105 protein-coding genes, 2 tRNA genes and 2 pseudogenes are annotated in these 115,343 nt (G+C 58.1%); 77 read left to right on the top strand and 32 right to left on the bottom strand.

What is annotated here, in order from left to right; genetic code table 11:
* Positions 1–125: 125 nt before the first annotated feature.
* From G485_RS0120235 to G485_RS0120215, 5 genes are all read left to right on the top strand, one after another.
* Entirely contained in the window at positions 126–1,160 is a 1,035-nt protein-coding gene (locus tag G485_RS0120235; RefSeq protein ID WP_027094025.1) for a LacI family DNA-binding transcriptional regulator, read from the top strand.
* A 153-nt stretch (positions 1,161–1,313) separates the two neighbouring features.
* The gene (locus G485_RS0120230) at positions 1,314–2,624 is read left to right on the top strand and encodes an ABC transporter substrate-binding protein (RefSeq protein ID WP_027094024.1); all 1,311 of its coding nucleotides are present in this window, start codon (positions 1,314–1,316) and stop codon (positions 2,622–2,624) included.
* A gap of 76 nt (positions 2,625–2,700) precedes the next feature.
* A complete protein-coding gene (locus tag G485_RS0120225) occupies positions 2,701–3,642 on the top strand; it encodes a carbohydrate ABC transporter permease (protein ID WP_027094023.1) in 942 nt (313 codons plus the stop codon).
* Entirely contained in the window at positions 3,639–4,475 is an 837-nt protein-coding gene (locus G485_RS0120220; RefSeq protein ID WP_027094022.1) for a carbohydrate ABC transporter permease, read from the top strand. Before G485_RS0120225 ends, G485_RS0120220 begins: the two co-directional genes overlap by 4 nt.
* Positions 4,476–4,571: 96 nt before the next feature.
* Positions 4,572–6,995 carry a hypothetical protein gene (locus tag G485_RS0120215; RefSeq protein ID WP_027094021.1) on the top strand — a complete coding sequence of 808 codons (2,424 nt, stop codon included), beginning with the start codon at positions 4,572–4,574 and terminating at the stop codon, positions 6,993–6,995.
* A 50-nt stretch (positions 6,996–7,045) separates the two neighbouring features.
* Here G485_RS0120215 and G485_RS0120210 read toward each other — a convergent pair whose 3' ends face one another.
* Complete coding sequence (locus G485_RS0120210; protein ID WP_027094020.1) at positions 7,046–8,398, bottom strand: Nramp family divalent metal transporter; 1,353 nt, start codon at positions 8,396–8,398, stop codon at positions 7,046–7,048.
* 217 nt (positions 8,399–8,615) lie between these two features.
* Here G485_RS0120210 and G485_RS27475 point away from each other — a divergent pair, with 217 nt between their 5' ends.
* Both G485_RS27475 and G485_RS31100 read left to right on the top strand, forming a co-directional pair.
* A complete protein-coding gene (locus tag G485_RS27475) occupies positions 8,616–13,691 on the top strand; it encodes a WIAG-tail domain (protein WP_035157402.1) in 5,076 nt (1,691 codons plus the stop codon).
* A 352-nt stretch (positions 13,692–14,043) separates the two neighbouring features.
* A complete protein-coding gene (locus G485_RS31100; RefSeq protein WP_027094019.1) occupies positions 14,044–14,523 on the top strand; it encodes a glycosyltransferase family 2 protein in 480 nt (159 codons plus the stop codon).
* A gap of 141 nt (positions 14,524–14,664) precedes the next feature.
* Here G485_RS31100 and G485_RS0120195 read toward each other — a convergent pair whose 3' ends face one another.
* Positions 14,665–15,675 (bottom strand): ketoacyl-ACP synthase III, encoded by a 1,011-nt coding sequence (locus G485_RS0120195; protein WP_027094018.1) that lies wholly within the window; start codon positions 15,673–15,675, stop codon positions 14,665–14,667.
* A 174-nt stretch (positions 15,676–15,849) separates the two neighbouring features.
* On the opposite strand from G485_RS0120195, the gene G485_RS28615 reads away from it, so the two are divergent.
* Together G485_RS28615 and G485_RS0120185 are read left to right on the top strand one after the other, a co-directional pair.
* Positions 15,850–16,755 carry a YhcN/YlaJ family sporulation lipoprotein gene (locus tag G485_RS28615; RefSeq protein ID WP_027094017.1) on the top strand — a complete coding sequence of 302 codons (906 nt, stop codon included), beginning with the start codon at positions 15,850–15,852 and terminating at the stop codon, positions 16,753–16,755.
* A gap of 471 nt (positions 16,756–17,226) precedes the next feature.
* On the top strand, positions 17,227–17,451 hold the full coding sequence (locus G485_RS0120185) for a helix-turn-helix domain-containing protein (protein ID WP_027094016.1): 225 nt from the start codon (positions 17,227–17,229) through the stop codon (positions 17,449–17,451).
* 106 nt (positions 17,452–17,557) lie between these two features.
* Here G485_RS0120185 and G485_RS27465 read toward each other — a convergent pair whose 3' ends face one another.
* Positions 17,558–18,784 (bottom strand): CynX/NimT family MFS transporter, encoded by a 1,227-nt coding sequence (locus G485_RS27465; RefSeq protein WP_240489218.1) that lies wholly within the window; start codon positions 18,782–18,784, stop codon positions 17,558–17,560.
* 139 nt (positions 18,785–18,923) lie between these two features.
* On the opposite strand from G485_RS27465, the gene G485_RS0120175 reads away from it, so the two are divergent.
* On the top strand, positions 18,924–19,811 hold the full coding sequence (locus G485_RS0120175) for a TetR/AcrR family transcriptional regulator (RefSeq protein WP_027094015.1): 888 nt from the start codon (positions 18,924–18,926) through the stop codon (positions 19,809–19,811).
* Between the two features lie 93 nt (positions 19,812–19,904).
* Here G485_RS0120175 and G485_RS0120170 read toward each other — a convergent pair whose 3' ends face one another.
* The 3 genes from G485_RS0120170 to G485_RS0120160 form a co-directional block, all read right to left on the bottom strand.
* Positions 19,905–20,753, bottom strand: a complete 849-nt coding sequence (locus G485_RS0120170; protein ID WP_027094014.1) for a sugar phosphate isomerase/epimerase family protein — start codon at positions 20,751–20,753, stop codon at positions 19,905–19,907.
* Between the two features lie 201 nt (positions 20,754–20,954).
* Complete coding sequence (locus G485_RS0120165; RefSeq protein WP_027094013.1) at positions 20,955–21,920, bottom strand: LLM class oxidoreductase; 966 nt, start codon at positions 21,918–21,920, stop codon at positions 20,955–20,957.
* 100 nt (positions 21,921–22,020) lie between these two features.
* Complete coding sequence (locus G485_RS0120160; RefSeq protein WP_027094012.1) at positions 22,021–22,323, bottom strand: ArsR/SmtB family transcription factor; 303 nt, start codon at positions 22,321–22,323, stop codon at positions 22,021–22,023.
* 594 nt (positions 22,324–22,917) lie between these two features.
* Here G485_RS0120160 and G485_RS0120150 point away from each other — a divergent pair.
* From G485_RS0120150 to G485_RS0120140, 3 genes are all read left to right on the top strand, one after another.
* Positions 22,918–23,148 carry a response regulator transcription factor gene (locus tag G485_RS0120150; protein ID WP_027094010.1) on the top strand — a complete coding sequence of 77 codons (231 nt, stop codon included), beginning with the start codon at positions 22,918–22,920 and terminating at the stop codon, positions 23,146–23,148.
* A gap of 236 nt (positions 23,149–23,384) precedes the next feature.
* Positions 23,385–25,196, top strand: a complete 1,812-nt coding sequence (locus tag G485_RS0120145; protein ID WP_027094009.1) for an ABC transporter ATP-binding protein — start codon at positions 23,385–23,387, stop codon at positions 25,194–25,196.
* A gap of 77 nt (positions 25,197–25,273) precedes the next feature.
* On the top strand, positions 25,274–25,996 hold the full coding sequence (locus tag G485_RS0120140; protein WP_027094008.1) for an SDR family oxidoreductase: 723 nt from the start codon (positions 25,274–25,276) through the stop codon (positions 25,994–25,996).
* A gap of 352 nt (positions 25,997–26,348) precedes the next feature.
* Here G485_RS0120140 and G485_RS27460 read toward each other — a convergent pair whose 3' ends face one another.
* On the bottom strand, positions 26,349–27,716 hold the full coding sequence (locus G485_RS27460) for a sensor histidine kinase (protein WP_035157395.1): 1,368 nt from the start codon (positions 27,714–27,716) through the stop codon (positions 26,349–26,351).
* Between the two features lie 314 nt (positions 27,717–28,030).
* Here G485_RS27460 and G485_RS0120130 point away from each other — a divergent pair, with 314 nt between their 5' ends.
* Positions 28,031–29,374, top strand: coding sequence for a DRTGG domain-containing protein (locus tag G485_RS0120130; protein WP_027094007.1), 1,344 nt, complete (start codon positions 28,031–28,033; stop codon positions 29,372–29,374).
* On the opposite strand, the gene G485_RS0120125 is transcribed toward G485_RS0120130, so the two are convergent.
* From G485_RS0120125 to G485_RS0120115, 3 genes are all read right to left on the bottom strand, one after another.
* A complete protein-coding gene (locus G485_RS0120125; RefSeq protein ID WP_027094006.1) occupies positions 29,346–29,651 on the bottom strand; it encodes a YtpI family protein in 306 nt (101 codons plus the stop codon). The genes G485_RS0120130 and G485_RS0120125 overlap by 29 nt on opposite strands.
* An 82-nt stretch (positions 29,652–29,733) precedes the next feature.
* Positions 29,734–30,183 carry a sporulation membrane protein YtrI gene (locus G485_RS0120120; RefSeq protein WP_156922523.1) on the bottom strand — a complete coding sequence of 150 codons (450 nt, stop codon included), beginning with the start codon at positions 30,181–30,183 and terminating at the stop codon, positions 29,734–29,736.
* 45 nt (positions 30,184–30,228) lie between these two features.
* Positions 30,229–30,576 (bottom strand): YtrH family sporulation protein, encoded by a 348-nt coding sequence (locus G485_RS0120115; RefSeq protein WP_035157391.1) that lies wholly within the window; start codon positions 30,574–30,576, stop codon positions 30,229–30,231.
* A gap of 94 nt (positions 30,577–30,670) precedes the next feature.
* Between G485_RS0120115 and G485_RS0120110 the strand changes: the two genes are divergently transcribed.
* From G485_RS0120110 to G485_RS0120080, 7 genes are all read left to right on the top strand, one after another.
* Positions 30,671–34,534: a DNA polymerase III subunit alpha gene (locus G485_RS0120110; protein ID WP_027094003.1), complete on the top strand. Its 3,864-nt coding sequence runs from the start codon at positions 30,671–30,673 to the stop codon at positions 34,532–34,534.
* A 450-nt stretch (positions 34,535–34,984) separates the two neighbouring features.
* Positions 34,985–35,173 carry a hypothetical protein gene (locus tag G485_RS0120105; RefSeq protein ID WP_027094002.1) on the top strand — a complete coding sequence of 63 codons (189 nt, stop codon included), beginning with the start codon at positions 34,985–34,987 and terminating at the stop codon, positions 35,171–35,173.
* 131 nt (positions 35,174–35,304) lie between these two features.
* Complete coding sequence (accD, locus tag G485_RS0120100; protein ID WP_027094001.1) at positions 35,305–36,201, top strand: acetyl-CoA carboxylase, carboxyltransferase subunit beta; 897 nt, start codon at positions 35,305–35,307, stop codon at positions 36,199–36,201.
* On the top strand, positions 36,191–37,201 hold the full coding sequence (locus tag G485_RS27455) for an acetyl-CoA carboxylase carboxyltransferase subunit alpha (RefSeq protein WP_051318435.1): 1,011 nt from the start codon (positions 36,191–36,193) through the stop codon (positions 37,199–37,201). The genes accD and G485_RS27455 overlap by 11 nt, the downstream gene beginning before the upstream one ends.
* A 114-nt stretch (positions 37,202–37,315) precedes the next feature.
* Positions 37,316–39,070 (top strand): pyruvate kinase, encoded by a 1,755-nt coding sequence (gene pyk / locus G485_RS0120090; RefSeq protein ID WP_027094000.1) that lies wholly within the window; start codon positions 37,316–37,318, stop codon positions 39,068–39,070.
* Positions 39,071–39,214: 144 nt separating this feature from the next.
* On the top strand, positions 39,215–39,688 hold the full coding sequence (locus tag G485_RS0120085; RefSeq protein ID WP_240489216.1) for an acyl-CoA thioesterase: 474 nt from the start codon (positions 39,215–39,217) through the stop codon (positions 39,686–39,688).
* A gap of 79 nt (positions 39,689–39,767) precedes the next feature.
* Positions 39,768–40,175 (top strand): FxsA family protein, encoded by a 408-nt coding sequence (locus G485_RS0120080; protein ID WP_035157388.1) that lies wholly within the window; start codon positions 39,768–39,770, stop codon positions 40,173–40,175.
* 108 nt (positions 40,176–40,283) lie between these two features.
* On the opposite strand, the gene ytvI is transcribed toward G485_RS0120080, so the two are convergent.
* Entirely contained in the window at positions 40,284–41,399 is a 1,116-nt protein-coding gene (gene ytvI, locus G485_RS0120075) for a sporulation integral membrane protein YtvI (protein WP_027093997.1), read from the bottom strand.
* Positions 41,400–41,624: 225 nt separating this feature from the next.
* On the opposite strand from ytvI, the gene ppk1 reads away from it, so the two are divergent.
* A complete protein-coding gene (gene ppk1 / locus G485_RS0120070; RefSeq protein ID WP_027093996.1) occupies positions 41,625–43,706 on the top strand; it encodes a polyphosphate kinase 1 in 2,082 nt (693 codons plus the stop codon).
* Between the two features lie 155 nt (positions 43,707–43,861).
* Complete coding sequence (locus G485_RS30190; protein WP_156922521.1) at positions 43,862–44,023, top strand: mechanosensitive ion channel protein MscL; 162 nt, start codon at positions 43,862–43,864, stop codon at positions 44,021–44,023.
* 31 nt (positions 44,024–44,054) lie between these two features.
* Here G485_RS30190 and G485_RS0120060 read toward each other — a convergent pair whose 3' ends face one another.
* Positions 44,055–45,608: a Ppx/GppA phosphatase family protein gene (locus G485_RS0120060; protein WP_027093995.1), complete on the bottom strand. Its 1,554-nt coding sequence runs from the start codon at positions 45,606–45,608 to the stop codon at positions 44,055–44,057.
* Positions 45,609–45,782: 174 nt separating this feature from the next.
* Between G485_RS0120060 and G485_RS30185 the strand changes: the two genes are divergently transcribed.
* From G485_RS30185 to G485_RS0120040, 5 genes are all read left to right on the top strand, one after another.
* Complete coding sequence (locus tag G485_RS30185) at positions 45,783–46,076, top strand: hypothetical protein (protein WP_156922519.1); 294 nt, start codon at positions 45,783–45,785, stop codon at positions 46,074–46,076.
* Positions 46,073–47,188: a citrate synthase gene (gene citZ, locus G485_RS0120055; protein WP_027093994.1), complete on the top strand. Its 1,116-nt coding sequence runs from the start codon at positions 46,073–46,075 to the stop codon at positions 47,186–47,188. Before G485_RS30185 ends, citZ begins: the two co-directional genes overlap by 4 nt.
* A gap of 113 nt (positions 47,189–47,301) precedes the next feature.
* Positions 47,302–48,597: an NADP-dependent isocitrate dehydrogenase gene (gene icd, locus G485_RS0120050; RefSeq protein WP_027093993.1), complete on the top strand. Its 1,296-nt coding sequence runs from the start codon at positions 47,302–47,304 to the stop codon at positions 48,595–48,597.
* Positions 48,598–48,882: 285 nt separating this feature from the next.
* Positions 48,883–49,827: a malate dehydrogenase gene (mdh, locus tag G485_RS0120045; RefSeq protein ID WP_027093992.1), complete on the top strand. Its 945-nt coding sequence runs from the start codon at positions 48,883–48,885 to the stop codon at positions 49,825–49,827.
* A gap of 149 nt (positions 49,828–49,976) precedes the next feature.
* Positions 49,977–50,402, top strand: coding sequence for a DUF2269 family protein (locus G485_RS0120040; protein ID WP_027093991.1), 426 nt, complete (start codon positions 49,977–49,979; stop codon positions 50,400–50,402).
* Between the two features lie 202 nt (positions 50,403–50,604).
* Here the strand turns inward: G485_RS0120040 and G485_RS31095 are convergent, their stop codons facing one another.
* A complete protein-coding gene (locus G485_RS31095) occupies positions 50,605–50,691 on the bottom strand; it encodes a putative holin-like toxin (RefSeq protein ID WP_240489223.1) in 87 nt (28 codons plus the stop codon).
* A gap of 122 nt (positions 50,692–50,813) precedes the next feature.
* Positions 50,814–51,419: a 5'-deoxynucleotidase gene (gene yfbR / locus G485_RS0120030; RefSeq protein WP_027093990.1), complete on the bottom strand. Its 606-nt coding sequence runs from the start codon at positions 51,417–51,419 to the stop codon at positions 50,814–50,816.
* An 87-nt stretch (positions 51,420–51,506) separates the two neighbouring features.
* Here yfbR and G485_RS0120025 point away from each other — a divergent pair, with 87 nt between their 5' ends.
* The 3 genes from G485_RS0120025 to G485_RS0120015 all read left to right on the top strand — a co-directional run bounded on the left by G485_RS0120025 (position 51,507) and on the right by G485_RS0120015 (position 55,748).
* Positions 51,507–53,051, top strand: a complete 1,545-nt coding sequence (locus G485_RS0120025) for a fumarate hydratase (RefSeq protein WP_027093989.1) — start codon at positions 51,507–51,509, stop codon at positions 53,049–53,051.
* Between the two features lie 44 nt (positions 53,052–53,095).
* Positions 53,096–54,895: a two-component system histidine kinase PnpS gene (gene pnpS / locus G485_RS0120020; RefSeq protein ID WP_027093988.1), complete on the top strand. Its 1,800-nt coding sequence runs from the start codon at positions 53,096–53,098 to the stop codon at positions 54,893–54,895.
* A 121-nt stretch (positions 54,896–55,016) separates the two neighbouring features.
* Positions 55,017–55,748 (top strand): response regulator transcription factor, encoded by a 732-nt coding sequence (locus G485_RS0120015; RefSeq protein ID WP_027093987.1) that lies wholly within the window; start codon positions 55,017–55,019, stop codon positions 55,746–55,748.
* A 433-nt stretch (positions 55,749–56,181) separates the two neighbouring features.
* Here the strand turns inward: G485_RS0120015 and G485_RS0120010 are convergent, their stop codons facing one another.
* The 3 genes from G485_RS0120010 to G485_RS0120000 all read right to left on the bottom strand — a co-directional run bounded on the left by G485_RS0120010 (position 56,182) and on the right by G485_RS0120000 (position 59,400).
* The gene (locus G485_RS0120010; RefSeq protein ID WP_027093986.1) at positions 56,182–56,904 is read right to left on the bottom strand and encodes an amino acid ABC transporter ATP-binding protein; all 723 of its coding nucleotides are present in this window, start codon (positions 56,902–56,904) and stop codon (positions 56,182–56,184) included.
* The gene (locus G485_RS0120005) at positions 56,897–58,354 is read right to left on the bottom strand and encodes an ABC transporter substrate-binding protein/permease (protein ID WP_035157384.1); all 1,458 of its coding nucleotides are present in this window, start codon (positions 58,352–58,354) and stop codon (positions 56,897–56,899) included. Before G485_RS0120005 ends, G485_RS0120010 begins: the two co-directional genes overlap by 8 nt.
* A gap of 176 nt (positions 58,355–58,530) precedes the next feature.
* Positions 58,531–59,400, bottom strand: coding sequence for a helix-turn-helix domain-containing protein (locus G485_RS0120000; RefSeq protein ID WP_027093984.1), 870 nt, complete (start codon positions 59,398–59,400; stop codon positions 58,531–58,533).
* A gap of 128 nt (positions 59,401–59,528) precedes the next feature.
* Here G485_RS0120000 and G485_RS0119995 point away from each other — a divergent pair, with 128 nt between their 5' ends.
* The 3 genes from G485_RS0119995 to G485_RS0119985 all read left to right on the top strand — a co-directional run bounded on the left by G485_RS0119995 (position 59,529) and on the right by G485_RS0119985 (position 62,926).
* Positions 59,529–60,599, top strand: coding sequence for a Gfo/Idh/MocA family protein (locus G485_RS0119995; protein WP_027093983.1), 1,071 nt, complete (start codon positions 59,529–59,531; stop codon positions 60,597–60,599).
* 210 nt (positions 60,600–60,809) lie between these two features.
* On the top strand, positions 60,810–61,772 hold the full coding sequence (locus G485_RS0119990; RefSeq protein ID WP_027093982.1) for a sugar phosphate isomerase/epimerase family protein: 963 nt from the start codon (positions 60,810–60,812) through the stop codon (positions 61,770–61,772).
* 20 nt (positions 61,773–61,792) lie between these two features.
* Entirely contained in the window at positions 61,793–62,926 is a 1,134-nt protein-coding gene (locus tag G485_RS0119985; protein ID WP_035157429.1) for a Gfo/Idh/MocA family protein, read from the top strand.
* A 78-nt stretch (positions 62,927–63,004) separates the two neighbouring features.
* Here G485_RS0119985 and G485_RS0119980 read toward each other — a convergent pair whose 3' ends face one another.
* Positions 63,005–63,424: a cupredoxin domain-containing protein gene (locus G485_RS0119980; protein WP_027093980.1), complete on the bottom strand. Its 420-nt coding sequence runs from the start codon at positions 63,422–63,424 to the stop codon at positions 63,005–63,007.
* Between the two features lie 301 nt (positions 63,425–63,725).
* On the opposite strand from G485_RS0119980, the gene G485_RS0119975 reads away from it, so the two are divergent.
* The 14 genes from G485_RS0119975 to G485_RS0119905 all read left to right on the top strand — a co-directional run bounded on the left by G485_RS0119975 (position 63,726) and on the right by G485_RS0119905 (position 78,492).
* Positions 63,726–64,973, top strand: coding sequence for an MFS transporter (locus G485_RS0119975; protein WP_027093979.1), 1,248 nt, complete (start codon positions 63,726–63,728; stop codon positions 64,971–64,973).
* Between the two features lie 78 nt (positions 64,974–65,051).
* On the top strand, positions 65,052–65,717 hold the full coding sequence (locus G485_RS28610; RefSeq protein ID WP_051318434.1) for a winged helix-turn-helix domain-containing protein: 666 nt from the start codon (positions 65,052–65,054) through the stop codon (positions 65,715–65,717).
* 207 nt (positions 65,718–65,924) lie between these two features.
* The gene (locus G485_RS0119965; protein WP_027093978.1) at positions 65,925–67,166 is read left to right on the top strand and encodes a methyl-accepting chemotaxis protein; all 1,242 of its coding nucleotides are present in this window, start codon (positions 65,925–65,927) and stop codon (positions 67,164–67,166) included.
* 165 nt (positions 67,167–67,331) lie between these two features.
* Positions 67,332–68,291, top strand: a complete 960-nt coding sequence (locus G485_RS0119960; protein ID WP_027093977.1) for a phosphate ABC transporter substrate-binding protein — start codon at positions 67,332–67,334, stop codon at positions 68,289–68,291.
* Positions 68,292–68,380: 89 nt separating this feature from the next.
* Positions 68,381–69,310, top strand: a complete 930-nt coding sequence (gene pstC, locus G485_RS0119955; protein WP_051318433.1) for a phosphate ABC transporter permease subunit PstC — start codon at positions 68,381–68,383, stop codon at positions 69,308–69,310.
* A complete protein-coding gene (gene pstA, locus G485_RS0119950) occupies positions 69,307–70,194 on the top strand; it encodes a phosphate ABC transporter permease PstA (RefSeq protein ID WP_027093975.1) in 888 nt (295 codons plus the stop codon). The genes pstC and pstA overlap by 4 nt, the downstream gene beginning before the upstream one ends.
* A 12-nt stretch (positions 70,195–70,206) precedes the next feature.
* A complete protein-coding gene (pstB, locus tag G485_RS0119945) occupies positions 70,207–70,965 on the top strand; it encodes a phosphate ABC transporter ATP-binding protein PstB (RefSeq protein ID WP_027093974.1) in 759 nt (252 codons plus the stop codon).
* Between the two features lie 30 nt (positions 70,966–70,995).
* Positions 70,996–71,745 carry a phosphate ABC transporter ATP-binding protein PstB gene (pstB, locus tag G485_RS0119940; RefSeq protein ID WP_035157379.1) on the top strand — a complete coding sequence of 250 codons (750 nt, stop codon included), beginning with the start codon at positions 70,996–70,998 and terminating at the stop codon, positions 71,743–71,745.
* 17 nt (positions 71,746–71,762) lie between these two features.
* Positions 71,763–72,422, top strand: coding sequence for a phosphate signaling complex protein PhoU (gene phoU / locus G485_RS0119935; RefSeq protein ID WP_027093972.1), 660 nt, complete (start codon positions 71,763–71,765; stop codon positions 72,420–72,422).
* Positions 72,423–72,764: 342 nt separating this feature from the next.
* The gene (gene polA, locus G485_RS27445; protein ID WP_035157376.1) at positions 72,765–75,452 is read left to right on the top strand and encodes a DNA polymerase I; all 2,688 of its coding nucleotides are present in this window, start codon (positions 72,765–72,767) and stop codon (positions 75,450–75,452) included.
* An 86-nt stretch (positions 75,453–75,538) separates the two neighbouring features.
* Complete coding sequence (gene mutM, locus G485_RS0119920; RefSeq protein WP_027093971.1) at positions 75,539–76,477, top strand: DNA-formamidopyrimidine glycosylase; 939 nt, start codon at positions 75,539–75,541, stop codon at positions 76,475–76,477.
* 105 nt (positions 76,478–76,582) lie between these two features.
* Positions 76,583–77,302 carry an MntP/YtaF family protein gene (locus G485_RS0119915; protein ID WP_027093970.1) on the top strand — a complete coding sequence of 240 codons (720 nt, stop codon included), beginning with the start codon at positions 76,583–76,585 and terminating at the stop codon, positions 77,300–77,302.
* 18 nt (positions 77,303–77,320) lie between these two features.
* A complete protein-coding gene (coaE, locus tag G485_RS0119910) occupies positions 77,321–77,917 on the top strand; it encodes a dephospho-CoA kinase (RefSeq protein ID WP_027093969.1) in 597 nt (198 codons plus the stop codon).
* Positions 77,914–78,492: a lytic transglycosylase domain-containing protein gene (locus tag G485_RS0119905; RefSeq protein ID WP_027093968.1), complete on the top strand. Its 579-nt coding sequence runs from the start codon at positions 77,914–77,916 to the stop codon at positions 78,490–78,492. Before coaE ends, G485_RS0119905 begins: the two co-directional genes overlap by 4 nt.
* 78 nt (positions 78,493–78,570) lie before the next feature.
* Here the strand turns inward: G485_RS0119905 and G485_RS0119900 are convergent, their stop codons facing one another.
* Positions 78,571–78,792 carry an alpha/beta-type small acid-soluble spore protein gene (locus G485_RS0119900; protein ID WP_027093967.1) on the bottom strand — a complete coding sequence of 74 codons (222 nt, stop codon included), beginning with the start codon at positions 78,790–78,792 and terminating at the stop codon, positions 78,571–78,573.
* Positions 78,793–78,913: 121 nt separating this feature from the next.
* Between G485_RS0119900 and nrdR the strand changes: the two genes are divergently transcribed.
* From nrdR to G485_RS0119885, 3 genes are all read left to right on the top strand, one after another.
* Positions 78,914–79,375 (top strand): transcriptional regulator NrdR, encoded by a 462-nt coding sequence (gene nrdR, locus G485_RS0119895; RefSeq protein WP_027093966.1) that lies wholly within the window; start codon positions 78,914–78,916, stop codon positions 79,373–79,375.
* Positions 79,376–79,525: 150 nt separating this feature from the next.
* Positions 79,526–79,601, top strand: a tRNA-Ala gene (locus tag G485_RS0119890).
* Between the two features lie 10 nt (positions 79,602–79,611).
* Positions 79,612–79,687, top strand: a tRNA-Lys gene (locus tag G485_RS0119885).
* 315 nt (positions 79,688–80,002) lie between these two features.
* On the opposite strand, the gene G485_RS0119880 is transcribed toward G485_RS0119885, so the two are convergent.
* Positions 80,003–80,818 (bottom strand): DUF2935 domain-containing protein, encoded by an 816-nt coding sequence (locus tag G485_RS0119880; RefSeq protein WP_027093965.1) that lies wholly within the window; start codon positions 80,816–80,818, stop codon positions 80,003–80,005.
* Between the two features lie 177 nt (positions 80,819–80,995).
* Positions 80,996–81,139, bottom strand: a pseudogene (locus G485_RS31090) (transcriptional regulator); the annotation flags it as partial.
* Between the two features lie 310 nt (positions 81,140–81,449).
* On the opposite strand from G485_RS31090, the gene mtnK reads away from it, so the two are divergent.
* Together mtnK and G485_RS30175 are read left to right on the top strand one after the other, a co-directional pair.
* Positions 81,450–82,655 (top strand): S-methyl-5-thioribose kinase, encoded by a 1,206-nt coding sequence (gene mtnK / locus G485_RS0119875; RefSeq protein WP_027093964.1) that lies wholly within the window; start codon positions 81,450–81,452, stop codon positions 82,653–82,655.
* A gap of 157 nt (positions 82,656–82,812) precedes the next feature.
* A pseudogene (locus G485_RS30175) lies at positions 82,813–82,980 on the top strand (chorismate synthase); the annotation flags it as partial.
* Between the two features lie 63 nt (positions 82,981–83,043).
* Here G485_RS30175 and G485_RS0119865 read toward each other — a convergent pair.
* From G485_RS0119865 to G485_RS0119850, 4 genes are all read right to left on the bottom strand, one after another.
* Positions 83,044–83,877, bottom strand: a complete 834-nt coding sequence (locus tag G485_RS0119865; RefSeq protein ID WP_156922515.1) for an alpha/beta fold hydrolase — start codon at positions 83,875–83,877, stop codon at positions 83,044–83,046.
* A gap of 117 nt (positions 83,878–83,994) precedes the next feature.
* Positions 83,995–84,282: a hypothetical protein gene (locus G485_RS0119860; RefSeq protein WP_027093961.1), complete on the bottom strand. Its 288-nt coding sequence runs from the start codon at positions 84,280–84,282 to the stop codon at positions 83,995–83,997.
* Between the two features lie 333 nt (positions 84,283–84,615).
* Positions 84,616–85,494, bottom strand: a complete 879-nt coding sequence (locus G485_RS27440; protein WP_051318432.1) for a tetratricopeptide repeat protein — start codon at positions 85,492–85,494, stop codon at positions 84,616–84,618.
* The gene (locus G485_RS0119850) at positions 85,491–86,042 is read right to left on the bottom strand and encodes a tetratricopeptide repeat protein (RefSeq protein WP_027093960.1); all 552 of its coding nucleotides are present in this window, start codon (positions 86,040–86,042) and stop codon (positions 85,491–85,493) included. Before G485_RS0119850 ends, G485_RS27440 begins: the two co-directional genes overlap by 4 nt.
* 396 nt (positions 86,043–86,438) lie before the next feature.
* Here G485_RS0119850 and G485_RS0119845 point away from each other — a divergent pair, with 396 nt between their 5' ends.
* The 5 genes from G485_RS0119845 (at position 86,439) to G485_RS30170 (ending at position 91,058) form a co-directional block, all read left to right on the top strand.
* Positions 86,439–87,782, top strand: coding sequence for a phenylacetate--CoA ligase family protein (locus tag G485_RS0119845; RefSeq protein WP_027093959.1), 1,344 nt, complete (start codon positions 86,439–86,441; stop codon positions 87,780–87,782).
* 36 nt (positions 87,783–87,818) lie between these two features.
* Positions 87,819–89,054: a phenylacetate--CoA ligase family protein gene (locus G485_RS0119840; protein WP_027093958.1), complete on the top strand. Its 1,236-nt coding sequence runs from the start codon at positions 87,819–87,821 to the stop codon at positions 89,052–89,054.
* A 121-nt stretch (positions 89,055–89,175) separates the two neighbouring features.
* Complete coding sequence (locus G485_RS0119835; protein WP_027093957.1) at positions 89,176–90,240, top strand: bifunctional 3-deoxy-7-phosphoheptulonate synthase/chorismate mutase; 1,065 nt, start codon at positions 89,176–89,178, stop codon at positions 90,238–90,240.
* Between the two features lie 46 nt (positions 90,241–90,286).
* On the top strand, positions 90,287–90,895 hold the full coding sequence (locus G485_RS0119830) for a hypothetical protein (protein ID WP_027093956.1): 609 nt from the start codon (positions 90,287–90,289) through the stop codon (positions 90,893–90,895).
* Positions 90,888–91,058: a hypothetical protein gene (locus tag G485_RS30170; protein ID WP_156922513.1), complete on the top strand. Its 171-nt coding sequence runs from the start codon at positions 90,888–90,890 to the stop codon at positions 91,056–91,058. The genes G485_RS0119830 and G485_RS30170 overlap by 8 nt, the downstream gene beginning before the upstream one ends.
* A 133-nt stretch (positions 91,059–91,191) precedes the next feature.
* Here G485_RS30170 and G485_RS0119820 read toward each other — a convergent pair whose 3' ends face one another.
* Both G485_RS0119820 and G485_RS30165 read right to left on the bottom strand, forming a co-directional pair.
* Complete coding sequence (locus tag G485_RS0119820) at positions 91,192–91,470, bottom strand: hypothetical protein (RefSeq protein ID WP_027093955.1); 279 nt, start codon at positions 91,468–91,470, stop codon at positions 91,192–91,194.
* A 35-nt stretch (positions 91,471–91,505) separates the two neighbouring features.
* Positions 91,506–92,012 carry a hypothetical protein gene (locus G485_RS30165; protein WP_156922511.1) on the bottom strand — a complete coding sequence of 169 codons (507 nt, stop codon included), beginning with the start codon at positions 92,010–92,012 and terminating at the stop codon, positions 91,506–91,508.
* 311 nt (positions 92,013–92,323) lie between these two features.
* Here G485_RS30165 and G485_RS0119810 point away from each other — a divergent pair, with 311 nt between their 5' ends.
* From G485_RS0119810 to G485_RS0119775, 8 genes are all read left to right on the top strand, one after another.
* The gene (locus G485_RS0119810) at positions 92,324–92,752 is read left to right on the top strand and encodes a hypothetical protein (protein ID WP_027093954.1); all 429 of its coding nucleotides are present in this window, start codon (positions 92,324–92,326) and stop codon (positions 92,750–92,752) included.
* Positions 92,753–93,097: 345 nt separating this feature from the next.
* Positions 93,098–94,138: a Delta(5) desaturase DesA gene (gene desA, locus G485_RS0119805; RefSeq protein ID WP_027093953.1), complete on the top strand. Its 1,041-nt coding sequence runs from the start codon at positions 93,098–93,100 to the stop codon at positions 94,136–94,138.
* A 93-nt stretch (positions 94,139–94,231) separates the two neighbouring features.
* Positions 94,232–95,368 carry a sensor histidine kinase gene (locus G485_RS0119800; RefSeq protein ID WP_027093952.1) on the top strand — a complete coding sequence of 379 codons (1,137 nt, stop codon included), beginning with the start codon at positions 94,232–94,234 and terminating at the stop codon, positions 95,366–95,368.
* The gene (locus tag G485_RS0119795) at positions 95,365–95,970 is read left to right on the top strand and encodes a response regulator transcription factor (protein ID WP_027093951.1); all 606 of its coding nucleotides are present in this window, start codon (positions 95,365–95,367) and stop codon (positions 95,968–95,970) included. Before G485_RS0119800 ends, G485_RS0119795 begins: the two co-directional genes overlap by 4 nt.
* A 336-nt stretch (positions 95,971–96,306) precedes the next feature.
* On the top strand, positions 96,307–96,804 hold the full coding sequence (locus G485_RS27430; protein ID WP_240489221.1) for a ZIP family metal transporter: 498 nt from the start codon (positions 96,307–96,309) through the stop codon (positions 96,802–96,804).
* A 285-nt stretch (positions 96,805–97,089) separates the two neighbouring features.
* Positions 97,090–98,094, top strand: a complete 1,005-nt coding sequence (locus G485_RS0119785) for an ATP-binding cassette domain-containing protein (protein ID WP_035157370.1) — start codon at positions 97,090–97,092, stop codon at positions 98,092–98,094.
* Positions 98,091–98,897, top strand: coding sequence for an ABC transporter permease (locus tag G485_RS0119780; RefSeq protein WP_027093949.1), 807 nt, complete (start codon positions 98,091–98,093; stop codon positions 98,895–98,897). The genes G485_RS0119785 and G485_RS0119780 overlap by 4 nt, the downstream gene beginning before the upstream one ends.
* Before the next feature lie 237 nt (positions 98,898–99,134).
* Positions 99,135–99,419 (top strand): late competence development ComFB family protein, encoded by a 285-nt coding sequence (locus G485_RS0119775; protein ID WP_027093948.1) that lies wholly within the window; start codon positions 99,135–99,137, stop codon positions 99,417–99,419.
* A 343-nt stretch (positions 99,420–99,762) separates the two neighbouring features.
* On the opposite strand, the gene G485_RS0119765 is transcribed toward G485_RS0119775, so the two are convergent.
* Positions 99,763–100,746: a glycoside hydrolase family 43 protein gene (locus G485_RS0119765; protein WP_027093947.1), complete on the bottom strand. Its 984-nt coding sequence runs from the start codon at positions 100,744–100,746 to the stop codon at positions 99,763–99,765.
* 119 nt (positions 100,747–100,865) lie between these two features.
* Here G485_RS0119765 and G485_RS27425 point away from each other — a divergent pair, with 119 nt between their 5' ends.
* The gene (locus G485_RS27425) at positions 100,866–101,558 is read left to right on the top strand and encodes a sensor histidine kinase (RefSeq protein ID WP_084423407.1); all 693 of its coding nucleotides are present in this window, start codon (positions 100,866–100,868) and stop codon (positions 101,556–101,558) included.
* Here G485_RS27425 and G485_RS0119755 read toward each other — a convergent pair.
* A complete protein-coding gene (locus G485_RS0119755; protein ID WP_027093946.1) occupies positions 101,544–102,380 on the bottom strand; it encodes an AraC family transcriptional regulator in 837 nt (278 codons plus the stop codon). The two genes, G485_RS27425 and G485_RS0119755, sit on opposite strands and share 15 nt — an antisense overlap.
* A 130-nt stretch (positions 102,381–102,510) precedes the next feature.
* On the opposite strand from G485_RS0119755, the gene G485_RS0119750 reads away from it, so the two are divergent.
* A complete protein-coding gene (locus tag G485_RS0119750; RefSeq protein WP_027093945.1) occupies positions 102,511–103,512 on the top strand; it encodes a Gfo/Idh/MocA family protein in 1,002 nt (333 codons plus the stop codon).
* A gap of 22 nt (positions 103,513–103,534) precedes the next feature.
* Positions 103,535–104,473: an aldo/keto reductase gene (locus G485_RS0119745; protein WP_027093944.1), complete on the top strand. Its 939-nt coding sequence runs from the start codon at positions 103,535–103,537 to the stop codon at positions 104,471–104,473.
* A gap of 117 nt (positions 104,474–104,590) precedes the next feature.
* Here the strand turns inward: G485_RS0119745 and G485_RS0119740 are convergent, their stop codons facing one another.
* Complete coding sequence (locus tag G485_RS0119740) at positions 104,591–104,899, bottom strand: cyclic-phosphate processing receiver domain-containing protein (protein WP_027093943.1); 309 nt, start codon at positions 104,897–104,899, stop codon at positions 104,591–104,593.
* A gap of 204 nt (positions 104,900–105,103) precedes the next feature.
* On the opposite strand from G485_RS0119740, the gene G485_RS0119735 reads away from it, so the two are divergent.
* The 6 genes from G485_RS0119735 (at position 105,104) to G485_RS0119710 (ending at position 113,108) form a co-directional block, all read left to right on the top strand.
* Positions 105,104–106,081: a sugar ABC transporter substrate-binding protein gene (locus tag G485_RS0119735; protein ID WP_027093942.1), complete on the top strand. Its 978-nt coding sequence runs from the start codon at positions 105,104–105,106 to the stop codon at positions 106,079–106,081.
* Positions 106,078–107,532, top strand: a complete 1,455-nt coding sequence (locus G485_RS0119730) for a sensor histidine kinase (RefSeq protein WP_027093941.1) — start codon at positions 106,078–106,080, stop codon at positions 107,530–107,532. The genes G485_RS0119735 and G485_RS0119730 overlap by 4 nt, the downstream gene beginning before the upstream one ends.
* Positions 107,525–109,075 (top strand): response regulator, encoded by a 1,551-nt coding sequence (locus G485_RS0119725; RefSeq protein ID WP_027093940.1) that lies wholly within the window; start codon positions 107,525–107,527, stop codon positions 109,073–109,075. Before G485_RS0119730 ends, G485_RS0119725 begins: the two co-directional genes overlap by 8 nt.
* A 152-nt stretch (positions 109,076–109,227) precedes the next feature.
* Positions 109,228–110,310 carry a D-xylose ABC transporter substrate-binding protein gene (gene xylF, locus G485_RS0119720; RefSeq protein WP_027093939.1) on the top strand — a complete coding sequence of 361 codons (1,083 nt, stop codon included), beginning with the start codon at positions 109,228–109,230 and terminating at the stop codon, positions 110,308–110,310.
* 99 nt (positions 110,311–110,409) lie between these two features.
* On the top strand, positions 110,410–111,933 hold the full coding sequence (locus tag G485_RS0119715) for a xylose ABC transporter ATP-binding protein (RefSeq protein WP_027093938.1): 1,524 nt from the start codon (positions 110,410–110,412) through the stop codon (positions 111,931–111,933).
* The gene (locus tag G485_RS0119710) at positions 111,930–113,108 is read left to right on the top strand and encodes a sugar ABC transporter permease (RefSeq protein ID WP_027093937.1); all 1,179 of its coding nucleotides are present in this window, start codon (positions 111,930–111,932) and stop codon (positions 113,106–113,108) included. Before G485_RS0119715 ends, G485_RS0119710 begins: the two co-directional genes overlap by 4 nt.
* Positions 113,109–113,253: 145 nt before the next feature.
* Here the strand turns inward: G485_RS0119710 and G485_RS0119705 are convergent, their stop codons facing one another.
* Positions 113,254–113,457, bottom strand: a complete 204-nt coding sequence (locus tag G485_RS0119705; RefSeq protein ID WP_027093936.1) for a hypothetical protein — start codon at positions 113,455–113,457, stop codon at positions 113,254–113,256.
* Positions 113,458–113,553: 96 nt separating this feature from the next.
* Positions 113,554–113,871, bottom strand: coding sequence for a hypothetical protein (locus G485_RS27420; protein ID WP_338027769.1), 318 nt, complete (start codon positions 113,869–113,871; stop codon positions 113,554–113,556).
* Positions 113,872–113,927: 56 nt separating this feature from the next.
* Between G485_RS27420 and G485_RS31380 the strand changes: the two genes are divergently transcribed.
* Together G485_RS31380 and G485_RS27415 are read left to right on the top strand one after the other, a co-directional pair.
* On the top strand, positions 113,928–114,119 hold the full coding sequence (locus tag G485_RS31380) for a hypothetical protein (protein WP_338027767.1): 192 nt from the start codon (positions 113,928–113,930) through the stop codon (positions 114,117–114,119).
* A gap of 156 nt (positions 114,120–114,275) precedes the next feature.
* Complete coding sequence (locus G485_RS27415) at positions 114,276–115,085, top strand: TetR/AcrR family transcriptional regulator (RefSeq protein ID WP_051318430.1); 810 nt, start codon at positions 114,276–114,278, stop codon at positions 115,083–115,085.
* Positions 115,086–115,343 lie beyond the last annotated feature (258 nt).

Below are 115,343 nucleotides of genomic sequence, written 5' to 3'. Positions count from 1 at the left end.
GCGGCGGATCAGGCGCAAAAAAGATGAAAGGGATTACAAAAAAGGGGTTGCGCGGCGGCAGGCGGCCATGATATAACGGTTACAGGTTGTTAAACGTTTAGATGCAAAGAGCGGGGAGAAGCCAAATGGCGAGCATTAAAGACATCGCGGCCAAAGCGAACGTGTCCACGGCAACCGTGTCGTATGTGCTGAACGGAACGCGCAACGTCAGCCCCAAGACGCGGGAGCGGGTTCTGAAAGTGATCGAGGAAATGCAGTATAAGCCCAATACGATCGCCCAGAGCCTGAAGACGAAGAAAACCGATACGATCGGCGTCATCGCGGAGGACGTCACGGTGTTCAACACGCCGGAAATCATCGACGGCATTCACGATTGCGCCGAGCGGCACGATCTCCATATCTTGCTTGTCAACTTGCGGCTTCACAAGCGGATCGGACGCAGCTTTCATGCGGTGGACCGCTTCCGGGACGTGGTCCTGTCGGCGGTAGACGAACTGGTCGGCAAGCAGGTGGACGGCATGATCTACGTCGGCGTCCATTCGCGCGATTTGTCGGGCCTTGTTCCCCCCAAGGACAAACCGATCGTCTACACGTACTGCTACGCCGACAATGCGGTGTCCGTCAACTACGACGACGAGCGGGCGGCGTACGAGGCGACCCAATACTTGGCCGGGCTCGGGCATAGAAGGATCGGCGTCATCAGCGGGCTCATCGATTCGATTCCGTCCAGGCTCCGGTTTAACGGGTTCTACCAGGCTGTGATGGATTGCGGGCTGCCGTTCGATCCCGGACTCATCAAGACCGGGGACTGGGAGACCGCTTCCGGCGAACGGCTGACCCGCGAGCTCATGGCGCTTCCCGAACCTCCGACGGCCATTCTGGCCATGAACGACGTGATGGCGGTCGGCGTGCTGAGAGCCGCTCAAGAGATCGGAGTCCGCGTTCCGCAGGACCTGTCCGTCATGGGCTTCGACAACCGGGAATTCAGCGACTATTTGACGCCGCGGCTGACGACGATGGAAATTCCGCTCCACGAGCTCGGCGTACAAAGCATGATGGCGCTCAACCGGATCATTCGGGACAACGGAGCTATCGAAGAACAGGCGAAGCCGCTGTGCAAGCTGATCGTCCGCGATTCGACGGGCCCCGCTCCGGGATGATGCCGGGGCGGACGAACGGATCGGCGCATGGAGCAGAAGGTTTTTGCGGCAAAATCTAAACGATTAGATTTTAGACTCCACGATGTGCCTCCCTCGCTTTCCAACCCGGGGGTTACACATAACAAGCAAGAACATTTACAGGAGGGGTAAAGTATGTGGAACAGCAGAAAAACGTTCGGACTTGCGACCGCGGCGGCCGTCTTCGCCGGCTTGTTGGCGGGCTGCGGGGGCAATGGGGACAGCGGACAGGAATCGTCGTCTTCTCCGGCCGCTTCCGGAAGCGCTTCCGCTTCCAGCGGAGAGAAAATTAAGCTTCGCTTCATGACGTGGGATTCCGGCGGCACGTTGAAGCCTTATCAAAATGCGATCGACGAGTTCGTCAAGCAGCATCCGAATTACGAAGTGAAGGTCGAATCCGTGCCCGACAACTACGATCAGAAGCTGCTGACGTCGCTCGCTTCCAACACGGCGCCCGACGTCTTCATGGCCTGGAACTTCCCGATGTACACGCCGGGAGGCGGGCTGGAGCCGCTCGACTCTTATATCGAGAGAGACAAAGTGGACATGGGCATGTACTACGACATCATCGTCAATTACATGAAATACGACGGCCAAATCTGGGGCCTGCCGACGACGTTCTCGACCCGCGCCATCTATTACAACAAAAAGCTGTTCGACGAAGCGGGCGTTCCGTATCCGAAGGATGGCTGGACGTGGAGCGAGTTTACGGACACGGTGAAGAAATTGACGAAGCCGGGCCAATACGGATTTATTTCCACGCCCGACGACATTTTCACGATGCAGCCGTACTTCTGGTCCAACGGCGGCGACCTGGTCAGCGACGACGGACGCCATACGGACGGCGTATTCAACAGCGAGCAGAACGTCAAGACGATCGAATTCCTCAAGGGCTTGTACGACGTCTCCTCCAAAATCAACTCGTCCGGCAAGTTCAGCACGAACAACGGGCTGGAATCGTTCGAGACCGGCCGGATCGCGATGTTCGACAACGGCATGTGGCCGATCAACGATATCGTGAAGGCCGGCAAGATCGATCTGGGCGTCGTCACGCATCCGGTTCCGGAGGGCGGCACGCTGAAAGGCATCGTCCACACGTCCGGCTACTCCATGCCGAAGAACGGCAAAAACAAGGAGGCCGCCTGGGAATTGATCAAGTTCATGTCCGGCCCCGAAGGCAGCAAAATCATTACCGCCGACAAGTTCTCCTTCTCGCCGGTCAAGGCGGTCGACGAAGCGTCCGGCTATGCGAACGATCCGCTTCTCAAGCCGTTCGCCGAAGAGCTGAAAAACTCCGACAAAATTATCGCCGGCAACCGCTATGAGAAATGGAGCCAGGCGGAGGACATGCTGAAGTCGGCCATTCAGGCGATCTTCGTGAACGGCGCCGACGTGAAGAGCACGATCGACAAGGCCGCCAAGGACGCCGAGAAAGCGCTGCAATAAGGACGAGTCAGGCAACGTTCGGGGAGGCGTTCGTCTCCCCGATTTATTTTCCAGGCAGAAAAGGGGTTGCATACCCATGGCAAATCAAACCGCGGCCCGCCCGCAAGGTTGGCTGGCGGAGCGGAGGCGCCGCCGCCGCGATAACCGCGCGGGCTGGCTGTTCATCTCTCCATGGCTGATCGGCTTCGTCGCGCTGATGCTGGGACCGATGGCCTTCTCGCTCATCGTCAGCTTTACGGAATGGAACATGATCGGCAAAGCGAAATTTATCGGCTCGGGCAACTACGTCCGCATGTTTACGTCCGACCCTTTCTATTTCAAATCGTTATGGATCACGATCAAGTACGTTTTCCTTGTCGTTCCGCTGCAGGTCGTTCTGGCCATTCTGATCGCGCTGCTGCTGAACAGGGCCACGTTCGGCATCAAGCTGTTTCGCGCCGTATTTTACATGCCGTCCCTCATTCAAGGGGTAACGCTGGCCTTGATTTGGTCCTGGCTGTACAACGAGGATTTCGGCCCGATCAACTACGCGCTGCAGCTCGTCGGGCTCCCGCGCGTGCATTGGCTGACCGATCCGCACATCGCGCTCTTCTCCCTGGTGATCATTGCGCTGTGGGGCGTAGGATCGCCGATGGTGCTGTATTTGTCGGCCTTGAAGGGCGTCTCCTCGGAATATTACGAAGCCGCGTCCATCGACGGAGCCGGTCCGCTTCGCAAGTTTTTCAACGTGACGCTTCCCTTGATCACGCCGACCATCCTTTTTAACGTCATCACGAGCCTGATCTCGGCGTTTCAAACCGTCGTCGTCGCTTACGTGCTGACCGGCGGCGGTCCGGCGAACGAGACGTACTTCTATTCGTTCCACGTCTACCGGAGCGCGTTCACCCATTTCGAGATGGGGTATTCGTCCGCCATGGCCTGGGTGATGTTCGTCCTCATTATTTTGCTGACCGGCGCCATTATGTTTTCTTCCCGGTACTGGGTGCACTACGAAGCGGATGGGAGTGGCAAAAGATGACGCCAGCCTTCAAAAACTTAAGCCGGCAAATTCTCGTTTACGCTCTGCTCGCGCTCGGAACGATCGCCTTCCTCTACCCGATCGCCTGGATGCTGTCGACCGCGCTGAAGGCGCCGGACGCTATTTTCACGCCCGAACCGAACCTGATTCCGGCTCATTTTCAATGGAACAACTTCAAGGACGCCTGGACCGCGCAGCCGTTCACCCGGTTTTTCCTGAACACGCTGCTGGTCGTTCTCGTCTCGACGCCGTTCGCCGTGTTTTCCTCCACGCTGACCGCCTTCGGCTTCGCCCGCATCCGGTTCGCGGGGCGCGGCGCGATGTTCTTGCTCGTCATCGGGACGATGGTCATCCCGTGGGACGTGACGGCGATTCCTCTTTACATCGAATACAACGCCCTGGGGCTCATCAATACGCTGTGGCCGATGATGCTGCCCGGCATGTTCGGCTCCGCCTTCTTCATCTTTCTGGCGCGGCAGTACATCATGGGCATTCCGTTCGATCTGGACGAAGCGGCGGGCATCGACGGCTGCAACCGGTGGCAGGTATACTGGCGCATCATTTTGCCGCTGTGCATGCCGATCGTCGTCGTCATTTGCATGTTCCACTTCGTCTGGGTATGGAACGAGTTTCTGACGCCGCTGATCTTCATCAACGACCAGTCGAAATATACGCTGTCGCTCGGCATCAACCTGTTCAAGAACGCGTACAACATCGAATACGAGAAGCTGATGGCCGTCTCCAGCGTGTCCGTCGCGCTCCCGCTAGTTCTGTTCTACTTCGCGCAGGACGCGGTGCTCGGAGGCATCTCGATGAGCGGCGTGAAGAAGTGACATGGATTGGTAAAAAAAGAGAACGGCGCGGCAAGCGATGTGCGCGGCCGGTGCGCCGCCGCGGCGAAGCGGTTAGCGCCGATTGGAGGAGAAACGATGCTGCGACTGGAGAACGATACGTTTTCGCTGGAGCTGTCGGATAGCGGAACGTTAGACTCGCTGCGGCTCGGAGGGGACCCGCACGGCATGAATTGGGTCATCTCCCCGGGACTTTTGGCGGAAATGGGTTATCCCGATGCGGAGAAAAGATTCGGAGCGCCCTCGCTCGCCATCGGCGGACGAGAGGCAGGAGCCGGGGAGGGCGAGCCGAGCGTCATCCGGACGGGAGACAGGTCGGCCGTCGTGCGGCATTCTTTCGGCCGGGTGGCGTCGGAACAGACGTACGCTCTCTCCGCGGACGGCGGGGAGCTCATCTGGAGCGTCGCGCTGCGCAACGAGGGGGAGGAGACGGCGTCGATCACCTCCTTCTCGATCTGGTTCTCGCTGGCTTACGTTATGTTCCGGGACAAAGACGTTCTGCGCAACATGAACCACTCCTGCGCGTTGTTCCCCCATATCGGAGGCGATTTTCCGAAGTTCGCGGCGATGCGCCGCAGCAACGAAGGGCCTCATTTGGGCGTGTACGGGACGAGAGGGCGCGTTGCGACGCTGGGATCGTATTGCCGTTACGAGAACCGCTTCCTGGAACAGGTGTCGCCATCGCTGGACGGGATCGTCTTCCACCGACTCTACTTGACGGACGACGGATCGTCCTGCGGGGACGCGGGTTCCGCCGATTGGATCTATAACGGCGATTACGAAGCGCTGATTCTGGAGCCCGGCGCGAAGGCCGAATGGGAATTCCGGTTTGCGCCTGTAAGCAGCCGCGACGATTTCTATTCGCAAGGACTGAAGTTCGGCCATCCGCGCTGGAGCTTCACGCCGGTTGTGGCAAGAGGCGGGCGCTTCGAGGCGTCGGTGACGACGAAGGACGGCGTTCCGCCCGAGCGTGTCGAGCTTCTGTCGATGCAGCCGAACGGGCAACTGCTCGCCGAGGACATCACCGGCTCGTTTGGCAGGGAAGCGGACGGCAGCTTCCGGGCGGCCGTCTTCCCCGGCGAGCCGGGCGAACGCAAGCTGGTCGCCCGCTTCGGGGACGGGCGCATCGATACGCTCGTCTGGAACGTGCTCGAGTCGATCGACGTCGTGCTGGAGCGGCGGGCCGAATGGCTGTGCGGCAACCGGTTCGCCGGTCCGGAAGGCAGTCCGCGCCCTTATGCGTTCCTTCCTTTATCCAACCAGGGAGAATCGCTCGGCAAAGTCGCTTTTATCCTGCAGAAAAACTTGCTCACGAAGCCGAATCCCGACCAGATCGGCAAAGCGGAGCTTTGCGCCGTTCACGACATTCGCCGGCACTGGTTCGAGGAAGGCGACTTCCGCCGTCCGCGCCGCGTGTACGGGAGCTTCTACCGCATTTTTGACCTCGATTACATCGCTCACGTGTTTTATTTGCTGTCCCGCTGTCCGGAATCGTGCCTGCGGCTCGGCAAGCCGGAACGTTACTTGCGCTGGGCCGCGGAAGTGCTGATCGTCCGCCTGGACCCGAATCTCCACGAATCGCAGAGAGAGCGCAACGAAACCCGGCTCAACGGGGTGTTTATTCTTTACGTGGCCGATTTGCTGCGCGATTTGCGGGAAGCCGGGATGGCGGAGCTGTACGATACGCTGAACGAATTATGGCTGGAGTTCGCCCGGGAGATTGCCGAACAAAGCGACGGGTACCAAGGAGCCATTACGGAGCATTATTTCGACAACGCCGGCTTCGGCCCGACGTGCCAAGCGCTCTGCTTGACGGGGGAGACCGCCCGGGCGGCGAAATACGGGGAGCTGCTGCTGGCCAACATCGGGTTCAGCAACGACTATCGTTCGCAAAATCCGGACCGGTGGTGGGAAGCGCTCGCTTATATGATTCACTCCCTCTGGGGAGGCCTTGTCGCGGCCGCCGCTCTATCCGCTTACGAGCATTTGCGCGACCCGGAATACGCGGAAGCTTCCTATCGCGCCACGATGGCCGTCTTCGCCTGCTACGATTGGAACGTCAAATCGACGGCCAAGCGTCTGGCGCCGGGCGAGGCGGCGTCGACGTTCGGGGTGGCGGCGCCGAACCTGAACAAGCCGGCGTTGTCCCGCAACCGCTTCGGCCAGTCCGTCTTCTACGACGAAGAGGATGAGCTGTTCTCCCGGCTGTTCTCCAACGCGTCCGGGGACGATTGGGATATGGGGGAGGAACTGGCGGCTTATTTGCTCGGTTACGGCACGAAAACGGTGCTGTACACGAAGGAGGGCAAGCTGCATTGCCTGAACGGTTACCTTGAACGGGACGGAGAGGACTGGGTGGTGACCAGCTACGCGCCTTACCCGAAGCGCTATCTGTTCCTCGAAGCCGGCGTCGTGTACGAGGTGCCGGAAGGCGCGGACGGCCGAACGGTCCGCTTCGCCGAAGGGCGGTTCGCGCCAGCGGCGGAGATCGAACGGAAGTGAGAAAACAAAACGCCCCGCTGCCCTTGACAGGGAGCGGGGCGTTGCTGTTCTCACCCGAAGAACGTCGAGTAGAGCAAGTAAGCGTTCAGCACGACGATGACCGCCGTGATGACCCATGCCGTAATTTTCAGCCACGGGCGGTTGACGAACTCGCCCATTTTCTTCTTGCTGGACGTGAACTGCACGAGCGGCACGACCGCGAACGACAGCTGCATGGACAGAATGACTTGGCTCAGAATGAGCAGGTCGGTCGTTCCTTTCTCGCCGTATAACGCGGTGACGATGACGGCCGGGATAATCGCGATCAGCCGGGTGACAAGCCTGCGGAGCCAGGCGGGCATCCGGAAGTTCAGGAAGCCTTCCATCACGATCTGCCCCGCGAGCGTGCCGGTCAGCGTGGAATTTTGCCCCGACGCCAGCAGCGCGACGCCGAACATGATGGACGCCATCGTCGTGCCGAGCAGCGGCGCGAGCAGATGGTACGCCTCGCCGATGTCCGCGACTTCGGTATGTCCGGTCGTATGGAAGGCGGCGCCGGCGATGACCAGAATCGCCGCGTTGATGAACAGGGCGAAGAACAGCGCGATCGTCGAGTCCCAGGTGGCGTATTTGATCGCCTGCCGCTTGCCGAGCGGCGTTTGCTCGAATTGGCGGGTCTGGACGATGGACGAGTGCAAATACAGGTTGTGCGGCATCACCGTGGCGCCCAATATGCCGATCGCGATATACAGCTTGGAGGAATCGGTGACGATGCTCGAAGTGGGGATAAACCCTTTAAGCATGTCTCCGACGGCCGGTTGCGACAGAATCAACTCTGCGGCGAAGCAAATCCCGATAATGGCGATAAGAGCGATGACGAAGGCTTCCAGATACCGAAACCCTTTGTTCTGCAGGAAAAGAATAAGAAGCACGTCGAAAGCGGTCAGAATGACGCCGTACAGCAACGGAATGCCGAACAGCAGATTGAGTGCGATGGCGGCGCCGATCACTTCCGCCAGGTCGCAGGCGGCGATCGCAAGCTCGCACAGAATCCAAAGTCCGAAGGATACCGGCTTGCTGTAATGGTCCCGGCACGCCTGCGCCAGATCGCGGCCGGTGACGATGCCGAGCTTGCCGGCCAGCCCCTGGAGCACGATGGCCATCAGGTTGGACAGCAGGATGACCGAGAGCAGCGTGTACCCGAACTGGGAGCCGCCCGCCAGGTCGGTCGCCCAGTTGCCCGGGTCCATGTAGCCGACGGCGACCAGGTAGCCGGGGCCGACGAAGGCGAGAAACTTCCGGAAGCCGGAGCCGCTCTTCGGAATTTTCAGCGAGCGGTGCACTTCGGGGAGCGACGGCTGATTCGCGTTCCTGCGCCAGCCGCGGGACGTCTTCGAAGGCGAAACGACATATTCCTCTTGCATAGGTGTTCACCTCTTTAAGTGTTTCAAAGTTGTTCAAGGCAATGTTTGTGGCGTCTATGACATAAAGTTTCCTTAGGGCAAAAATTCTTGTTGGTTATAATATACTCCCGCAGCTTTGAAATGTAAACCGTTATTTTTACCCGGTCCATTTCTCGTGACGCGCCCAAGGGTGAATGCATATGATACGTTAGACTTCACGCTGGGGAAGGAGATGGACATGAAAAAAAGCAACAAAGGCAAAAAAAATCAGAATGCGCGCCGGCCGCTGTACTACGTCGACAATCCGAACAAAATGGAGCTCAAATGGCTGGACGATATACAGAAACAGACATCCAAGTCGATCAACGTCCACGGGGAGACCGCAGTCGCCGAGCCGGCGCCGGCCAGGGGATCGGGCAACGCCGGTCCGCCTCCGGCCGCGAGCGCAGCGCCCGACGAATCCGCCAAGCAAAGTCTTGAGGCTGCCCTTCGGGAAGCGGAGCGCGTTCAGGAAGCCGTAACCGCCGCGGAGCCGAAGGCGGCCGAGCGGGCGGACGCCGTGGAGGAGATCGTGGCGGTGGTCGAGGCTGCGGACAGGCAATCCGCCGAGACGGCCGGAACGCTGACGGAACTGATGCAGACGAAGGAAGAGCCGCGTGCGGAAGATTCTTCCGCGGAAGAGACGAACGTCCCGGACGACCCGGTCTGGCTGGATCTTCGCGAACAGCGGAACTGGCGCCACCAGAAGCTGGCGGAGAAGCGGATGCCGGCTCGGCCGGCGCCGATCGTGTATACCGACGATCTGGCGGATGAGTCGGTCACAGGCGACAAGCTGGCCCCTTTCGCCGTCGGTCCCAACAACCTCGCCGCCGAGGCGGTGACGACGGAGGCGCTGGCGGACTTCTCCGTGACCGCGATCAAGCTCGCCGACGGTTCCATCACTTCTTCCAAGTATGCCCCGGAATCGATTACAGGCGAGCATCTGACCAAAAACTCGATCTCCGGGCAAAAAATCCGCGACCGGTCCATTACGAGCGAGAAGCTGAAGGATGGCAGCGTCACGTCGGAGAAGCTGGCCGACCGCACGATCAGCGCGGACAAAATCGCCGAAGGTTCGATTCAATCCAAGCATTTAAGCTTGTCCATTATCACTTCCGACCTGCTCAAAGACCAATCCGTCACCACGGACAAAATCCGCAGCGGCACGATCCGCAGCGAGAACCTGTCCAACGAATCGATCGACACCTCGAAGCTCGCGGAAGGAGCCGTCACCTATTCGAAAATCAGGGACGAGGCGGTCACCGAAGCGAAGATCGCCCCGGGAGCCGTCGATTCCCGCCATTTGAAGAATGGCTCGGTATGGGCCGAACATATCGCGCCCGGAGTGCTGCAGGGAAAGCACCTGGCTCCGCAAGCCGTTCAATCCGACAATCTGGCGCAAAGCGCGGTAGGAACGGAGCAATTGGCCGACCGGGCCGTGTCTGGCTCCAAACTGGCCAAGGAATCCGTCGAGGCGGAACATCTTCGGCAAGAGGCCGTCCAAGGCGGCCATCTGGCCGAAGGGGCCGTCGATAGTCGACATTTGGCTGACGGTTCGGTAACGGCTCCCAAGCTTGCGGAGCGTTCGGTTGCGACGATCAATCTGGTCGAACATGCGGTCACGTCCACGAAAATCGCCGACCAAAGCGTCGTCTCGGGCAAACTGGCCGACGAAGCCGTGCAATCTCGCCATCTGGCCAAGGGAAGCGTGCTGTCGGATAAACTGGCCGATCATCTCATTCAACGCCGCCATCTGACCGAAGGCGCGATCGAAGGGCGGCATTTGACGAACAAATCGATCACGCAGGAGCATCTGCAAGACGGCATCGTCCATACGGCGCAGCTCGCGCCCGAAGCGGTCACCCGCAAGCAAATCGCCGGTGGCGCGGTCGGCACGGGACAGATCGCTCCGGGCGCGGTGAAGGCCGCGCAGCTTGCCGACGGGGCGGTGGAGGCTCGCCATCTGGCGGCGGGTGCGATTCGTACGTCCCATCTGGCCGAGAACAGCGTAACGAGCGACAAGCTCGTGTCGGGCAGCTTGAGGCCGATTCATTTCGGCGAAGAGTCCGTCAAAGGGGAAGCGATCGCGAAGCAGACGATCGAAGGGAAGCACCTTCGTCCGGGATCGATCGGGCCGGCCCATCTGGCTCCCGGTTCCGTGGGCAGCGCCGCGCTTCAGCCCGAATCGGTCACCTCGGAAATTTTGGCGCCCGGCTCCGTCGGCGAGCGTCAACTGGGCGTTCGCTCGATTTTCTCGCACCATCTGACGGATCATTTGATCACTTCCTTGAAGCTGTCGCCGGAGAGCGTCTCTACCGACAAGCTGTCGGATATGGCCGTGACGAGCGCGAAGCTGGCGGACAAGAGCGTCACGGCTTCGAAGCTGGCGGAAGGCGCAGTGGGCAAGAAGGCGCTGGCGATAGGAGCCGTCTCCCGGGAAGCGCTCGACAACGGAACGGTCGGTTCGCGCCATTTGCAGAACGGCGCGGTGCAAGCCGAACATCTGGGTGAAGGCAGCGTTGGCTCCGCTGCGCTTGCGGAAGGGGCGGTCACCTCCGATGCGATTCGGGACGGAGCGGTCGGCCAGCGCCATCTGGACGTGGAAGCCGTCGGAAGCCGCCACCTGGCGTCGCAGGCGGTGCTCGGCTACCATTTGGCCGACGAATGCGTGAGGGAAATTCATTTGTCCGATGGCTCGGTCAGCTACTCCAAGCTGGCGGCGGGCAGCGTGGGCGAGACTCATCTGCAGCCGGGGGCCGTAACGGGAAGGCATATCGCTGCGGAATCGGTGGATTCCGGGCATCTGCTGCCGGACATCGTCGATTCCGGGCATATTCGGGAAGGAGCCGTCCAGGCCGTTCATCTCGGGGATGCCATCGTCGGCGAGAAGACGCTTGCCGACGGCGCGGTGACGAGCGGGAAGCTGGCGGACGGCAGCGTTACGCTGCAGAAGCTGTCCGCGGGCAGCGTGGGAAGCGAACACCTGCTGCTCGAGTCGGTGAGCGGCAAACATATGAAGCCCGATTCGATCCAGGGGTTCCACATTCGCAAAGGCGCGGTCTCGATCTCCCATCTCGCGCCGGATATGTTCGCCCTCGCGAAGATGGCGGAGCGGAGAATCGACTCGGAGCGGCTGGAGCCGTCCGCCGTGGCCACCGTCCACTTGCGTGACGATTCGGTTACGGAGGATAAGCTGGCGGCGGGCAGCGTGACGGAGGATATTTTGGCGAACGCGGCCGTCACGACGACGAAGCTGGCGGATCGCAGCGTAACGGAGCAGAAGCTGCGCGACGGCAGCGTAACCGAGGATAAGCTGGCGGAAGGCAGCGTGACGGAAGGCAAGCTCGCCGACGGAGCCGTCGCCGCACGGTCGATTCTCGACGGAGGCGTTACGAGCGACAAGCTCGCCAACCATGCCGTGACCGCGGAGAAGCTGGCGGGCGGGGCGGTGACGTCCGGCGCGCTGGCGGAAGGCGCGGTCACGGAGTCGAAGCTGGCGTCGGGCAGCGTGACGGAAGCGGCTCTGGCCGAAGGCGCGGTCACCGGGCGGAAGCTGGCGTCCGGCGCGGTGGCGTCCGGCGCGCTGGCGGAAGGCGCGGTCACGGAGTCGAAGCTGGCGGGCGGCAGCGTGACGGAGGCGGCTCTGGCCGACGGCGGTGTAACGGAGAGCAAGCTGGCGGCCGGTGCGGTAACCTCCAACGCGCTCGCGGACGGATCGGTTACCGAGTGGAAGCTGGCCGACGGCAGCGTAACGGAGACGAAGCTGGCCGACGGTGCAATAACCGGAGTCAAATTGGCGGACGGCAGCATATCCGGAATCAAGCTGGCGTATGGCAGCGTGACCGAGAATGCGCTGGCGTACGGTTCGGTGACCGGCGCGCAACTGGCGGACGCGGCTGTGTCGGAGGCGAAGCTGGAAGACGGCAATGTGACGGCCGCCAAGCTGGCCGACGGAGCGGTCGCCGCCGCGAAGCTGGCGGACGGCGCCGTAACGGAGACCAAACTGGCGGATGGCAGCGTCAATACCGCCAAGCTGGCGAACGGAGCGGTCTCCACGGAGAAGCTCGCCCTCGGCGCCGTCAAAGAGAATCAGCTCGAAGACGGCAGCGTGACCGTTCGCAAGCTGTCGGCGAACGTCGTTGAATTTCTGATGCTGGCCGGCAAACCGGTAACGGAAGAGAGGCTGACGAACGGCAGCGTATCGACCGAGAAGCTGGCTCTTCTCAGCGTAGGGTCCGAGCAGCTGGCGGACGGCGCCGTCACGGCGGAGAAGCTGGCGGAAGACAGCGTGGAGTCGGCACATTTGGCGGCGGGAGCCGTAACGGCCGAGAAGCTGAGCTTTGGCAGCGTAGGCGCCTCTCATCTTCTTCCCGGGGCGGTCCAGTCGCATCATTTGGGAGAGAACACGGTTCTCACCTCGCATTTGGCCGAAGGAGCGGTCAAGAGCGAGCAACTGGCGGAAGGCAGCGTCACCCTGCAGAAGCTATCTTCGGAGCTGGTCGAGTATATTGCGCAAACCGGCAAGCCGGATGAAGCAACAGCTTACGCGCCCGCCCCCGACAGCATAACGGATGCCCACCTCGCCGCACAGGCCGTACGGTCTCATCATCTAGGCGATAAAGTTGTCGACAACCGGCACTTGGCGGATGGCAGCGTAGACGGGAAGAAGCTGGCGGAGACGAGCGTCGGCACCGAACATTTGGCTTCGGGAGCCGTATCCGCCGAGAAACTCGCCGTTCACAGCGTCAGCTCTTCCCATATCATCGACAGCTCCGTTCTTTCGAAGCATATCGGGGAGAAGGCCGTTCAAAGCCATCACTTGGCCGACGGCAGCGTGACGGGCGAGAAGCTGTCCGGGCAACTGGCAGAGTTTCTGGCGGATTTGCAAAACAACCTCGCCCAACAGAGGGAAGACATCAGCCAGTTAAAGCCGGCTTCGGGAATCGTAAGCGGGGATCACTTGGCGGAAGGCAGCGTTGCCCCTTCGCATCTGGCCTTCCTCCCGGTTGCGGCCGCGCAGCCCGATGTGTCTCTCTTGTTCGGCAGCGAGCCCTATTCCTTTAACGGCTCGATGGAAAGTCTCGAACTCACCGTCACCTTCGAGCAGCCGTTCAAGGATATGTCCTATGTCGTCATCGCCATGTCCGACCACCCGTCGTACGCCTGCTTCTTAAAGCGAAGAAGCGCCGGCGAAGCCGTCCTGGAAGTCGTTCGTACGCGATTCGCGCCGGAACCTCAAGGATGGATTCAATGGATAGCGGTCGGCAAACGTTAATCTGAACGGAAATGGCGACCCCGGCGTGCAGCCGCCGGGGTCGTTCGCGCGAATCAAACGCCTTCGCCGTTTTCCGACGGCAAAGGCGTTTTTGGCTGTGCAGTCGCTCTTCACGGCCTTTGCCCCGGCGTACAGATGCCGTTGCGAATGGACACGTTGCCCATATAATGTCATGTAAACCGTTGCCCGAGCTTAAGTGGGTGGAATTGTTTGGCGAGCAAAATCGGCAAATGGAGAAAACGATCCCCCGTCGCCGCGTCCGCAGGAAGAGGGAGAAAGCGGAAAGCGTCCGGACGGGCCGCAACCCGGCTGGAATCCGGATCCTTCGCGCTGGCGCCGTACCGACCGGCTGATGGGGTTCTGCCTGCTGTTCCGCAGGGAGCTGTTCCGGCGGATCGGCTACTTCGACGAAGGCTTCGAGCTGGGCAATTTCGAGAACGATGATTTTAACATCCGCGTCCGAATGCTCGAGAAAGCTCTGGTTATCGCGGAAGACACGTTCATCCACCATTACGGAAGCGTGAGCATGAAGGCGCTGGGCGACCGTTTCACGCTCGTGAACGACCGGAATCACCGGTACTTCTTGGACAAATGGCAAAACCCTTACGAGTGGATTCATCGCGTCCTACAGTTGGCGCACGAGAAAAAACAGCCGGTGCCGGATATGACCGCGCTGTACTTCCGGCCCGCCAGCGCTTGGATCCGCATCCGGTTGAGCGTGTCCACCCTCCCGCTGGGGAGAACGAAGACGAACAGCACGCGTTTCGGCATTTTCTCCAACCCCATTCGTTGCAAGATTTGCAGCAATGCTTGCATATGCGGCGAATATTGATCGCGAACCCAGGCGAAGTGCAACTGATCAAGGCGTTGTGCTCCTGCACATACTGAACCTGCCGGGCGATTTTGTCCGGGGCCTGTTTTTATTGTTTAGGGGGCCCCAAAAAGTGCTCGGAATACGCTACGGAGCATCGTGTCACTTTTGGGGGGATTTTAGCGTCCATCGGAGCAGGAGCCCGGCCTGCGACAGCCCCGAACCGAAGCCGTACAGCGCGACGAGGTGGCCGGCGGCGAGCCGCCCTTCCCGCACAGCCAGATCGAGCGCCAGCGGAATCGAAGCCGCCGAGGTGTTGCCGTAATGCGTCAAGCTGTAGAGCGCCTTCTCGGCCGGCAATTCGAGCCGTTCGCACATCGCTTCGATCATCCGCAGATTGGCGCTGTGCGGCACAAACCAGTCGAGCTCGCGCGGCTCTAGGCCGACCTTGTCCAGCATGCGGCGAACGCCTTCGGGAACGTGCGAGACGGCCCATTTGTACACCTCGCGGCCGTTCTGGACGATTTTGCCGCCGCCCGCGAGCGGCTGGCCGTCCCATTCGGTCGACAAACCGGCCGCATAAACCGATCCGCCGCCCGAGCCGTCCGTCATGGCGTCCGAAGCGATGAACGCTCCTTCCGGCGCCGATTCCAGAAGCACCGCGCCGGCTCCGTCGCCGAACAGAATGCAGGTGGAGCGGTCCGAGTAATCTGTAATTTTGGACAGCGTCTCGACGCCGATCACGAGAACTTTGCGGTAGGCGCCGGTTTGCAGCAGACCGCCGGCCGCTTGCAGGGCGGCGACGAATCCGGCGCAGGCGGCGTTCAGGTCGAAGGCCAGACAAGCCCGGATGCCGAGCGCCCGCTGGACGCGGGACGCGACGGAAGGAAAAGGCGTATCCGGCGTTGTGGTAGCGACAAGGACAGCGTCGATGTCGGCCGCTTCTTTGGCATAGCGCGCAAGCAGCTGCTGTGCCGCCTTGACGGCCAAGTGGCTGGAAAATTCATCAGGGGCGGCGATCCGCCGCTCCCGGATGCCCGTCCGGCGAACGATCCATTCGTCGTTCGTATCGACCATAGCGGCCAAATCGTCGTTCGTCAAGCGCCGTTCGGGGACGTAGCTGCCAATCCCCGTGATGGCGGCGTTCGATTTCCATTCGTTCGTGCGAATCATCGCGATCGCTCCTCTTATTATCAGATATTAGAACCAGGTACTAAATGCAGGTACCCTCATGATAGATGCAAAATGTACTATTGTCAATACGAACGGCGGCGGCATATTCGCCATGGCCCGGGGCATCTTAAGCATTGGCGGACAACGCCGAGATTACAGCCAAGGAGGGTTACGATGCTTAAAGGTGTGGCCGTGTCTTCCATTGTCCTCTCAACCGCATTGGCAATGACGGGCTGTATGACCAAGCAAGGCGATGTCGGGAACAAAAACATCCGGCCCAATAGTTATAAAATGCAAGGGTTGAACGGAACCCGCTTTGCGAACGACGGAGCGAACGAGGCGAACCGGATTCGCGGCACTCAGCAGATGAACAACAATTTGACCGGCTTGCACGGCAATACCCGCATGGAGATGAGCCAGAAGATCGCGGACAAGCTGGCCGCTCTTCCGGAGATCAAGTCGGCCTTCGTTGTGTTGACGAACCGCAACGCGTACGTAGCGATCGTCGAGGACAAGAACGGAGTGCGGACGCATTTGAACCGCAACAAAAGCACGGTCGGAACGCAAAACGCTCATGGGATTTCCCGGTACAGCACGGGCGGCTCGGCCCTTCCCGATCGCGGCACCGGCTTGAACAATCCGAATACGTTCCGGTCTCATTACGGCGTGAAGGGCCATCATTATCATCCGTTGAACATGGGCAGTACCGTTCCCCGGACGGGCATGAAGGGTGCAGGCGGCCTGACGGCGGGGGGCACCGGGCAATCCGGCACGGCGGGGACGACGAACGCGGACGTCTCCGATATGATCAAGAATAAGGTTGCGGACATTGTGAAGGGCATGGAGCCGACGGTCGAAAATGTCTACGTCTCGGCAAACCCGGACTTTTACGGAAGAGTGCAAACCTATGCTGCCGACGTCACGAACGGACGCCCGATTCAAGGGCTGATCGCCCAATTTAACGCGTTGGTCGAACGGATTTTCCCGCAAGCGGCCGGAACCGGCACGCAGCTTCCCGCGAAGACGGCGCCCCACTATTATGCGCCGACGGCACCGTCCCGATCCGGCACGCTCCGCTGAGCGAGCCCAAGCCGAAGAGAAAGCACGATACCCCGAACGAACCGGCAAGGTTCGCTCGGGGTTTTTACTTGTCGGGAAAACCGAATTTTCATCGATGACCTCCGGGGTATTCATGGAGAGCGGGCATAAGCGGTGCGCCATTCAATGCCTTACCGGGAATGGAAGAAGCTCGACTGCCAGTAGGAAATCCCGTTCAGGAGGCGGTTCAGCGCTTGCAAAACGGGCGTTGGCCCGGTTGCGCGGGACCGCTGCCATTGCATATATTATCGTGAGTCCCGGAGAAAATGAGATCGGTAGCTGGCGGTACCGCATCACCGGAACGCCATCGTCGGCGAATGAATCCGAGCAAGGCTGTACGCCCAAAATTACCGGGTTACCGCACCAGCGTCCGACGCCTTTCATATGATAAAGTTGACTGTATCCCTTAACCTTGTAATCATTCCAATCCCGGGCAAGGAGGGGTGACACACGTTGAAAGGCAGCGACCACAAAAGCAAATTCCTTCTCACCAATCGGGAACGCGAAGTTTTCGAACTGCTTGTGCAGGACAAAACAACCCGCGACATTGCCCAGCAATTGTTTATCAGCGAGAAAACGGTCCGCAACCACATCTCCAATGTGATGCAAAAGTTGACTGTCAAAGGTCGTTCGCAAGCGGTTGTCGAGCTGATCAAGCTTGGGGAGCTCAAAATCTGACCCATCGAGCGATGCATGCGGATGCAGCCGACCTTCTTTTTCGTTGCTTCATCGGGAGCGGCGGGAAAGAAGGTTTTTTAGTTTGAATAGCTATATGAAGACGTAATTATATTTGAGCTTCATGCACAGCTACAGGCGCTTTGCGTTGTCCGTTCGAGCTTAAATAAACATTGCGGCCGGCGCCGAGACCCACAATCAATAAAAGAATACTGGCGATAACTAGGATCATCAATGAGAAGAACCAAGTTTCGGTTATATCGTGAAGAAAACCGAACAGAATCGGGCCGATGGCCGCCAGGAGATAGCCGATGGACTGAGCCATGCCCGACAATTCGGCGGCTTGTCGGGCGTTGTGTGTGCGAAGCCCAAAAAAAGCAAGCGCCAAACTGATACTTGCTCCGACAGCAATACCGATACAAATCATCCAGAGCCATGTAAGCGCGGCAGGCCCGAACAGCAATCCGAGATAGCCAGCGAGATGAAAAATGACCGTAGCTACGACGATTCCTTTTTGGTTGGTTTGACGGGCGGCCAGAACCGGAACAACGAAAGAAATGGGGAGGCTGACAAACTGCATCGCAGACAACATCCACCCGGACGATGCAATACTCATGCCCCTCTCATGCAAGATCTCGGGCAGCCAAGTCGCATTAATGTAAAACATTAAGGATTGAAGTCCCATGAACAGCGTGACTTGCCATGCAAGGGCGGAACGCCAAATCGAACCTTCTCTTTCGTAAACCTTCGTAACATGACGGTAGCGAAGCTGCGGCAGCCAGCATAAGACCGCTAATCCCGCCAATAAAGCCCAGCTTCCGAGAGACCCTCGCCAGCCTAAACCGGCTTCGACCGAAAGCGGTATGCTAATTCCGGATGCCAGTGCGCCGAAGACATTCATGGATACCGAGTAAGCGCCTGTCATCGGTCCGACTTGGTCGGGAAAGTCCCGTTTGACCAAACTCGGCAGAAGCACGTTGCCGACTGCAATGGCCAACCCGATGATAAACGTTCCTATAAATAATGTCGGGATCGAAGGAGCGGAACGGACAAGAATCCCAATCGTAAGCAGGACCAGGCTGACCATTAAGGTCAGTTCCATCCCTAATCGGCGAGTGATTTTGGGCGTTAACGGAGAGAGAATGGCAAACGCAAGCAGCGGTAAAGTGGTAAGCATCCCTGTGATCGTGTTGGACAAGTGGGTTTGGGAGCGAATGGCCCCGACCAAGGGACCCAATCCGGTGAGGGCAGCCCGAAGGTTTGCGGCTACTAGCATAATTCCGAGGATGAGTATTACGGTTTTGGCGCGAGAGCGTGCAGTATGATCGTTCTCCACATGATTCCTTCTAATCCTATCCGTCATCAAACTAAACCTGCTTTCTTTGTCTCTAAGTTGTTAATGGACACCCGGCTTTGACTTGGTGTTTATTATTTTGTACGATAAGTCATACCGATGTCAAGAAAGGATACTGCCTATGATCGTAACGAAACAGGAGATCATCCGGTCGGCAACCAAGCTTTTTAAGGAACGGGGGTTTCTTTCGACCTCGATCCAAGATATCGCGGACGATTGCCGGATCGCCAAGGGTTCCGTTTATAAATATTTTCGGTCGAAGGAAGACTTGTTCAGCGAGGTGTTCGATCATTGCCAGAACGCTTACTTCGAAGAGGCCGAAAGGCTGAAGCTTCTTCCGCACCCTTCGGCGAGAGACATGTTTCTTCAACAAATCATTTTTCGGTTTCAGTATTTTTTGGAGTATAAGTTCATTTTGGTCGAATTTGCCGAGCTCCCCATCCAGCAGGACGCCAAGTTCCATCCGCTGCGGCTTCGCGTTCGAGGCAGGTTGATGAAGTGGCACAAAGACTGTCTGTTGAGTATGTACGGGGAGGAGATCGAACCTTACCTATGGGATCTCGCATTCATTTACAAAGCGCTTCTGAAGGAGTACCAGTTCTGGATTATTCAAGAAGCCAATTTGCTATCGATTGAAGAGACGGCTTGTTTTATATTGGATAAATTGGATGTGCTGGTTAAACATTTGATTGCAACCGGGCCGAAACCGATGCTCCGGCAATCTGCCTTCGAGCGGTATATTCACTGGGGAGCGGAAGGAGGAGAAGAAGAGAAGACCGAGATGATCGAGGAGCTGCTTGGGGAGATCCAGATGACGCTTCAAGACATTCAGGCCGGGAGCGAACACCGGCGGGAACTGCAAGAGATCTTGGATTTGCTTCGGAAGGAGGTAAGCAAGGAATCGCCGAACGGCCCGTTGATCAAAGCTTTATTCGCTTACTTGGAAAAGGAGAGCGAGTTGAAAAGCGCTGTGTTGCAGTTAAAAAACATAGTTCTCAGCGGTACGTGAAGGGGGGCAACCTTGAAGCCGGATCGCCGCCGGCTGGCGGAAAGCGCCCCTGCCAACGGCGACCGACGAGCGCGCTGTCAAGCAGCGGCAACATTACGGCAGCAATTTCAATTCCGCCCAGTGCGGATGAGCCTCCAGACGACGTTCCATGTCGCGGAAAGCCTGGAGCGACCGTTTCAGCTTCGCGTAGGCGTCGCCCCCTTCGCTCCAGCCTTGAAAACCGATCATCCCCTGAAAACCGATCTTTCGAAGCTCTCCAAGCAAGGCGAAGTTGTCCAGCTCGCCTTCGTCCAGCGGCTCGATCGTCGCCACGTTGCCGAATCCGTGCGGATTCCGGCGGCTGCCGGACAGGTTCGCTTGCTTCAGATACGGCGCCGCCGCCTCCAGTATGCCCCTTAGGTTGGTTCCGTCGACGGCGTACCAGTGGTAGCCGCAGAACACGATTCCCAAATGGGGATGGTTCAACCGCCGGCACAGCCGCACCGCATCTTCGTGGCGTTCGACCCAGAAGGACAGGTGCGTATAGAGCAGGAGATCGATGTTTCGACGCTCGCAAATCTTAAGCGCTTTTTCCAGCCACTTCACCGCGATGTCGTCGCCAGCCGGATCCGACGGGCGCAGATGGCCGCCAACGGACTGGATCGCGAGTTCGACCGTCGAACACCCCTCAATCGTCTCCAACAATTTCAGGATGCCTTGATTTTTCGGATGGTCTTCGCCTAGAGACAAATCCAGCACGACGTACACACCCGCTACGTCCAGCCCATATTTCGGCTTGACGCTGCCAAGCTTCGCCGCATCCCGCCACCGCTCTCCGTGCCAGATGGACATATGCATGGCATCGTAGCCGATCTCTTGCAGCATCTCGCACCGCGCTTCAAAACTGTAAATGCCCATGGAGTTGTAGAAGGAAAAATCCATCGCATACACACGGTAAGCCATCGCTGTCAGCTCCTCCTTCCCGGCGAACCGATTCCCGCGTCCCCGGAATCGCCGTAGCTATGCCCTAACGCATACGCTCGTTGCAACAGATTGTCGTAATGCTTGCCGATTTCTTCTTCGCTATCCTTATCTTCAGCCAGCGTGTTATACAGAAACGCCACTTCCGATCGGGAAATGCCCGTATACCCGGCCAGAACCTGCTCACGAATTTTCCTGCTGCTTGCCGGTCACTGCGGGAAAATGCGGTACGACTTCTTCGCCCAGCTCTTCAATCACTTCTTCAACCGGACGATGGCCATATTTTAAATTGATGATCACATGATTGACGCCTACTGTCTGAAGCAACTGAATGAATTCGATCAACGGATTGCGCCCGATTCGGAATCCTAAATGAATGGGAACCGGCGGATGATTCGGATCTTCGGTCAAATCGATATAGAGCGATTGAGTGAACGGTTTAAACGGATCGGTGAGGGATCGCCAATTTTGAATCAGTTCCGCTTGAAATTTCACGTTTCGAGGGTAATACATCCATCCGTCGCTATGTTGGGAGATCCATTCAATGGACTGCGCGCTGTGGCCGGTAACCAGCACCGGAATATCCGACAGACGCGGTTTGGGCAAAAGGTCCGCTTGCGACAGATCGACACGCGGCGTTCGGATCGCCGGAAAGTTTTCCTTCCACACCTTTTTCATGACCGAAAGGGCTTCTTGAAACAAAGTGCCGCGCTGTTGGACATCAACGGAGAAGGCTGGGAATTCTACAGGACGATCCCCGGTCGCTACCCCGAGAACGAGGCGTTCGCCGGACAAGTGATCGATGGAAGCAGCTGCTTTGGCTACATGCAAAGGGTGACGCAAGGTGAGAATAATGCTTGCGGTGCCCAAAGCGATGTTTTGGGTATGGGCAGCTAGATATCCTAGATAAGCCCAGGGATCATAAATTTGCCCCACATCCCCAAAATAGGGGTCATGCAACGGAACATCCCGCACGAACAAGGCGGCGAAATTCAGCTCTTCCGCTCTTTTGGCCAGCTTGATTTGCTTATCGACGTTCATCTCCGGAATGCTGCCTTCGTAGGATTCCAAAGGAAAAAACAATCCAAGCGTCAGATGGTTCTCTTTAAACATGCGTGAATAACCTTTGTGCTTTTCGAACCGATTCATCTTCGCCCCTCCGTATATATAAATTTAAATATCTATAATATTCGATGTAATAATAAAATAAAATGCACGATTGTGCAAGGGAGTTGGACATTCAACGGCTTTACAACTCTCTGGACAACCATTCCGTTATTTTTTTAATGTTTTCCTCATCTCTTTTATAATAAGTAAATTGCCCAACGCGTTTGGCTTTTATCAATCCGGCGTTTTGCAGCATCGATAGGTAAAAGGATACTGTGGATTGTGACAATCCGACTTTTTTATGGATGTCGCTCACGCAAACCCCGTCTTCGTGGATATCCCCATTTTGCGGCTTTGGAAAATAGGTTTCCGGATTTTTTAACCACTTCATCATGAGCAGCCTCGTTTCATTGGCCAAGGCTTTAAATACCTCCAATTGTTCCATGGCTACCTCCTCCAGATGCGTAAGAATTCGGCTTCGAATGCGAACAATTCTGCCTGCTTAAGCAACCAATCAAAGTTTTACTCATTCTAACATTACATAAGGGGTAATGCTATCCGCTGTCAAGCACGACCATGTGCTTCGGTCCAAAGCGGCACTTTATGCGTGACGATCTCGGTCGGATCGAATGCGTCTTCCGTAATTTTCTGGTACAACATCGGCAAGTAGTGGATCACGGGAGCCTGTCCCATGGTCAGCCTCACGTTTCGCTCCCACATGTTGCCGAACAAGAGAGGAACCGACCGCTATTTCCGCGACTTCCGGTCCCGCATTCGACCCGATTCGCCGAAGCTTTCCGCACCAATCGACTTCTTTCCGTTTTTTTCGAACGGGTTTGCTGTCGCCGGGCCGGACGGGCGACAGATGTAACGCTTTGGATTAACCCCGCTGCAGCGGGGATTTTTGTCGTTTGTGAAAAATTGTTGTGAAAATCCGATCCGACACGACAAACTGACAGCATCCGCGGAAAGCGGTGTCTATAATGAGGAGAAAACGGGCTTGCCTCAATCTTATTTCCGCTCATGGAGGGATTTGTTAATGAACGAATGGCTGACGGAATCCGCCTTCGAGCAAGCGGCGGAGAAGTACCGGCTCACGCAACGGGAGAAAGAAATTTTAAATTATTGGATGAGAGATTACGACTACAAGCGCATCGCCGATCTGCTCGGAATCAGCCGCCATACGGTCAAAGTCCACATTTCCAGAATCAATCTGAAAATGCAGGTCAACTCGAAAGCGTCGCTCATTCTCAAAATGATCGGAGCCTGAGCGATAGGGAGAAAAAGCGAACGGGCTCTCGAAGGGCAAAACCGCGAAAACTTGATCAAGCGGCAGATATCGTTAGATTCTGTGCCGATAAAGCCCGTTATGGAGGCCGCAGCGCTGAATGCCGCGGCTTCTTCTCCATTTCTCCGGTTTACACTAAGCGAGTTATGCCCGAAAATGGGGTAGTTAGCTTTTTGTGAACGCGTGTTTATCGCGTGGAGAAAGGGGAATCGCTCATCATGTCGACCGCTGCGGCTGCCGCTTCCCAACCCGCCGAATCCCAATCGTACGGCTTGGAGCATCTGTTCGAGAACGAAGCGTTGACGGACCGCCGTCCGTTTCACATTTTATCGCTGCTTTACAGGGATCATTGGCGCAAATTGCTGTTGTCCACGTTTTTCTTCCTGATCAAGCATTCGCCGGTTTACGTCCTGCCCATCGTAACGGCGAATCTGATCAATATGGCGACGAAGCCCGATCAGTACGGGACGGCCGCGTTGTGGTGGAACTTCATCCTCCTGTTCGTCGTCATTGTCCAGAACATTCCGACGCAAGTGCTTCACATCAGCTATATGAGCAAGGCGATCCGCTACGTCGAGGCGGGGCTCCGAAGTACGCTCGTGCGCAAGCTGCAGCGCCTGTCCATGGCGGCGCACGGCGAGCTGGCCGCAGGCAAGCTTCAATCGAAGGTGCTGCGCGACGTCGAAGCCATCGAGTTTCTGTCCCGGCAGATGATGATGTCCGTCATGCCCGCGATCGTCAGCGTCATCGTCGCGATCTGCATCACGGCTTCCCGGAGTCTGCTCGTCACCGGCTTCTTCATCCTGACGATTCCGACGGCGCTCGTCGTCGTCTCGTTTTTCCGCAAGAAAATCCGGCGCACGAACAGCGAATTCCGCAAGCAGATCGAATCGATGTCCGGCCAGGTGTCGGAGATGGTCGGCATGATGCCGGTCACGCGGGCGCACGGTCTGGAGCAGACGGAAATCCGCAAGATCGACAACACGCTTAGCAAGCTGCGCAACAAAGGCTACCGTCTCGACATCGTGGAAGCGTATTTCGGCTCCTCGGCATGGGTGACGTTCCAGGTGTTCCAGGTGCTCTGCCTGGCGTTCACGATATTGCTCGCGTACCGCGGCACCATTCCGGTCGGCGACGTCGTGCTGTACCAGTCGTTCTTCACGATGATTCTGAACTCGATCTCGCAATTGCTGAACGTCTACCCGAACATCGCCAAGGGCTTCGAGTCCATCTACTCCGTCACCGAAATCTTGCTGTCCAAGGACACCGAGGAGTATCAGGGGAAGAAAAAGCTCGAAGCGCCTCGAGGCCATTTCACGTTCGAGTCCGTCCACTTCGGCTATCCGAATTCCGACCGGCACGTGCTGAGCGACTTTAACCTCGACGTCAAGGCGGGGGAGTGCATCGCGCTCGTCGGGGCTTCCGGAGCGGGTAAATCGACCGTGCTGAACCTGGTCATCGGCTTCAACAAGCCGCTCAAAGGACAGGTGCGGGTGGACGGCATACCGATGGAGGAGCTCGACATGGGTGCTTACAGGCGGCACCTGGCGGTCGTTCATCAGAACACGGTGCTGTTCTCGGGATCGATCCGGGAAAACATTACGTACGGCTTGCCGTCGGTCAGCGAGGAGAAGCTGGCGGAAGTCGTGCGGATGACGCATCTGGAGGATGTTATCGCGCAGCTCCCGCAAGGGCTGGATACGCCGGTCGGCGAGCACGGCGGCAAGCTGTCGGGCGGCCAGCGCCAGCGGATCGCCATCGCCCGCGCGCTTATCCGCGATCCGTCCATTATTCTGCTCGACGAAGCGACGTCGGCGCTGGACAACGAGTCGGAGTATTACGTGCAGAAGGCAATGCAGCAATTGATCAAGGGGCGCACCACGTTCATCGTGGCGCACCGGCTGTCCACGATCCGCGACGCCGACCGCATCGTCGTCATGAAGCAGGGAAGGTGCGTCGAGATCGGGACGTACGAAGAGCTGATGGCGAAGCGCGGCGAGTTCTATCAATTGAAGCAGCTGCAAGCGTAAAAATGGAGAGAAGCGGGCCCGGTGGCCGGGCCCTTCTCTATTAGATGAGATGGCGAGGAAAGGATCGTGATGTCGCGGTGATCAAAACGGCATGCGTGACCGGGGCGGACCGGGGAATCGGGTTGGAGCTCGTCAAACGGCTTCTTGAAAGGGGTTGCAAGGTTTTCGCCGGGAAATACGCCTCCGCTCGGGGAGCTTTGGACGAGCTGCGGGAGGAGCATCCGGACCGGCTGAGCGTCATTCCGCTCGATATCGGCAGCGACGCAAGCGTTCGTCAGGCTGCTTCGCAGATTGCGGAGAGCGCCGCCGCGATCGATCTGATCGTTAACAACGCCGGCATACTGGGCGATATCGAGCGGACCGTCTATGACGAAGACCTCGATTTCGACGAGATGCTGCAAGTGTTCAACGTCAACGCGCTCGGCGCGTTCCGCGTGGTCCACGCGCTGCTGAAGCCGCTCATGCGTTCGGAAGGCAAGCTGATCGCGAACATCTCCTCGGAGGCCGGCAGCATCGGAGCCGCGAAGCGAACGAACTGGTACGGCTATTGCATGTCGAAGGCGGCGTTGAATATGCAGGCGGTTCTGCTGCATAATCAGCTGCGGGAGCAAGGCGGCCAGGTGCTGCTCATTCATCCGGGATGGGTGCAGACACAGATGAGAGGGCATCTGGACGCCGGCGCGACCTATACGCCCGAGCAGGCTTCCGTCCATATTATGGACGTGATCGCGGACCGCGAACGCTATCGCGGCGACAAGCCGGCGTTCGTCGATCTGCTCGGCCGGCCGTATCCTTGGTAACACCGGGCATTCAAGTTGACGGAAGGCGGAGAGGAATATGAAGATTCGGAGAAAAGCGCTCGTGCTCGGCGATTAAGACCAGCCGCCTTATCATCCGTACGTGCAGATCGGGCATCACCGGCCCTCCTTCGCCGTTCCCGAATTCCGGCGCCTGCTCGCGAACGGCGCGCGCTGGTGCGCCCCGCGGGATTAGCGAATGGGCGGTGCTGCAAGAACGGAGCGCGGTATGATCGCGCTCTCGTTGCTGCGTGGCGGCCGCACAACCGGCAAACGAGCGGCGCAGGGCGCTGCGATATCGGTTTTCGATATGGCAAGGGGCAACCGAGTTTCCGCGCCCTTACGCGTCGCCCGTTCAACCGGTTTGTCCGGCGGCGGCGCCCGCCCCCTTGCGGGGAAGAACGACGCTGAATACCGTCGTGTCGGGAGGCTCGTTCCGGACGGTAAGCGAGCCTTGATAGTGCTTGACCCTTTCCTGGACGATGGACAAGCCGAGACCGGCGTGCTCATCCGCTTTGGTCGTGTACCCCGGAAGGAAGATCATCTCCCGTTCCGCCTCGTTCAGGCTTCGCCCCCGGTTGCTGACGGTTAACTCGACGTGGCTCGGCAGGCACTTCAGGACCGCATGAACCACTCTGGCTTCGGCGGGCATCCGCTCCGCCTCGTCGAACGCGTTGTTGACCAGGTTGCCGACGATTTTGACAATATCGATCATGCGAATCGTCGACAGATGGTTCCAATCGTCGGACAGCTCGTATGTAAAGCGGATGCCCCGGCTGACGGCCACCGCGGTCTTCGCTTGCACGAAAGCGGCGAGAGCGGGCGACCCGTGCTGGACGATGTCGTTGACGCTGTGCGTTTCCTTCACGACATCGGCCATGTACGCGCCGAGCTCCGCGTATTTTCTCAATTGCAGCATCGTGTACATGACCTGGACGTGATTGAGAAAGTCGTGCCTCTGGCCGCGAATGGATGTAAACATCCGGTTGATCTCTTCCACATAGACGTCCTGGGCCATGCGCGCGGTCTCTTCCCGGGTGCGGGCCAGCAGACGCAGGACGAGAACAAGCGACAGCATGCAAAGCAGGATGGCGGCGTACAAAAGGCCGGCGATGAACGCGGAATGGTTGTCGCTGTGCCGGGTCAGATGAAACGTTTGAACGGTGCCGAGCATGCCGAGCTGCAACGCAATCAGAAGAACAAGCGGGACGACGCCCGATTTGGTGTTGTCGACGATCGCGGAGAACAAGCGCCGGATCGAAGGAAGGCCGCCTTTCCCCACAAGTCCGGCGACGATCCATTCCACTATCAGGATCGGATAGATACCGGCCACAACCAGATAGAAGGGAGACGACACAGGAAAGTCGGCCGAAGGCGCTCCCAGCAAGTTAACCGCAATGAGCGTGCAGCCCAAATCGGTCATAATGGCGATCAGATAAGACGTCACGAAGACGCCGATTTTCCGCCTCCGGGGAAGCTTGCGGAACAGGGCGGCTACCAGAACCGCATTGATCAGCAGCGAATTGAGAAGCTGCAGCTGACGCGGCACGAAATAGAACATCGAGTCGGTATAGACGGAAGCCACGACGGTCAGCAGGGCGATTCGGACATACATGCCGGGGGGCCGGCCCTCCAGCAGCGTGAAAGCGAGACACCAAATCGTAAACGTCTCGGGCCAAGAGACGAACAAGTCCAGGCGGACGATATTCCAGAACGTTTCCATCGTGTTGCCTCCAGTTAAGGTGAGAACGGCTAAAGATCCAAACGCGATTTGCGACATGCGCACGCAAACGGTTGCACAACAAGTCGAAGGATAGCGAAATAGGTCTCTTTTACCAATTTAATCTTTTAACTGCGATTTGGGTATGAAGGTTGTGCGAAAAAATTGGATAAAATTAAGCAAATGAGCCGGAGCCTCCTTCGGCTGAAAGCCGGCGCCCCTCTCGTCCGGCGCGTTCCCGGCCCGACGTGCACAACGGCATCGATATCCCTTATAATTCATCTCATAATCCAATGTTTCGAAACGAGGGAAAGATCATGGCAGGCGCCGAATCGACGAACGGCGAATTAACGAAGCACGAGCAGCTGCTCCTCTACATCCGGGAGCTTCCGGTCGGCACGCGCATCTCGGTCCGCCAGATCGCCAAGGACCGGTCCGTGTCGGAAGGCACGGCGTACAGGGCGCTGAAGGAAGCCGAGCAGCTCGGGTACGTCAATACGAAGGAGCGCATCGGGACGGTGCGGGTGGACAAGAAGCGGCGCAACCGGCCGGAACAGCTGACGTTCGCCGAAGTGCTGGAGATTGTCCAGGGCGACTTGCTGGGCGGCGGGGAAGGGCTCGAGAAGACGCTGCACAAGTTCGTCATCGGCGCGATGGAGCTGGACGAGATGATGGGATACATCGACGCGGGCAGCCTGCTCATCGTCGGGAACCGGGAGAACGCGCACCGGGTGGCGCTGGAGCACGGAGCCGGCGTGCTGGTGACCGGGGGATTCGGCACGAGCGAGGACGTCAAGGCGTACGCGAACGAGCGGCAGCTGCCGATTCTCACTTGCAAGCACGACACGTTCACGGTCGCTTCGATGATCAACCGCGCCATGTTCGACCGGCTGATCAAGCGGAAAATTATGATGATCGCCGACCTGGTGGAGCCGGCGGCGCGGACGGGCGCGCTGAAGCAGTCGGCGACGGTCGCCGACTTCCTGAAGCTGAGCGCGGAGACGGGGTTCAAGCGGTTTCCGGTGACGGACGATTGGAACCGGGTCGTCGGCATGATTACGTCCAAGGACGTCGTCGGCTCGCCGGCTTCGCAGACGCTGGATAAATTGATGACGAGACGGCCGATGACGGTGACGATGAGCACCCCGATCGCCTCCGCCGCTCACCGGATGGTGTCGGAAGGCATCGAGTTGCTGCCCGTCGTAGACCGGCAGCGCAAGCTCGTCGGCGTCGTCAGCCGCGCCGAAGTGCTGCGGGCGATGCAATTCGCGGGAAGGCACCCGGAACTGGGCGAGACGTTCGATGCGCTCATGTGGGGGGGCTTCGCCGAGCGGAGAGAGGCGGACAACCGGCTCATGTTCACCGGACTGGCCACGCCCCAGATGTCCGGGCCGCTCGGAACGGTGTCGGAAGGCGTGCTGACGGTGCTGATGCAGCAGGCGGCGGCCAAGCTGGCCGAAGATCTGCGCAAGGGGGAGCATGTCTTGCAGAACATGACCGCTTATTTTCTCCGCACCGTGCCGATCGAAGCCTCGATCACCATCGTGCCGAGCATTATCGAAGCGAGCCGCCGGCATCTGATGATGGAGGTGCAGGTGCTTCAGGACGGCGACGTCATGGCCCGGGCGATGCTTACCGCGCAGACGATCGACGCTTTGTGAAGTGCGAATGGTTCCGCATGCCCGCGAACAGGTTGAACAGCCCGAGAAGCATGAACAGGGAGCCGACGATGACGCGGAGCGTCGAGCCGCTGAACAGCACCATCTGAATGAGCGCCAGGAAAATGAGGGTGACGCCGATGCACATGTTCATGCGGGCGCCGTACAGGCCCCGCAGGACCGGATCGGCGCTGCGGCGCGACCGGTAGCTGAAGTAAACGGACAAGACGGACGTCGCGACGACGATCAGGCCGAATATCCATTGCAACGCGTTGATCATGAAGCGCATAACCCCTTTTGGACGACGTGGATTGTTTGGTTGCACACCGCCCTTTATTGTAGCATAAACGCCGCCTCCGCGCTTATTTCCGCAAGGCGGTCTTCGCTTCCACCCACACCTGCAGCACGCTGTCGGCGACGAGCATCGTCCGGATGCTGACGCTCAGATTCTTGTCGCCGATGTCCGTGTACACCTTGCCCTCCAGCAGCTTGCGGACGAGCTGCGCGTCGGAACCGATGTCGTAGATGCTGCGTCCTTTCAAAATCGACAAATCTTTCTCCAGCCTCTGCTTCAGCTCGACCTGCACGACCGCCTCGAGGGCGGGCTTGTTCTCCTCCGGAAGGACGAAAATGACGATGCTGCGAATGACCGATATCTGCCGGTTCGCCAGCAGCTGTTTTTCCGTCAGGTCGAGCTGCTCCTTGATCTCGTAATTCTGGGCCGCGATCCGGCTCGTCTGATCCAGCACCATGGCGCTGTAGACGGCCGCTCCCACGATCATCCCGCAGACGAAAAACGCGACCGCCTGCATGCCTCCGCGAAACCGATTAAAGTCCGGAACCCGCATCGCCGCAGATCACCCCGCGTTCCGGCACATCCACTGGATCAGCTCCGTCGCCAGGTGCGCGCCGAGGAAGGCGCAGAGGATGTAGGCGATCTGCTGGATGGCCGGCGACAAATAGCCTTCCATGACGTGCGATTCGATGACCCGGATCGGGTCGATCGAGCCGCCGATCGCGACGACGACGGCCCATATTTTGATGCGTCCGGCGATGTCGAGCATCGTCTCCTGCGGCGACCGCCACAGGAACAGCGACGCCATGCCCGCCAGCATCGCCGCGCCGAGCACGACGCCGAAAGCGATAAAGAAATCGAGCGTAGCCTGGGAATAAAAGCGATAGAGCCGATCCAATTCCCCGTTCATGTCCATCCCCTCCACTATCAACTATATGGGACGGGCCGACGGCCTTATGATACAATTAAGAGAAGCAGTTTACGGGAAAAGAAGGGATCGTTCCATGTGCGGATTCGTGCATTTGCACGTTCATAGCGAATACAGCCTGCTGGACGGGGCCTCCCGCATCAAGGAGCTGGCCGCCAAAGCCGCCGAGCTGGGCATGAAGGCGCTCGCCCTGACGGACCACGGTGTCATGTACGGCGCCATTCCTTTCTATAAGGCTTGCCGGGAGAGGGGAGTCAAGCCGATCATCGGCATGGAGGCGTACGTGACGGCCGGCTCCCGGCTCGAGCGGGCTTCCCGCCGCGAGCAGCCGATCTACCACCTGACCTTGCTCGCCAAGAACGAGGCCGGCTACCGGAACCTGATGAAGCTGACCTCGATCGGCCACCTCGAAGGGTTCTATTACAAGCCGCGCATCGATTTCGAGGCGCTGTCGCAGCACGCCGAGGGGCTCGTCTGCCTGAGCGGCTGTCTGAGCGGCGAGCTGTCGCAGCATTTGCTCCACGACCGTTACGACGAAGCCAAGGCGACGGCGCTGCGCTACCGCGCGCTGTTCGGCGAAGACTACTTCCTGGAAATTCAGGACCACGGCGTGCTGGAGCAGAAGAAAGTCGCCGCGGGGCTCATCCGGCTGTCGGAGGAGACCGGCATTCCGCTCGTCGCGACGAACGATTCGCACTATTTGCGCGAGGAGGATTCGGCGCTCCAGGACGTGCTCATCTGCATCGGCACGGGCAAAACGCTGGAGGACCAGGACCGGCTCAAAATCGACACGAACCAGCTCTATCTCAAGAGCGGCGAGGAGATGCAGGCGCTCTTCCGCCACCTGCCGGAGGCCATCGCCAACACGGCGCTCATCGCGGACCGGTGCGAGCTGGAGCTGGAATTCGGGCGGCACATCCTGCCCGAATTCCGCCCGCTGCCGGAGGGGCTGACGGCCGGCGCTTATTTGGAGCGGCTGTGCCGCGAGGGGCTGGAGCGCCGGTACGGCCATTTGCCGGAGTGGCGCGAAGCGGGCGAGGGCGATGCCGGGAACGGAGCGGCCGGTGCGAATTTGCCGAAGACGAGCGACGGAGAGCGTTCGGGCGGGAACGGCGGCGCTGACGGCTATGACGGCGGTAAAGACGGCATGAACGATGGCGCCCGTTCCAGCGGCGCCGGCACCGCCGGCCCCTCCTTCCGCCGGATGGCGGAGGAGCGGCTGCGGTACGAGCTGGAAGTCATCGGCCGCATGGGGTTCGAAGATTACTTCCTGATTGTCTGGGACTTCATCCGGTTCGCGCACGAGAAGGGCATCGTGACGGGTCCCGGGCGGGGCTCGGCGGCAGGCAGCCTTGTCGCCTACGCGCTGCGGATTACGGACGTCGACCCGCTGAAGCACAAGCTGCTGTTCGAGCGGTTCCTCAATCCGGAGCGCGTCACGATGCCCGATATCGACGTCGACTTCAGCGACGAGCGGCGGGACGAGGTCATCCGCTACGTCGCGGACAAGTACGGCGAAGAGCACGTCGCGCAGATCATTACGTTCGGAACGCTGGCCGCGCGGGCGGCGGTCCGGGACGTCGGGCGCGTCATGAACGTGCCGTACGGGGAAGTGGACAAGGCGGCCAAGATGATTCCCGGGATGCCGGGGATGTCCATCGAACGCGCGGCGAAGGAGAACGCGGAGTTCCGCGCGCTGTGCGAGGCGGAGGGGCGGGTCGCGGACATGATCGCCATGGCCCGCCGCGCCGAAGGGATGCCGCGCCACGCGTCGACGCACGCAGCGGGCGTCGTCATCTCCTCGGAGCCGCTGACCGACTATGTGCCGCTGCAGGAAGGAACCGGCGGCGTGCCGCTCACGCAATATTCAATGGAGCATCTGGAAGCGGTCGGGTTGCTCAAGATGGATTTTCTCGGGCTGCGGACGCTGTCCATCATCGAGCGCGCCCTCGGCTGGATTCGCGAGGAGACCGGGCGGGAGCTGCGCTGGGAAGAAGTGTCCTACGACGATCCGCTCACCTACGAGCTGATGGGGCGGGGGGATACGACGGGCATTTTCCAGCTCGAATCCGCCGGCATGAGGCGCGTGCTGCGCGAGATGAAGCCGTCCTCGTTCGAGGATATCGTCAGCGCCGTGGCGCTCTATCGGCCGGGACCGATGGAGTTTATCCCGCAATTCATCCGCGCCAAGCACGGGGAGACGGAGATCGAGTATCCGCACCCGTCGCTCGAGCCGATTCTGAAGGATACGTACGGCATTATCGTCTACCAGGAACAGATCATGCAGATCGCTTCCGCGATGGCGGGATTCTCGCTCGGGGAAGCGGATCTGCTGCGCCGGGCGGTCGGCAAAAAGAAGCGCGAGGTGCTGGACGAGCAGCGGACGCATTTCGTGAAGGGAAGTCTCGGCCAAGGCTACAGCGAGGCGGAGGCGAACCGCGTCTACGATCTGATCGTGCGCTTCGCGGACTACGGCTTCTGCCGGGCGCACGCCGCCGCCTACGCGGTGCTGGCGTTTCAGACGGCCTATTTGAAGGCGCACCATCCGGTGCCGTTCATGGCGTCGATGCTGACGGCCGTCATCGGCAACCAGCGCAAGACGGCGGAGTACGTCGACGAATGCCGCCGGATGGGCATCGCCGTGCTGCCGCCGGACGTGAACGAGAGCGGGGTGCTGTTTACGCCCGTCCGGCGGGAAGGCGAGGGGGCGCAAGCGATCCGCTTCGGCCTCGCCGCGGTCAAGAACGTCGGCACCCAGGCGATCGACAGCATTCTGGCGGAGCGGAAGGACGGGCCGTTCGAGAGTCTGAGCGACCTGTGCCGCCGTGTCGACTCCCGCGTGTGCAACAAGCGCGTGTTGGAGTCGCTGCTGCTGTCGGGCGCGCTGGACTCGCTTCCCGGCCACCGGGCGCAGCAGCTCGCCGCGCTCGACGAGACGGTGGAAGCGGCGGCCGCGTGGCGCAAGGAGAAGGAAGAGCTGCAGCTTGAGCTGTTCGATCTGGGCGAATCGCCGAACTGGGAGGTCGAGCTGCCGGAGGTGACGCCGTTTACGGCTTCGCAGACGCTGGAGATGGAGCGGGAGCTGCTCGGACTCTATCTGTCCGGCCATCCGCTCGACGAATACGACGGCCTGTGGGAGCGTCTCGGGCTGGACCGTCTCGTCGATCTGGCGGAGGCGGAGGACGGAGCCGCGGTGCTGACCGCCGGCATGATTGTGTCGGTCAAGCCGATCGTCACGCGGTCGGGTCAGGCGATGGCGTTTCTGGAGCTGGAAGACCGCATTATGGGTGTCGAGCTCGTCGTCTTCCCGTCCGTCTGGAAAAGGGCTTCGGCCGTAGCCGGCAAAGGCGCGCTCGTGCTCGTGCGGGCGAAGCTGCAGCAGGGAGACGAGGATTTCAAGCTGCTGGCGGACGACATTGTGCCGCTCGGCGCGCCGGATTTGCCGGCGCAAGCGGAGCGGCTGCGCCGGCTCGGGAACGCGCGGCCGGGCGCGCGGCGCGCGGGAAGCGCCTCGGCGCCTGCCGGCGCCGGGGCGCAGCCGCCTGCGGCGGCGGGACGCCGCGAGGCTCCGCCGCGGCGGGGCGCGTCCGCGCCGGGCGCAGCGGGGGCGGTTGCCGTTGCGGGAGCTTCGCGAGCGAGCGGCGCGAAGGCTGCGGCGGGCGACGATGCGGTGCAGGCCGCGCGTCCCGCCCGCCCGTCCGGCGAGAGCCCGACGCAGCGCGTCTACATCCGCATCGACGCGGAGCGGGAGCGGCCCGGCGTGCTGGCGAGCCTGAAGCGGCTGCTCGCCTCCCATCCGGGGCCGCTGCCGACGCTGCTGCACTACGAGCGCGAGCATCGCACCGTCGCGCTCTCCGACGAGCTGCGGGTCAAGCCGTCGCCGGAGCTTACCGGCAGCGTCGAGAAGCTGCTCGGCGAAGGCAGCATTCGCATAAAGTAAGCGGGCCAGTGCAGGCAGGGGGTAAGTAGCGATGCGCTACCAAAGGGCCGGTGCAGGCTCCGCCGACGGCTCAATAGGTAGCGATTCGCTACCAAGGGGCCGTGTACACCCTGCCGACGGGCGGTAGGCCGCGAATCGCTACCCAAGGCGCCTGCGCGCCCCCCGCCCACGGCGCGATAGGCCGCGAGTCGCTGCCAAAGCGCCCGTGTGCGTCCTCCGAACGCCCTCCACCCCTTGCGCGGCATGCTTGGTTGCTAGTCTCACGGCATCTGTGCTATCATTTCTTTATTGTGGAGCGAGTCTTGGCTCCCACGGTATTTTCGGCGCTGCAAGTCCGTTCGACCTAAGGCAGGGAGCGGTCCGGAACGATCAAATTCCAAGATGAGCTCGGCTCGCGATTACTAACGACGCATTCAGTAGAATTATGCCATCCATTGGGGGTACCGCTTCATGTGGACGGTCATTTACATTGCACCGACCGCGAAGATTGCGGAACGGATTCAGAAGCGTCTGACCGAGGAAGGCTTCCTCGTGCAGGTTCGCCCCATTAATTTGACCAAGCCTCAATACGAGATATTGGTGCCGTCCGGAGAAGTGCAGGAAGTGCAGGAAGTGCTCGGAAGCATTCTGCACTTGTAGCCGAACCGGATTCCTCCGCGAGCGAACGCTCGCCGGCGGATTGCCCCGCGCACGTCACGCCTGAACGAAGCGGACCGTTCCCGAACGACTATCGGACGGACCGCCATTTTTGCGCCTTGTGAGGTGTCGCTGTGTTTAAGGATTTTTTTCAGAAGAAGAAATATGCGGTCGTCCCGGCCCAGCCGACCTCGAACGCCAACGCCGCCGCGGAGCGGCCGAAGCGCGAGATTCCGGAAGGGCTGATGAACCGTTGCCCGAAGTGCGGCAATATTCAATTCACCAAAGAGCTTGAGAAAAACCTGAAGGTCTGCTCCACCTGCGATCATCATTTTCGGCTGAACGCGCTGGAGCGCATCGCGATGACGGTCGACGAGAACCGCTTCGTCGAGATCGACGCGGATCTCGTATCCAAAGATCCTCTCGAATTCCCCGGTTACAAGAAGAAGCTTGAGCAGCAGAAGCAAAATTCCGGCCTGCGGGACGCGATCGTGACCGGCGAAGCCGAGATCGGCGGATTCCCCGTCGTCATCGGCGTCATGAGCTTCGATTTTTTCACCGGCAGCATGGGATCCGTCGTAGGCGAGAAAGTGACCCGCGCGATCGAGCGGGCGATGGAGAAGCGGCTGCCGCTCATTTTGTTTTCGACCTCCGGGGGAGCCCGGATGCAGGAGAGCATCCTGAGCCTGATGCAGATGGCCAAGACGAGCGCTGCGCTGGCGAAATTCCAGGCGAGCGGCGGCCTGTACATCTCGGTGTTCACCGATCCGACGACGGGCGGCGTCTCGGCAAGCTTCGCAAGCCTGGGCGACTACAATCTGGCGGAACCGGGAGCCCTGATCGGCTTCGCCGGCCGCATCGTCATCGAACAGACGATCCGGCAGAAGCTGCCGGACAACTTCCAGACGGCCGAATTCAATTTGAAGCACGGCCAACTGGACAAAGTGGTTCATCGCAAAGACATGAAGGCGTTCTTGACCAAGCTGCTCGACATGCATGCCGTGAAAGGAGAGCGAGCGGATGTCCGCTGAACTGCCGTTTGAGAAGCCGCTCGACGAGCTTCGCAAAAAAATCGAACATTTGCGTCAAGTCGGCGTCGATCAGCAAATCGATTTTACCGAGGAGCTGGCGAGGCTGGAGGAGAGGTACAAGCAGCTGGAGGACGAAATTTACAGCCAACTGAGCGCGGCCCAGATCATGCATCTGGCCCGCCTGCACCAGCGGCCGACTTCGCTTGACTATATCCATATGGTGTTCACCGATTTTATCGAGCTGCACGGAGACCGCCTGTTCGCGGACGACCTGGCGATCGTGGGCGGACTCGCCAAGCTGAACGGCGTGCCGGTAACGGTCGTCGGGCATCAGAGGGGCAAGGATACGAAGGACAACATTCAGCGGTTCTTCGGAAGCCCGCACCCCGAAGGGTTCCGCAAGGCGCTGCGCCTTATGCAGCAGGCGAACAAATTCGGCCGCCCGATCGTGACGTTCATCGACACGAAGGGCGCGTACCCGGGCGACACCGCCGAAGCCCGCGGCCAATCCGAGGCGATCGCGCGCAATTTACGGGAGATGGCCACGTTCGGCGTGCCTATCATCTGCGTCGTCATCGGCGAAGGCGGGAGCGGCGGGGCGCTGGCGCTCGGCGTCGGCAACCGCGTGCTCATGCTGGAGAACGCGATTTACTCCGTCATCTCCCCGAACGGCGCCGCGTCGATTTTGTGGAAGGACGCGTCCAAGGCCGACGAGGCCGCGGAGGCGATGAAGATTACGGCCCGGGACTTGAAGACGTTCGGGATTATCGAGGAGATTATCCCGGAACCGAAGGGCGGCGCGCACCGCGATCCGGCCGCGCAAGCGGAGGCGATCCGGGACGCGATCTGGCGGCATCTGCAGGAGTTGTCCGCATTGACGCCGGAGCAGCTTATCGAGGACCGCTACCGCAAGTTCCGCTCCATCGGCGAATTCGACGAACTGCAAGCCGAGAGCGGGGCCGGCGCAACGGCCATAGCGGAAGCAGCGCTGCAGGAATAATCGTAACGCCCGCTTCCCGACGGAAGAACGTCCCCGAAGCCTTCCCGCCCGCGAGCGGGAAGGCTCGGGTTTCAGTCATTTCATGATGGAATTCAAACGGAGGCAAGAGAAATGATGCGCAAAACGAAAATCGTCTGTACCATCGGCCCGGCCAGCGAATCGCTGGAGAACACGAAGAAGCTCATTCAAGCCGGCATGAACGTCGCCCGCCTCAACTTCTCCCACGGCGACTACGAGGAGCATGGCAACCGCATCAAGACCATTCGCCAGGCGAGCAAGGAGCTCGGCAAAACCGTGGCCATTCTGCTCGATACCAAAGGCCCGGAGATCCGTCTCGGCAAGCTGAAGGAAGAGCCGATCGAACTTGTGCAGGGCGAGACGATCACGCTGACGACGGAGGAAATTCTCGGCGACATCAACCGGATTCCGGTTACATACAAGGAGCTTCCGAACGACGTTCGCGTCGGGTCGACGATTCTGATCGACGACGGCCTCATCGGTTTGACGGTGTTGGAGATCCAGGGAACCGAAATCAAGTGCCGCATCGTGAACAGCGGACAGATCAAAAGCAAGAAAGGCGTCAACGTCCCGGGCGTAGCCATCTCCATGCCGGGCATCACGGAGAAGGACGCGAGCGACATCCGTTTCGGCATCGAACAGAACGTCGACTTCATCGCCGCTTCCTTCGTGCGCCGCGCCAGCGACGTGCTTGAAATCCGCGAGCTGTTGGAGCGTCACGGCGGCAGCCATATTCAGATCATCTCCAAAATCGAAAACCAGCAAGGCGTCGACAATCTGGACGAAATTCTCGAAGTGTCCGACGGCCTGATGGTCGCCCGCGGCGACCTCGGCGTGGAAATTCCGGCCGAAGAGGTTCCGCTCGTGCAGAAGCGCATGATCGAGAAGTGCAATCGTGCCGGCAAGCCCGTCATCACCGCGACGCAGATGCTCGATTCGATGCAGCGCAACCCGCGCCCGACCCGTGCGGAAGCTTCGGACGTGGCGAACGCGATTTTCGACGGCACCGACGCGATCATGCTGTCCGGGGAGACGGCCGCGGGCAAATACCCGATGGAATCGGTGCAGACGATGGCCGCCATCGCCGTCCGCGCCGAATCGGCTTTGCGTTATCGCGAGATTTTCCAGAAGCAGGCCCAGGCCCAACAGACGTCCGTAACGGAAGCGATCAGCCAGGCGGTCGCCAATTCCGCGCTCGATCTCGACGCGAAGGCGATCGTAACGTCGACGGAGAGCGGCTATACGGCGCGGATGGTGTCCAAATACCGTCCGAAGTCGCCGATTATCGCGGTCACCCCGAGAGAGCACGTGCTGCGGCAGCTCCAGCTCGTATGGGGCGCGGTGCCGGTTCAAGGCACGCTCGCGGGATCGACCGACGAGATGTTCAACATTGCCGTCGAAGGCGCGCTGAGCACCGGATTCGTCCGCATGGGCGACACCGTCATCATTACGGCCGGCGTACCGGTCGGACGTTCCGGCACGACGAACCTGATCAAAATCCATCACATCGGCGACCTGATCGCCCAAGGACAAGGCATCGGTTCGCTTAGCGCCACCGGCAAAGTCGTCACGGCCCGCACGCCCGACGAGGCGGTGCGCAAGATGACGAACGGCGCGGTTCTCGTCGCTCCGTCGACGGACAAGGATTACATGCCCGCCATCGAGAAGGCGGCTGCCATCATTACGGAGAGCGGAGGCATCACGTGCCATGCGGCCGTCATCGGCCTGAACCTGGGCATCCCGGTCATCGTCGGCGTCTCGGAAGCCCTCGATCGGCTGCAAGACGGCATGGAGATTACTCTGTACGCGGAGAAGGGCGTCATTTACTCCGGCCAGGCGAAGGTGCTGTAAACCGGATAACATCGCATGAGGAGGAATAGCGGCGACCGTTGCCGCTATTCTTCGTTGTTCAGGTTAAATCCAAGCAAGCATGAAGAGGGAGCTGCGCGAGACCCATAGGGGTTGCCGTACGAGCTCTCGGCGGGAGGGATCGCTTTGAACGGATGGTTTATGCACCCGGTGCGGGTCAGATATCAGGAGACCGACAAGATGGCGGTCGTCTACCATACGAATTACATTACCTGGTTCGAGATCGGCCGCACGGAATGGATTCGCCAGGCGGGGCTATCCTACAAGGAAATCGAAGACCGCGGCTTGCTGCTGCCGGTCGTTCATCTGGAAGCTTCTTATTTGCAGCCGGCCAAATACGACGATTGGGTCACGATTTTTACGCGGGTCAGCGAAATTTCGAAAGTCCGCCTTCGCTTCGATTACCGGGTCGTGCTTGGAGATTTCACGCAAGCGGGCGCTGCCTTCGCCGAAGACGGCGAGCCCGAAGGCAAGCTGCTGGCCAAAGGAAGCACGCTGCACGGCTGGATCAACGACGACTGGAAGGTCGTCGCTCTGGACCGGAAGGCGCCCGACATTTACGAGCTGCTGCGGAGAAGGGCGCAGGGAGAAGCGGAGTAAGCCGGAAGGGAAGGCCGCCGGACGAAACGTCGGCCCCTTCGTCTGCGTAAATGCTGTTAGAGAAGAAGGAGGGGTGGCCATGTGGTTTCGAAAAGCGGCCGTGATTCTGTTCATCGGAATTGTGGCGGAACTGGCGGGAATCGTCGCGATGAGCAGCTGGATCGGCGGCTGGCCGACCTTCGGTCTTCTTCTCCTCGGCGCCGTCCTCGGCGCCATGCTGGCCCGTTCCGAAGGGCGCAAAAGCTGGGAGGAAGCGCGCCGCCTGCTGCAAGCGGGCCAAGCTCCGGGTCATGCGGTGCTCGACGGGCTGTGCGTCGTGGCGGGCGGCCTGCTGCTCGTCGTTCCCGGCTTCCTGTCCGACATCGTCGGCATTACGCTGCTGCTGCCGTTCACGCGGCCGATGTACCGAGTCTGGATGTTCCTCTGGCTGGAGCGCAAATTCCGCTCGGGCTCGCTGCGCATTTACCGCGGACCGTTCGGGCGGTAAACGCAGAAGAGCGTCCGCCGCCCCAAGCCATTCTTGCCGTGGACGACCCGGTCTGCATATCGATTTTCGATATTACAGCGCGCAATCGCGCCAGGGACCGCCCCATCCCTATTTTCCCCCGTACAAAATATACTTTCCGATATCCCGGAACACGTTCGCCCGGTGGCAAGCCGCCAGGACGACGATCGAGACCGGCCCGACGATGAGCCCGGCGAAGCCGAACAACTTCAGCCCGACGAACATCGCGATCAGCGTCGGCAGCGGATCGAGCCCGACGCTCGTGGCGAGCACCTTCGGCTCGATGATTTGCCGGGCGACCAGCACGACCCCGTACAGCACGGACAAGGCGGTTCCCAGCTGCCAATCTCCGACGATAAATTGGTAAGCGATCCACGGCACCATGGCGGCCCCGACGCCCAGATACGGGAGCAGATCGACGAAGCCGATGAGCAGGCCGATCGACACCGCGTTTTTGACGCCGATGACGATCAGGCCGACGATGACGACGACCGCCGTGATCGAGATCATGATCAGCTGCGCGCGGACATACCCGAACAGCGCGTGCCGCAGGTCGCGCCACACCGAACCCGCCCTTAGGCGCAAGGGCTCCGGGAACCAGCCCAACAGCTTGCTCAAATAACGGTTCCAGTCCTTGCTGATGAAGAAAGAGGCGAGCAGCACGACGACCGTAATGGTCGCGACCTGGGGAAGCGAGGACAGCACGCCGACGATGCCGTTCAGCAGCGTGCCGATCAGGTTCGAGCCCGCCTCGGCGACGGCATTGGCCGTATCGGAAATTCGGCCGTTGATTGTCTCCTGGTAGTTCGGGTTATCATGATAGAACGCGTTGATCCGGCCGATCAGGTTCTGGATGTCGGGTCTCGCGAGAAAAGCGTCCACCGAGCTCTCCGCCCAGTCCACGAGCTGCTGGAAGGAGCCGGACAAGTTCATGATTTCGTTCACGAGCCGCATGACGAGCGCGGACACGACCGTGAGCATGGCCGTGGTGAACAGCAGCAGCGTGACGGTAACGGCCAGCCAGCGGGGGAACCGCGCCGACCGGTGCAGCGTGTTCACGAGCGGGTTCAGCGCATACGCCAACAGCCAGCCTAATAGAAATGGGTAAATAAGCGGCAACGCCCAACCGATAACAAAGAATAATCCGATCGCCGCGGCCGCCACCATGAAGAGTCGCAGCCATTGGCCGCCAATCCGTCGATCCACGCGCCGTCCTCCTTCGCCTGTCGCTTCTTCCATTTTAGAGGATGGATAATCGGATTGGCACAAGACTTGGCGCTCATTTCCCCGAGCATTTTCGACTTTCGCGGACGGTTCGGCTTTCCATTTTACGCCCGGTTAACAAAACGCATACATCCGTCTTACATTTCTCCAACATAATGAGAGGACAAGGCAACCGCGATAATTGGCGGTTCTAGGGGGATCCTGCACATGGCGGAGTCCAAAAAATACATCAATCGGGACTTGAGTTGGATCGAATTCAACCGGCGGGTGTTGGAGGAAGCGGAAGACGCGTCGACGCCGCTGCTCGAACGGTTCCAGTTCCTGTCCATCGTCTCCAGCAATTTGGACGAATTCATGAGCGTGCGCGTCGCCGGATTGAAGGATCAACTGAAAGCCGGCTTCCACAAAACGGATTTTACCGGGTATACGCCTCACGGATTGATCAAGCGGATCATGAAACGCACCAAGCAAATGGTCCGGCAGCAGTACAAAACGTACCGGGAGCTGATGCGGGCGCTTAACAAGGAAGGCGCCGTCATCGTCTCGTGGGACGATCTGAACGAGGAACAGGCGGAAGCGATGACGGAATATTTCCAGGACATCGTCTATCCCGTCCTCACGCCCATGGCTGTCGACATCAGCCGTCCCTTCCCGTTGGTCCACAGCAAAGAGCTGTATTTGGCCGTCGTGCTCCGGCCGAGCGTCGAGAGCGAGAAGTCGGCCGATCAGGACTATTGCGCGATCGTGCAGGTGCCGTCGATTTTGCCGCGGACGATCCGGGTGCCGGGCCGCAAAAACGCGCGCAAGCAAACGTATCTTCTGCTCGAGGATTTGATCAAGCAGCAGATCGGCCAGCTGTTCAGCGGCTACGTTACGGAGGCGGTTCATGCTTTCCGCGTGACGCGCAATTCGGACCTGTCGTTGAACGAGGAAGGGGCGGAAGATCTGCTGCAGGAGATCGAGAAGGAGCTCCGCCGCCGCAGGCGGGGATTTCCGGTCCGGCTCGAGATCGAGAAAGGCATGCACCGGCATGCGCGCGAGCTGCTGACGGACGAACTGGACATTACGGAGGACATCTTCGAAATCGACGGGCCGCTCGATCTCGGCTTCCTGTCCACGTTCGCAGGCTCCCTGCAAAATTTCGATCATCTGCGCTATCCGAAGATCGAACCGAAATACCCGGACGAATTCGAGGAAGCGGACGACATCCTGTCCGTGCTCCGGGAGCGCGACGTGCTCGTCTACCACCCTTACGAGTCGTTCGAGGCGGTTAACGACTTCATCTCCGAAGCGGCGGCTGATCCGGACGTGCTCGCGATCAAGATGACGCTCTACCGCGTCAGCGTCAATTCCGTGCTCGTCCAGGCGCTGGCGACGGCGGCCGAATCCGGCAAGCAGGTGACGGTCGTCGTGGAATTGAAGGCGCGGTTCGACGAGGAGCGCAACATCGCGTGGGCGCGCCAGCTGGAGAAGGCGGGCTGCCACGTCGTCTACGGGCTGGTCGGCCTGAAGACGCATGCGAAAATTACGCTCGTCGTTCGCCGCGAGAGCGGGGCGCTGCGCAGGTACGTGCATGTGGGGACGGGCAACTACAATGAGAATACGGCGCGCCATTATACCGATGCGGGCCTGTTTACGTGCCATCCGGACATCGGGGCGGACGCCTCGGCGCTGTTCAACGAAATGACCGGCTATTCGACCCCGCACGATTGGCGGGCGTTCGCGGTCGCCCCCGCCGGTCTCAAGCCGAAGCTGTTCGTTCTGATCGACCGCGAGATCGCGTGCGCGAAGGCGGGACGTCCGGCAAGAATTGTGGCGAAAATGAACTCGCTCTCCAACCAGTCGATGATCGACAAGCTGTACGAAGCGTCCCAGGCAGGCGTCTCGATCGACTTGATCGTGCGCGGCGTATGCTGCCTGCGGCCGGGAGTCGAGGGGCTGAGCGAGAACGTGCGCGTCGTCAGCATCGTCGACCGGTTCCTGGAGCACGCCCGAATTCTCGCGGTAACGAACGGCGGCGAGGAAGAGGTGTACATCTCCAGCGCCGACTGGATGACGCGCAATCTGAGCCGCCGGGTGGAGCTGCTCTGTCCGGTATACGATCCAGGCTTGCGGCTGATGCTTCTGAATCTGCTGCAGATGAACCTGCAGGACAACGTGAAAGCGCGCGAGCTGCAGCCGAGCGGCAATTACGTGCGCGTAAGCCGCGCGAACCCGCCGCTTAGAAGCCAGTTCGCCGCGTCCGACATTCCGCTGTGGAAGACGGCCGCGGCCGCTCTGGAGCCGTAAGAACGAACGGCCCCGCTCCCTTTTTTGTGAGGGAGGCGGGGCCGTTTGCGCGTTCGTAAGGAGTATAAATTTTTACACTAGCCATGCCAAATTCATCATCTTGAATGAACAAAAGCGGCATACAATGGATTCAATAAGGCGAAAGGAGAGAAATCATGATCGTATTCGACATCATCGTGGACGGAATCGTCAAGGAGACGATTCGGCCCAACGCGCGGAAGCTCCGCGACATATCCGTATTCGTGAACGAGCAGATGAAGCTGATGCGGCGCAAATACGGCTACGGCGTGCATGTCAAAAGAAGAATGATCTTCTAGCTCATAAGGCGGGCTTCGGACGCCTTATTTTTTATTTGGCCGCCAATGGCTGGGCAACCGTCAGCTTCGGGGAGACCCCCCACACTTTCCTGAATTCCTTGGCGATGGACTCCACCTCCATCTTCTCCATCGGCAACGAGCGGCTTGCGGTCGCGGTCAGCCGCAGCTTGTTGCCTCCGCTCACGGAGACGTCCAGCGTCCCGATCGCCTGGGATTCGCTGCGGTCGAGCGCCGCCGCCAGCTGCAGCAGCGATCCGAGCTTCGCGGCCGTATCGAAATCCCCTTCCTTGAGAATGGAACGGTACGGCGCAAGCTTGCGGCGCAGCGGACTGGCGCTCCGGTACGAAGCGATGGCGGCGGTAAGCAAAATTTCGCGATGCGACAGCCCGTTCCAATGGGCGTGCATCAGAATATAGAACGTATGGTCCGGACAATCGTTGTAATCGATGACGGCGCCGATCTTGAACAGGCGGGATGCGGCGTCCAGCAGCTTGCGGGCGGACGGGTCGAGACCCGCGTGCGGCGCAAGCCGGTCGTAGAGCTTCAAGGCGAGCCGGTTCACCTGCGCCAGGTGCGCTTCGGGAGCGGCGGGATACAATGCCGTCAGATTGCGCACGCTTTCTTCCAGCACCTGGCTGGAGGTCGGAGTCTGCGCAAGGGGAAGGCACGTCTCGAAAAACAACCCGTCGCGGAGCCCCGCTCCGCAGACGACGATGCGGGATGCCGAGCATTGGCGGGCTACGGCGCGCAGGATGGCGAGACCCGGCACGATGACGTCGGCCCGGTCCTTGGACAAGCCCGGAATTTTGCGGCGCTTGTCCAAACTTAAGGAAGCCAGCTTGTTCAGCGTATCGTTCAGCGTCTTGCCCGTCACCTCGAAGCCGTGCAAGTTGGCGTAAGGGTATTCGCCCGCCCGCTGGCACAGCTTGGCCAGCGCGCGCGTCGTGCCGCCGAGCCCGATAAGCGGCAGACCGGCGTGGTGAGCGATCCACGGTTCGGAGCGCAGAGCGGACTGGATCAGCTCGCCGATCTGCTCCAGTTGGGACGGAGAGACGGCGCCGCCGTTCAAAGCGTGCCGCGACGCCGTGTTCACGCAGCCGAAGGGAAAGGACACCGCCTCCGTCAGCTTGCGGTTCCTGATGAGGCTGATCTCGGTGCTTCCTCCGCCGATGTCGACGAGGAAGCCGTCCGCGACGTCCATCGTGCGCAGAACGGCGGCGCTGCCGTATCGCGCTTCGTCTTCACCCGACAGCAGCTCGATGGAGAGTCCGGTCTCGCGGCTCAGCCTGTCCAGCACTTCGGCCCGGTTGGCCGCCTGGCGGATCGCCGCCGTCGCCACGGCGCGGATGCGCTGGGCGCCGTGCATGCTGCAGATGCGGCGGAAATGCCGGAGAACGTCCGCGAGCTCGTCGATCGCTTCCAGAGGGAGACGGCCGTGGCTGTCGAGCTTCTGGCTCAGCCTCGCCGGCCATCTTCCCTGGTCGATGACGCGATAGGCGCCATTTGCCGCTACCTGGTAGACGGCGAGCCTGACGGTGTTGGAGCCGATGTCGATCATGCCGGTTACCTGATTGAATGGCTTCAAAGCGGAGGAGCCTCCTTCTGTATGCCGACCGGCCCATGGGTTTGGAATCATTTTACCACCTGACTCCGCTTCTTGCCCACTGTCGGAACCGTTGGAGGGCAGCGCTTCCCACCGGACACGTATTCGGTCGATTTCCCTATAATATGACATTGCAGGTATATCGGCGCATTCGGGATGGCACACTATGCCCGGTGTCCGGAGCGGGTCGAAACGCGTTGCGGCGAAGGCTCATCGCTTTTTTCTATGGCGCCGATAAAGCATTTTTATGCCTTGTTCGGTTCCATTCAATGTCAAAATCGTTTATCATTAAAATTGACCGAAATTCCGTATTCATTGCCGGTTTTTCGCAACGAATCGTGCGGGATATCCGCCGCGCGCGGGCGGAACATGCTTCATCTTGGTTTTGCGCAAGCCGGAATCGCCTTTGCGGTTTCTTCCATTTTTCTTGAGAAGGAGAGAATTCCATGACGGCAACGAAAGGTCTTGAAGGCATCGTAGCCGCGACCTCGTCGATCAGCTCCATCATCGACGGCGTCCTCACGTATCGCGGCATCGACATCGACGAATTGGCGGAGAAGGCGACTTTCGAAGAGGTCGCTTATTTGTTGTGGCACGGCAAGCTTCCGACGCAGGCGGAATTGAACGGCCTGATCGACCAGCTCGGCCAATACGCGGCCGTTCCGGAGCAAGTGATCGCCGGGCTGCGCCTGTATCCGGCCGGCAGCAACTCCATGGCGGCGCTGCGCACGGCCGTATCGAGCCTCGCGCTGTACGACGAAGAGGCGCAGGATATGAGCCGGGAAGCCAACATCCGCAAAGCGGTCAAGCTGCAAGCGCAGCTGCCGACGGTCGTCGCGGCGTTCGCGCGCATTCGCCAGGGGAAGGAGCCGATCGCTCCGAAGAAGGGCGTCTCCATCGCCCACAACTTCCTGTATATGCTGACCGGAGAAGAGCCGGCCGCCGTAGCGGTCGAAGCGTTGGACAAGGCTCTCGTCTTGCACGCCGACCATGAGCTGAACGCTTCCACGTTCGCCGCGCGGGTAACGGTGGCAACGCTGTCCGATATCTATTCCGGCGTCACTTCCGCCATCGGTGCGCTCAAGGGACCGCTTCACGGCGGCGCCAACGAAGCGGTCATGGTCATGCTGGACGACATCGGCTCGCTCGCGAACGTCGAGTCGTACATCCAGGCGAAGCTGGACAAGAAAGAGAAGGTGATGGGCTTCGGACACCGCGTTTACAAGAACGGCGATCCGCGCGCCAAGCATCTGCAGCAAATGTCCCGCCAGCTCGGCGAACTGAAGGGCGACATGACGCTTTACGACATGTCCGTGAAGATCGAGGAGCTCGTCACCGGACAGAAGGGCCTGAAGCCGAACGTCGACTTCTATTCCGCTTCCTGCTATACGATGCTCGGCATTCCGCGCGACCTGTTCACTCCGATCTTCGCGATCAGCCGCGTATCCGGCTGGACGGCTCACATTCTGGAGCAGCTCGAAGACAACCGCCTCATCCGTCCGCGCGCCGAATACGTCGGTCCGGTCGGGCAACATTACGTGCCGATCGCCGAGCGCGGCTGAGCCGGCTTCTTCACGCCGGCGGACTGTCCCGTGTCTCCTTCGGGGGCGAAAGGGCGGAACGCCGGTTTCTTGCGGACAAATACCCAATACGTACTTAGGAGGAGAACGAATCCATGGCACAATTCGAGAAATTCGCGGCTCCGGCTTCCGGCGAGCCGATCACAGTTCAGAACGGGGTTCTGAACGTACCGAACAACCCGATCATTCCTTTCATCGAAGGCGACGGCACGGGCCGCGACATCTGGCGCGCTTCCAAGCGCGTGCTGGACGCAGCCGTCGAGAAAGCTTATAAAGGCGAGAAGAAGATCGCCTGGTACGAAGTGTTCGCCGGCGAGAAGGCGTTCAACACGTACGGCGAATGGCTGCCGAACGATACGCTGACCGCCATCCGCGAGTACATCATCGCGATCAAGGGCCCGCTGACGACTCCGATCGGCGGCGGCATCCGCTCCCTGAACGTGGCGCTCCGCCAGGAACTGGACCTGTACGTCTGCTTGCGTCCGGTTCGCTACTTCAACGGCGTGCCTTCTCCGGTCAAACGTCCGGACCTGGTCGACATGGTCATTTTCCGGGAAAATACGGAAGACATCTATGCGGGCATCGAGTATCAATCCGGGACGGCCGAAGTGAAGAAAGTGATCGACTTCCTGCAGAAGGAAATGGGCGTCAAGAAGATCCGCTTCCCGGAGACGTCCGGCATCGGCATCAAGCCGGTATCGTCCGAAGGCTCGAAGCGCCTCGTTCGCGCCGCGATCGAATACGCGATCAAACATAAACGCAAATCCGTTACGCTCGTCCATAAAGGCAATATTATGAAATTCACGGAAGGCGCGTTCAAGAACTGGGGCTACGAAGTGGCCGAGACCGAGTTCGCGGACAAAACCTTCACGTGGGGCCAATACGACAAAATCAAAGCCGAGCAAGGCGAAGAAGCGGCCAACGCGGCTCAGAAGGCGGCGCTTGCCGAAGGCAAAATCCTGATCAAGGACGCCATCGCCGACATCGCGCTGCAGCAGGTGCTGACCCGTCCGACCGACTTCGACGTTATCGCGACGTTGAACCTGAACGGCGACTACTTGTCCGACGCCCTGGCCGCCCAAGTCGGCGGCATCGGCATCGCTCCGGGCGCCAACATCAACTACGTGACCGGACATGCCATCTTCGAAGCGACCCACGGCACCGCTCCGAAATACGCGGACAAGGACGTCGTCAACCCGGGCTCCGTCATTCTGTCCGGCGTCATGCTGTTTGAGCATCTGGGCTGGCTGGAAGCGGCCGATCTGGTTTACAAAGGGCTGGAGAAATCCATCAACAGCAAGATCGTCACGTACGACTTCGCCCGTCTGATGGAAGGCGCTACGGAAGTCAAGTGCTCCGAGTTCGCGGATCAGATTATCAAAAATATGTAAGCTGCCGAACCTCCTATACCAGGGCCGAACCCTCTATATCCCCCCTCCAAGGGGGACTCCGAGGGCTCGGCCCTCTGGACACCCGGCGAATAACGTCGTGGGGACAGAGGCGCGGCGAAGGGGGATCGCGGCTGGAGGCCGTCCAGGCGTCGGCATATAACGTCGCTTGGGACGTGCCCGGTTGCTGGAGCGGAATGGTTGGTTGACAAGAACGGATGGCGGAGTGCATGAAGATTACTGGCAGGGATTGCGACTGATCGACACATACAAGGAGGCAATACCCCCATGGCTATCAAACGCGCGAAAATTACGGTAATCGGCGCAGGCTTTACCGGCGCCACTACCGCTCTCATGTTGGCTCAGAAGGAACTGGGCGACGTCGTTCTGCTCGACATTCCCCAACTCGAGAACCCGACCAAGGGCAAGGCGCTCGACATGCTGGAATCGACGCCGGTTCAAGGCGTGGACGCTAGGATCGTAGGCACCGCCGATTACGCGGATTCCGCGAACTCCGACGTCGTCATCATTACGGCCGGCATCGCCCGCAAGCCGGGCATGAGCCGCGACGACCTCGTAAACACGAACGCGGGCATCGTCAAGTCCGTGTGCGAGCAAGTGAAGGTTAGCAGCCCGAACGCTTACGTCATCATTCTGTCGAACCCGGTTGACGCGATGACCTATGTGGCCAACAAGACGCTGGGCTTCCCGAAGAACCGCGTCATCGGCCAATCCGGCGTCCTCGACACGGCCCGTTACAACACGTTCCTGGCGCAAGCGCTCAACGTATCCGTCGAAGACGTCCGCGGCGTCGTGCTCGGCGGCCACGGCGACGACATGGTTCCGCTCGTCCGCTACACGACGATCGGCGGCATTCCGGTCGAGAAGCTGCTGCCGAAGGATCAGATCGACGCGATCGTCGCCCGCACCCGCGTCGGCGGCGGCGAGATCGTGGGCCTGCTCGGCAACGGCAGCGCGTACTACGCTCCGGCCGCTTCGCTCGTTCAGATGACCGAAGCGATTCTGAAGGACAAGAAGCGCATTCTGCCGGTCATCGCCCTGCTTCAAGGCGAATACGGCTACGACAACCTGTTCATGGGCGTCCTGGCCGTGCTCGGCGGAGACGGCATCGAGAAGATTATCGACCTCGAACTGACGGCGGAAGAGAAAGCCGCGCTCGACAAATCCGCGGAATCCGTCCGCAACGTTATCCGAATCGTCGAAAACGCCTGATCGACGGCATAAAGCTCCAACTTCACCCCTTGTCGAGGCGTTCGCCGTCCCGGCAAGGGGATTTTTTGCGCGCCGGTTTTGTTTGTCGCCCGATTTGTGTATACTGAACTTGACTTGCCGTACATATGCTCAAGGAGGACTTTTCCAACATGCTTACGTTTATGCTGTTTTTGCACGTCGTCGGGGCCGTAGGGATGGGCATTTACGCGATTTTGCCGTTCGTTGCGGGCCGCTTCAAGCAGTTGTCCACCCCTGCGCAGGAAGGCTTGGCCAGCGGCCTTCTGACGGCGGGCAGAATCGGGCAGTTCGCGCTCGTGCTGCAATTGCTCTCCGGCGGTTACCTGATATCCCAGCAGGATTACAAAGTGTCCTGGTTGATCGTGATCCTCGTCCTGTTCGTGGCGATCGGGGCGTTCTCGGGCATCCTGCAAGGTCCGCTCAAGCGGATCAAAGCCGCCGCCGCAAACAGCCAGGACGCGTCCGGCGCGGTGTCCCGCGTTCAGACGCTCAGCGCCGTCACGTTCGTTTTGTTCCTCGTCATCATCTGGCTCATGCAAGACCCGTGGTACGCGTAAGCGGCCCGGAACGCGCGAGGCCCGGCTCCTCTTCCCGCAAGGCAAAGAAGGGGCCGGGCTTTTGTATGCTTCGCTCGCCTGCTCGGCGAGGAAATGAACGCGTTTTCAAAAAAGATGAGTCGGACCACGAAGATCCAACTCAGCAACTTGTTATGGGTGGTTAATGCCCAGTATGGTTTCGCACCAAACAGGAATCAACGGATTATTTCCTCTTCTCGATATACGTCAGCAGCGTAATGATGAAGACACCGAATGCGAAGAGAACTGAGAGAGATTGGAATAAATCCATGAACAGCCTCCTCCTTCCCGAAGAGTGCCGTCCACCCGTTACAAGTTGCAGCTTAAGCATAGCCTAATATGGTTAATAATGGAAGGCTATACAGAACTATTTTTACAGGACAATTCGGCTTGTCAGACGCTGTCGCCGCCGATATCTTCCGACAATTCGTCGACCGTTTTCTCGAAGCTGGGCGCCAAGTTCTCAAGGAACCAGGCGACTTCGGGCAGGTCGAAGCTCCGCAGCCGTTCCTCCATCTGCTTGCGCGCGGTGGCGAACTCGCGGTTGCCCGCGGACATCTCGCTGACGCACTTCAGGTAGGCGTCCAGCACGTCGGCCGCTTTCACGAGCTTGGCCATCTCCGGCGAATCCGCCTCCCGCGACAGCAGCGGGCGGTAGACATCCTGAAGCGCCTCCGGCACGGTCGACAGCAGCCGCTCGGCGGCAAGCCTCTCGATCTGGCGGAAGTTGCCGAGCAGCTCGGGATTATGATGCTTCACGGGCGTCGGAATGTCGCCGGTGAACACCTCGGTCGCGTCGTGGAACAAGGCGTAGGCGGCCGCCTTCTCCGGGTCGACGTCGCGGCCGAACACGCGCCGGGCGATGCTGGCCAGCAGATGCGCGAGCAGCGCCGTGTGGTAGGAGTGCTCGGCGACGTTTTCGCCGGTCGTCTTGCGCATGAGGCTCCAACGCTCGATATATTGCAGGCGGTACAAATAAGCGAGAAAATGGTGGGGCATGACGGACTCCTTTTCTCCCGATGCGTATCTGTGTGCTATTATATAATTGTTGAAGCCTTGCGAACAGAGAGGAGATTTATCGGTATTATGTCTACATTCGAAGAAAGCATTTACAAGCTCATCGTCGAGACGTCCACGAACCTGCCCGCCGACGTCAGGAGAACGATCGCCAAGGCGCGCGAAGCCGAGGATCGCGCCACCCGCGCCGGCCTGTCCTTATCCACGATCGCGCAAAACATAGAGATGGCCGAATGCAACGTCTCGCCGATCTGCCAGGATACGGGGATGCCGACGTTCATCGTGCATACGCCGGTCGGCGCCAACCAGATCGTCATGAAGCGCGAGATTCGCCAGGCGGTCGCCCGCGCCACGAAGGACGGCAAGCTGCGCACGAATTCCGTCGATTCGCTGACGGGCGCCAACACGGGCGACAACCTGGGCCCGGGGACGCCGGTCATCCACTTCGAGCAGTGGGAGAAGGACGACATCGACGTCCGGCTCATTCTGAAGGGCGGCGGCTGCGAGAACAAGAACATCCAGTACAGCCTGCCCTGCGAGCTGGAAGCGCTCGGCAAAGCCGGGCGCGATCTCGACGGCATCCGCAAGTGCATCCTGCACGCGGTCTATCAGGCGCAAGGCCAGGGCTGCAGCGCGGGCTTCATCGGCGTCGGCATCGGCGGCGACCGGACGACGGGCTACGAGCTGGCGAAGCAGCAGCTGTTCCGCCATATCGAAGACGTCAATCCGATTCCGGAGCTGGCGAAGCTGGAAGATTACATTATGGACAAAGCGAACCAGCTTGGCATCGGTACGATGGGCTTCGGCGGCAACGTCACGCTGCTCGGCTGCAAAATCGGCGTCATGAACCGGCTGCCGGCCAGCTTCTTCGTGTCGGTCGCATACAACTGCTGGGCGTACCGTCGCCAGGGCGTTCTGCTCGACGGCCAGAGCCATGAGATCAAGGAATGGATTTACGAGACCGGCTCCAATGTGAAAATGAACGAGGCGGACGAAGCGGCCGCTTCCGCGCAGGCGGCTCCGGCGGCGGAGCGCCGCGAGATCGTGTTGACCGCTCCGCTGACGGAAGAGCAGGTCCGTTCGCTGAAGGTGGGGGACGTCGTCATCCTGAACGGCGAGATACACACCGGCCGCGACGCGCTGCACAAGTATTTGATGGATCACGACGCGCCGATCGATTTGAACGGCGGCGTCATCTACCATTGCGGTCCCGTCATGCTCAAGGACGACGAAGGCTGGCACGTCAAGGCGGCCGGCCCGACGACAAGCATTCGCGAGGAGCCGTATCAAGGCGACATTATGAAGAAGTTCGGCATTCGCGCGGTCATCGGCAAAGGCGGCATGGGGCCGAAAACGCTCGCGGCGCTGAAGGAGCACGGCGGCGTCTACTTGAATGCGGTCGGCGGAGCGGCGCAATATTACGCGGAATGCATCAAGAAAGTGAACGGCGTCGACTTCATGGAATTCGGCATTCCGGAGGCGATGTGGCATCTGCAGGTCGAAGGCTTCGCCGCCATCGTCACAATGGATTCGCACGGCAACAGCCTGCACGCCGACGTCGATCGCGACTCCAAAGAGAAGCTGGCCCAATTTAAAGATCCGGTGTTTGCCTGATCGTCTTTTTCGACTAAATATTCAACCATCGCCGGGGAGTACCCATGCACAAATTTCGCATTAAGCTGACCGTTCTGTTCATGCTGCTGATCGGGCTGACCGTCCTGGCGGCCGGGCTCTGGATGAGCCAATCGTATAAGGAAAACCACCAGGAAGCGCTCAAGGAGCATATGGTGGCGGAGATCCGCGTGCTGAACGCCGCAGCGCCCTGGCCCGAAGGGAAGCCGGAAGCCGAGCAGGCGTCGTACTTGCAGAGCCAGGCTGAGCGGTTCAAAAAGTTGGCTGACATGCGGGTCACGTACATCCGGCCCGACGGCCTCGTGCTGGGCGACTCCGATCACGATCCGAAGACGATGAACAACCATTCGGACCGCAAGGAAGTGAAGGAAGCGCTCGCTGCCGGCCTCGGCAGCAGCATTCGGAACAGCCCGACGCTTGGCGAGAATATGCTGTACGTAGCGATGGCCGTGAAGTCGGGCGACCGGACGGTCGGCATCGTCCGGCTCGCCGTCAGCCTCAAGGACGTCGAGCGCAGCCTCGGCAACATGTGGCTGGCGCTCGTGCTCGGGCTGATCGTCCTGTTCGTCATCGCCGCCGCGGTCAGCTACCGCATCGCGCTGAACGTGACGCGGCCGCTGGAGCGGATGACGTCCGCCGCGAAGCGGATGGCGGACATGGACTACGGCATCCGGGTCCCGGCCGAAGGCAAGGACGAGGTGAGCGAGCTGGCCCGGGCGCTGAACGCCATGGCCGCCAGCCTGCAGAGCCACGTGAACGAGATCCGCCAGAACGAGTTGCGGCTGCAATCGGTGCTCGACAATATGACGAGCGGCGTCGTCATGATCGACACCGACGGACGCATTACGCTGTACAACCGCGGCGCGGAGCGGCTGCTCGGAAGCACGGCTAAGGAGAGGGTCGGCCGCAGCTATACCGAGGCAAAGCAGCAATACGAGCTGCTGCAGCTCGTGCGCGAGGCGCTGCAAGATCACGAGCCGCGGCACGAGGAGTTGACCGTCTATTTTCCGGAAGAACGGCTGCTTGAACTGAATTTGGTGCCGATGCGCATGAACGAGCATGAGGACCCGGGGCTGCTGCTCGTTCTGCAGGACGTGACGGCGATTCGCCGCCTGGAGCGGATGCGCAGCGAATTCGTCGCCAACGTCTCGCACGAGCTGAAGACGCCGGTCGCGGCGGTCAAAGGCTTTGCGGAGACGCTGCTCGCGGGGGCGATGAACGACCCGGAGACGGCGCAATCGTTCCTGACGATCATTCACGACGAGAGCGAACGGCTCAACCGGCTGATCGGCGACATTCTGGAGCTGTCCAAAATCGAATCCCGCCGCTCCCCGCTGCAGTTTTCTCCCGTCGATCTGCATGCGTTTCTGGAGCGGCTCATCGAGTTTATGTCGACGGAAGCGACGAAGAAAAACATCAAGCTTGACCTTGAGGTCGAGGAAGGGCTTTTCGTCGAAGCGGACGAGGACCGCCTCGGCCAGATTATTCTGAATTTGCTGCAGAACGGCATCAATTACACGCCCGACGGGGGCATGGTCAAGGTGCATGCCGAGCTTCTGGAAGGATCGGACCCCGAAGGCGCCGACGACCGCGTGCGCATCACCGTGTCCGATACGGGCATCGGCATTCCGAAGAAGGATCTTCCCCGGATCTTCGAACGGTTTTACCGGGTGGACAAAGCCCGTTCCCGAAGCTCGGGCGGCACCGGCTTGGGGCTCTCGATCGTCAAGCACCTGGCGGAGCTGCACCACGGCTCCATCCGGGTGGAGAGCACTGTCGGCGTAGGCTCCCGGTTCATTCTGGAGCTGCCGCTGCTGCAGCCTTAAGTTATCGGAGCGTCAATTTTACGCTCGTCTAACAATCGGATAACGCCCGGTTTACAGTGGCATGATAAATTGGCTTGGAGAGCACAACAACGGCAGACTTTGTGCCGGACCGGAGGAACCTATGTCGGACAAAGTGCTGATCATTGAAGACGAACCGACCATTGCGCGGCTCGTTACCTACAATCTCTCGCTCGAAGGCTACGAGACGGAGGTTGTCGGGAACGGGGCGGAAGGTCTGCACCATGCGATGCATGAGGATTACGCCATTATTTTTCTCGACCTGATGCTTCCGGGCATGAACGGCTTCGAAGTGCTGCAAAAGCTGAGACAGAACGGAGTCAAGACGCCGGTGATTATTCTGACGGCGCGCAACGCGGAAGAAGAAGTGGTCCAAGGGCTCAAGCTGGGCGCCGACGACTATATTACGAAGCCTTTCGGCGTAGCGGAGCTGCTCGCCCGAACTGCGGCGGTGCTTCGCCGCTCCCGCAACGAGGAGACGAAGGAAGCGGGTACGGAGAGCGGGGAACGTGTCATTACGCTAGGGGATTTGCAGATTTACCCCGACAAGTACGAGGTGTTCCTGAACGGCCAATGGATTACGCTGCGGCCGAAGGAATTCGAGGTGCTGCTGTATTTGGCGGAACGTCCGGGCATCGTCATTACCCGCGACGACCTGATGAACGTCGTCTGGGGCTTCGATTACATCGGCGGCCAGCGGACGGTGGACGTGCACGTCAGCTCGCTGCGCAAAAAGCTGGAGTTGAATCAGCAGACCGTGCAGATCGAATCGATCCGCGGCGTCGGCTACAAGCTGATGGTCAGCCGCAAAAGCGGCTCGACGCTAACGAAGTAGGAAGAAGCTGCTCGTTTGGGGCAGCTTTTTTTATTGGCTGTTAGGCGGGCTGCACGCCGAGTCCGTCCTCATATCCCCTTCCCTCAGGATCGCCTCGCTACGTCGTCCTCTCTTTCAGCCACTCGTTCCACTATCCCCTCGATTCAGAAGACGATCGGGATGCTAAACGGCAAATTTTCGGCCCGTCCCACTATCCCTTTCCTTCAGAACGAAATCGATCCGCTTCCTGAATAGAAGGCCGAAGATTGCTTCCCTGAACGCACGGGATAGTGGGAGGGGGGACGCGAGGAATGCAGCAAAGGCGCATTGGCAGCGGAAATAACAAAAGAGGCTCAGCAGTTGAGCCTCTTTGGCGGGTATTCGGGGCGGCCGGCCACATCCGGCTGCGACCTTACGGGCTTGCGCCTTTATAAACCGAGTAAGGTGCGTATCGCTACAGCACTTGCTCCAGGAAACGCGCGGCGCGCTCGGTTTCCGGCCGGGCGAAGAAGCGATCCGGCGAGGAACGCTCGAGCAGACGGCCGCCGTCGAGAAAGTAGATCGTATCCGCCGCCTCGCGGGCGAACTTCATCTCGTGGGTGACGATCAGCATCGTCATGCCCGAGGAAGCGAGATCGCGGATGACCGCGAGCACTTCCTTGACCATCTCGGGGTCGAGGGCGGACGTCGGCTCGTCGAACAGCATGATGTCGGGGTCCATGGCAAGACTGCGCGCGATGGCGACGCGCTGCTTCTGGCCGCCGGACAGCTTGGACGGGAACACGTCCGCTTTGTCCCGCAAGCCGACGCGCTCAAGCAGCTGCATCCCTTTGGCTTGCGCCTCGCCGCGGGACAGCCCCTTCACCCGTGTCGGCGCGAAAATGAGATTTTCCATGACCGTCATATGCGGAAACAGGTGAAAGTGCTGAAACACCATGCCGATGCGCTGGCGCACCTTCGTAATGTCCGTCTTCCGGTCGGTCAAATCTGCGCCGTTCACGACGATTTTCCCGGAGGTCGGCGTTTCGAGCAGATTAAGGCAGCGGAGAAAGGTCGATTTGCCGGAGCCGGAGGGGCCGATAACGGCGACGACCTCCCCGCTCTCCACCGTTGTAGAGATGTCCCGAAGCACCTCATGCTTGCCGTAGCTTTTAAACAAATGTTCGACTTTAATCACTGCGACGCATCCTCCTTTCAAGCAGCCGGGCCAGAGACGTCAGCACGAGCACCAGCGCGTAGTAGATAGCGGCGACGACGATGAGCGGCTCGAACGCGAGGAACGTGTTCGCCTGCACGACGTTGGCGCGCCGGAGCAAGTCCGCGACGCCGATGACCGAGACGAGCGAAGACTCCTTGACGAGAGCGACGCATTCGTTCACCAGGGCGGGCAGGATGTTCTTGATCGCCTGGGGCATGATGATGCTGACCATCATCGTCCGGTAAGGAATGCCGAGCGCAAGCGAAGCTTCGCGCTGACCCTTGTCCACGGCTAGGATGCCGCCGCGGATCGTCTCCGACAGGTAGGCGGCCGAATTAAGGCCGAAAGCGAGACCGGCCGCCAGCAGCGCCGGAATGTTGTAATGGAACAACTGCGGGATCGCATAGTAAAACAACAAGAGCTGAAGCAGAAGAGGCGTTCCCCGGAAGACGGACGTGTAGACGGTGGAAAACCATCTTAACGGGGCGATGCCGGAAATTTTGAACAATGACAAAATCGCTCCCCAGACGAAGCCGAACGCTGCGGAGACGAGGGTGAACAGCAGGGTCACGTAGACGCCCCGGAACAGGTAGCCCGCGTAATCCCGCAGCTTGGCGAAGTTCAGTCCGCCTTTGCCCCCTTGATCCGTCGACGTTTGGGTACCAAACCACTTGTCGATCATCGTCTGAAGCGTTCCGTCTTGCTTCATCTGGTTCAGGACGGTATTGAATTCCGGAACGAGCGGGGAGCCTTTCGGGAAGGCGATCGCATAGCCTTCGTCGTCGCCCGAAGCGGGAACCATGGCGAATTTCAAATCGGCGTTCGCTCCGACGTAACCGGCGGCGACGGCATCTTCAAGGATAATCGCGTCGATTCGATTCGCCTTCAGCGCCTGAATGAGATCGGGGATCTTGTTCAGCTTGGTCACTTGAACGTCCGGCAAGCCGTTCGCGACGGTTTCTTGCGTGGAGCCGAGCTGGACGCCGACCCGTTTGCCCTTCAACTCTTCCAAATTTTCATAGGGAGAATCGTTCAAGGAGACGATCGTATTACGCGCCTGATAGTACGTGTCGGAGAAGTCGACGCTCTTCTTCCGCTCGTCGGTAACCGACATGCCGGACATGACGAAATCGACTCGTTTCGTCTGCAGGGCGGCGATCAGCCCGTCGAAATCGGAAGGAGCGATCACCAGCTTGTAGCCGAGCTTGTCGGCGATGTAGTTCGCGATGTCGACGTCGAGCCCGACAATGTCCCCGCTGCCTGCGGCGTCGACGTTCTCATAGGGCGGGTAGTCGGGCGACGTGCCCATCGTCAGCGTCTTCTGTTCCGCCGCGGCGTCGCGGCCGATCCCCGGAACAAAGAAACAGACCGCAAGCGCGGTCAGACAGACGAGCGAGGCCAGAATCCGCCCGTATTTGGGAATGCGCATGATTTCACATCCAAAGATGAATTTTGTACGCTTGTAAATAAGCGCCTATGTTAATATACCGAAAAGCAATGCATGGTTCAATGAAGAAATTATACCTAATGGGACGACGTGCGGCGAAAGGAGGAAATAGGCGGAACGTAGAGGGCGGGAGGCGGATGAGGAGAGCGGAGGCCGGCTTATCGCCGGCCCCAGGCCAGCATCCTGCGCTGAAACTCTTTGGGCGAGCAGTGATTGAAGCGCTTGAACATTTTGTAGAAATGCGCCATGTTCGGCATGCCGGTCTGGTCTCCCACCTCGCTGACGCTCAGGTCGCGGGTCAGAAGAAGCTGTTCGGCGCGCTTGATTTTGCGGAAGTTGACGTATTCGGTAAAACTGAGGCCCATTGCTTTCTTGAAAAATTTAACGAAATAATAGTAGCTCATGTTGGCCAACCGGCACGCTTCCTCGACCGTCACCCGTTCGCCGATGTTGTGCTCGACGTAATCGAGCACCGGCTTGAGCCGAATCCGCTCGACGCGGTCCTGATCCGCCAGCAGGCCGAGCGTGTCGCTCCGGATCAGAATGAGCAAGATCCGCTTGATGAGCAAGTTGACCGCCAGCTCGTAACCGCTTTCCTTGCGCAGCACCTCGTCGTAAATTTCCCGGATGCAGTCCGCCACGCCGCGCCTTGCTTGGGGGTTGTCCCGGAAAATGTAATTCATCGCGCTGAGCGGGACTTTCGTCTCGTTAAAATACTGAAGATACGGGATCGTGCTCTGATCGAAAAACGTTTGCAAATCGAACTGCAAAACGATATATTCGAGCTTCTCGTCATAGCTGCGGTCGCGGTGAAGCTGCGAACTGCCGAGCACGACGACGTCGTCTTCGCGCAGCGTGAAAATCTCGTTGTCCACCTCGACGTCCAGCCGGCCCCGCTGCACGAGCATCATCTCGCACTCCGGGTGATGGTGCCATTTTACCGAAAAGCTGCTGTTCCTCTGCGCTTGCCAGACTTTAATGGACAGCAGCGGGTTCTCGTATTCGATTTTTTCTTTATTGTTTTGCACGCCGAAAAAACCCCCCATATAGCAAAATAGCATAATGACGACTCATGATCGGTGATGGGATTCCGGACAACACATGCTATACTTGAATTGTAGATGGAATTCATCATCCCCGCAAGGAGGGCAACCGGTTGAGCACTGTCAATATCGGCATGATCGGCTGCGGAGGCATCGCCTATGGCAAACATTTGCCTTCGCTCGCCAAAATCCCGGAAGCAAAACTGACGGCGTTTTTCGACGTATCCGCGGAACGGGCGCACGACGCGAAAGCGAAGTTCGGCACGCCGGACGCGAAAGTGTACGGCAGCGTTCAGGATCTGCTTAACGATCCCGACGTTCAAGTCGTGCACGTCTGCACCCCGAACGATACGCACGCCGAAATTTCAATTGCCGCGATGGAAGCCGGCAAGCACGTGCTGTGCGAGAAGCCGATGGCGAAGACGTCCGCGGACGCCCGCCGGATGCTCGAGGTGTCGGAGCGGACGGGCCGCAAGCTGAGCATCGCGTACCAGAACCGCTTCCGCGCGGACAGCCGCTGGCTGAAGGAAGCTTGCCGGAACGGCGAGCTTGGCGAAATTTATTTGGCGAAAGCGCACGCCGTTCGGCGCCGGGCGGTACCGACGTGGGGCGTGTTCCTCGATCTGGAGAAGCAGGGAGGCGGCCCGCTGATCGATATCGGCACGCACGCACTCGACCTCGCGCTCTGGATGATGGACAACTACGAGCCGCGCACCGTTCTCGGCACGACCTACCGCAAGCTGGCGGAGCAAGGCAGCCCGGCCAACGCGTGGGGCAACTGGGATCCGTCCAAGTTTACGGTGGAAGATTCGGCCTTTGCCATGATCACGATGAAGAACGGCGCCACCGTATGGCTGGAATCGAGCTGGGCGCTCAATACGCTGGACGTGGACGAAGCGAAGGTGACGCTGAGCGGGACGAAGGCGGGCGCCGACATGAAGAACGGCCTGCGCGTCAACGGCGAAGAGCACGGCCGTCTGTATACGAAGGAAATCGTGCTCGGCGACCAATGGAATCCGGCCGCTCCGAACGATTCGGCCGAACGCGAAGCCCGGGCGTGGATCGACGCGATTTTGAACGATCAGGCTCCGGTCGTAACGGCCAAGCAAGCCTACGTCGTGCAGCAGATTCTGGAAGCAATCTATGAATCCGCCGCCAAGGGAGAAGCCGTCTCCTTCGTCTGACATTGCCCGGGAAATGCGAGGGGACTTCTGCGATTCTGGAGATCGTTCCCGAGGCAGATGACAGCGCTTCATTTTTCTAGTAAACTAAGTTTGATCGTTAAACTAAGATGCCGACCGCACGCCGAAGCTGACGGTTGCGCAACGGGCAATCCGCTTTGGCCCGGCGTGCGCGTGCGGCGCCTCCATTACCCGAAAGGCCAGGTGAAGGCAGTGAAACTTGGAATTTTCCTCGTACTGTTCGGCCAGCAATCGCTCGAGCAAGCGCTGGACACCGCCAAATCGGCGGGCATTCAGGCCGTCGAGCTCGGCACGGGAGCGTATCCCGGCACCTCGCACGTCAACGCCAAAGCGATTCTGAACGACGAAGCGGCCATCAACCGCATCCGCACGGCGGTGGAATCCCGCGGCCTGACGATCAGCGCGCTCAGCTGCCACGGCAATCCGCTGCACCCCGATGAGAGCGTCGCCAAAGCGCATCATGAAGATTTCGTCGCGACCGTCCAGCTCGCCGAGAAGCTCGGCGTCGACACGGTCATTACGTTCTCCGGCTGTCCCGGCGAATCGCCGAATTCGAAATATCCTTCCTGGGTGACTTGCCCGTGGCCGCCGGATTTCTTGACGGTGCTCGAATGGCAGTGGAACGAAGTGGCTATTCCGTATTGGAAGGAGCAGTCCGCGTTCTGCCGCAAGCACGGCGTGAAGGTCGCCATCGAATCCCATCCGGGCTTCCTCGTGTACAACACCGAGACGGCGCTTCGTCTGCGCCGCGAAGCGGGAGACAATATCGGCGTCAACTTCGACCCGTCCCACCTGTTCTGGCAAGGGATGGACCCGATCGAGTGCGTGAAGGCGCTCGGCGATTCGATCTACCATGTGCACGCGAAGGATACGAAGATCGACGCCCGCAACACCGCGCTTAACGGCGTGCTGGACGTGAAGCCTTACGCCGACGAGATCAACCGGTCCTGGATATTCCGGACGGTCGGTTACGGTCACGACGACGATTTCTGGAAGCATCTCGTCAGCACGCTGCGGCTCGTCGGCTACGACGGCGCCATCAGCATCGAGCACGAGGACAGCCTCATGTCCGTGAACGAAGGCTTCCGCAAGGCGGCCGCTTTCCTGAACAACCTGATCCTGAACGAAAAGGCGGGTGAAATGTGGTGGGCGTAAGCAAAAAAATCAACGTCGGCATGGTAGGCTACAAGTTTATGGGCAAAGCCCACAGCCACGCTTATAAAGATGTCGGCATGTTTTTCGACATGGACGCGGACGTCGTCATGAAGGCGATTTGCGGCCGCGACGAGGAAGGCGTCAAGGCGGCGGCGGCCAAGTTCGGCTGGGAGAGCTACGAGACCGACTGGCGCAAGCTGGTGGCGCGCGACGACATCGATTTCATCGACATTAACGCGCCGAGCGACGCGCACAAGGAAATCGCGCTTGAAGCGATTGCGGCGGGCAAGCACGTCTTCTGCGAGAAGCCGCTGGCGCTCAACCTGTCCGATGCACGCGAGATGCTGGACGCAGCCGAGAAGGCGGGCGTGAAGCACGGCATCTGCTTCAATTACCGGTTCCTTCCGGCCGTACAGCTTGCCAAGTCGATCATCGACAGCGGCAAGCTGGGGGAAATTCACCATTATCGCGCGACTTATCTGCAAGATTGGCTCGTCGACCCCGAAACCCCGCTCGCGTGGCGCCTGAAGAAAGAAGTGGCGGGCTCCGGCGCGCACGGCGACATTAATGCGCACAGCATCGACCTGGCGCGGTTCCTGATCGGCGAATTCGACCGGGTCGTCGGCCACAACCGCACGTTCGTCAAGGAACGTCCGATTCCGGTATCGACTTCCGGATTGTCGGGGGTCGGCTCTTCCGAGAAAGGCGAAGTGACGGTCGACGACGCGACGGCGTTCCTCGCCGACTTCAAGAACGGCGCGATGGGCATTTTCGTCGCCAGCCGCTTCGCTACCGGACGCAAAAACGCCAACACGTTCGAAATTCACGGCAGCAAGGGCACGATCCGCTGGGATCTGGAGCGGCTGAACGAGCTTGAAGTGTATTTCCGCGAAGACGAGCCGGAATTGGCGGGCTTCCGCCGCATTCTGGCGACGGAGCCGCAGCACAAATACGCCGGCAACTGGTGGCCGACCGGCCACATTATCGGCTACGAGCACGGCTTCGTCCATATCGTGTACGAATTCGTGCAGCATATTGCGGCGAATTCGCCTTTCGCGCCGACGTTCCTGGACGGCGTCCGCTGCCAGGAGGTGCTCGAAGCGGTCGACCTGTCGATCGAGCGCGGCACCTGGGTAAGCGTCGAAGAGGTTTAAAAGGCAGAAGAGGTTTAAATGGCATAAGTAATGGGCTCTCCGTTCGCAGGAGAGCCCTTCTTTTATCGCCGATTCTGCTTAGGATACGGTGATCTTGCCGGTCATGTTGTCGTGGCCGGAGCCGCATTGGATGGAGCAGTTGAAATCGTAAGTGCCGGCTTTGTCAACCGTGAAGGTGGTCGACTCGCCGTTCTTGAGGTTGACGTTCAAATCCGGAATTTCCAGGCCATGGTTGCCGTTTGAATTATGCAGGGTCAATTTGACCGTGTCGCCGACATGCAATTGGATGTCCGCAGGCGTGAATTCGAAGCTCTTCGCATCGACGGTAATTTCTTTGGTCGCGCCGCCTGCCGCAGGAGCGCCTGCCGATGCCGAACCGGATGCGGTCGGAGACGGGCTGTTCGCCGCATTGTTGTTTTTGCTGGCGCCGCAGGCGCTCAGCGCCAACACGGCTGCCATGGCAACGATTGCCAAGAACAGGCAAGACTTCTTGTTCATAATTGACTCCTCCTCATGCACGCTTTTTCACCCATCCTACGTCAATCTTAAAGTACCCTATCCGGGACCGTTTTAACCTAAAAAGTTCTATGCGGCGAACGGCGCCGTATTGGCTGGAATATCGATTTTCGCACTAGCTAGCCAATCGCCGGGGGAACGGGCGGCGCTTTATGCGGCATAACGGGCGGCAATTCCGATTTTGTTCTCGACAGCGATACGGGAACTCATTATAATCAAATTTATCATTAAAATAAATTACAACGATGAAATTTATTAAAGAGAAGAAGGCGGTGTAGGGAAGATGGAATTGGAACGGCAAGGGGCGCTGCCGGCGGCGAGGCCGAGGCGGCAAGTGTGGACGAACGGGAACTTTCTCGCGCTGTGGCTGGCATCCGCGTGTACGAGCATGGCTTTCTCGGTGTACCTTCTCTCCGAATCCTGGTTCGTCGTGCAGCGGCTGGATCGCGAAAGCTGGATCGGCATCGTGATGGCGGCCACGACCGTTCCTCGCGTGCTCCTGATGCCGTTCGCCGGAGTGCTGGCGGACCGAATGCGAAGATCCGTCCTCTTGTTTTTCTCCAATGGCATCCGGGCGGTGCTGATCATGCTGCTCGTGGTTCTCGTCTTCGAACGATCCCTGTCCATTTGGGGGCTGCTCGGCTTCGCGCTCGCTTTCGGAGCGCTCGACGGATTTTATTGGCCGGCCAACGGCTCGATGCTCCCCAATATCATCGACAAAGATCAGCTCGCCCGCGGCAATTCCATCCTTCAGACGACCAATCAGCTATGCTTTCTGCTCGGACCCGCACTCGGGGGTTACTTATTAAAATTCATATCGTTCGAAGCGGCTTTCGCGGCAAGCTCCCTCTTCCTGTTCGCGGCCGCAGCGGCCGTCCGGCTCGTTCGGGATGACGGTTCGGCCGATGCCGCGGAGCGGCCTCCGTTCTTCCGGCAGTGGAAGGACGGCATCGCTTATATTAGAAGCTTTCGTTACTTGGTTGTGCTTATGGGCGTGTCCATGGTCGTCAACTTGCTGTTTGCGGGCCCCTTGAACGCCGGCTTGCCCGTATTGGTGAACCGTTCCCTGAACGGGGACGTGCTGGCGCTCAGCTATATGGAAATCTCGATTGCGGTCGGCATGATGGCGGGCTCGTCCATCGCAGGCATTCTGAATCTGAAGCGAAGGAGGGCGTTGATCGCGCTGGCGCTCATCGCGCTGCTCGGCGTCGCCACCGCGCTGCTCAGCGGAATCGCCGCGGTCTGGCAGGGCGTCGGACTCATGTTCGCGATCGGCCTGTTCGTCGCATTCAGCAACAACCTGACTTCCACGCTCATTCAACAAATGGTAGAGAGGGACATGATGGGGCGCGTTCAAGGCGTTCTGTCCACCGCATCCATGGGGCTCGTGCCGGTCTCGTATGCCATCGTCTCCGTTTTGCTGTCCGCCGGGGCGTCGATTTCGGCGGTTTTGCTTGCCTCCGGCATCGGGTTGTTCGTTTACGTCCTGTTCATCCTGGCCGCCGTCAAGGTCGTCAGAAGCGCCGGCTGAACGGCCCGGACTGCAGAAGGAGCGGATTCTATGCTATGCTAGGCTCATCGATACAACGTCGGGAGGCATTGGAATCCGGTGAAATGGAAGAACAGCAATCTGGAATTGCTCAAAATTTTGGCCGACCCGCGCCGCAGCCGCATTTTGCATCTGGCCGCCGATCGTCCCGTCACCGTCAAAATGCTGGCGGAACAGATGGGCGAGGACCCGCTGCGCCTTTACTATCATGTCAAGAAAATGGTCAAGGCTGAGCTCCTGGAGATCAAGGAGACGCGCCAGCACGGCAATTTGACGGAGCACTACTATCAAGCCGTCGATTTGAGCGAAGTGGTTTACAATAGCAACCTCGAAGAAAATGCGGAGCACCTGGAGACGATCATGGCGCTCGTTCACCGCCGGCTCGATCCCGGCTTGAGGCTTTACCGGAAGGGGCTGGAACTCGTCCGCGAGGAAACTCCCAAGGGCGCCAAATTCGGCCGGCTACCCTACCACGTCGTCGTCACCAGCGCGACGAGCCGGGTGACGGGCAAGGAGTGGGAGGAATCGCTCAGCCGATTGATCCAGAGCATCACGCGTTCCGAAGCGCCGCCCGACCCGATGTTCCCGAGCGACGGGCGGGAGGATGAAGTTGGCTCTTATCAATACGTGCTGGTCAGCTACAGAATCGAGGACGCGGAGCGGTTGGGACTTTTGGACGCTTCGGAAAACGAAGAAGAGAGCGGCGAATCGGACCGAAACGAATAGTTGCCTGCAACGTTGAAGCGAACCGGACGGCATTGGGCCGTCCGGTTATCTGTCGTCTTCGGGCTTTTACGGGGATATAGGTCTTTCCGCCCAACATTTAACACTCGGACAACAATGCCCGAACGGAGAATTGACAAGCTTTTGTTAACATTGGATTTACGCAACAGAAGTTTAACGCTCCGACAGGGAGTCCGGGAGGATAAACCGATGAGCATCGCTTTGATAAATCCGCCTGCAGAACCGTCCGCAGAACATTCCGCCGCGTCAACACAGGCCGAACCCGCCGACACGCATCGGCATAAGAAGGAAGACGCCGTTAAGAAACAAGGCGCCGCCGCCAGGTCCCCGGAGGTGCGGGAGACGTTCCACTCACTGGACTTGTCGGAATGGGTCCGCAGCGGTCCGGTCGTGTCCCCGGAGCAAACATGCGGTCAAGTGATGGATTTGTTCAAGCAGCGAACCGATCTGGAAGGAGTGGCGATCGCCGGCGAAGACCGCCGTCCGATCGGACTCGTCATGAAGCATCGGTTCTTCCGCTCTCTCGCTTCGCAATTCGGCGTCGCGCTGTTCGGAGACAAGCCGATCACCCTGCTCATGGACGCGGAGCCGCTCGTTGCCGAGCTGGACGTACCGCCGCAGACGTTGATCGACCGGGCGATGTCGAGACCCGACGAGACGCTGTACGATTCGATCGTCGTCACCAAGGGCGGCAAGACGGCCGGCTTGCTCACGATCGGCGATCTGCTTCACATCTCCCGCCTGCTCCAACGGGAGGCGGCCGAGCGTCAAATCCGGACGATTCGGGTGGCGGATAGCATGACCCGGAACGTGCACGCGGCGGTGGAGAAGGTGGAGGGCGCGGCGGATCATTCCCGCCAAAGCAGCGAGCGGTTCTCCGCCGTCGCGGAGAGCGGCCGCAAGGAGCTGGCGCATATGCTTGAGCTGTTCCGCTTGTGGAGCGATACGGCGCGCCGGCAGGAGGAATCCGTCGCGGAGCTGCTTGCGCGGACGGCGGAGGCGTCCGGCATTGCGAAGCTGATCTCGGAGCTGGCGGACCGCTGCAACCTGCTTGCGATCAACGCCCAGATCGAGGCGGCGAGAGCCGGGGAGCACGGCCGGGGCTTCGCCGTCGTCGCCCAGGAAGTAAGGGCGCTCGCCGACCAGACGAAGCAATCGACCGAGCGAATCAACCGGCAGCTCCGCGACATGTCCGATGCGGCGGAGCAAGCGGCCGAGTCGGTTCGCGAAGGCAAGAAGGGATCGGACGAGGGCGTTCGCCGCGTTCAGAACGCGGAATCGACGTTCGGCAAGCTGTGGGAGATCAGCTCGGACAACCTGGCGGCGGCGGCCCGCTTGACGGAGGCTTCCCGCGAAGCCAGCGCCGTCTCCGAGCAGATTCGGGAGCAGATCGCGAAGCTGGCCGCGCAGTTGAACGGCGTCGAAGCGTAACCGCCGGCTTCGCCGCCCCGCCCCCTCCTGAATGTGTTAACGGCCGTTAGATTTTACATTGCGTTAACAAAACGAAAACATGCCATTGACGCACGGCAGATAGAATCAGAGATGCAAGACAACAAATAACGAGATTGGCCAATGGGAAAGGGGAAACCTGTCGAAATGAAAAAGTCTTTTGTCATGCTGCTGACGTTAGTGTTTGCTTTAGCTCTTGCCGCTTGCGGCAACAACAGCTCCAACGGCTCCGATAACGCAAGCAGCGCCAGCCCGAGCGCAAGCGAAAGCTCCTCCGCAAGCCCAAGCGACAGCGCTGGAGGCGAGAAGCTGAGCGGCAACGTCCTCGCCGTCGGTTCCACCGCGCTTCAACCGCTCGCTCAAGCGGTAGCCGACAAGTTCATGGCGGAAGATCAATATAAAGGCATCTCGGTTCAAGTTCAACCGGGCGGCAGCGGCACGGGGCTGTCCCAAGTGTCCGACGGCCAAGCCAACATCGGCAACTCCGACATCTTCGCGGAAGAGAAGCTGGATGCCGATAAGGCGAAGGAACTGGTCGACCACAAAGTTGCGGTCGTCGCGATGGCCGCGGTCGCCAACAAGGCGGTCGGCGTCGACAACCTGACCAAGCAGCAGCTCGTCGATATTTTCACCGGCAAAATCACGAACTGGAAAGACGTCGGCGGCGCCGATCAGAAGATCGTCATCGTCAACCGTCCGGCCAGCTCCGGCACCCGCGCAACGTTTGAGAAATACGCGCTCGGCACGAAGACGGAAGACCTGCAGGGCTCCATCCAAGAAGATTCCTCCGGCACGGTTAAGAAGTTGGTAAAGGAAACGCCGGGCGCCATCGGTTATCTGGCTCTGTCCTACCTGGACGATTCGATTACGGCTCTGAAATACGACGGCGTCGAGCCGACGGCCGACAACGTCAAGACGAACAAATATCCGGTATGGGCTTACGAGCACATGTACACGAAAGGCGAGCCGACTCCGGAAGTCAAAGCTTTCCTGGACTACATCCTGAGCGATGCGGTTCAAAGCGGCGTCGTCGTCGAGCAAGGCTTCGTGCCGGTGTCGGAAATGCAAGTCGAACGCGACGCGGCCGGCAACGTCACGAACAAATAACATCATAAGCACCTTGCAGATCGAATGATCTCAAGCGGCGAGAGGCGGACATACGTGCGCCTCTCCTTGCCGTTAAAGGAGAGCCTTGCATGAATTTACCAGCGACCGATATTCGCACCGCGCCCGCGGAGAAGGCCCCTAAACGCCAGCGGCATATCGCCGAGGAGTTTCGCGGGAAATTTTACGTTTATTTCTGCGTGCTGCTGATGATCGTCATCATCTTCTCCATCGTCTACTTTATCGCTTCGCGCGGACTTGCGCCGTTTATTGCGAACGGCGTCAGCGTGAAGGAGATGCTGTTCGGACTCAAATGGAATCCGGAAGGAGACCCTGCAGCGTTCGGGGCGCTTCCGTTCCTGTTCGGCTCGTTCGCCACTTCGCTGCTGGCGGCCGTCATCGCGGCTCCGCTTGGCTTCTGCGCGTCCGTCTTTATGACGGAAATTATGCCGAAGTTCGGGAAAACGCTTCTTCAGCCCGCCATCGAGCTGCTGGCCGGCATTCCGTCGGTCGTTTACGGCTTCGTCGGCTTGTCGGTTATTGTGCCCTTTCTGCGCGATACGTTCCCGGGTCAAGGAATCGGGATTCTGGCCGGTGCGCTTGTGCTGTCGGTCATGATCCTGCCGACGATCACGACGATCGCGACCGACGCGCTGCGCAGCTTGCCCAGCGGCTTGAAGGAAGGCTCCTATGCGCTCGGCGCGACGCGCTGGCAGACGATCTCCCGGATCATTCTGCCGACGACGCTGCCCTCTCTGCTGACCGGCGTCGTGCTCGGCATCGCGAGAGCGTTCGGCGAGGCGCTGGCGGTACAGATGGTCATCGGCAACGCTCCGCATATCCCGCACTCGCTGTTCGAATCGGCGACGACGCTGACCAGCATCATTACGCTGGAGATGGGCAACACGACCTCCGGCTCGCTTCATAACAACGCGCTGTGGAGCCTTGCGCTTATTTTGCTGCTGATGACCTTCGTGTTCGTATTCGTCGTCCGCGTATTGGAGAGGAGAGTGAAGCGATGAGAGCCAAGACGGTCGACCGGATCGCCACCAGCGTCATCATCGGCGTAGCCGTGCTCATTATGGCGGTGCTCGCCGCCTTGCTCGGGTTTTTGCTCGTGCGGGGCGTCCGGCATATCGATTTTCACTTCCTTACGTCTTTCCCGCAGGCGATCAAGACCGGCGGGGGCATCGGGCCGCAGCTGTTCAATTCGCTGTTCCTGCTCGTGCTGACGATGATCATTACGATCCCGCTCGGCCTCGGCGCGGGCATCTATATGAGCGAGTACGCCAAGCAGAACCGTCTGACGGACTTTATCCGCCTCGTGGTGGAAGTGCTGTCCTCGTTCCCTTCCATCGTCGTCGGCCTGTTCGGCCTGCTCGTCATCGTCAATACGTTCAACCTCGGCTATTCGCTGCTGTCGGGCGCCTTGGCGCTGACGGTGTTCAACCTGCCGATGATGGTCCGGCTCACCGAACAATCGCTGAGGGCCGTGCCCCGGGAGCAGAAGGAAGCGGGGCTTGCGCTCGGCATGTCCAAGTGGAAAACGATCACGTCGGTCATGCTGCCGGTTGCCCTGCCGTCCATTGTGACGGGCTCGATTCTGGCCGCCGGCCGCGTGTTCGGCGAAGCCGCCGCGCTGCTCTTCACGGCGGGCATGAGCTCGCCGCGGCTCGACTTCACCGACTGGAACCCGCTGCATCCGACTTCGCCGCTCAATCCGCTCCGTCCCGCGGAGACGCTGGCGGTGCATATTTGGAAGATCAACAGCGAAGGGCTTGCGCCCGACGCGCCGGAGATCGCGGCCGGCGCCTCCGCCGTGCTGGTCATTATGGTGCTGCTGTTCAATCTCGGCGCCCGCTGGTTCGGACGCGTCCTGTACCGCAAACTAACCGCGAGCAAGTAGGAGGAGCCAGCTATGAGCAAGCACGCTTTTTATACGAAGGATCTGTCGGTCTATTACGGCGAGAAGCAGGCGGTCAAGAAGATCAGCATGGAATTTCCCGCCCGCGAGGTCGTGGCCCTGATCGGACCGTCGGGCTGCGGCAAATCGACCTTCCTCCGCTCGCTCAACCGGATGAACGATCTCATTCCGGGCGCCCGGATCGAAGGCGAGGTATGGATCGAAGGCCGGAACATTTGCGATCCCGGAACCGACGTAGTCAGCCTTCGCCAGCGGATCGGCATGGTCTGGCAGCGTCCGAATCCTTTTCATAAGTCGATCTACGAAAATGTCGCGTTCGGTCCCCGCTACCACGGAATCCGCGGCAAGAAAGCGCTGGACGAGATCGTCGAGGAGTGTCTGCGCAAGACGGCATTGTGGGACGAAGTGAAGGATCGCCTTCATCAGTCCGCGCTCGCCCTGTCCGGCGGGCAGCAGCAGCGGCTCTGCATCGCCCGCTCGCTGGCCGTTCGGCCGAGCATTCTGCTGATGGACGAACCGGCGTCGGCGCTCGACCCGGTGTCCACTTCCAAAATCGAAGAGCTGATCGCCGAGCTGAAGAAGGAATATTCGATCGTCATCGTCACGCACAACATGCAGCAGGCGGCCCGCATCTCGGACAAGACGGCGTTCTTCTTCCTCGGGGACTTGATCGAATACGACGATACGCAGAAGATGTTCACGAACCCGTCCAAGAAATCGACGGACGACTATATCTCCGGCCGGTTCGGCTGACGCCGGGGCCCCGGGAGGGAATTCGAGCCTATGATTATCGAAATCGACAAATTGAATTTGTACTACGGCGATTTTCACGCGCTGAAGAACGTGAATCTGTCCATCCCGGAGCGCAGCGTAACGGCGTTCATCGGCCCGTCGGGCTGCGGCAAGTCGACGCTGCTCCGCACGCTCAACCGGATGAACGACACGATACCGGGCGTGCGAATCGAGGGTGACGTCACGATTCAGGGGCGGAACATTTACGCTTCGGAGACGGAGGTCGAAGTTTTGCGGAAGCGGGTCGGCATGGTGTTCCAGCAGCCGAATCCTTTTCCCAAATCGATCTACGACAACGTCGCTTACGGACCGAAGCTCCACGGCCGGATGAAGAAGGCGGAGCTGGACGAACTGGTCGAGCGAAGCTTGCGCGCGGCGTCCTTGTGGAATGAAGTGAAGGACGTGCTGAAGAAGTCGGCGTGGAGCCTGTCGGGCGGACAGCAGCAGCGGCTTTGCATCGCGCGGGCGCTTGCGGTCGAGCCGGACATTCTGCTCATGGACGAATCGACGTCGGCGCTCGATCCGATCTCAACGACGAAAATCGAGGAACTGACGCGCGAGCTCAGCAAAAAATACACGATCGTCATGGTGACCCACAACATGCATCAGGCGGCCCGCATCTCGGACCGGACGGTGTTTTTCCTGAACGGAGAAGTGGTGGAGGCGGCGGACACGCAGACTTTGTTCTCTTCGCCGGTCGATCAACGCACGGAAGACTATATTTCGGGAAGATTCGGATAAGGGGGCCGGGAGCGGCGATGGTGACGCGCAAGGAGTTCGATATCGGGCTTGAGCAATTGCAAAACATGCTGGTGGAAATGGGAGAACGCGTCGAGCGCGCGTTGGCGGATGCAATGGCCGCGCTTGGCCAACTGGACACGGCCGCGGCGCGGGAGATCGTGAAGAACGATCCGCTCATCAACCGGATTGAGGAGAACATCTCCGATCTGGGCGCGAAGCTGATCGCCACGCAGCAGCCGGTAGCCAAAGATTTGCGCCGCATTCTCGTGGCGCTCAAAATTTCGTCCGATCTGGAGCGGATGGGCGACTTGTCCGTCGACATCGCGAAGGTCGTGCTGCGTCTGGAAGGCCAGACGCTGATGAAGCCGCTGCACGATCTGCCGAGAATGGCGCTGATCGTGCGCACGATGATCGTCGAGTCGATCCAATCGTACATCGACGAGAACATCGACTTGGCGTACAAGATGGCCAAGGACGACGATCAGGTGGACGCGCTGTATTCGCAAATTTTGCGCGAGATGTTCTCGCTGATGGCGGAAAATCCGAAGACGGTGACGCAGGCGATGCATCTCAGCTTCGTCGGGCGCTATATCGAGCGGATCGCCGACCACGCGACGAACATCGGCGAGAGCGTCGTGTTCCTCGTTATGGGCAAGCGCCCGGATCTGAACCAGTAACGGCGGCGGCATCGGAGGCAATGCAGACAGGTGGAAGGCGGGGCTGAAGGCGAATATCGGCCCCGTCTTTTTGCGTCTTCACGTTTCTGCGTCTTCACCCTTCTTCAGACTTTCGACACCGAATGGCCCCTTTTTCATCCTATTTGGATGCTTATCCCCTCAACTCGGTTCCTTCTGCATGTTTGGTCCACAGCGCTTCAGGTGGTTCGACTCCGTATGGAGTTTTTATCCTGCCTGCCCGACGGGTAGACCGCTTTTTCCCATTCCCGGTTCGTCGCGGAGAGGGGCGTGTTTATGGTATGATGGACTAGAACGCACGCTACCGGACAAGGTGGATGAGAGATGGGCGACAAGAAGCGCAAAGTGCTGCTGATCGACGGCAACAGCATCGTGAACCGGGCTTTCTACGCGATGCCTCCGCTTACGAACAGCAGCGGATTACATACAAACGCGGTTTTCGGCTTTACGACCATGCTGCTGAAGGTGCTCGAGGAGGAGAAGCCGACTCACCTGCTCGTCGCTTTCGACGCGGGCAAGACGACGTTCCGCCACGAAGGCTACAGCGAGTACAAAGGGGGCCGGCAGAAGACGCCTCCGGAGCTGTCGGAGCAGTTCCCGCTGCTCAAGGAGCTGCTGGTCTCGTTCTCGATCGCGCAGTTCGAGCTGCCGGGCTACGAAGCCGACGACATTATCGGCACCTTGACCCGCCTGGCGGAAGAGCAAGGGCACGAGGCGGTCGTCGTCTCCGGCGACAAGGATATGCTGCAGCTCGCTTCGGAGCGGGTGACGGTGCTGCTCACCCGCAAAGGTGTCAGCGAGGTGGAGCGCTATACGCCGGACGAGATCGGGGAGAAATACGGCCTGAGGCCCGAGCAGATCATCGATCTGAAGGGCTTGATGGGCGACGCGTCCGACAACATCCCGGGCGTGCCGGGCGTCGGGGAGAAGACGGCGCTGAAGCTGCTGGCCGAGTACGGCACGGTCGAGAACGTGCTGGAGCATATGGGCGAGATTAAGGGCAAGCTCGGGGAAAATATTCGCAGCCACCACGAGGACGCGCGCATGAGCAAGCGGCTGGCGACGATCTTCCGGGAAGTGCCGCTGGAGCGGACGCTGGACGAGCTGGAGTGGAAAGGCTACAACGCGGCCGAGCTTGCCGCCGCTTTCCGCAAGCTCGAGTTCAAGTCGCTGATCGAGCGGCTCGACCTGTCGTCCGCGGCGGCCGGCGCGGCGGAGACGGACGACGCGGAGGCCGCCCGGGCAGCCGCCGCCTATGAGACGGTCTGGGTGCGCGGGCCGGCCGATTGGAAGGCGCTGAACGAGGCGCTGCCGCAGGCGGAAGCGCTGCTCGTCGAGTCGCACGGCGACAACCCGCACGAGAGCGAAGGCATAGGGCTTGCGATCGCAGCGGGCGGCCGCGTCTTCGCCTTGCCGTACGCTTCGCTGACGGCGGAAGAGGCCGGGCCGCTGCGCGATTGGCTGGCGGATGCCGATGCCGCGAAGACCGGCTGCGACTTGCATCGGGCGGAGCTGGTGCTGGCCCGTTCCGGCATCGCGCTGCGCGGCCTGGCGTTCGACGTGCAGCTGGCCGCTTATTTGCTGGATCCGACGGATGCCGACCCGTCGCTCGCGGGGCTGCTGGCGCGGCAGGGGCTGCCCGCCATCGCCACGGACGAAGCCGTCTTCGGCAAGGGCGCGAAATTCCGCGTGCCGGACGACGAAGCGCTGGCCGCCCATCTGGCGGCCAAGGCGGACGCCGTCCGCAGGCTCGCGGGGCCGCTAGCCGAAGAGCTGGACAAAGCGGGCATGCGGACGCTCTATTACGAGCTGGAGCAACCGCTGTCGGTCATTCTCGCCGGGATGGAGAAGCAAGGCATTACCGTCAAGGCGGAGGCGCTGGAGGAGCTGGGCAAGGAGTTCCAGAGCGGCATCGAGCGGACGATGGGCGAGATATACCGGCTTGCGGGCTTCGAGTTCAACATCGGCTCGACCAAGCAGCTCGGGGAAGTGCTGTTCGACAAGCTCGGCCTTCCCGTCATCAAGAAGACGAAGACCGGTTATTCCACCGACGCGGAAGTGCTGGAGAAGCTGGAGCCGTATCACGAGATCGTGCGCCTCATTCTCCATTACCGGACGCTGACGAAGCTGCAATCGACTTACATCGAAGGACTCCTCAAGGAAATCCGGCCGGAAGACGGCAAAATCCATACGTATTACCGGCAGACGATCGCGGCGACGGGGCGGCTGAGCAGCCAGTTCCCGAACCTGCAGAACATTCCGATCCGGCTGGAGGAGGGCCGCCAGATCCGCAAGGCGTTCGTGCCTTCCGAGCCGGGCTGGCATATCCTCGCGGCCGACTATTCGCAGATCGAGCTTCGGGTGCTGGCCCATATATCCGGCGACGAAGGGCTCAAGGAAGCGTTCCGCAACGAGATGGACGTTCATACGAAGACGGCGATGGACGTGTTCGGCGTCCCGGCGGATCAGGTGGATTCGAATATGCGGCGGCAGGCGAAGGCCGTCAACTTCGGCATCGTGTACGGCATCAGCGACTACGGCCTGTCGCAGAACCTGAACATTACGCGGAAGGACGCCGCCGCGTTCATCGAGCAATACTTCAACGCCTTCCCCGGCGTGCGCAAATATATGGACGACATCGTAGCGCAAGCGAGGCAGGATGGTTACGTGGCGACGCTGCTCGGCCGGCGCCGCTACTTGCCTGACATTCGCGCCTCGAACTACAATCTCCGGTCGTTCGCGGAGCGGACGGCGATGAACACGCCGATCCAGGGAACGGCCGCCGACATTATCAAGCTCGCGATGGTCAGAATGGACGAGACGCTGAAAGCTCGCGGCCTGCAAAGCCGCATGCTGCTTCAGGTGCACGACGAACTCGTCTTCGAGGTTCCGCCGGACGAGCTGGAGACGATGACGGCGCTCGTGCCCGAAGTGATGGCGGGCGCGTTCCCGCTCGACGTTCCGCTGAAGGCGGACGTCAACGTCGGCGTCAACTGGTACGAAGCGAAATAAAACCAATCGGCCTGAACCGGCGGTTCGGGCCTTTACCTATCCTATATAACGAATAAAGCTCATAGGCTGTAAAGGAGGAACAAATTGTGCCGGAACTTCCGGAGGTCGAAACCGTGCGCCGCACCTTGACAAGCTTGATCACCGGCAAGACGATCCGGAGCGTAACCGTCAGTCTGCCCCGCATCTTGCAGAAGCCGGACGATCCGGCGGCGTTTGCGGCCATGCTCGAAGGCCGCACGTTCCAAGGCGTCGAGCGGCGCGGCAAGTTTTTGCGGCTTCTCCTCGACGGACTCGTGCTGGTCTCCCATCTGCGCATGGAGGGCCGATACGGCTTGTACCGCGAAGAAGATCCCGTTGAACCGCATACGCACGTCATTTTCCATTTTACCGACGGTACCGCTTTACGATACAAAGACGTCCGCCAATTCGGCACGATGCATCTGTTCGCGCCCGGAGAGGAATTCCGCTCCCCGCCGCTCAACAAGCTCGGGCTCGAGCCGCTGGACGATACGTTCACGACGGAGGCGTTCCGCAAGGCGCTCGGCAGCCGGACGACGAAGATCAAACCGCTGCTGCTCAATCAGGAGATCGTCGTCGGTCTCGGCAACATCTACGTGGACGAAGCGCTTCACGCTGCGCGTATCCATCCGGAACGGCCGGCCGACACGCTGACGGGAGCGGAGCGGAACCGGCTGTATGCGTCCATTCGGGCCACGCTCGGCTCCGCCGTGGAAGCCGGAGGCTCCTCGATCAAGTCCTACGTCAACGGACAAGGCGAGATGGGGATGTTCCAGCATCAGCTTCGCGTGTACGGCCGAACGGGCGAACCTTGCGACCGATGCGGCTCTCCCATCGTCAAATTTACGGTCGGAGGACGGGGCACGCACGTCTGCCCGAAGTGCCAGAAACCCCCGAAGGGAAGCGCGGCGCCGGCAGGCGCAGACAGTCCGGGAGTTCGCAAGGCGCGAACGAACGCGGTCAAGCTGCGGCTTGATGGAGACAATCGGCCCTTCAAGGCGAAATAAATCGAAGGGGGCATTCGCCTCCGCCCTGCATAGGATGGATTCAGAGGCGTTCCTGCGCCCAAGGCGACGGGAACGACGATGTTTCGCCATGCAGGAGGAACGGCCATGCATCCTTACAGCTTGATGTCTTTGATTTTGCTCGCCATGGCGGTCAGTCTTGACGGGTTCGGCGTCGGCATCACCTACGGCCTGCGCAAAATCCGCATTCCGCTGCTGTCCGTCGCCATTATTTCGCTCTGTTCCGGACTGATCATCCTGACATCGATGATGGTCGGAGTCGCGCTGTCCCGCTGGCTGTCGCCGCATGGAGCGTCGGCGGTCGGCGCCGGCATTCTGATCTGCATCGGGATTTGGGCGTTGGTGCAGTTTTTTCGCAACCGGGAGAAGGAAGGTCCCTCTCCTGCCGAGGAGAGAAGCGATGAGCATAAGGCTTCGGTCTCCGCTTCGGCTTCCGTTCCGCTCTCCGCTTCGGCCTCGGCCGAACGTGCGGTGCTCACTTTGGAACTGCGGCGCATGGGCATCATTATTCAAATTTTGCGGACGCCGTCCGCAGCAGACGTCGACCGTTCGGGCATTATTACGGCCGGCGAAGCGTTTCTGCTCGGCATGGCCTTGTCGCTGGACGCGTTCGGTGCGGGCATCGGGGCGGCGCTGGTCGGGTTTCCGCCGCTTCTTACCGCCGGGCTCATCTCCCTGGCGAGCGGAACGTTTCTGTGGCTCGGCATGAGAGTCGGCTTCGTCGTCGCGGGATGGCGCTGGGTTCGGCGTTTAACCGTTCTTCCAGGCATTATCCTGATCGTAATGGGAATCATGAAGCTGTTATAGATAAAGAAGAGGTGCAGCATGAATATCGGACTGACCGGAGGGATCGCCACCGGCAAAAGCACCGTCAGCCGCCTGCTGACGGAACGGGGAGCGGCCCTTGTCGATTTGGATCGGATCGCCCGGGAAGTAGTGGAGCCCGGGCAGGCTCCGCTTCGTCAGATCGTCCAGCGGTTCGGACAAGCCGTCCTGAACGAGGACGGAACGCTGAACCGGAGCAAGCTGGGCGCGATCGTCTTCTCGAACGAAGCCGAACGCAAAGCGCTCGAAGCGATTACGCATCCCGCCATCCGGGCATCGATGCGCGACCAGATGGAAGCGTTGCAGCGCGAACGGCCGGACCGTCTCGTCGTCGTCGACGTTCCGCTTCTGTACGAGTCGGGGCTGCAGCCCTTTTTCGAACGGGTCATGGTCGTTTACGCGCCGCGCGCCGTTCAGTTGGAAAGGCTGATGAAGCGCAACGCGCTGTCCGAGGAAGAGGCGATGCAGCGCATCAACGCGCAGATGGACATCGAAGAGAAAAGAAGGCTGGCCGATATCGTCATCGACAACGGTTCCAGCCTTGAGCATACCGTGGAGCAGGTCGACCGGTTCTGGCGGGATATGGGACTGGCATGAAGGGGAAGCGGAAAAACAAACGGACCCGAGCCGTCCTGCTGCTTCTCGTCGTCGTCATCGGAATTTTGTTTATCCGGTCCGAGTGGCTTGGCAGAACGATTTATCCGATATACTATAAAGAGGAAATCAAACGCACCGCCGAGCTTTACAAGATCGATCCGCTGCTCATCGCCTCCATCATCCGGGTGGAATCGAACTACAAGCCGGAAGCGGTGTCTCCGAAGGGCGCCATCGGAATTATGCAGGTGATGCCGGACACGGCGCAGTGGATTTTGAAGCGGGAGAAAAATTTCGGAACCCTGACCATGGACGACATCGGGCGGGAGCCGGAGGCCGGCATTCGGGTCGGCACCTGGTACATCCAGGAGCTGCTGCGGCAATTTGACGGCAACCTGGTCGTCTCCCTGGCAGCTTATAACGCCGGTCCCGGCAACGTTCGCGAATGGCTCAAGAGCAAGAAGTGGGACGGCAAGGAGGAGACCGTTCGCGACATTCCGTTCGGGGAGACGAGGCAATACGTTCAGAAGGTTCTTTATTATTACAATAAGTACAAGCAGGTGCATAAGAACTTATAATTCGTCCGTGTTCCGCAAACAAGAGAAAGCCTTGAAGCCTTGGGGCTTCAAAGCTTTCCGTTTATCGGTTACTGACCATTACTTGAATTGACCGGCAAGTTGCTGCTCGGCGATCTGAACCAAACGTTTCGTGATTTGGCCCCCGATATGGCCCGTGTCGCGCGTTACGATGTTGCCATAGTAACCGTCTTGCGGAAGGGTAATACCGAGTTCTTGCGCCACTTCATACTTCAGTTGGTCCAGCGCGCCGAACGCTTGAGGGACGACCAGCTGATTGCTGCTGCGGGATCCTGCGCCCATTGTTGTTCACCTCCTTGCGGTTGGTACAAGTATTATGTGCATTGCAGCAAGCTTCATGTAAGGGATAGCATGGGAAAATCAGGCTACAATCCATCGATTTCGGGAAGGAGATGATACGCGCGTGAAATGCCCTTATTGCGATTATAACGGCACGAAAGTGCTGGATTCGCGTCCGGCCAACGACAACAAATCGATCCGCCGACGCCGGGAATGCGAGCAGTGCAGCCGCCGATTTACGACGTTCGAGATGGTCGAGGAGACGCCGCTGATCGTCATCAAGAAGGACGGGGGGCGGGAGGAGTTTAGCCGGGACAAGGTGCTGCGCGGATTGCTCCGTTCCTGCGAGAAGAGGCCCGTATCGATCGAGCAGTTGGAAGTGATCGTCTCCAACGTGGAGCGGGAGCTGCGCAACACGGCGAATCCGGAGATCGAGAGCCGCGTTATCGGCGAACTGCTCATGGAGCAGCTGTACGCCGTCGATGAAGTCGCCTATGTCCGGTTTGCGTCCGTATATAGGCAATTCAAGGACATTAACATGTTTCTGAAGGAGCTCAATTCGCTCATCAACAAGCACGGGATTTAATGAAGCGGGAAGGGGGAAGCGGGATTTGCACAAAATTAGTCAAAATCGCAACCGCTTCTTCCTTCGGACTCAGACGGCAAAAAGGACGTTGACAGCACCGTCGCCGCTGTGATAAACTCAATCTTGTCGTCAAGAGAACGACAAGCTCCTGGGGAATTAGCTCAGCTGGGAGAGCGCATCGCTGGCAGCGATGAGGTCAGGGGTTCGATCCCCCTATTCTCCACCAAACTTCATTCGGGTTCTTAGCTCAGTTGGTAGAGCAGGTGACTCTTAATCATCTGGTCCAGGGTTCGAGTCCCTGAGAACCCACCAGCTTTTAGACATGAAACGGCAGAGATGCCGTTTTTTTGTTTCAATATATCCTACATTCCACACATGTGGAGTGCTGTTCACTGTTAGTTCGGAAGGACAATGACATGAAGTGTCAAGCCCTTCCTTCTTAAGGATTGCCCGGTAAAAAATTTCGGTAACGCGGATTGTCTCCGCCGCCGTGATTTTTGTCCCTTTGCAAGAGGGACAGCAAGTAACCGATGAAGCCATTCTGGCTTGACCCCTTAACCGCGTACAAAGGCAGTTCATTTCCTTATATATACCTTAATTTGCAGGCTCATTCGATTATCCGAAATATCAATCAAAGTAAACATTTTGGGCAGGTTTTCCGGTCAATGTATTTTCGAACATGTCGATGATGAAAAGAAATCTTTCAGCCTCGCGGAAAACATGGTCCGCTAATAACGGATGGATGATACTTTTTATTCGACAAGCTTCAATTAAGTCGCGTGCGGTTTTCTTGAAGTCCCGCAATGATTTTACCGAGACTCTGTTTTGGTCTAAAAATTGGTCTAGTAAAGGAACGGTTTGGGATTGCGGGCGCATGGAATCTATGTCCCTTGCCTGAAATAATAATTGGTCAAATTCTTCGCTAAATTGTCTTGCCTGGTCTACTAATTTCCTTTCGGAAGGGTCAAGGAGATGACCAATAAATTTTGCGTGATCCGCCATTATTCTCAGGAAGAACACATTTTCGTTGATAATGGCATCGGGTAAAGGATCTAATCGCCCTGCATTGAGTTGTTCTAGTCGATTTCTAAAGTAAAATGCTTCTCTGCTTGTATGATCTACCAACAAAGGGAAGTTATTTTGTCCCGGAAGCTGACATTGTAAAATTAAGCCAAGCACTTTCCTTTTAAATGCCCAAATGTGGGAGACAGCGGTATGAACTTCAAGATTAAAACGTTGGATGGTTTGCGGGTCTGCTCCAGCGTCAAATGTATGCGCTCTGCTTTCGATTGCTTCGAATGTGGAATAAAAATGATTTGCTTCACTAATCAGTTGAGTGTCTTCACATCTAAAACCAAGTTTCAAAAAAAGTGAATGTTCCTTCATAATACGCGACCAAAACCTTATTTCGTCTAAGGAACGAACGACAAATCCATTCGACATTTCATTCACTCCCCCAAAAAAACCATATTATTATATGTATTGAAGTAAAGATTCTTTTTATGACATTTGACAAGCTAAAGTGACGAATATGTCTAATAAATAACACCCCCTCCTACTGAAGTGCACCCCTTATAGTGGACATTGGAAAAACACCCTGGTGTTTTAGCCGATGAGCGGCCAACATAAGTCCTTAAAACGTCTCACGTCGAGATCTCTTGCGTGAGATCCGTAGCCTTGATTTTCGATTCCTCCCTTTACATCTCCGCTTGGCATATAAGCCAGATCCAGATAGCGATAGCCATTGTTGAAATCTCGCACTTCCCCTTTTTTCATTTAATGATTATTGTTTCACCTTGCTAACGCTGTTGCGAAATCCGTAAGAGGCAACGTGGAACGATGAAATGCTTAAACAAGCCTCCATTGGCAATGTTTTCTACGCAAGTGTTTAGGTGATCAAGAATCACTATGCATATTAATATATTGAGTTTACGCAGTTTTTCTTAGCGGGCTGTCGCCAAGCCGCCGGCATTGCAGTGCGTCAATACGCCCTTGCCGTCACGGAACAGCTCCAGCCCGTGCTCGCCGATATATGCTAGGCTAAATAGGAATCGGTATTCGGAGGGATGCGGAAATGACAAATTATCACGCCTTAACGCAAGCGGAAGCGGTCGAGTATGCACGCGGCATCGAGGATGTATTCCCGGATGGTGCGCAGCTGAAGTCACGGGAGGTCGGCGACGGTAATCTTAACCTTGTGGTTCATATATCGGATCCGGCATCAGGGCGGGCCTTAATTCTGAAGCAGGCGCTGCCTTACGCCAAGGTAATCGGCGAATCGGTTCCCTTGACGCTGGACAGAGTACGCATTGAATGCGAAGCATTGCGCATTCAAGGGGAGCTTTGTCCTGATCTGACGCCAAAGGTATACGCGTACGAGCCGGATTTGGCGTTGATGGTCATGGAGGATTTGAGTGATCACATCGTCATGCGCCGCGGACTGATGGAGCGGGGCCGTTATCCGTTGTTCGCCGAGCATATCGGATCATTCTTGGCGCGGACGTTGTTCTTCACCTCGGACCTGGCCATGGACCAACAGGAGAAGAAACTGCGGGTGAAAGCGTTCATCAATCCGGAGCTTTGCAATATCACCGAGGATCTCATCTTATACGCTCCTTATACAAAGTCCCGGATGAATATCTTCGAGCCTCATATCCGAGATGCCGTTGAGCGCATTTGGGCGGATAAGGAGCTGCATCTCGAGGTCACGCTGCTGAGGGAGAAATTTCTGACGAAAGCACAGGCCCTGCTGCATGGCGATTTGCATACAGATAATATCTTCATCAAGCCGGATTCGACGAAGGTCATTGATCCCGAATTTGCTTATTACGGTCCGATGGGCTTTGATATCGGGACGGTTATCGCCAATCTGCTGCTGAACTATTCAGGCCAAGAGGGCTGGAGCACGGATGCGCTGGAGCGCACCGATTACCGCCGTTACCTGCTGGATACCGTGCACGACTTATGGACACAATTCGAGCTTCAGTTCCGCGAGCTTTGGAACGGGCATGCCGCCGACCGGATGGCGAAGACCCGAGGATATCAGGATTTGTATGTGGCAAGACTGCTGCAGGACACAATCGGATTTGCCGGGGCGATAATGTTGTGCCGCGTCCATGGTTTTATCCACGTCGCGGACATCGACCACATCGAAGATGCGGCTGCCCGCGAACGGGCACAGCGGATCGCGCTGCAGATCGGCGTGGCGCTGATCAAACGGAACCGCTCCGCCCGCTCTATTGAGGAAGTGTTGGATATTGCTTTAAAAGCTGTAAACTAAGGAGCCGAACTTATCATGACGAACGAAGCTGGACATGCGGCGGCTGGGGAACAAAGCTGGCCATTGAATGAGCTTATGCAAACTACTCGCTCTGAGAAAGGAGCATTCGGGTGAAACGATCAGCCGCTAACGACAACTTGATGTCAAGGCGGACAGCGAGGCCGATGCTCCTAGGGGGGAGCTCAACATTAAAGGAGAAGATCAGCAGATTCGCATAGAAGGCCGGCATCCGTGCATTTGCCCGAGAATCGTGCCGGTCGTAGAGGCCATGGCATGTCTCGTTTTGGAGGATCAGTTCAAACGACATGCCGCAATGTTAGACTGAATGGAAAAGACGACTACTCATTCAAAATGAATAAGAGTCGTCTTTTTGTTTCGTTAATGCCGATCAATCGACGAAACGATGGATCTCCTCCAACACCTTGCGATGCTCCTGTGAAAAGACACCGTGGCCCGCATGGGGAAATAGAATCAGCTTGGAGCCCGGAATACGACGGTTCAGAATCTTGGCATGCTTCGGACTGAAGACCCAATCATCCTCGCCGTGAATAATAAGCGTTGGTGCCGAAATTCGCCCGAGCCGATGGTACGAATCGAAATTCTTGCTCGCCTCATGATGAATCTCCATGCTTCTAGGGTTCGAAGGCGCGATCTGCATCCGTTCCACGAGCGAAGCGATCAAGTCCGGATTCTCCCGGATATAGACTTTGGAGTAAAGCATATTTAGCGTGTCTTGCGGGGAAAATGCAGCGTTCTTTCGCATCAGCCACTTGATCATCCGAAAAGAAGGCGGCACCCGTTTGACCCCGCAGGTCGTGGAGCATAAGATTAATTTCGACACGCGGCTGGGGAATTCGATTGCAAGCTCCTGCGCAATCATTCCCCCCATGGATTGGCCTAAAATATGTGCCTTTTCGATATCGAGCGCGTTCATTAGCCCAATGACATCCTTGGCCATATCCGAGATGTCGTACGCTTCTGTCGGAGCGTCGCTCCGGCCTGTACCTCGATGATCGAGCATGATGAAGCTGTTCCTTTCGCTTAACGCGGCCTTGATTGCCGGGTTCCACCAGTCCATGTCGCTGTCTTTTCCTGTAAGTCCGATCAAAGGAAATCCTTCCCCGATCCATTCATAACAAATGTTAACGCCGTTGACGAATGCTTTTTTCAAAATTACCCACACTCCAGTTTCGTAATCTCTTGCCGCCTGAACGATATCCAAGATCAATATATTCTACGGAAGGGAATAGAGTGAGGATGAAAGGGAAAGGCCCTCAGCCGATTGACGGCTAGAGCCTTTTTGTGTAGAACTCCTGTTTTAATCCTCTTTCTCAGATTGTTATGTCCACGTGGATTCCTCGGACATTTTCGATTTCTGATCCGTTGGGGAGAGTGCATTCACGCGCTCCAGTCCAACCCTCATTAATTCTTGGCCAGCCGCCATTATACCGCTCTTCAAGGAATTGGCGATCGTTCCTAAATTTAAATCGGACGGTTGATTTACATCGCGCGTCACATTCGCAAGTTCTTTGCCGACGTTGGTAGCGCCGCTTTTCAAAGCAACATCGGCGAAATATAGGATCTCTTTCTTTACTCCCTTGAAGACCTTTTTTATGTGATCTGACATGTGCCTCACCTCCTCGTAGATTAATATGGTTTATAGACAAGGCATAAAGCCTCGGCTACCCTAAGGGGAAGTCATGTTTTTCGGGGAGATTCCTCACCTCCTAGCGAGATGAACCATCATTGCTTGGAAAGACCAATCCCCCGAAAAGATTCTTCTACCGGTTTGACGATCGTTAGGGTTGCCATTTGGCGAAAGCGTACTTGCTATGACCCGGCAATCTTCCTTCAGGCTAAGCTGCGGGTACATTCTGGACCGAATGAAGAGGGGGTGTGATAACCGACTTCTTGCACCCCTTGGTTTCGTGTTGTCTTTTCCACAAAAGATTTTCAACAATTATATTGACTTAGGGCGTCTTTTCAATATGCGATTTCGACTTACGGCGCGTTTCTTTTTCATCTCCTCATCGTGACGCTTACGGCGAGTTTCTTTTTTCATCTCCTCATCGTGACGCTTACGGCGAGTTTCTTTTTTCATCTCCTCTTCGTAACGCTTACGGCGAGTTTCTTTTTTCATCTCTTCTTCGTGACGCTTACCTCGAGCTTCTTTTTCCTCCTCCTCTTCCACCCATTTGAGGAGTACATTGCCGACGGCGCGAGCGGCTCTTCCTATCAAGATCGATTTCATGCTTTCGTTGGCTTGGATGTGTTCAATCGCAGGTTTGCCTTCCAAGGATTGCAGCTTTTGCCTGAGAAGCTGCCTGAATTCCGGATCCTGCGTTTGCTGCTCCAGCTTTGTCCAGCATCTGGCCGCATCGTCGTTCCGACCGATTCTGCGATACGCCTCGCCGAGCTCATAGGTTAGTTTCGAGTAGTTAATGTTCTCAAGTTGGCCCTCTTGAAGGAACTCCTGATCGATCACGAAGGTATAATCTTCAATCACCGTCTGCGTCCGTTGGAAATACTTCTCTGGCAGCCTGTATACGGACCTGCCGCGAAGATATCGGATCCTGCTGTCGTGCGGAGCGGCTGCTACCGCTTTGTCGAGAAGCTTTAAGCCGTTTTTCGCCCATCTTAACCTATCGAGCGAGTTCGTTTTATCCCGAGCGATTAAAAGCATGATGCTGCCATGGTAAGCTTCCGCAAGAGGGTGATCCGGATAATCGAGTCGCAACCGTTCTAACAGCTGATTCGCTTCCTGAACGGCGGTTACATTGTCTTTCGCGCCCTCCTTATACAGCGATTTAATCTTGTCGAGTCTCTCATCGAATGTCAATGGTCTACTCCCTCTCTTTTCTTATGATTTTTCTTCCGTTCCAATTGAACGAGACGCTGCAAGACTGCATCTGCTTTGTCAGGTTTTCCTACATTTTGGTAAGCTAAACTTAGGTTTCGCAGTACTTCGCGTACTTGCTTTTGAGTAAGGTAGCTGGAATTCTCTTTATAGTGGTCAAGCAGGAAGGTGAAGTCCTCGATTGCCGTTTCCGAGCAATGGAAAAAGGATTCTGGCAGCCTCACACAAATGTTACCGCGTAACAACCGAATTTCTTTATGGTTTGAGTCTAAAGAAACGGCCTGATTCAATGCGTCTAATCCCTCCTGCGCCTTATCCGCTTTTTCCAGAATTTTAACGGCATCCCGGCCTAATAGAACGAGAGTACTGCCGTAATAGGCTTCAATTAGTGCATTATCAGGCTCGGACTCACGAATCTTTAAGAGCATCTCGTTTGCTTTTATCACCGCTTTTTTGTCTCCGTTCACCCCATGATTATGGAGTGTTTTGGCTTCCTCGAATTGTTTCATATGGACGCTTTGATCTGCCATTCCTATCGCCCTCCCAATGATAAATCCGGCGGAAAACCTGGTATATTGAGATATTGAAAATCTTGGTCCTTTTCCAATACGTAAAAGCAACGCAGATAAATCCCCTCCTTGCATTTCCAGCTTACTTGTTACGATATGTGCGATCCTCATATAGAGGTTGGATGAAATACTCATTTATTAAAAATGTACGTTTGTCCGAGTCAATTCTTTACAGTCGTGCATTTCATAACAGTAATTACGGAGGAGGGCAGAACTTGTCGGAAAGAAAAATAACGTGGCATCGATGCGGGAATCCGTTACGGCGTTCATTTCACTTAATCGTGCACATGGTTATTGTAGTAAGTTTGTCACACTTTACCATAAAAGAATCGGCCATTGCTTCTTAGGAGGTTTTTTATGAAATTGCAATCCCATAAGATGATGGTTTCCATTGACCAGCATTCGTCCCATCTGGAACAATTCAAGGATTTTTTTAAGCAATTGGACGAAGAAGGAATAACCATTGAAAAGCTACCTCGGCAAAGAATTGAAGACTATCAGGTGAAAGCCATTAACGCTACGCTTGCTCATGTCTGGAACAACAACGAATATTACCGTTCGAAGCTGGAAGAAGCGGGCTTCACGGAACCGAAAATCGAAAGCCTGGAGCAATTAGCTTCAGTACCGCTGCTCAAGAAAGACGTTATACGAGGAGATAAGCAGAAGGTCTTATGCGTCGATCCGAAAGAAATCGGTCAGGTTCACCTTACAAGCGGAACTTCGGGGAAGCCGATTTATACCGCCTACACGTTAGCTGATCAGTATATATACGATTTGCTGCCCAAATATTCGGAAATATTCAAGGAGTCGGACGAGGATGTTGCGGCCATTGCGCTGCCGTATGAGTTTGCACTACCCGGTCTCGGTTTTCAACGTTTGTTCCAGTTTGCGTTCGGAACGGCGGTGCTGTCGCTCGGCAAAGGCGGATACATGGCTCCCGTCGATAAGTCATTGGAGCTGATGAAGGAATACCAAGCCACGGTACTCGCTACCACTCCTTCCTATGCAGCGCTTTTGGTGGAAGAAAGCGAGAAGTATAGTATCAAAATAGGTGAAGATATCCGACTTAAGAAGATTTGGCTTACCGGCGAAGGGTGCTCCTCTACCTTCCGCGACCGGCTGGAGAAATGGTGGGGCTGCGAAGTGTCATTCTTCTACGGCTCGACAGAGTGCGGGGGTGTTGGTGTTGAATGCAGCGAACACAAAGGGTATCACGTCATGGAAGGACATGTAAAGGTAGAAATTATTGATCCTGTTTCGGAGAAGCCGCTTCCGTACGGCAAAACCGGAGAGATCATCGTAACGACGCTGCTGCGCGAAGGAATGCCGATGGTGCGTTACAGAACCGGGGATATCGGTTATTTGCAAAAGGCCAGATGCGTTTGCGGGAACACCATGGACGTTTTGCAGCTGAGAGGCAGAAAGGAAAATATGCTGCAATTGAATGGTGAGGATTATTCCCCGTTCTTGTTGGAACACTTCCTTATGGAAATTCCCGATGTGGGCATGTGGTATTATTTCAAGCTGAATAACGGAGTTCTGAAGATCGAAGCCGAGCCGTTCCGGACGAAATTAAGCGACGAGCAATTGGCGGAGAAAATCCGAAAGCATATGGCTGATCGGATCGGGATTGACTGCCAGGTCGAAATCAGACACGACATCCCCCGTACTTTCGGCAAAGTGACCCGAGTGTTCAATTAGTCAAAACCTCTTAAACAGGAGAGGAGGTGCTGCGTTATGACTGACAACGATCGGGAGCGGGAGCGAAAGTTCAAGGATTTGTTGGCACGCATTCTAAAATCTCCTTTGTACAAGGAAAAATTATCGAAATATAACCTGAATGGCATCGGATTAGACCACATCCAAACACTGCCGCTTACAACAAAAGAAGATCTCCGGAAAGCCGGCGCTTTCGGTCACCTTGCCGTCGAAATGAAAGAGATTGCGCAATACCACGAATCTACCGGCACGACCGGAGAGCCTTCCTCCTCCTGGTTCACCCAAGAGGACTTGAAGACTGGCGGAAGACAGCTGAAGGAATGCGGGGTTCGGTTGACAGCCGAAGATTTTGTGCTGATCCGCTATCCATACGCGATGTCATTGCCCGCGTTCCTGATGCAGCAAGCGGCATGGCTGTCGGGAGCAGGGATTGTTCCTGCAAGCGGACGCACCGTAATTACGCCATACCCAAGAGTGCTGCAGCTCATGGAGCGTCTTCGTGTCACGGTAGCCGCCGGGCTCCCGCGAGAGTTTGAGCTCCTGGCCGAAACAGCGCGTCTGATCGGTTCGACTCCGAGCAACAATTTTCCGGCATTACGGGCCATATGCGTTGCCGGAGAATTAATGAGCGACAAGCGTAGGGAGCATATAGAGAAGCTGTGGGGCGTGCCTGTATTTAATATGTATGGCTCGACGGAAACCGCTAATATCGCTACGATGTGCGAATACGGCGCGATGCATATCGCGGAACAGGATTTTTTCGTGGAAGTGCTGCATGAAGACGGTTCAGGTCCCGTTGCTCAAGGAGAGAGGGGGTTTGCAGCGATTTCAACGCTTTCCCATCAGGGATCTCCTCTGCTGCGATACTTTAATGAAGACATCATCTCTGTCGAACCTTCCTTGTGTGCTTGCGGCCGAACGGGGGGCAAGCTCGTACATTACGGCAGGAGTAAAGAGCGAATTCGTTATGGCGATATCGTTCTGGACGGTGCGGATATACAAGAAGCCGTATATTCGTTATCTCCTGTTCCGGATTCCTGGAAGACGCTGGAGCTGGAGAATGGGCTGCACTTTCTTCTTGATTCGCATGATTCCGGGAAATGGTCGGAGGAGGTTGTCCGTTCTCATTTATCCGGGAAGCTGCATGTGCCTGTCACCGTAGAGATCGTCGCGGACTCCAGGTTGCTTGACCGTGTCGAGCTTGTGAAGAACGTCCCGTCGACAAAGCCGGTATATGTTCATAAATTCATTTGAAGTGAACATGAACAAGCTCGAGAGTTACTGGCTGAGGCGGGCGGAAGGGGATTTAGGAGTGTAAGCATAAGTTGGCCAGGAAAAGGTTCCCGTCATTGGCCGAAAAGATGGGAGTGCTCGTATGAGTGAACAATTGCAACAATTACAATTCCAATTGAACGGGATAAACCGACAATTGCTTCATCTGCTGAATGAACAGGCGCGTACGGCCGATGAAATTGTTCGGATAAAGGAAAAACAAGGGATATCGGAAGCGGATCCGATTGGTGTCCAGCAAATGGTGAATGAGCTTACCAGTCATAATCCGGGACCCATTGATAACGACACGGTCATGTACTTATTTACGGAGATTTTTCGTTCAAAAATGAAGAAAAATACCAAAAATGAACGAAAGCTCCTAGTGAGCCGCCACCACAAGAGCGAGGATACGATTATTCGGGTCAAGCATGCCGAATTTGGAGGCGCCTCGCACGTCATGATCGCGGGTCCCTGCTCAATCGAATCGAGAGACCAGCTCCTGACGGTTGCGGCCGCGTTGAAGAATGCCGGTGTTACCGTCTTGCGCGGGGGCGCGTTCAAGCCGAGAACCTCTCCATACGACTTTCAAGGGCTCGGTGTGGAAGGTTTGAAAATCATGAAGGAAGTGGCCGACGAAGTCGGCATGGTGACCATCAGCGAAATCATGAGCCCTTCACAAATCGATACGGCAGCCCGTTATGTCGATATCTTTCAGATCGGCGCCCGCAACATGCAGAACTTCGATCTGCTGAAAGCCGTCGGCCAAACCGGCCTGCCTATTCTTCTGAAGCGAGGCCTTTCCGCCACATTGGAGGAGTTCATTCTTGCGGCAGAATATATCCTGTATAACGGGAATGACCGGGTCATGTTGATCGAGCGCGGAATACGCACTTTCGAAAAATGGACGAGAAACACGCTCGATATTTCGGCAGTTCCGCTATTGAAACAGGAGACTCATCTTCCGGTGCTCGTGGATGTCAGCCATTCCACCGGCCGAAAGGATATTCTGCTGTCCTGCGCGAAGGCAGTACTTGCTGCGGGCGCCGATGGGGTTATGGTCGAGGTGCATCCGAATCCGCAGTCTGCACGTTCCGATGCGAAGCAGCAGATCAATATTGACGAATTTCATACGTTCTGGAAGGGACTCCGCGATTCGGGTTTTTTCTAAAGTGACGAAGCATCACGGGCAGACATTCGCTAACGGAGGTGAGTGTATGACAGATATAAACTCTTTCGACATGGATTCGCATGATGCGGGAAGGGCGTTTGATTTATTGCATGGGTTGATATTTAAAATGTTACTGGTGACGGACGGACGGACAACAGAGATGCTGGAAACTCTGTTGAACGAAAAAATGGTAGTTCATGTCATTCGGCAAGAACAAATAGATGAAGAACATGCCGATCTTTTTAGCGAGTTCTCCGGTGCTCCGTATTATATAAGAGAATCTCTCTTGATGATCGAAAAGAGCCGCTTTCTGGTATCTCACAATCTTGCGCTGGTTTACTCGAAGCATGTGCCGCCTTCTTTGTTTGAGAAGATAGCACACCGAAAGGAGGGGATAGGAAAATCAATCAACACATTGGGTTTGCAAACGTTCAGAAAAGTGCTTGACTCCGGGGCGAAAAATGAGGAAGAAGCGGTGGATCTGTTTCAAAAGCCGATCCGGCTTCGTTTTCCGGAGCTGCGCGATAAAGTGCCATATAAAAAATACTCGATTTATTTCGGACCTGCGCCGGGAATTCAGATGCTTGAATATTTTAATCCGAATATCATCAGACAACGTTTGAACCAATCTATCGGAGGGATGAATCATGAGTGACAAAGAAACGAAAGAGCAGAAGCAAGCAAGAAAGCAATTAAAGAAAGCGGAAAAAACAAAAGCCAAAGAACAGAAGCACCTCGAGAAACAAACTCACAAAGCGGATAAAGCAAAAGCAAAAGAACAGAAGCACCTCGAGAAACAAGCGCGGAAAGGGAATTAAGAAGTACAGAGTAACGAACCGTAAGAAGAGTAGTGGAAAAGGCTGACTCAAAAGGTGCTGTCCCTAAGAGTCAGCCATATTTACCATACCCCTTCGTTGAATACGTCCGAAAGGAGCTTTTCTTACGGGCACGTTATTGTTTTTTTGCTTTTTCTTTCATTTGTTCGACTAAATCCGCTCCAGACTTTATCATTTGTTCACCGGCATATTGTACACCGCTTTTAACGGTCGATATCAATTTCGCTATAGAAATATCGGAGGGTTGATCCGATTTTTTTACAGCCTCCATGATTTTCTTGCCGGTCACATTCGCACCGCCACTAACAGCCTTTGCATAGCTGTCGGCGAAACGGAAGAATTCTCGCTTGATTTCGCGAAAAATCCTCGAGAGATCCTGACTACCCTCTGGCATTTGCTTCACCCCCTTATGAAAGCCAAGCGTTCAGTCTATCGGGATGCAATGGTGTCGCGAAGCATGCGGATCGTACGATCTTGGGGAGAAGAAGCGGCAGCTTCATGGAGAAGCTTAAGTCCGCGCCTCGTCCACTTTCGCCGTTCCATCGGGTCATGCATAGTCCTTGCCAGCAGCACCATCACGCTTCCGTGATACGCGTCCACTATCGGGTGGCCCGGATGATCCAGACGCAATCGTCCGATGACACGATTCGCTTCCCGTACGGCGTCTCTATTTCCGGCTACGGCTTCTTCATGATGTCGAACCGCCTCAGCCAGTCTTTGCTCAAACGGAGCAGCGATGAGCTCCGGCTCCTGCTCATCATCCAGCATGGGGGCGGAATGAACTTGTACAGTACGCATTTTGTCGTCCATATATAATTTAATCACCGCAACAATTACGCCCACCACAAGAACAAAAGCAATTACACCGCTTAATGTTAATCCAAGAATAAATAGCATTTTGTCTGCAAATCCCATGTTCTTGGTATTCAATTTCATTCTCGCTCCCTCTGTCTTATTATGCTTACCTGCATCGATGCTTTCGGCCATGATACACGATAAATCAACTTCCGTCTGAAAGTGCAAGTTCCAATCTGTTATAATCAACCATTTTGAGTTCAGTATATGTATAGATATCTGCGATTATATGGGTACTCGCACATTGTTCGGATAAATTCCGCTTCAGTCCATTACGAGATGCAGAGCGGCACATAAACATATGAAGGAAAGAGCTGATAGAGAGGTCGTACTGCTCGTGGGGTTGTCCAGGACCGGAGCGTTGTTGTTGACTTATACTGGGAGGAGTAACTATGGATTATAGTCAAAGTAAACTTGAGTCTGATCACAGGCAAACCGATTCCACGGAGCTTCCGAACTCCAATCTGAACAAGGAGGAGGAATTGAAGGAAGTAAGCAAAGATCATACTTATCTTCCTTCAGCTAGGGAAGACAATACTACTATCGGAGAAAATAAATCGGTGGAGATATCGGAGGCAGCTGCGGAAGCTGACCCGGAGTGGAGACAGTTCGTCCAGCAAGAACTCGAGAGCATACGGAACCTGGAAAAAGCGGGGCGGGATCGTACGCACAAAGAGACGTCGTCGCCTCCATCGTTAGATCAAGCCTTAGGTCTCATCATAGAAAAGATACCCTTCGAACGTTTAATCGATTCAACGATTCGGTTTCTATTTAAGAAGCCAAAACCAAAGAGAAAGGTGAAAAAGTACCGAAGAAAGTGAGGGACGGCCCCTAAAACTTTATTTTCAGCAAGACCTGAGGTAACTGGATAATCAGCTTTTCTTTTTCACAGGACAATGGTGGGAGAGCGCATCGCTGGCAGCGATGCCGTTTTTTTGTACATTAAACCCAGTTTGACTGGGGCTTAGAAAGCTTATTGCGATTTGTCGTTACTGAGATTTACAATTCCGGTGAAGAATGCTCGCTAGAACAGTTCCACCCTGATCGATATGACATTTGTCATCCCCTCGAATTGACGTTTGTGACTACGATACTTTTTCGGCGTTCTTTACAATGAAGATAACGTTGCGGGGAGAACATCCGCAAACGTCAAGGGGGACACGGCATTGAAAGCAACAAAAGAAATCGCCCAACTGAAGCAAAGCACGCTTCCTTTTGAAAAAAACGATTCGAAGTCGAGCCTCGTGCAGATGGCCAATACGCTTGTGCCCCTGATCCTGCTATGGTTAGCCGGCTACGCCGGCTTGTCCGTGTCGTATTGGCTGACGCTACCGCTTCTGATCGCGGCATCGGGATTCCTGATCCGTACTTTCATTCTGTTCCATGACTGCTGCCACGGATCGTTCTTCAAGAGCAAGCGGGCCAATGATATGATAGGTACGATTCTGGGCATCCTGACCCATGTGCCGTACAGGCAGTGGAAAAACAGTCATGCCAAGCATCATGCCACCAGCGGCAACCTCGACAAAAGAGGCGTAGGCGACATGTGGATTCTTACCGTGGACGAGTATGCCGCCGCCCCCAGGTGGCGCAGGCTGGCTTACCGCTTCTATCGCAATCCGCTCATTATGTTCGGACTCGGTCCGATCTTCGTCTTCCTGATCCAGTATCGCTTTAATGCCAAGGGCGCACGGCGCAAGGAGCGAATGAACACCTACCTGACCAATCTGCTGATTGCCGCCCTGTACGTGCTGATGATCTGGGCGATCGGCTGGCAGGATTTCCTCCTCATTCAGGGACCGATCTTCTTCGTATCCGGCCTGCTAGGCATCTGGCTCTTTTACGTCCAGCATCAGTTCGAGGATTCGTACTTCGAGAACGAGGCCGAGTGGAGCTACGTCCGGGCCGCCGTAGAGGGCAGCTCGTATTACAAGCTTCCGCGGCTTCTGCAGTGGATCACCGGCAACATCGGCTTCCATCATGTGCATCATCTGAATCCGAAGGTGCCCAACTACAATCTCGAAAAAGCGCACTTGGCCACTCCCCCGCTGCAAAAGGCGGCTACGATCACGATCGGCACCAGCTTGCAGTCGCTTCGTTTCCGCCTATGGGATGAGGAGAGCAAGACATTCGTCGGCTACCGGAAAATCCGGCTCACGGCCGCGGAGCGGCGCGCCGCATGCGCACGGGGCAAGCTGGGCAAGTAGGTGCGATTCGCGAAGAAATAACTGCGATGCGGTGGGCCGGAATAGGTTACAATATAAGGAGAGCGGACTCGGAATAAAAGACGGAGGGGCCGTATGCAGAAGTGGTATCAGATTTTTCAGAGAAGTACGGGGCTAAGTCCGTATGTGTGGGTCGTCTTCTATATCCTCCCGTTTTATTTTGTCTTCCGCTCATCGACGATGTACCAGGTGGTCATCGGCATCGGCATGATTCTCGGTTTTTTCGTTTGTTACCTGCTCTCGTTCAGTTCGAAAGGCTTGCTCGTTTATTTTTGGACCGGGGTGCAGATTTTATTCTCGATTGCCATGACGCTGATGTTCGGTTACGTCTATTTTTCGCTTTTTCTGGCTTTCTTTATCGGGAACATTCGGAAATTCGCCGGATTTATCACGCTGTATACGATCCATCTGACCGCGACGATATTGATGGTCTATGTCGGCTATATGCACGCCAGCTCGGTGCTGATTACCCAGGCGCCGTTCGTATTCGTCTGCCTGATCGCGGTGACGCTGCTTCCGGTTACAACTTACACCCGCAATAAAAGGGAGCTGTTGCAGGGCGAGCTGAACGATGCGAACAAGCGGATATCCGAGCTCGTCAAGCTGGAGGAGCGGCAGCGCATCGCCCGCGATCTGCACGATACGCTCGGTCAGAAGCTGGCTTTGATCGGCCTCAAGAGCGATCTGGCCGGCAAGCTGATCACGCAAAACCCGCGGCGGGCCGAGTCCGAGATCGACGATGTGCGGCAGACGGCCAGAATCGCGCTAAAAGAGCTGCGCGAGCTGGTGACGCAGATGCGAGGGACGCATGTGGAGGACGAGATCTACCGCTTGCGGCAAATATTGAAGGCGGCGAACATCGAGTTCACCTTGAAGGGAGAGCCCAGGCTCGCGTATACCTCCCTGCTTAGCGAAAATGTCGTAAGCATGTGCCTGAAGGAAGCGGTGACGAATATCGTCAAGCACAGCTCGGCTACCGCTTGTTCCATTGAGATCGAGCAGACGCCGGCCGAGCTGCAGATCCGGGTGCGGGACAACGGGATCGGACTCGCCGGCCCGGCTCCTTATTTTAGAGGGAACGGGCTGCGCGGGATGAGGGAACGTCTCGAGTTTGTCAACGGCAGCCTGGGGATCGTGTCAAGGGAGGGGACGGAAATTATAATGAAAGTCCCGAACGTATCGATTCAGTCTGAAGGTGAGGCGGCGTTATGATTCGTATAGTCGTTGCGGAGGATCAGCGGCTGCTGCTCGGCGCGCTTGCCTCTCTGCTGGATCTGGAAGCGGATATGGAAGTGGTCGGCAAAGCGGACAACGGCGCGGATGCGATTAAGCTGGTTAAGCTCTATCAGCCGGATATATGCATCATGGATATCGAGATGCCCCTGAAGAACGGACTGGACGCGGCCGAGGAACTGAAAGAGGCGGGCAGCAAGGTGAAAGTGGTCATTCTGACGACGTTCGCCCGCGCCGGTTACTTCGAGCGCGCGATCAAGGCCGGCGCGCACGGCTACTTGCTCAAGGACAGCCCGAGCGAGGAACTGGCCGATTCGCTTCGCAGCATTATGGCGGGCCGCCGGATATACGCAGCCGAGCTGGTGGATGAAGCTTACAGCGAGGAGAATCCGCTTACGGAACGGGAGACGGAAGTGATCGGGCTGATCGCAGACGGCAAGAATACGAAGGAGATCGCCGACGAGCTGTTCCTGACCAACGGGACCGTCCGAAACTACATATCGGTCATTCTCGACAAATTAAACGTGAGCAATCGTATCGAAGCGATCAAACGTTTCAGAGAAAAGGGCTGGTTCAAGTAAGCGGCAATATTTCTGTCTGGAAATGAGATTGGATGGAACTACGAAACAAAGCCCGAGGAACAAGCTCAGGTTCTCGCGAGCGATCTATGTCGAGTTCACGAGGCGCTGCGATATCTATATTTTTTACGGTGCTTCACCCTTGCGTCGACTATCTAAAAAAAGATTTATACCCGTGCAATCGTAATATATAATCCGTAATTAAAAGGGTTATTGAATTTTTTTTGCCCCAAAAGTTTCCCTAGGTAAAATTACGGGCTTATTCCTTCCGCTTTAAAGCTGTCCAATCTGTTCGTGCTGTCCTTCGGGATTTTGATGGGGACGGCCATCTTGACGTTGGTGGAACGGTATGTTCCGCACGAGGACCCCGGACATTCGGTCACAGAACCCGCGTTAAAAACCGGTTCCTTTTTTTTCCTGATTGCGATGGCCCTTCATAATCTTCCCGAAGGTCTTTCCGTAGGTGTCAGTTACGGTAGTACAAGCCAGAGCTTGGGTGCCATCGTCGCATTGAGCATTGGTTTGCAGAATATTCCCGAAGGATTTTTGACGGCCTTGTTTCTGATCACTCATGGAATGAGCAAGGGGGCGGCATTTTGGGCGGCCGCAATGACCGTTCTGGTAGAATTGTTGTTCTGCTGGATCGGTTATGCATTTACAGGCGGCTTTGCGGCGACCGTTCCTTACGGTCTTGCTTTTGCCGCGGGAGCCATGCTGTTTGTCGTTTATAAAAAATTGATTCCGGAGAGTCATGGCGACGGGAATGAGCGGGCATCCACCTTTTCTTTTATTCTCGGATTGCTGGTGATGATCGGAGTTACGCATTGGCTAAAATAGGACTCCGCCCGGAGACCGATCGTCAAACCGTTCTCCGGCAGGTTCAACAACTCCTCTGAAATCCTTACAATGCAATTAAAGTGCGAATGCACCGCGTAGGGCGATGATCGGCGTTCCGGAGCCGGGCCTGCTCGACGAGCCGGTGAGCGCACTAGCTCCCGGAGACAACGCAGCAGCCGGAACAACGTCCTCCTTCGCATGGTCGGACGATTTCGTCGTTCAAACTCAGTTCATAATCGGGAGCTATCATTCCCATGTAATGAGCGATTACGAGGAGGGATTGCAATGCCGGATAAGGAGGAATGGGCCGTTGAGGCCCGTGGACTCAAAAAAACGTTTGGCGACAACCATGCAGTGAACGGCGTCGATTTGAACGTCCGCGCCGGTACGATCTACGGCGTGCTCGGCCCGAATGGAGCGGGCAAGACCACAACCATTCGAATGTTGGCCACTTTGCTGAGGCCGGATGCGGGGACGGCGCGCATTTTCGGGTACGATGCGGTGAAGGAGCCGCAGATCGTGCGTCAATTAATCGGGGTGACAGGCCAATATGCGTCGGTCGACGAATCCTTGAGCGCTACCGAGAACCTGATCATTTTCTCCAGACTGCTTGGGTTGGGGCGTGCCGAGGCGCGGCGCAAGGCAGCGGAGCTGCTGGAGGAATTCGGTTTGACCGAAGCGGCGAAGCGTCCGCTAAAAAATTTCTCCGGAGGCATGCGCCGCCGGCTGGATCTGGCCGCAAGCTTGATTGCACAGCCGCCGCTCATCTTCCTGGACGAGCCGACGACCGGACTGGATCCGCGCACGCGTGCGCAGATGTGGGAGACGATCCGCCGATTGGTGAAAACGGGATCGACCGTCCTGTTAACGACGCAGTATCTCGATGAAGCGGATCAACTGGCGGACCGAATCGCGGTTATCGACCGCGGCCGGGTCGTCGCCGAAGGAACGGTGGATGAGCTGAAAGCATCGGTCGGCAATTCGTCGCTGCAATTGAGAGTTCAGAATTCGGAAGATATCCGGAACGCGCGCGAGATTGTCGAACAGGTGCTGAAGGTCCGCTCCAACGTGTCGGCTGAAGCCGGAAAGATTACGGCACCGATGGCGGAAGCCGACCGGGTCACCGATCTGCTTATCGCCCTTCGGACCGGGGGGATTCGTCTGGCTGAGATCAGTGTGCAGAAGCCGACGCTTGACGAGGTGTTTCTGACGATTACCGGCCACGGGGTCAAAGAGAATGCGTCACCGGAGACCGAGCCATCGAACGCAGCGGAGGAGATGAGAGTATGAGAAGTACAGCAGCGCCCGGTCGCCAATTGAAAAATTACACGGGCTTCGGCCAATCGGTACGCAACTCCTTGACGATGGCCTACCGGGGTCTATTGAAGATTCGCCGCACCCCCGAGCAACTGTTTGACGTTACGCTGCAGCCGATCATTTTCACCTTGATGTTTACCTATATTTTTGGCGGCGCCATCTCCGGCAACGTACACAATTATTTGCCGGTGATCATTCCCGGAATTCTCGTGCAGACCGTCATCACAACCTCCATCGTCACCGGCGTCCAACTGCGCGAAGACATGGACAAGGGCGTATTCGACCGGTTCAAGTCGTTGCCGATCGCCCGGATCGCCCCGTTGGCAGGAGCTCTGCTGGCCGATACGATCCGGTATGCCATTGCGACCGTGCTCACCCTGACCATGGGGTATATTATGGGTTATCGGCCCGACGGCGGTTTGGGGAATGTCGTTGTCGCCGCGGTGCTCGTCATCGCGTGTTCCTGGGCGATTAGCTGGATTTTCGCCTTCTTCGGCGTCATTGCTCGCACGGCTTCCAGCGTGCAGGGGATCTCCATGCTTGCGTTGTTCCCGCTCACTTTTCTCTCCAACGCTTTCGTACCGGTCGAGACGATGCCCAAATGGCTTCAGTGGTTCGTGAACATTAACCCGATCTCGCATCTCGTCACGGCCGTCCGCGATCTTGCCAATGCCGGAACGATCGGCAGGGACCTTGCCTTCTCCCTCATCGGCGCCGCGGTTATCGTAGCGGTCTTCGCACCGCTTACGGTACGAGCCTATATGCGCCGGACCTAGACGGGACGCCATGATAGGAGCGTTGATCGCCGAGCACGGTGTCGTGGCAGAGATTCGTTCTTAGAGCCGGGGCTTCGGCGCGATAGGGCGCTGTAAGATCGAAAATCGATCTTGTGCCCGAGGTTCCCGTCGGTTCTGAGCCATGACATGGAAATAGACCGTTCGGCCTGCTTATGTTCCATGGGAGGTTATGGTATCCTTTAAGGAAAACAGCCGGTAGAAGCAAGGAGAAGAAGTATGGAGCTCACCCAAGATAAAACCATATTGAATGCGATGGAACCGATCGTCATTAACATTTTCGAGGAGCACGTTCTTCCGAATCGTACTTTGAAGTGCGATTGCAACAAGTGCAAGCTCGATATCATCCTTCTTACGTTGAACCGCGTGCAGCCCCATTATACGTCCACTCAGGTCGGCGAGGCCTATATCAAAGCGCTGTACATGAATTCGCAGATGCTGTCGGACGTCATTCAGGAGCTGGCGCGCTCCGTTCTGATCGTGGAGCAAAATCCGAATCACTGAATCGTCCGTTAAAGAGATCATGGGGAGATATCAAGAAATCAAAGCGAGCGGGCGACCCTTTCGAGACAAGGGAGCACAGCTTCCGGTTGCACGAACAACTGCCGAACTCGACGCTTATCGTTATGCCCGGCGTCGCCCACATGATCCCGCAAAATCATCCGGAAGCCGTCATGAAAGCAGTGAAGTCGCTAAAAGCACCGGTATAGATGCGTGAAGCCGGAAGTCGAGGAACGGATGCGGAACCTGAACGACGTGTTCAAGAGACTCGCGAATCAGATGGACGACTAAACGTCCCATGCGGAAAGCCGGCTCGATCGCTTTCGAGCCGGCCGGCATATTTATTTTAATTGTCGTAAGGGTCGATCGTCCGGATCGTGCCGTCGTCGTTGTAATGGAGCTCGGTAAACTTGACGCACCGCTTGTTGTCGGCCCCGCCGGACAGGGAGCTGTCATGGTAGAACAAATACCATTTGTCCTTGAATTGAACGATGGAATGATGCGTCGTCCAGCCGACGACGGGCGTCAGGATCGTGCCTTTGAACACATACGGACCCTTCGGATTGTCGCTGACGGCGTAGACGATGCGATGCGTCGTGCCGGTCGAATAGGAGAGATAATACAAACCGTTGTACTTATGCACCCAAGGACCTTCGAAATACCTTCTGTCCTCGTCGCCGGCCAGAATCGGCTTGCCGTCCTCGTCCACGATGGAAATTTCCTGCGGCGATTCCTTGAAGCTCAGCATATCGTCGTTCAGCTCCGCGACTCGCGGCCCCAGCGCCGGCTCGTCGGCCGCGGGTCCCTCGGCATCCGGTTGAAACGTGCCGGTCTGCCATTTCTCCAACTGTCCGCCCCACAGACCGCCGAAGTAAACATAGGACTTGCCGTCGTCGTCGACGAGAACGGCGGGGTCGATGCTGAAGCTCCCCGGAATGTAATTCGGCTGCGGCGTGAACGGTCCGGCAGGCGACGGGCTGGTGGCGACGCCGATGCGGAAGATGCCGTCATGATCCCGGGCCGGGAAAAACAAGTAATACGTATTGTTCTTGTAAGCGGCGTCCGGCGCCCAAAGCTGCTGCTTGGCCCACGGAATATCCCGCAAATGAAGCGCTTCCCCGTGATCGATGCAAGGAGCGTTCTCGTCTTCCATGGACAGAACGTGATAGTCTTCCATATCGTACTGGTCGCCGTTGTCGTTCGACACTTTGTCGTGATCGAGGTCGTGCGACGGGTAAATGTAAAGCTTGCCTTCGAATACGTGAGCGGAAGGGTCAGCCGTATAAATATGGGTTACCAAAGGCTCGTTGCGTTTTGCCGGATTGGCCATCTCGTTTCCTCCTCGTCAAGTCCCCACTAACGTTATCCCTTCTATCTTATCAGACAATAGCCCCGAAGAAAGCCCACTATTCTTTTGATTTTCACCTAAAAATTTTAGCTCTTTCCCGAATGGGAGGACGAGTCTCTCGTCAACGCGGTCGTGCCGCCGAACAGATCAAGGACGGGGATTTAAGCCGCGAGGTGAAGCTGAAGCGCAAGGACGAGATCGGCAAAGTGGGCTCGGCGTTCGAAGAAATGCGCGTCCGGCTGGGCGAATCGATTCGCCTGCAAATGCAGTACGAGGAAAAACGCAAGGAACTGATCTCGAACATCTCCCACGATCTGAAGACGCCGACCGCCGGCATTAAAGCGTGCGTCGAAGGTCTTCAGGACGGCATCGCCGATACGCAGACGATGCGGGACAAATATATCGGCATGATCGCGAAAAAGACGAACGAAATGGATCGGTTGATCGATGAGCTCTTTTTATTTTCCAAGCTCGATCTGAAGCGGCTTCCGTTCCATCTCGAACCGATCGATCTTGCGGCTTATTTGCGCGATTGCGCGAGCGAGCTGCGTCTCGATCCGCGGATGGAAGGTTTCTCGGTGATCTTCGACTATGCCGGGGAGGAGCCCGTGCGCGTCGTCGCCGACCGAGAGGCGACGATCGTCGTGCGGGACAACGGATCGGGCATCGACAGCAAAGCGCTGCCTCATATTTTCGACCGTTTCTACCGGGCCGAGCCGTCGAGGAACAAGGAGACGGGCGGCAGCGGACTCGGTCTTGCGTTCTTAACGGACCGTCGATCATCCCCCGTATAGGCGCCGGTAAGCCGTCGGGGTCATGCCTTCGTGCTCCATAAACCGCTTGTTGAAATAGCTGACGCTCGGGTAGCCCGCATCCGCCGCAATTTGGCCGATGTTGGCTTCTTTGCGTTCCAGCAGCCACTGCTTGGCCATCTGGAGACGGCACCGCGTGACGAAGTCCATCGGCGTCATCTTCATGACGCTGCGGAACAGCTTGCAGAAATAGTAGGGGCTGACGCCCGCCAGCCGGGCCCATTCCTCCAGCAGAAACGGCTTGACGGCATTCTGCTGCATCAAGGGCAGGAGCTCCAAAATGCGGTTGCCCGCCGTTCCCGACCTGGCTCCGGTCAGCGGAACGGCCTGCTCGACGAACGCGGCCAGCAACCCGTAGGTCAAGGTCGACAGTTGTACCGGACGGAGCATGCGATAGTTCTCGGCTTCCGTCAGGAGCGCTTCGTGCGTCTGTTCCCACAAGTCCGGCTGCCGGAGCGTCCACAGAGGGCTTTGATGCAGTCCCCGCTCGATCAGGTAGTCTTGCAACCCGCTGCCGTAAAAATGAACCCATCGGATCTTCCACGGATCGTCCTCGCTGCTGTAGTAGCGCTGTCTCTGGAGCGGAAAGTAAAGCACGGCTTCGCCGGGCCCCAGCGTATGCACCTCCCCGTCGATCTCCACGTACCCTTTCCCGGCAACGACGTAATGGATGTTGAAATTGTTCAGCGCCCCGGCTTCCCGGTAGACGCTGTGCGTCGGATAGTCCCAGTAATAACCCACCGATTCGGGGAAGCAGAAGAACGGCATCTGCGGCAGCGTGAGCAGGTGGCTTTGGCGCATCATGGGCATGGGCTCCCCTCGGCGACAATATCGTTCTAATCGAATGCAAAATAATGTCATTTTCATTTTAAATCGCCTTCATTATAATCGCAATATAGTCATATAACTTCGATTTAGAGGTGAGGAGCGCACGATGAAGAAGAAGCTGAAATGGGGCATATTGGGCTGCGCCAACATCGCGAGAAGGGCGGTCATCCCGGGGCTGCATTTGTCCGGGCTGAACGAGGCGGCCGCCATTGCGAGCCGGGATGCGGACAAGGCCAAGCGCACCGCGGAGGAGCTGAACATCCCCGTGGCGTACGACAGCTATGAAGCGCTGCTCGCGGACGATTCGATCGATGTCGTCTACATTCCCCTTCCCAACCATTTGCACCGGGAATGGGCGATCCGCGCCGCGGAGGCGGGCAAGCACATCTTGTGCGAGAAGCCGCTCGCGCTGACGGAGCGGGAAGCGGCGGAAATGGCCGAAGCGGCGGCCAAGGCGGGCGTTCGGCTGGCCGAAGCCTTCATGTACCGCCACCATCCCCGCTACGACACGATCAAGGAGATAATCGCTTCCGGCGAGATCGGAGAGATACGGGGCATTCGGGGAGCCTTCACCTTCAACAATGCCGGCGACAAGAAGAATGTCCGGTATCGTAAAGACTGGGGAGGCGGTTCGATTTACGACGTCGGCTGCTATCCGATCAGCGCGGCCCGACTGCTGCTCGGGCGGGAGCCGGAAGCGGCGACGGTGAGCGCGCTGTTCTCCCCCGAGCATGACGACGTCGATATGATGGCGTCTGGGCTGATCGAGTTCCCCGGATCGGTAGCGCTTGCGTTCGACTGCGGCATGTGGGCGGCTCCCCGCAATACGCTCGAGGTGCTGGGGTCGGAGGGGATCATCGAGGTGCCGTCCGCGTACATTACGCCCACCCCGGGCAGCGGCAACTTTTTTGTCACTTCAAATGGGGTCCGAAGGGAAGTGGAGGTCCCGCACGTTAACGCGTACACGGAGCAGGCGGACCATCTGGCCCGCGTGATCAAGGGAGAGACGGAGCAGCGCTTCGAGCCTTCCGACGCCGTGCGGAACATGAAAGTGATCGACGCTTGTCTGAAGTCCGCCCGCGAGCGGACGCGAGTCGTGCTCGGATAAGAGCGAAGGGGGCTGGGGAGAGGTGGAATACATTTCGATTCCGGGGGTACGCAAGCCCGTGTCCCGTTTGATGAAAGGAACGGATTATTTCAAACACGATTCGTACGAGAAAGCGGCGGCCAATCTGGACGCATTTCTCGCCATCGGCGGCAATTCCCTCGATTCCGCGCACGTCTACTGCGGCGGCCAGAGTGAGGAAGTGATCGGCCGCTATATGAGAGAGCGGGGCAACAGGGACCAGCTCGTCATTCTGACCAAAGGAGCGCATCATGACGCGCGGGGGCCCCGCGTTACCCCGGAGGCGATCCGCCACGATTTGAGCGTCAGCTTCGAGCGGCTGCAGACGGACTACATCGATATGTACGCGCTGCACCGCGACGATCCGTCTGTGCCGGTGGGCCCGATCGTCGAAGCGTTGAATGAGCCCATTCGGGCCGGCACCGTCGGGGCGATCGGCGTGTCGAACTGGACATGGCAGCGCATCCAAGAGGCGAACGATTACGCGGCGGCGAACGGGTTGACCGGCTTTGCGTTCAGCAGCCCGAATCTGAGCCTGGCCAAACCGAACGAGCCGTTCTGGGCCGGCTGCGTGTCCGCGGACGCCGAGACTTGCGCCTGGCACGAACGGACGCAAATGCCGCTGCTCTCCTGGTCGTCCCAGGCGAGAGGCTTTTTCACGGGGAGATTCTCGCCGGATGTCCGCGACAATGCCGATCTCGTGCGCGTCTTCTACAGCGACGGCAATTGGGAGAGGCTGGAGCGGGCCAAGCGGCTCGCGGCGGAGAAGAAGGTCACGATGATTCAGATTGCGCTGGCGTACGTGCAGAATCAGCCTTTTCCGACCTGCGCCCTGATCGGCGCCCAGTCGCTCGAGGAGCTGCGCTCCTGCGACGAGGGTTCGCGCATCCGGCTGACGCGGGAAGAGCTGGCTTGGCTGGACCTGAGCGCGGAGAGCGCTTGACCGAAGCAAGGCGGATCGGCTCGCCGGCCGATCATTCCAGGACTTGCGCCTGATGCACCGGGGCTGTCCCAGACGGTCGTAATAGACCGGATGGAGACAGCCCCTATCCATTTGCACCTAGATCCACGGAAGGGGATTGACCGTCACCTTCACCGACTCGGGCTTGCGGGCCAGCAATAAGTTCAGCATTCTTCTTCTTCCGTAAGGGTTGGCCGAATGAATGACGATGAGCTGCGGATAAATCCGGTTGTTGACCATGAAGCGGACGACGTCGTAACCGGTTTTCGGCGACGAGCTCAGATCGTAATCGAGCGACAGAACGTTCACTTTCTTCGTTCTCAAATAGCGTATCGCTTCCTCCGCGGTTCGGGCCAACTTGAATCCGGGCGGATTCGGCCGGGTATCGTCGAGAAACACATCGATCATGGCGAAAGTCCCTTTCCTGTTGGGCTGCATTATTATATTTTCACATAAGCGCCGGAGTGTCGGCGGAAAACGCTTGACTTCGGGCCGGACGGCCAGGTAAAAATGGTAGTGCAAGCCATTTCACGATACGGTCCGGTTCCGATGCGCCGCTTGTTTTGCAAGCGATTACATATGCGCCGAGCCGTGATCGGAGGAGTCGATCCCATGAGAAAGCTGCTGATCGCTGTCGTTGCCGCCGGTTGTCTCGTGCTGCTCGGCTTTACGCTGTCTTCGTTAATCCGACTTTTCCGCGACGATTTGATGGTGCCCGCGGAGATCGACGACCGGCGTTCGGGATACCGTCTGGTGCTCATTACGCAGGAGACGGACACCCCGTTCTGGGACGAGGTGGAGAAAGGGGCGGCCGAGGCCGCCGAACGTTACGGAGCGGAGCTGGCGGTCTGGGGCAGCTACGGAACGAATGAGGAGGATTTCCTCAAAAACATGGAGATCGCCATCGCCTCCAAAGTGGACGGAATCATCGTTCAGGGGCTGGACACCGACGAGTTCAACAAGCTGGCGACGGTGAAGGCGGCAGGCAACGGGATTCCGGTGTTCACCGTCGCCAACGACGTCCCGATCCAGAAGAGTCTGCGCCGTACGTATATCGGTTCGGATCATCGGAAGGCGGGCGAGATGATCGGCAAGCAGCTCGCCCTCGATATCGGCGGTTCGGGCAACGTCGTGCTGATGGTGTCGGATCGCCGGGAAGATTTTCAGAGCAAACGTCTTGACGGCATTTTGAGCGTGCTCGGGTCGTATCCCGGCATTCGGCCGATTATCGCTGCGGCGGGGAATACGAGGGAGAAGGTCGTGGCGAAAATCAACGACGTCATGAACCAGCAGCCGAATGTAAGCGCATTTGTCGCGGTGACGGCGAACAACGCCGGCGCCATGGTGCAGGAAATCTCGAAGCGGGCGACGCTCAGCAAGTTCCGCCTTTATTCCTTCGACGACAGCTCGGAGATCAAGACGCTGCTTCGGGAGAAGAAGATGAACGCCATCATCGAGCAATCCCCCGGGAAGATGGGCGAGCTCAGCGTCGAGTTGATGATCAAATGGCTCAAGCGGGAGGCTTTTCCGCTCAATTACGAAGGCTATTACACCGACATTCGGCTGTTGAAGGCGGATGGAACGTCATGAATACGATTCAGAAGAAAATTTTGTCGTTCACCGCCATCGTTCTCTTTATCATGGTGTCTATCTGGGTCGTGCTGACCTATTACAACCAGAAGATGCAAGGCCAATATAACCAGATTTTGCAACGATACCTGCAGATGAACGAAGTGACGGCGTCCAGCCAGCAGCTTGTCACTTCGCTCAACAACTATCTGCAGACTCCCGATGCGGAAGGAAAGCTCGGGGTGGAGGCGGGCGTGAAGAGGCTGACCGACGCCAAGCACAGAATCGCGGCCTTGCGCAACGACGGCAATCATTTCACCCTGACCAACTATCTGAGCCTGATCGATTCGCTGGTCGATTCGACGAACCGTTCCGTGAGGTTTCTGGAAGAGAAAAACAACGAAGAATCGCTCAATGACTTCACGGAAGCGACGAGGCTGTCCAAGTACATCTCCGAAATGACGCTCACGCTCCTGGATACCGATCTGAAGACATACGACCATTTCTATCGGGGCATGATCCGGCAGTCCAACGAGCTGAAGAAGCTCGGCTTCTGGATGCTGGCTCTGATCACCGTCATTCTCCTTCTCTTCACCTATTGGTTCTCTCTGAGCATTACGAGGCCGATCCAGAAGCTGACCCAGGCCGCCCGGGAGCTGTCGCGGGGCCGGTTCGACACGCCGATCGAGGCGCCGGCAAGCGACGAAATCTCTTTCCTCGCCCGCACGTTCGACCGGATGCGGATCAACATCAACAATCTCATCTCCGAAATTCAGCACAAGGCCCAGCTCGAGAGCGAGCTGAAGGAGAGCAAGCTGCTGCTGAAGGAGAGTCAGCTTCGCAGCCTGCAGAGCCAGATCAACCCTCACTTCCTGTTCAACACGCTGGATACGCTGTCCAAGAAGGCTTATCTGGAAGGCTCGGAGGAGACGAGCGACCTGCTGGCGAGCGTCGCCGGACTGCTGCGTTACAACTTGAAGCGGCTCGACCGGCCCGTGACGCTGTATGACGAGATTCGCGTTCTGAAGGAATATTTGGGCATTCAGAAAGCCAGGTTTACCGATCGGCTGAAATACGAGTTCGACGTGGACGAAGGCGCGCTGGCGGCGTCCATTCCGGGGCTGACGCTGCAACCGATCGTCGAGAACGCGGTCATTCACGCCGTCGAGCCGCTGGAGGAAGGAGGGACGATCCGCTTCCGGGTTCGGGACGAGGGGGAACGGGTCGTCGTGGACATCGAGGACGACGGCACGGGCATGCCGGAGGAGCGGATCCGGGCAATTCTCGAGGAGAGAGCCGCCGCGCAGCAGGGAGGCGGCCATTCGACGGGAATCGGCTTCGGCAACGTCGTCCGGAGGCTCCGGTTGTTCTACGGCCGCGAGGACGTGATCGAGATTCAAAGCGGGGAAGGAACGGGCACGAAGGTGACGCTTACGCTTCCGAAAACAAGGGAGGTCAAAGCCTATGATTAAGCTGCTCATCGTTGACGATGAACAGATCGAACGGGAAGGAATGGCCGCCATCCTTCGCAACAAGTTCCCGGACATGGAGCTTATGCAGGCGAAGAACGGGAAGCTTGCGGTCGAGCTGGTGCCGCAATTCCGGCCCGATCTCGTTCTGATGGATATCAAAATGCCGGGCATGAACGGCCTGGAGGCGATCGAGCGGATCGGCGCCGACTATCCCGCCACGAAGTTCATTATGGTGACGGCCTATGATACGTTCGAATACGCCCGCTCCGCGATCAAGCTCGGCGTGAAGGATTATTTGCTGAAGCCCAGCAAGGCGAGCGAGATTCAGGAGACGGTCGCCCGCGTCGTGAAGGAGATCGAGGAGGAACGCAGCGACTCCCAGTTGCGAATCCGGGAACGCAACGCGATCGAGCGGATGCTGTCCGTCGTCGAGGCGGATGTCGTGACGCAGCTGTTGTTCGATCACGTTCACGAGGTTCATCTGAACGAGCTGGTCGGCTTGCTGGGAGGGGACACGACGGGCGAAGCCTTCGTGCTCGTCATTCGGATCGAGGGCGGGGCGGCGGCGGAATCGTTCTACGGGACGGTCAAGGAGAAGGTGAGGCGGATGGCGAACGGCTGGGTGGGCGCGATGTCCGGCCGGCAAATTCCGATCGTCATCTTCCTGGAAGCGGGCAAGTCTTACCGGGCGCAGGCGGCGTCGACGGTGCGCCAACTGCTCGGCTTGCTGGACAGCTCGCACGGCCTGAACGGCTTCATCGGCGTAGGAAGCCCGTACGCCTCGCTGGAGCATATCCGCTTCTCGTATCAGGAAGCACTGACGGCGACTTCGGATACTTCTCTGCCGGCCAGATACCGGCTCTACGAAGATCTTCCCTCCGGAACGGGGACGGGGGCGAACGATCCGGCGGCGCAGCGCAGAGAGCGGCAGCTGGCCGACCAGATCCGCTTCGGACGCTGGGACGAAGCGTGGGAGACGATCCGGCAAGCGATCGAACAGAGCGAACGGTCGGGCCTGAACATTCACCGGGCACAGCAGCGGGCGCTGGAATCGATATGGCTCTCGTTCCGGGTGCTGACGGAGATGGGAATCGAGACGGAACCTCCCTACTTCTCCTTCCGGATTGAGGATTACCGCCAGCTTCGGACGGAGGCCGAGTGTCTGCTGAAGAAGCTCAGGCAGGAGGCGGAGAAGTACAAGAACCGTCTGGAGCCGGACGTTATTCATCGGATCAAGCAGTATATCGCTCAGAATTCCCATCGGGACATCTCCCTGGAGACGATTGCGCAGGAGGCCGGCATGAGCCCGTTCTATATCAGCAAAAGTTTCAAGGAGCAGTTCGGCGTCAATTACATCGACTATCTGACCGAATGCCGCGTCGAGCGGGCGAAGGCGCTGCTCTCGGACGGGGAGCGCAGCCTCAAGGAGATCGCCTACGAGGTCGGCTACCGGGACCCGAACTACTTCAGCAAGGTGTTCAAAAAATGCTGCGGAACGTCGCCGACGGATTACCGGAAGGCGCTGATCGGCAAAAAAGGATAGAGCCGCGCCGCGGCTCGACCCGGTTCCGAGCGGAACCAAAAAAGTGCAGAACGCCGCAAGATATTCCAGAATATGCGTCCTCTTCCGGCGAGAACGGCGTGTTATTCTCGAAATGTAAGCTGTTACATTAATGAGAAAGGGAGAGACGCAGGATGAAGATAGGGTTGAAAAGAAGCGGGGTCGCCATTCTCCTCGTCGCCTTGCTGCTCGCCATGGCCGCATGCGGCAAGAACGGCAACGGGAACGGCAGCAGCGCCGCGGGCGAATCCGGCTCCGAAGCGACAGCATCCGGAGACGGCAAAATCAAGATCGGCTTCTCCTTGGATACGCTTCAGGAGGAGCGCTGGCAGAAGGACCGCGACCTGTTCAAGGCGGCGGCGGAGAAGTTGGGCGCTACGGTCGACGTGCAGGCGGCGAACAGCGACGACGCCAAGCAGATCGCGCAAGCCGAGTCGTTGATTTCCCAGGGCGTCGACGTGCTGGTCGTCGTTCCCCACAACGCGGAAGCGACCGCGGCGATCGTCGAGAAAGCGCACGAAGCGGGAATCAAGGTACTCGCCTACGACCGCTTGATCAAAAACTCCGACGTCGACCTGTACGTCTCGTTCGATAACGAGAAGGTCGGGCAGATGCAGGCGGAAGCGATCGTCGCGAAGGCGCCGAAGGGCAAGTACGTCTACATCGGCGGCTCCGAAGCCGACAACAACGCCCACTTGTTCAAGAAAGGCGCCATGGACGTTCTGCAGAAGTATATCGACAGCGGCGACATCCAGATCGTGTACGACCAATGGACGAAAGACTGGAGCCCGGCCAACGCCCTCGCCAACATGGAGAACGCCCTGACGGCGAACAACAACCAGATCGACGCGGTCATCGCGGCGAACGACGGCACCGCGGGCGGCGTTGTGCAGGCGCTGACGGCCCAAGGGCTCGCGGGCAAAATTCCGGTGTCCGGCCAGGACGCCGAGTTGGCCGCAGCCCAGCGAATCGTCGAGGGCACGCAGACGATGACCGTCTACAAGCCGATCAAGTCGCTCGCGGAGAAAGCCGCCGAGCTTGCGATCAAGCTGGCGAAGGGCGAAGACCCGGGGGCCGACAAGAAAGTCAACAACGGCAAGATCGACGTTCCTTCCGTGCTGCTTGAGCCGATCGCGGTCACGAAAGACAATATCGATTCCACGATTATCGCCGACGGCTTCCACTCGAAAGAAGACGTCTACAAAAACGCGAAATAGCCGCAGGCGAGGGACGATCCGGATAAAAGAAGGCGAAGCCCGTAGCTTGCGGGCTTCCCTTGTTCCCGATTCGAGAGGCGATCGAGAGGTGGGCATGGCATGACGGCAGCGTTGGAGATGCGGAATATTACGAAGGAGTTCCCCGGCGTCAAGGCGCTCGACGACGTGACGTTCACGGTGAAGAAGGGAGAGATTCACGCCCTCTGCGGGGAGAACGGAGCCGGCAAGTCGACGTTGATGAAGGTGCTGAGCGGGCTGTATCCCACGGGGAGCTACGACGGCCACATTCTGATTAACGGCGAGGAGAAGCGGTTCTCCGGCATCAAGGATGCGGAGGAAGCGGGCATCGCCATCATTTATCAGGAGCTTGCGCTGGTGAAGGATCTGTCGATCGCGGAGAATCTTTTTCTCGGCAAGGAGAAGGCCCGGTTCGGCATCATCAATTGGGAGCGCGTATTTAAGGAGAGCGAGCGGTGGCTCGCCGAGGTCGGGCTGACCGATGTCAGTCCCGAGACGCCGACGGGGACGCTCGGCATCGGCAAGCAGCAGCAGGTGGAGATTGCCAAGGCGCTGTCGAAGAACGCGGGCATTCTCATTCTCGACGAGCCGACGGCCGCTCTGACCGAACAGGAAGTCGCCATTCTGCTCGACATCCTGAGGGAATTCCGGAAGCGCGGCGTCACCTGCATCTATATCTCGCACAAGCTGAATGAGGTGTTCAGCATCGCGGACTCGATCACGGTGCTGCGCGACGGCCGGACGATCGGCACGTATCCCGCCAGGGAAATCAACGAGGAGAAGGTGATCTCGCTGATGGTGGGGCGGGAATTGAAGGAGCTGTTCCCGCGGATCGAGGCGAAGCCGGGGGACGTCGTACTGAGGGTGGAGGACTATTCGGTCCTGCATCCGCAGTTCGCGGGCAAGAAGGTGATCGACAACATCACGTTCGAAGTGCGCAAGGGAGAAATTTTCGGCATCGCGGGCTTAATGGGAGCGGGACGGACCGAGCTCGTCATGAGCTTGTTCGGCTCTTACCCCGGAGAAAGCGTCGGACTGGTGGAGATCGACGGCAAGCCGGTGCGCATCCGGAACACGGAGCAGGCTATCCGGGAAGGCATGGCGCTCGTCTCGGAGGACCGGAAGAAATTCGGCCTGGTGCTGGGCATGGACATTAAGAGCAATCTGACGCTCGCCAGCTTGCCGATGTTCGCGGCCGGCGGCGTCCTCGATCCGAATCGCGAAGTGGCGAGCGGCAACGAGTCGATACGCGCCCTGCGGATCAAAGCCGGCTCGGTGGAGACCGTCGTCGGCACGCTGAGCGGGGGCAACCAGCAGAAGGTGGTGCTTGGCAAATGGCTGTTGACGAAGCCGAAAATTCTTATTCTGGACGAGCCGACGCGCGGCATCGACGTCGGGGCCAAGTTCGAAATCTATAACATGATGAACGAATTGATCCGCCAAGGGGTGGCCATCATCATGGTCTCTTCGGAGCTGCCCGAGCTGCTGGGGATGAGCCACCGCATCATGGTCATCGCGGAAGGCAAGCGGGTGGCGGAATTTCGCGCGAAGGACGCGACGCAGGAGCGGATTATGACGGCGGCAACGGGGGGAAAAGGCGGATGAACGCAACGATGGATACGGTAACGACCAAACAGGCGCGCCGGGCGAATTGGTTCAAATTCGACGCCCGCGCCTATACGATGATCGGCGCTTTGCTGGCGATATGGGTGTTGTTTTCGCTGCTGCACGAACGGTTCCTGACGGCGACGAACTTGTCCAACCTGTTCCTGCAAATGTCGGTGACCGCCATTCTGGCCATCGGCATGGTGCTCGTCATCGTCGCCGGCCACATCGATCTGTCGATCGGTTCGCTCGTCGGCTTCACCGGGGGCGTCGCGGCCATGCTGAACGTCTGGTACGACTGGAGCACGATTCCCGTCATCGTCGTGACGGTCGCGATCGGGGCGGCCGCCGGTTTGGTTCAGGGGTGGATTATCGCCTACAAGGCGGTTCCGGCCTTTATCGTCACGCTGGGCGGGATGCTGGTTTTCCGGGGCTTGCTGTTTGGTTCGACGGGCAGCGTGACCGTCGCTCCGCTGTCGCCGTCGCTGAAGTCGATCGGACAGTCCTACACGTCCGACGTCGTCGGGTGGATTTTCGGCATCGCCGGCTTGCTTGTCGCGGCCTATCTCGTTATCCTCAAAAGGGCCTCGCGCCGGAAGTACGGCTTCGACGTCGAGCCGCTGGCGATCAGCCTGCTGCGGATGATTCTGGTCGGAGCGCTCATTCTGGGCTTCGTCGCGGTGATGAACAGCTACAAGGGGATTCCGGTCCCGTTCGTCATGGTCGTCGTTCTGGCGCTTGTGTTCACATTCATCTCGAAAAATACGACGTTCGGGCGCCAGGTGTACGCCATTGGAGGCAACGCCGAGGCGGCGCGGCTGTCCGGCATCAACATCAGGCGCAAGGTGCTGCTCGTGTTCGTCCTGTGCAACACCCTCGCCGCCGTCGCCGCGCTCGTGCTGACGGCCCGTCTCAACGCGGCGACGATGAGCGCCGGCCAGAACTACGAGCTCGACGCGATCGCCGCCTGCGTCATCGGGGGCACCAGCCTCGTCGGCGGCTCGGGCACGATTGTCGGCGCGCTCATCGGCGCGCTTGTCATGGGCAGCCTCGACAACGGGATGAGCCTGATGAACATGGAGTCATTCTGGCAGTATATCGTCAAGGGAGGCATTCTGGTGCTGGCCGTTTATGTCGATATTTACAGCCGGAAGCGGAAGAAGGCGCAGAGTTAAGGAGCGGCAAGCGGAAGATGCGGCAACGCTTTGTTGCCGCGTCCAGGCCGAGCTTCTCCGGCAGGCTGAGCACCCTTAGGGGTGCTTTTTTGCATAGGGTGCTGGCCGTTTGCCGAGAGTTCAGACCCGCGCCGGGGAATGCAGCTCAGGAGTTGGGCCGCATCGGCGTAAAACCGGCGCGGCCCGCGTCGGTCGAAGGGCCGGTCAGGACGCCGCCTTCTGGCTCATCAAACGGGAGCAAGCCCGTCTGCAGCACGAGAAAGCGGTCGCCGACCAGACGCTTGCGCTGCTGCAGGATCCGGAGCTTCCGTTCGCCGGGAACCTCAGAGCGAAAAAGCCGCATGACCATCGGCGAAGCAGCTTGCGGGAAACAGCCGGGCTCGGGCGGAACGAAGAAAACCCGCCTCTGCGATCGGAGACGGGCTGGATTGCCTGGCGGGCAGCTTTACTCCCAAGGCTGGCGATAGACGTTCTCCTTCTTCCGGAATAGGAGAAGGCCGATGCCGGCGGCAATGAAGGCCAGCACGATAAGCGGCTGCAGGTGGGACAGCTTGCCCAGAAGCGCCCCGACCGCATAAGCGGCGAAGAACAGGCCGGACAGTCCGGTCAGAATGAAGATCGGAATAAGCAGCCAACGGTTGCGGCTGCCGAACAGATACAGCTCGAGCAGGCCGACCGCAACCGCGAGAATGAAGCCGGGCCACATCGTCTCCCAGCTGTCGAACAGCGTGGCGATCTGGCACAAGATGCCGACGGACAGCACGATGCCCCCGGCACGAGAAGACCGACGCCTCTCTGATTCAGGAAGAAATACAGCCAATGGAAAAAGACGCCGGCCGGGACGACAAACAGCGTGGGCCAGAAATACTCGAAAACCGAGCCGGTCGACCAGGAACCGTGGACTTTGAACGCGATCATGGATCCAAGCGCCAGCAGCAGGAAGCCGATGAAGGCGTTCCGATTGATACTCATAACGTCACCTCTTCACAATTTAAGCTTATCTACTGTTAACCTTACCACGAACGGCCAAGGGCGGCCTCCTGCTCGGGGGAAGGCGGTTGCCCGACTTAGGTCGGGGGACGGTGTTTTGCGGCGCAGCGAAGCGTGATATACTGTTTATTGAATATACATTTTCGTGACGACGAAATGATGATGGAGGACGCAATTATGCCGAATGAAGACATTGGGGACGACGAAGCTTTCCGGAATCTGCCGAACGCCGTGCGGCTCAGCTGGGGAAAGGTCAAGCAGCCGAAGCGGGGGCCGAAGGGCGAGCTCAGCATTCCCCAAATCGTCGAAGCGGCCATTGCGATCGCCGATCGGGACGGGCTGGGCGCGGTGTCGATGAGCCGGGTCGCGCAGTCGCTAGGTTTTACGACGATGTCGCTTTACCGATACGTGGACAGCAAGGACGATCTGCTGGTGCTGATGATGGACGCCGCGTGCGACATTCCGCTCCCGCCCGAGCGGCCGGACGAGGATTGGCGGCAAGAAATGAGAGATTACGTCAACGCGACCATTCAATTTATCCGGGACCATCCCTGGTTCGTCGACATCCCGATCACGAGCGTTCCGCTAACGCCCAATCATCTTCGGATCGTGGACTGGGGGCTTCGGACGATGCGGAATCTTCCTCTGAACGGTTACGAGAAAATGTCTTTCGTTCTGCTCCTGAGCGGATATGCCCGCAACGTAGGCATCGTCCTGCGGGATATGGACCGCGCGCTGAAGGCCGGAACCGCGCCCGATTCGTTCAGCGGACGGGGCTATACGAAGGAGCTTAAGCTTCTGGTCGGGCCGGACCGTTATCCGTACTTGCATCCGCTCGTTCAATCCGGCGTATACACCGAAGAGAGCGCGGAAGGGAATACGGTAGGCGACGACTTTCTATTCGGGCTGGAGCGCATCCTGGACGGCATCGAAGTCTATCTGCAAGGCAAGCAAGCGGAGAAGCCGGAGCCGGCATCGGGAAAATAACGCAGGAGGCTGGCTCGATAACAGGCGGGTTGATTAGCGTGGCAGCATAAAAACGGCGGTGCAGAGAGGAAGCTCCCTGCGCCGCCGTTTTTTGTCCATTTCCAGCGTAGTTTGCGAACGAGCGATCGCTGCCTGACCTCCAAGCGGTCCCGGCTGTAAGATCGATTTTCGATCTTACAGGGCGCCGCCGAGCCGCAGCCGAGGCTGCAAGATCGATTTTCGATCTTACAGGGCGCCGTCGAGCCGCAGCCGAGGCTG

Origin of the sequence: Cohnella thermotolerans DSM 17683 (assembly GCF_000429825.1) — a bacterium.
In the GTDB taxonomy this organism is placed as follows: Bacteria; Bacillota; Bacilli; order Paenibacillales; family Paenibacillaceae; genus Cohnella; species Cohnella thermotolerans.
Note: the sequence above shows the minus strand (reverse complement) of the source record. Positions and strands in the feature narration are given on the sequence as shown.

Excerpts from the sequence above, each read along its gene's own strand:
- G485_RS0120235 (WP_027094025.1), top strand. The coding sequence starts at position 126 with ATGGCGAGCATTAAAGACATCGCGGCCAAAGCGAACGTGTCCACGGCA.
- G485_RS0120230 (WP_027094024.1), top strand. The coding sequence starts at position 1,314 with ATGTGGAACAGCAGAAAAACGTTCGGACTTGCGACCGCGGCGGCCGTC.
- G485_RS0120225 (WP_027094023.1), top strand. The coding sequence starts at position 2,701 with ATGGCAAATCAAACCGCGGCCCGCCCGCAAGGTTGGCTGGCGGAGCGG.
- G485_RS0120220 (WP_027094022.1), top strand. The coding sequence starts at position 3,639 with ATGACGCCAGCCTTCAAAAACTTAAGCCGGCAAATTCTCGTTTACGCT.
- G485_RS0120215 (WP_027094021.1), top strand. The coding sequence starts at position 4,572 with ATGCTGCGACTGGAGAACGATACGTTTTCGCTGGAGCTGTCGGATAGC.
- G485_RS0120210 (WP_027094020.1), bottom strand. The coding sequence starts at position 8,398 with ATGCAAGAGGAATATGTCGTTTCGCCTTCGAAGACGTCCCGCGGCTGG.
- G485_RS27475 (WP_035157402.1), top strand. The coding sequence starts at position 8,616 with ATGAAAAAAAGCAACAAAGGCAAAAAAAATCAGAATGCGCGCCGGCCG.
- G485_RS31100 (WP_027094019.1), top strand. The coding sequence starts at position 14,044 with ATGGGGTTCTGCCTGCTGTTCCGCAGGGAGCTGTTCCGGCGGATCGGC.
- G485_RS0120195 (WP_027094018.1), bottom strand. The coding sequence starts at position 15,675 with ATGATTCGCACGAACGAATGGAAATCGAACGCCGCCATCACGGGGATT.
- G485_RS28615 (WP_027094017.1), top strand. The coding sequence starts at position 15,850 with ATGCTTAAAGGTGTGGCCGTGTCTTCCATTGTCCTCTCAACCGCATTG.
- G485_RS0120175 (WP_027094015.1), top strand. The coding sequence starts at position 18,924 with ATGATCGTAACGAAACAGGAGATCATCCGGTCGGCAACCAAGCTTTTT.
- G485_RS0120170 (WP_027094014.1), bottom strand. The coding sequence starts at position 20,753 with ATGGCTTACCGTGTGTATGCGATGGATTTTTCCTTCTACAACTCCATG.
- G485_RS0120165 (WP_027094013.1), bottom strand. The coding sequence starts at position 21,920 with ATGAATCGGTTCGAAAAGCACAAAGGTTATTCACGCATGTTTAAAGAG.
- G485_RS0120160 (WP_027094012.1), bottom strand. The coding sequence starts at position 22,323 with ATGGAACAATTGGAGGTATTTAAAGCCTTGGCCAATGAAACGAGGCTG.
- G485_RS0120150 (WP_027094010.1), top strand. The coding sequence starts at position 22,918 with ATGAACGAATGGCTGACGGAATCCGCCTTCGAGCAAGCGGCGGAGAAG.
- G485_RS0120145 (WP_027094009.1), top strand. The coding sequence starts at position 23,385 with ATGTCGACCGCTGCGGCTGCCGCTTCCCAACCCGCCGAATCCCAATCG.
- G485_RS27460 (WP_035157395.1), bottom strand. The coding sequence starts at position 27,716 with ATGGAAACGTTCTGGAATATCGTCCGCCTGGACTTGTTCGTCTCTTGG.
- G485_RS0120130 (WP_027094007.1), top strand. The coding sequence starts at position 28,031 with ATGGCAGGCGCCGAATCGACGAACGGCGAATTAACGAAGCACGAGCAG.
- G485_RS0120125 (WP_027094006.1), bottom strand. The coding sequence starts at position 29,651 with ATGATCAACGCGTTGCAATGGATATTCGGCCTGATCGTCGTCGCGACG.
- G485_RS0120120 (WP_156922523.1), bottom strand. The coding sequence starts at position 30,183 with ATGCAGGCGGTCGCGTTTTTCGTCTGCGGGATGATCGTGGGAGCGGCC.
- G485_RS0120115 (WP_035157391.1), bottom strand. The coding sequence starts at position 30,576 with ATGAACGGGGAATTGGATCGGCTCTATCGCTTTTATTCCCAGGCTACG.
- G485_RS0120110 (WP_027094003.1), top strand. The coding sequence starts at position 30,671 with ATGTGCGGATTCGTGCATTTGCACGTTCATAGCGAATACAGCCTGCTG.
- G485_RS0120105 (WP_027094002.1), top strand. The coding sequence starts at position 34,985 with ATGTGGACGGTCATTTACATTGCACCGACCGCGAAGATTGCGGAACGG.
- G485_RS27455 (WP_051318435.1), top strand. The coding sequence starts at position 36,191 with ATGTCCGCTGAACTGCCGTTTGAGAAGCCGCTCGACGAGCTTCGCAAA.
- pyk (WP_027094000.1), top strand. The coding sequence starts at position 37,316 with ATGCGCAAAACGAAAATCGTCTGTACCATCGGCCCGGCCAGCGAATCG.
- G485_RS0120080 (WP_035157388.1), top strand. The coding sequence starts at position 39,768 with ATGTGGTTTCGAAAAGCGGCCGTGATTCTGTTCATCGGAATTGTGGCG.
- ppk1 (WP_027093996.1), top strand. The coding sequence starts at position 41,625 with ATGGCGGAGTCCAAAAAATACATCAATCGGGACTTGAGTTGGATCGAA.
- G485_RS30190 (WP_156922521.1), top strand. The coding sequence starts at position 43,862 with ATGATCGTATTCGACATCATCGTGGACGGAATCGTCAAGGAGACGATT.
- G485_RS30185 (WP_156922519.1), top strand. The coding sequence starts at position 45,783 with ATGGCACACTATGCCCGGTGTCCGGAGCGGGTCGAAACGCGTTGCGGC.
- citZ (WP_027093994.1), top strand. The coding sequence starts at position 46,073 with ATGACGGCAACGAAAGGTCTTGAAGGCATCGTAGCCGCGACCTCGTCG.
- icd (WP_027093993.1), top strand. The coding sequence starts at position 47,302 with ATGGCACAATTCGAGAAATTCGCGGCTCCGGCTTCCGGCGAGCCGATC.
- mdh (WP_027093992.1), top strand. The coding sequence starts at position 48,883 with ATGGCTATCAAACGCGCGAAAATTACGGTAATCGGCGCAGGCTTTACC.
- G485_RS0120040 (WP_027093991.1), top strand. The coding sequence starts at position 49,977 with ATGCTTACGTTTATGCTGTTTTTGCACGTCGTCGGGGCCGTAGGGATG.
- G485_RS31095 (WP_240489223.1), bottom strand. The coding sequence starts at position 50,691 with ATGGATTTATTCCAATCTCTCTCAGTTCTCTTCGCATTCGGTGTCTTC.
- yfbR (WP_027093990.1), bottom strand. The coding sequence starts at position 51,419 with ATGCCCCACCATTTTCTCGCTTATTTGTACCGCCTGCAATATATCGAG.
- G485_RS0120025 (WP_027093989.1), top strand. The coding sequence starts at position 51,507 with ATGTCTACATTCGAAGAAAGCATTTACAAGCTCATCGTCGAGACGTCC.
- pnpS (WP_027093988.1), top strand. The coding sequence starts at position 53,096 with ATGCACAAATTTCGCATTAAGCTGACCGTTCTGTTCATGCTGCTGATC.
- G485_RS0120015 (WP_027093987.1), top strand. The coding sequence starts at position 55,017 with ATGTCGGACAAAGTGCTGATCATTGAAGACGAACCGACCATTGCGCGG.
- G485_RS0120005 (WP_035157384.1), bottom strand. The coding sequence starts at position 58,354 with ATGCGCATTCCCAAATACGGGCGGATTCTGGCCTCGCTCGTCTGTCTG.
- G485_RS0119985 (WP_035157429.1), top strand. The coding sequence starts at position 61,793 with ATGGTAGGCTACAAGTTTATGGGCAAAGCCCACAGCCACGCTTATAAA.
- G485_RS0119980 (WP_027093980.1), bottom strand. The coding sequence starts at position 63,424 with ATGAACAAGAAGTCTTGCCTGTTCTTGGCAATCGTTGCCATGGCAGCC.
- G485_RS0119975 (WP_027093979.1), top strand. The coding sequence starts at position 63,726 with ATGGAATTGGAACGGCAAGGGGCGCTGCCGGCGGCGAGGCCGAGGCGG.
- G485_RS0119965 (WP_027093978.1), top strand. The coding sequence starts at position 65,925 with ATGAGCATCGCTTTGATAAATCCGCCTGCAGAACCGTCCGCAGAACAT.
- G485_RS0119960 (WP_027093977.1), top strand. The coding sequence starts at position 67,332 with ATGAAAAAGTCTTTTGTCATGCTGCTGACGTTAGTGTTTGCTTTAGCT.
- pstC (WP_051318433.1), top strand. The coding sequence starts at position 68,381 with ATGAATTTACCAGCGACCGATATTCGCACCGCGCCCGCGGAGAAGGCC.
- pstA (WP_027093975.1), top strand. The coding sequence starts at position 69,307 with ATGAGAGCCAAGACGGTCGACCGGATCGCCACCAGCGTCATCATCGGC.
- pstB (WP_027093974.1), top strand. The coding sequence starts at position 70,207 with ATGAGCAAGCACGCTTTTTATACGAAGGATCTGTCGGTCTATTACGGC.
- pstB (WP_035157379.1), top strand. The coding sequence starts at position 70,996 with ATGATTATCGAAATCGACAAATTGAATTTGTACTACGGCGATTTTCAC.
- phoU (WP_027093972.1), top strand. The coding sequence starts at position 71,763 with ATGGTGACGCGCAAGGAGTTCGATATCGGGCTTGAGCAATTGCAAAAC.
- polA (WP_035157376.1), top strand. The coding sequence starts at position 72,765 with ATGGGCGACAAGAAGCGCAAAGTGCTGCTGATCGACGGCAACAGCATC.
- G485_RS0119915 (WP_027093970.1), top strand. The coding sequence starts at position 76,583 with ATGCATCCTTACAGCTTGATGTCTTTGATTTTGCTCGCCATGGCGGTC.
- coaE (WP_027093969.1), top strand. The coding sequence starts at position 77,321 with ATGAATATCGGACTGACCGGAGGGATCGCCACCGGCAAAAGCACCGTC.
- G485_RS0119905 (WP_027093968.1), top strand. The coding sequence starts at position 77,914 with ATGAAGGGGAAGCGGAAAAACAAACGGACCCGAGCCGTCCTGCTGCTT.
- G485_RS0119900 (WP_027093967.1), bottom strand. The coding sequence starts at position 78,792 with ATGGGCGCAGGATCCCGCAGCAGCAATCAGCTGGTCGTCCCTCAAGCG.
- G485_RS0119880 (WP_027093965.1), bottom strand. The coding sequence starts at position 80,818 with ATGTCGAATGGATTTGTCGTTCGTTCCTTAGACGAAATAAGGTTTTGG.
- mtnK (WP_027093964.1), top strand. The coding sequence starts at position 81,450 with ATGACAAATTATCACGCCTTAACGCAAGCGGAAGCGGTCGAGTATGCA.
- G485_RS0119860 (WP_027093961.1), bottom strand. The coding sequence starts at position 84,282 with ATGTCAGATCACATAAAAAAGGTCTTCAAGGGAGTAAAGAAAGAGATC.
- G485_RS0119850 (WP_027093960.1), bottom strand. The coding sequence starts at position 86,042 with ATGGCAGATCAAAGCGTCCATATGAAACAATTCGAGGAAGCCAAAACA.
- G485_RS0119845 (WP_027093959.1), top strand. The coding sequence starts at position 86,439 with ATGAAATTGCAATCCCATAAGATGATGGTTTCCATTGACCAGCATTCG.
- G485_RS0119840 (WP_027093958.1), top strand. The coding sequence starts at position 87,819 with ATGACTGACAACGATCGGGAGCGGGAGCGAAAGTTCAAGGATTTGTTG.
- G485_RS0119835 (WP_027093957.1), top strand. The coding sequence starts at position 89,176 with ATGAGTGAACAATTGCAACAATTACAATTCCAATTGAACGGGATAAAC.
- G485_RS0119830 (WP_027093956.1), top strand. The coding sequence starts at position 90,287 with ATGACAGATATAAACTCTTTCGACATGGATTCGCATGATGCGGGAAGG.
- G485_RS30170 (WP_156922513.1), top strand. The coding sequence starts at position 90,888 with ATGAGTGACAAAGAAACGAAAGAGCAGAAGCAAGCAAGAAAGCAATTA.
- G485_RS0119820 (WP_027093955.1), bottom strand. The coding sequence starts at position 91,470 with ATGCCAGAGGGTAGTCAGGATCTCTCGAGGATTTTTCGCGAAATCAAG.
- G485_RS30165 (WP_156922511.1), bottom strand. The coding sequence starts at position 92,012 with ATGAAATTGAATACCAAGAACATGGGATTTGCAGACAAAATGCTATTT.
- G485_RS0119810 (WP_027093954.1), top strand. The coding sequence starts at position 92,324 with ATGGATTATAGTCAAAGTAAACTTGAGTCTGATCACAGGCAAACCGAT.
- G485_RS0119800 (WP_027093952.1), top strand. The coding sequence starts at position 94,232 with ATGCAGAAGTGGTATCAGATTTTTCAGAGAAGTACGGGGCTAAGTCCG.
- G485_RS0119795 (WP_027093951.1), top strand. The coding sequence starts at position 95,365 with ATGATTCGTATAGTCGTTGCGGAGGATCAGCGGCTGCTGCTCGGCGCG.
- G485_RS0119785 (WP_035157370.1), top strand. The coding sequence starts at position 97,090 with ATGCCGGATAAGGAGGAATGGGCCGTTGAGGCCCGTGGACTCAAAAAA.
- G485_RS0119780 (WP_027093949.1), top strand. The coding sequence starts at position 98,091 with ATGAGAAGTACAGCAGCGCCCGGTCGCCAATTGAAAAATTACACGGGC.
- G485_RS0119775 (WP_027093948.1), top strand. The coding sequence starts at position 99,135 with ATGGAGCTCACCCAAGATAAAACCATATTGAATGCGATGGAACCGATC.
- G485_RS0119765 (WP_027093947.1), bottom strand. The coding sequence starts at position 100,746 with ATGGCCAATCCGGCAAAACGCAACGAGCCTTTGGTAACCCATATTTAT.
- G485_RS27425 (WP_084423407.1), top strand. The coding sequence starts at position 100,866 with ATGGGAGGACGAGTCTCTCGTCAACGCGGTCGTGCCGCCGAACAGATC.
- G485_RS0119755 (WP_027093946.1), bottom strand. The coding sequence starts at position 102,380 with ATGATGCGCCAAAGCCACCTGCTCACGCTGCCGCAGATGCCGTTCTTC.
- G485_RS0119750 (WP_027093945.1), top strand. The coding sequence starts at position 102,511 with ATGAAGAAGAAGCTGAAATGGGGCATATTGGGCTGCGCCAACATCGCG.
- G485_RS0119740 (WP_027093943.1), bottom strand. The coding sequence starts at position 104,899 with ATGATCGATGTGTTTCTCGACGATACCCGGCCGAATCCGCCCGGATTC.
- G485_RS0119735 (WP_027093942.1), top strand. The coding sequence starts at position 105,104 with ATGAGAAAGCTGCTGATCGCTGTCGTTGCCGCCGGTTGTCTCGTGCTG.
- G485_RS0119730 (WP_027093941.1), top strand. The coding sequence starts at position 106,078 with ATGAATACGATTCAGAAGAAAATTTTGTCGTTCACCGCCATCGTTCTC.
- G485_RS0119725 (WP_027093940.1), top strand. The coding sequence starts at position 107,525 with ATGATTAAGCTGCTCATCGTTGACGATGAACAGATCGAACGGGAAGGA.
- xylF (WP_027093939.1), top strand. The coding sequence starts at position 109,228 with ATGAAGATAGGGTTGAAAAGAAGCGGGGTCGCCATTCTCCTCGTCGCC.
- G485_RS0119715 (WP_027093938.1), top strand. The coding sequence starts at position 110,410 with ATGACGGCAGCGTTGGAGATGCGGAATATTACGAAGGAGTTCCCCGGC.
- G485_RS0119710 (WP_027093937.1), top strand. The coding sequence starts at position 111,930 with ATGAACGCAACGATGGATACGGTAACGACCAAACAGGCGCGCCGGGCG.
- G485_RS0119705 (WP_027093936.1), bottom strand. The coding sequence starts at position 113,457 with ATGGTCATGCGGCTTTTTCGCTCTGAGGTTCCCGGCGAACGGAAGCTC.
- G485_RS31380 (WP_338027767.1), top strand. The coding sequence starts at position 113,928 with ATGGAAAAAGACGCCGGCCGGGACGACAAACAGCGTGGGCCAGAAATA.
- G485_RS27415 (WP_051318430.1), top strand. The coding sequence starts at position 114,276 with ATGCCGAATGAAGACATTGGGGACGACGAAGCTTTCCGGAATCTGCCG.